Genomic DNA, 112,197 nt, shown 5'->3' with positions numbered 1-112,197 from the left:
AGAGCGTGGGAACGATCGGTAGTGAACCAAAATCCCCGAATACCACTATCGGCCGTTTTTGCCTCACTGCCACATGACGGACGCATTACAACTCTAGGATTGGCCCCATCTGCTTGATGAGGTCTGTCCATGAATCCTGCCATCGCAACTGCCTTGACCAACCCCGGCGCACCCATGAAAGTGCGCGGCGTGCAGAAGCGCTTCGGCGCGTTTACTGCACTGGATAACGTCTCCCTCGACGTCGCCGCCGGTGAACTGGTGTGCCTGCTCGGCCCGTCGGGCTGCGGCAAAACCACGTTGCTGCGCTGCATTGCCGGTCTGGAAAAACAGGACAGCGGCGAGCTGTACCTCGGCGAGCGCGACGTCTCGCACCTCGCCCCGCAAGCCCGTGATTACGGGATTCTGTTCCAGTCCTACGCGCTGTTCCCCAATCTGACGGTCGAAGCGAACATCGCCTACGGCCTCGCCGGCAGCGGTCGCGATGAAGTGCGCCGCCGCGTCGGACAGATGCTGGAACTGGTCGGCCTCACCGGCAGCGAGAAAAAGTACCCCGGCCAATTGTCCGGCGGCCAGCAACAGCGCGTTGCTCTTGCTCGGGCCTTGGCACCAGCACCGTCGCTGCTGTTGCTCGACGAACCGATGTCCGCCCTCGACGCCCGGGTCCGCGAGCATCTGTGCACCGAACTGCGCCAACTGCAGCGCAACCTCGGCATCACCACCCTGATGGTCACGCACAATCAGGACGAAGCCATGCTGATGGCCGACCGTATCGCGGTGATGAACAACGGCCGCGTCGAGCAGTACGCCACCCCGCAGGGAATCTACAACCGCCCGGCCACGCCGTTCGTGGCCGAGTTTGTCGGCCAGGGCAACTGGTTGCCGTTCCAACGCAGCAGCGACACTCACGCGCAGGTCGGCGGGATGAACCTGCGCCTCAGCGATGGCAGCATTCAGCGCGCCTCGGGCCGTTTGTTTTGCCGCCCGGAAGCGATCAACGTCAATCCACCGGTGCACGAAGAAAACCTGTTCCCGGCCAAAGTCCGCGAGATCACTTTCCTCGGCAACCGCTGCCGCATGAGCTTCGAACTTGATCAGTTGCCGGGCCACGCACTGCTCGCCGAACTCGCGCCGGAAGCCATGCCGCGCCTCGGCGCCCAGCAAATCATGGTCGCCTTGCCGCCGCGCAGTCTGCAGGTGTTTGCCTGATGAACAGCAACCTCGCGCTGCCGCTACCGCACAAGCAGGTGCGCCAGACCTCCAAAGCCGAGATCGGCGACCGCATTTTTGTCGTCGGCGGCAAAGTCCTCTTGCTGCTGTTGCTCGGCGTCGCGGTGTTGCTGCCGTTGCTGGCGATCTTCTGGCGTGGCTTCAGCAGTGAGGCGGGGCAGGGCGGTGGTTGGGTCGCGGCGAAGGAACTGGTGAGCAGCGAGAATTTCCACTGGCTGCTCGGCAACAGCCTGAAAGTTTCCCTCAGCGTTGCGGCGATCGTCGTACCGCTGGCTTACCTGTTTGCTTATGCGCTGCAACGCACGCTGATTCCGGCGAAGGGCATCTGGCGCGGGATTTCTTTACTGCCACTGATGGCGCCGTCGATGCTGCCGGGGATTGCGCTGGTCTATCTGTTTGGCAACCAGGGCATGTTGCGAGGGCTGCTCTCGGACAACATCTACGGGTTCTGGGGGATTGTGCTGGGTGAGGTGATTTACACCTTTCCCCATGCACTGATGATTTTGCTCTCGGCATTGTCGCTGGCCGATGCGCGCTTGTTCGATGCCGCGTCGAGCATGGGCGCCAGTCCGGCCAAGGCCTTCCGCAGCATCACCTGGCCGGCGACGCGTCAGGCTGTGTTCGCCGCGTTCTGTCTGGTGTTCACCCTGACCATCACCGATTTCGGCGTGCCGGTGGTGGTCGGTGGCGACTATCAAGTGCTGGCGCTGGAGGCCTACAAAGCGGTGGTCGGCCAGCAGCAATTCGGTCGCGGCGCGTTGATTGGCATGGTGCTGTTGCTGCCGGCGCTGTTCAGCTTCGGTGTCGATGCCTGGTTGCGTCGGCGTCACGGCGATTCCATGAGCGGTCGAGCGCAGGTGTTCAAACCGTCGCCGTCGAAACTGCGCGATGGCTGCTATCTGGCGATCGTCTTATTGATCAGTGCCGCGTTGATTCTGGTGTTCGGAATGGCGGTGTTCTCCTCCTTGGTGAAGTTCTGGCCGTACAACCTGTCGCTGTCGCTCAATCATTACCAGTTCAACGAAACCGCTGGCGGTGGCTGGCTGGCCTACAGCAACAGTTTGAAGATGGCCTTGGGCACGGCGTTGATCGGCAGCGTGCTGATTTTTACCGGCGCCTATCTGATGGAGAAAACCCGCACTCAGCGCGGCCTCAATCTGGCCCTGCGCATGCTCAGTTTTGTGCCGATGGCGGTGCCGGGGCTGGTGCTCGGTCTCGGTTACGTCTTCTTCTTCAACCTCACGGGCAACCCGCTGCATGTGCTGTACGGGACGATGACGCTGCTGATCGTCTGCACGATTGCGCACTACCTGACCACCGCCCAAATGACCGCGACCACCGCATTGCGCCAACTCGACGCCGAGTTCGAAGCCGCCGCGCTGTCGCTCAAGGCGCCGCTGTACCGGCACTACCTGCGGGTCACCGTGCCGATCTGCCTGCCGGCGCTGCTCGACATCGTGCGCTACCTGTTTGTATCGGCGATGACCACGGTGTCGGCGGCGATCTTCCTCTACAGCCCCGACACCATCCTCGCGGCGGTCGCGGTGCTGAACATGGATGACGCCGGCAACGTCGGCGGTGCGGCGGCGATGTCGACCCTGATTCTGTTCACCTCGGCGGGCGTGTCCTTGCTGCTGGCGTGGGCTTCGCGCGGCTTGCTGCGCCGTTCTCAAGCCTGGCGGCAAACCGCGCCCGGTCACTGATTCCAACCCGTTCAACTCATTACAGGAAAACGATCATGTTCAAGCCTATGGCCCTGGCCGCTGCTGTGCTCGCTACTTTCAGCCTGAATGCCTTTGCGGCAAAAACCGAGTTGACGGTGTACACCGCCCTCGAGGCCGAGCAACTGAAGTCCTATAAAGAAGCGTTCGAAAAGGCCAACCCGGACGTCGAAATCAAATGGGTGCGCGATTCCACCGGGATCATCACCGCCAAACTGCTCGCCGAAAAGGCCCGTCCGCAGGCTGACGCGGTGTGGGGCCTCGCGGCTTCCAGTCTGGCGATTCTTGATCAGCAAGGCATGCTGCAAAGCTACGCGCCGAAGGACCTCGGCAAGATCGGCGCGAACTACCGCGACGCCGCCAACCCGCCAGCCTGGGTCGGCATGGATGTGTGGGCCGCGACGATTTGCTTCAACACTGTCGAGGCCGAGAAGCAGGGCCTGAGCAAGCCCGTGAGCTGGCAGGATCTGACCAAGCCTGAGTACAAGGGCAAGATCGTTATGCCGAACCCGGCGTCGTCCGGCACCGGTTTCCTCGACGTCAGCGCCTGGCTGCAAACCTTTGGCGAGAAGCAGGGCTGGGCGTACATGGATGGCTTGCATCAGAACATTGGTCAGTACGTTCACTCCGGTTCCAAGCCTTGCAAGTTAGCGGCGGCGGGCGAGTTCCCGATCGGGATTTCCTTTGAATACCCGGCGGTACAGCTGAAGCGTCAGGGCGCGCCGCTGGACATTATTTTGCCGAAGGAAGGCCTGGGCTGGGAGATCGAAGCGACCGCTGTGATCAAAGGCACGCCGCATGAAGAAGCGGCGAAGAAACTGGCTGACTTCTCGGCGAGTGCTGAGGCGATGGATCTGTACAAGGAGAACTTCGCCGTGCTCGCGCAACCGGGGATCGCCAAGCCGCAGACAGAATTGCCGGCGGATTACGAGCAGCGTTTGATCAAGAACGACTTCGCCTGGGCCTCGAAGAACCGCGACGAGATTCTCGCCGAGTGGCGCAAGCGTTATGACGGCAAGTCCGAGAAAGTGGCGGCCAAGTAAATCTTCGCAAGCTGACAGGGCCTCATCGCGAGCAGGCTCACTCCTACAGGGGAACGCATTCCAACTGTAGGAGTGAGCCTGCTCGCGATAGCGGTCTTTCATTCAGGAAATCATCCAGATGACACAACACAAAGACCTGCTCGTCGTAGGCGCCGGCATTCTGGGCCTATCGCACGCCTACGCCGCCGCCAAACGCGGTCTCAAAGTCGCTGTTTTCGAACGCACCGCCATCCCCCTCGGCGCTTCGGTGCGCAACTTCGGCCAGGCGCTGGTCACTGGCCAACCACCTGGCCAAATGCTCGAGCTGGCCAAGGCCAGCCGCGAGATCTGGGGCGACTGGGCGCAACTCGCCGGTCTGCAAATCAAGCGCAACGGTTCCTACCTGTTCGCCCGTACTGAAGCCGAAGAACATCTGCTCGAAGCCTTCTGTAACGGTCGCGCCGTGGAGCACGGTTACAACATCCAATTGCTGCGCGGCGCTGCTTTGCGCGATCTGTATCACGGCCAGTTCAGTCACCACCGCGCAGCGTTGCACGGCATCGACGATCAACAGCTGTACTCACGCGAAGCAATCCCGGCGCTGATCGATTACCTGTGCCGCGACCTCGGTGTCGAGTTTCACTTCTCCACGCTGGTGCGCGACGTCGAACCCGGACGCCTGCACAGCACCGCCGGCAGTTTCACCGCGAAGCAGATCATCGTCTGCTCCGGCCACGATTATCAGACCTTGCTCGCCGAGCCGATCGCCGCCCTCGACCCGCAAATCTGCCGCCTGCAAATGCTCCGCGCCAAACCGCAGATCGATCTCAACCTGCAACACGCCTTGCTCACCGGCCTGAGCTGCGTGCACTACGGCGCCTTCGCCGATCTGCCGGAAGCAGCGGCGGTGCAGGCGCAGATCCTGCGTGAACAACCGCACCTGCACGACAACGGCATCCACCTGCTGATCAGCCCGACGCCGTACGGCGAATTGATCATCGGCGACTCGCACCATTACGGCAGCGACCCTTCACCGTTCAACGCCGAGCAAGTGGATAACTGGATGATCGAGCTGGCCGAGCAGACGCTGGGCTGCAAGGTGCAAGTGGTCGAGCGCTGGCAGGGCGTCTATGGTTCTCGAGGACCGGGGCCGTTTTCGTTGCTACGTCCGGCAGCGGGGTTGAGTGTGGCGCTGATGCACACCGGTGTCGGCATGAGCGTCGGCCCGGCGATGGCCGAGCGCAACGTTGCGCAGTTGCTGGAGGAGATTGAATGACAGGTCGCGAGCAAGTCATTGCCCGGGTATTCGGGCTGTACGAACGCTTCGGCACCAGCGATTACATCGGCGAACCGGTGTCGCAGATCGAGCACATGTCCCAGGCTGCCGAACTCGCCATCGCCGAGGGCTTCGATGATGAAGTGGTGCTGGCGGCGTTCTTTCATGACATCGGCCATTTGTGTGCCGAGGGCGCGGAGAATATGGGCGGTTATGGCGTGGTCAGCCATGAACGCCTGGGCGCGGATTACTTGCGTGAAGCTGGTTTCAGCGAGCGTATGGCGCGGCTGGTGGAATATCACGTGCAGGCCAAGCGGTATCTGACGTTGCGTGAGCCGGGGTATTTTGATCGGCTGAGTGAGGCGAGCCGGCGAACGCTGGAGTATCAGGGCGGGGTGATGACCGATGCTGAGGCGGATGTGTTTGAGCGCGATCCGTTGTGTGCGGTCAGCCTGCGGATGCGGCAGTGGGATGAGTTGGCCAAGGAGAGGGCGGTGCCGGTGATGGATCTGGCGGTGCTCAAGCGCAAGGCTGAAGTTTTGTTGTCGGCCGGGTGATTGCAACCCTCACCCCAGCCCTCTCCCGGAGGGAGAGGGAGCCTACGGAGTTGTTCTCAGGTGATACATCGACCTGAAATATCCAGCCGAACTCAGGTTTGAAAAGCCTGGAGATCTGCTCCCTTCCCCCTCTACCCCTTGGGGGAGAGGGCTGGGGTGAGGGGGTAGCGATCTAAAGCTCAAGCACCCGATCAACCAACCCCTCAATCTGCTCTTGCCGCTCAGCCTGATTCAACTTCGCCTGCGGATTCAACGACGACCACTGCGGATGCGCCCGCGCCTTGTTCAGCGCTTCCGGCAACTTGCCCTCACGCCAGGTTTTATCCTGCGGGGTCGCCACCTGAACCGCATCCATCGCCGCGTGCCCACGCTGATCCAGCGCCAACACCAACTGCCGCTGGCGCAACGCCAACAGCCGCAACACCCCGTCATCCACCGTCAGCTCGCGCTGCCCCTTGATCTTGCCCAGCAACCGACTGCCATAACTGCGCGCCGTCTGCAGCGCCCCCCCGGCAATCGCGCCCGCCAATGCCGCCGCGCCGAGGGTAATCCCGCCAACCAGCAAATCCACACCAGCCCCCGCCGCCGCACCCGCAGCAATCCCGCCACCCACGCGCACACCGAGTTGCTTGAGGGTTTCCGGGTTGAACAGGTCATCGCCCCAACGCCCATCCAGCAACGGCAAATCACTCGCCGCCGCATCCTGTGGCCGGAACGCATACAGCTTGAGCAGCGCCTCGACGCATTTCTGCTCGCGCTGGCGCACGGCTTTGCGCAGTTCACTGATGGCTTGTTGTTCCTGCTCGGCTTCGCTGACCACACTGCGCCGACAAGCCGCACAGTCGATCAACAACTCAGCAATCAATCGCGCCGCACTTTGCTGCCGCGCCAGGCGCTGAGCCTGTTGATCGGCAATCAAGCGTTCCAGTTGCGGACGAGCGTTTTCCAGCAGTAGCGCAAGGCTTTCATACAGCCGCCGCTCGCCATCCTCGGGCGGCGCCACACTGTCGAAACGCACCAGTGCATGCAGCCCGAGCCGTGCCAACGCTTCACGCCAATCCGGCTCGCGATGGTTGGCACTGCTGACGAAATTCAGCACCGGCAGCAGCGGCTTGCCGCAACTGGCGAGCACTTCCAGTTCGTCGCGGTACTTGGCCAACACCGGCTCGCGCGCATCAATCACATACAATCCGGCGTCGGAGGCGAGCAGTTGCCGCAGCACTTTCGCCTCCTGCTCGAAACGCTGGCGCGCCTCGCTGCCGTCGAGAAACCGCGCCAGACGTGCTGGGCCATCGAGACGTTCGCCGGGACGTTCCAGGCGTTCGAGAAAATCCAGCAGGGCAATGGCGTCTTCCAGCCCCGGCGTGTCGTAGAGGTCGAGCAACGGTTCGCCATCGACCGACAACCGCGCGCCTTCGACATGCCGCGTGGTGCTCGGGCGATGGGAGACTTCGCCGAAGCCGACATCGCGGGTCAGCGTGCGCAGCAGCGAAGTCTTGCCGACGTTGGTGTGGCCGACCACCGCGAGTTTCAGCGGCGTTTTCCAGGCATCAGTCATGACCCGTCTCCAGCCAGTTCAACGGCGCGCAATCGGCGAACTTCAAGTCAAGTTGTTGCAGGGCGACGTGCCAGTCGCCGAGACGCTCGGCATCCAGTGCTTCGCCCGGCGGTGCTTGCAGCAGCCAGACACGGGTTTCGCCGGCACTGCGCGCCAGTTCGGCGATCAAGGCGAGGCTGCCGCGATCCGGCGAGCGTCGTGGGTCGCAGGCAATCGCCAGACGGGCTGGCGGAAAGCGACTGAGTTGTTCGAGCAGTTTGTGGCGTGATTCGCGACTGTCGAGGATGCCGGCGTTGCCGACGTGTTTCGGCAGGGCGGGCGGCCATTGGCGTTGCTCGTCGAGCTCGATTGCTACCAGCAATGCGCCTTCGCTGGCGAGTTCACCAACGCCGCTTTCGACACGGTGCAATTGCGCCGGCTCAGGATCGTTGACGCCAAGTCGTTCGCTGGTCGGCATCAAGCGTTCGCGCAGCTGCGCGTAGCCGGGCAGGTTCAGCTCCAGACGCAAGCGATCCCGCCCACGTTTCCAGCGCCAACGGCAGAACAGCATCAGCACAAGGCGGGGTAGCACGCCATAGATCAGCACCGCGCCGACCAGCCAAATCGCCCACATCTGGCGAACCAGGACGCGGTTGTAATCGGTGTCCAGCGTTACGCGAATCATGTCCACGCTCGGCGCACTCCAGCCCAGCGCATGGGGAATAACCGTCAACGCATCAGTCAGTGCCGCGAAGAAGTCAGCGCCCAGCAGCGTGCTTTCCCAGATGAAGTCATATTGCCGAGTGGCCATCATCAATATCAGCATGCTTAGCGCGCTGAACATGATCAGCAACCACAGGCCATTGACCAGCGAGCCAATCGCCCAGCGATTGAGTTTATGGCGTTGCAGCAAGACCAGTAATGCGGGGGGTAATTGCGCGGCTTTGGCGTCCCGGGCAAATTTCTCGCTAAGCCACAGCCACAACCTGCCAAGCGCTGCCGCGTGTTCGCCAGCGAATAGCAGGCCGAATGCCCAGCTCAGCAGCAGGATCAGATTGACCGCGAGCAAGGTGCCCAGCGCCCAGAAAATGTTCACCGCTCGTGTACCGTCGCCGAGCGCAGAAAATGCCATGCCTGCGCCAGTGACGCAGGCCAGCACCACCATCAATAGCAGTGCCAGACGCGCGCCTTGCAGCCAGTGTTTGAGGGCGGCCGTCAGCCCGTCACGCTCGGCCAGCCACAACGCCCGGCGCTGAATACGGCTCGGCAGATCGCCGCCGGCGGTGCGCGCCAGTCGGTTGGCTTCCAGATCATCCAACGGGCCTGCGTGTTCTTCGCGCAGGCGCACGGTCTCGGTGAGCCAGAGGTTTTGCAGTGGAGTCAGTTCAGTCACGCAGCGTCCCGTCGCTTAAATGAGCGCTGAGCATAACCGCTGTGGCGCTTATCGGGGTAAGCGCGGCTCTGGTATCCTCGCCGGCATGACTAAATCACTCCCCCTCAGCCTGATCGCAGCCCTCGGTGAAAACCGCGTGATCGGCGTCGACAACAGCATGCCCTGGCACCTGCCGGGGGACTTCAAATACTTCAAGGCCACCACCTTGGGCAAGCCGATCATCATGGGTCGCAAGACCTGGGATTCGCTCGGTCGGCCACTGCCGGGGCGCTTGAATATCGTGGTCAGCCGTCAGGCCGATCTGGTGCTCGAAGGTGCCGAGGTTTATCCATCGCTGGAAGCGGCCGTGGTTCGCGCCGAGGAATGGGCGAAGGCGCAGGGCGTTGATGAGCTGATGCTGATCGGCGGCGCGCAGTTGTACGCGCAAGGGCTGGCGCAGGCGGATCGTCTGTATCTGACTCGCGTGGCGTTGAGCCCGGAAGGGGATGCGTGGTTTCCGGAGTTTGATTCGAGCCAGTGGAAACTGGTTTCCAACGTTGAAAACCCGGCGGTTGAAGATAAGCCAGCGTACAACTTCGAAGTCTGGGAAAAAGCCTAAAAAGCATCGCGAGCAGGCTCACTCCTACAGGGAAACGCATTCCAATGTAGGAGTGAGCCTGCTCGCGATAGCGGTCTGTCAGGCGCTAATCAAGCCTGAGCAAGTTCCGCATGTTCATCAGCATCCAGCAACTCTTTATCAGTCTGCTGCATCACCTGACTGGTAATCGCGCCAGCAGTGATCGAACCACTCACGTTCAACGCCGTCCGCCCCATATCGATCAGCGGCTCAACCGAAATCAGCAACGCCACCAGTGACACCGGCAAACCCATCGCCGGCAGCACGATCAGCGCCGCAAACGTCGCGCCGCCACCGACGCCGGCCACGCCCGCCGAACTCAAGGTCACAATCGCCACCAGCGTCGCGATCCACAGCGGATCCAGCGGGTTGATGCCCACGGTCGGCGCAACCATCACCGCCAACATCGCCGGATACAGACCCGCGCAGCCGTTCTGGCCAATCGTCGCACCGAACGAGGCGGCAAAGCTCGCCACCGACTGCGGAATCCCCAGACGACGGGTCTGCGCTTCAATGCTCAGCGGAATGCTCGCGGCGCTGGAACGGCTGGTGAACGCGAACGTCAGCACCGGCCAGATCTTGCGGAAGAAGCGCAGCGGGTTGATACCGGCGGCCGACAACAGCAAGCCGTGCACCACGAACATCAGGCCCAGACCGAGGTACGACACCACGACGAAGCTGCCGAGTTTAATGATGTCCTGCAGGTTGGAACCGGCGACCACTTTGGTCATCAGCGCCAACACGCCGTAAGGGGTCAGTTTCATCACCAGACGTACCAGACGCATCACCCAGGCTTGCAGGGTGTCGATGGCGTTGATCACTTTCTGACCTTTCTCGACGTCATCCTTGAGCAGTTGCAGCGCGGCAACCCCGAGGAATGCGGCGAAAATCACCACGCTGATGATCGAGGTTGGCTTGGCCCGCGCCAGATCGGCAAACGGGTTTTGCGGAATGAACGACAGCAGCAGTTGCGGCACATTCAGGTCGGCAACCTTCCCGGCATAGTCGGACTGAATGGTTTGCAGACGGGCCATTTCCTGGGTGCCGGCGACCAGACCTTCAGCGGTGAGGCCGAACAGGTTGGTCAGGCCGATACCAATCAGCGCGGCAATCGCCGTGGTGAACAGCAGGGTGCCGATGGTCAGGAAGCTGATCTTGCCCAGCGACGAGGCGTTGTGCAGGCGTGCTACGGCGCTGAGGATCGAGGCGAACACCAGCGGGATAACGATCATTTGCAGCAACTGTACGTAGCCGTTGCCGACCAGATCGAACCAGCCGATCGAGGCTTTCAGCACCGGGTTGCCGGCACCGTAAACGGTGTGCAGGGCCACGCCGAACGCAACACCCAGCACCAGCGCGAGCAGGACTTTTTTCGCCAGGCTCCACGTGGTGTGGCGGGTTTGTGCCAGACCGAAAAGCAGGGCGAGGAACACCAGCAGATTGAGGATCAGCGGCAGATTCATGAAAACTCCGATAAGACTTGTGCCAGTCGCCTTCTGGGGCAACTGCGAACCGGCAAGCCTAACAGCTTGATTTGCAATGAATTAATACCGAAATCGCAGATCGTCCGTCGTTTTTGGAATAAGCGTGTGTCGCTCTCGGCAATGCATCTGGCGCAAACAGCGGCGCGGACGGTCGCTGACAGACGAGGACTGTCACACTAATTTGTTAGCGTCGATCTCTTTGAATCAGGGAGAAGAGGCTTATGAAGTTCGCACCGAAATTTCTGGCTGTCGCACTGACAGTGGGCATGGGCCTGGCCACTCAGGCCTTCGCCACTGACCTGAAACACTGGCCGGCCGATCAGGCGAAAGCGCTTGACGCGATGATCGCCGCCAACGCCAACAAGGGTAACTACGCGGTGTTCGACATGGACAACACCAGTTACCGCTACGACCTCGAAGAGTCCTTGTTGCCGTTCATGGAAAACAAGGGCCTGATCACCCGCGACAAACTCGACCCCTCCCTGAAACTGATGCCGTTCAAGGACACCGCCGACCACAAGGAAAGCCTGTTCAGTTACTACTATCGCCTCTGCGAAGTCGACGACATGGTCTGCTACCCGTGGGTGGCGCAGGTCTTCTCCGGTTTCACCCTCAAGGAACTCAAAGGCTACGTCGATGAGCTGATGGCTTCGGGCAAACCGGTGCCGGCGACTTATTACGAAGGCGATGTGGTGAAGAAGCTCGACGTCAATCCGCCGAAGATCTTCACCGGCCAGCAAGAGCTGTACAACAAGCTGATGGAGAACGGCATCGAGGTCTACGTGATGACCGCCGCGTCTGAAGAGCTGGTGCGCATGGTCGCGGCGGATCCGAAGTATGGCTACAACGTCAAACCGCAGAACGTCATTGGCGTGACCACGCTGCTGAAGAACCGCGAAACCAATGAACTGACCACTGCACGCAAGCAGATTACCGCCGGCAAATATGACGAGAAGGCCAACCTCGGCCTTGAGCTGACGCCGTACCTGTGGACGCCGGCGACGTGGATGGCCGGCAAGCACGCGGCGATTCTCACCTACATCGATGAATGGAAAAAACCGGTACTGGTTGGCGGCGATACCCCGACCAGCGACGGTTACATGCTGTTCCACGATGTTGACGTGGCCAAGGGAGGGATTCACTTGTGGGTTAACCGCAAGGACAAGTACATGACGCAGATCAACGGCATGATGGCCAAGCATGCAGCGGCGCAGGCGAAAGAAGGGTTGCCGGTGACGGCGGACAAGAACTGGGTGATCGTCAAGCCTGAGGAAATTCAGTAAGCCACACCGATCCAATGTGGGAGCGAGCCTGCTCGCGAAAGCGTAGTGTCAGTCGCCATTGATCGTTCCCACGCTCTGCGTGGGAATGCAGCCCGTGACGCTCCGCGTCACTGGACGCGGAGCGTCCCTTGAGACATTCCCACGCAGAGCGTGGGAACGATCAGCCCCGCACTTGGCGGGGCATTTTTGTTTCGGCGATTTGACGCTTACAGGCCGTCGAGCATCGCTTTGTTACGCACCGCGCCTTTGTCGGCGCTAGTCGCCAGCAGGGCGTAAGCCTTGAGGGCGGTGGTTACTTTGCGCGGACGAATCTCGACCGGTTTCCAGCCCTTCTTGTCCTGTTCGGCGCGGCGTGCAGCCAGTTCTTCGTCGCTGACCAACAGGTTGATCGAGCGGTTCGGAATGTCGATCAGCACTTTGTCGCCGTCCTGCACCAGACCGATCGCGCCACCGGCGGCGGCTTCCGGCGAAGCGTGGCCGATGGACAGACCGGAAGTACCGCCGGAGAAACGACCGTCGGTGAGCAGGGCGCAGGCTTTGCCCAGGCCTTTGGATTTCAGGTACGAGGTCGGGTAGAGCATTTCCTGCATGCCCGGGCCGCCTTTCGGACCCTCGTAGCGAATGATGACGATGTCGCCTGCCTTCACTTCGTCGGCGAGGATGCCGCGTACGGCGCTGTCCTGGCTTTCGAAGATCTTCGCGTTGCCTTCGAACACGTGGATCGATTCGTCGACACCGGCGGTTTTCACCACGCAGCCGTCGAGAGCGATGTTGCCGTACAGCACAGCCAGACCACCTTCCTGCGAATAGGCGTGTTCGAAGCTGCGGATGCAGCCGTTTTCACGGTCGTCATCCAGGGTTTCCCAGCGGGTCGACTGGCTGAACGCCGTTTGCGTCGGGATCCCGGCCGGGCCAGCCTTGAAGAAGTGATGCACGGCTTCATCGTTGGTCTGGGTTATGTCCCACTTGGCGATGGCTTCTTCCATACTGCGGCTGTGCACGGTCGGCAGGTCGGTGTGCAGCAGACCGCCACGGGCCAGCGAGCCGAGGATGCTGAAGATGCCGCCGGCGCGGTGCACGTCTTCCATGTGGTACTTCTGGATGTTCGGCGCAACCTTGCACAGCTGTGGAACGGTGCGCGAAAGACGATCGATGTCGCGCAGGTCGAAATCGATTTCCGCCTCTTGGGCAGCAGCGAGCAAGTGCAGGATGGTGTTGGTCGAACCGCCCATGGCGATGTCGAGCATCATCGCGTTCTCGAACGCTTTGAAGTTGGCGATGTTGCGCGGCAGCACCGATTCGTCGTTCTCGCCGTAGTAGCGTTTGCACAGTTCGACGATGGTACGGCCGGCCTGCAGGAACAGTTGTTCGCGATCGCTGTGGGTGGCCAGGGTCGAACCGTTGCCCGGCAAGGCCAGACCCAGGGCTTCGGTCAGGCAGTTCATCGAGTTGGCGGTGAACATGCCGGAGCACGAACCGCAGGTCGGGCAGGCGCTGCGCTCGTACTCGGCGACTTTCTCGTCAGAAGCGCTTTCGTCGGCGGCGATCACCATGGCATCGACGAGGTCGAGGCCGTGGGAGGCGAGTTTGGTCTTGCCGGCTTCCATCGGGCCGCCGGAAACGAAGATCACCGGAATGTTCAGGCGCAGAGCAGCCATCAGCATGCCCGGGGTGATCTTGTCGCAGTTGGAAATGCAGACGATGGCGTCGGCGCAGTGGGCGTTGACCATGTACTCGACGGAGTCGGCGATGATCTCGCGGCTCGGCAGCGAATACAGCATGCCGTCGTGGCCCATGGCGATGCCGTCATCCACGGCAATGGTGTTGAATTCTTTCGCTACACCGCCGGCGCGTTCGATTTCGCGGGCGACCAGTTGACCCAGGTCTTTCAGGTGCACGTGGCCCGGTACGAATTGGGTGAACGAGTTGGCAATGGCGATGATCGGCTTTTTGAAGTCGTCATCTTTCATCCCCGTGGCGCGCCACAGTGCGCGGGCACCGGCCATATTGCGACCGTGGGTGGATGTTTTCGAGCGGTAATCTGGCATGGAGCACTCCGGGCGGCTAATCGCTTACTAATCAGGTGCAAAAGGGGAGTGAGCTTCTATTGACGTCTGGAACACTCAGAAATGGCCGTGTGTCCGTGATGTTGCCGATGACGTTGCGGGATCGCCGCTGGTCTCAGCCTGAGCTCATAAACCCGCCGGGGGATGAATGGCGATGAATCAGCCGATTCTACACCGCTGGCGTCTGGAGGGAATGGCGCAAAGTGTTGTTCCAGTGCCGACGGTGCGTGTGGGATGACGATCGGCAGGTTTAATCCCCACCCGGTTGCGCAAGCGCATTGTCTGCAAGGTTCCTGGCGCGCTGGCTTATCCGGCTGTTGAGTATCAGCGCGATGCCGCTGAGCAGCACGAAGCTGTATCCCAGCGTCGATTGCATATTGGTCGGACTCAGGCTGATCAATGCGCTGATCAACCCGCCGCAGATGAAGATGATTGTGCTGCCGGCCGAGGCTGATGTGCCGGCATTTTCGGGAAACAGACCCATGGCCCGGGAGGTAGCGGCTGGACGCGTGATGGTGGTTCCGGCGGTGCAGATCAGCATCGGGATCAGCACCGTGGCGGGGGCCAAAGCATGGTGGGCGGCGAGATACAGCATGACCAGTCCCGACAGCAGGATCAGGCTTAGCCCGGTGATGATTTGCCGGCCCGGCGTGATACGTCGGTTCAATACGGTGGCAATGATGCCGCCCACGACATACGCGGCGCCGTACACCAGCAGGATCAGCGAAAACTCATAGGCCGACATTTGCAGTTGGTCCATGAAGATCAGCGGTGAAATCACGATAAAGGAAAAATGGCAGGCAAATGCGAAGGCTGAAATCAGCCAGTAGCCGACGAAGTCGAAATCTCCCAACACCCGTCGATAGGCCTTGAGGAAACTCATGGGAGGGCCGCTGACAACGGGGCGGGTGTTCTCCAGGAAAATCCAGGCCTTGAGCAACACTGCGCCAGCCAGCGCAGTGAACACCCAGAAGCTGCCGCGCCAGCCAAGGGTTGCTTGCAGAAAGGTGCCGGCCAGCGGCGATACGGAGATGAAAATCCCGGTGGCCGTAACCATCAGGATACGCAGACGATCACGCTCTTCACCTTCGAACAGATCCTGCACCAGGGCCTGGGACAGTACGAAGCAGCCACACCCCAAGGCCTGTACTACCCGGAACACCAGGAACAGTGCGTAATCGCTGGTTATCACGCAACCGACAGCACCGAGCATCGATACGCTCATGCCGGCGAGCAACAAGCCCTTGCGGCCAATCACGTCGGACAGTGGGCCGATCAACACCTGGGCAAACGCGATACCCACGGCGAACAGACTGATCGACAGTGCGATGTCCGCCGGTGTACTGCGAAAATGCGCCGCCAGTGCCGGAAACGAAGGCAGCAGGACATCCAGTGGAAACACGCCAAGCAGCACCATTGCGAGCAACAGGCTGACCGCCCCGCGACGTTGACGGGGAGTTACCACGGATTTTCCTTTATCCATCGATCAGTCCTGCCTTGGCAAAAAGTGTCTGGTTATGGGGTGTGGCGAAAAATCCGGCCTTGCGCAATGCATCCACCGTAGCGATGCAACCTGATCGTGCACGCGCGCGGTTGGCCTGCACCGTTGCCATGCCGCCGACTATCTCCATCACGTCACTGTCGGCGATGCCCGCGCCACGCAGGCTCTGTTGCAGCCAGCGTTCGTCGACCTCGAAGAAAATCCCGATGATCTCCAGCAGCGTTCTACTCACAAACGTACGCTGGCGGCTGTTCATGGACAGCCAGCAGTAGTGGAACACTTCGGCAAAGTAGCGACTGTGGCGGGCTTCGTCGGCCAGATGGTCGCGCAGCATGTCGTTCACGCTGGACACCAGAGTGTCGCGGCAGATGTCCAGCAGCTCGCGGGCAATGATGGTCTCCGAGACGAAGCCGAGCAGAAACCATGCCAGTGCGCGGTTCTTCTCCGGGGTGCGGGCGATCATTGCGTTCATGCGGGTGATCCGCCTGGGGATCGTCGGCCGTCCGGTGATTCCGTAAAGCCCGGCGATCTGCTCCGCGAGACGATTGGAGAACAGCGCGTGGTAACCCTCATCGGTGTAGAGTTGCAGCGCCGCGTGCTTCATCGGCAGAGGCACGTAAATGGGCAGTTCCCGATGCGCAATGACTTCAACCGCGCGGTTGACGATGCGGTGTTCGAGCAGCGTGGTGTAGTCGAGGAAGTGCACCAAGTGATTGGCCGTCAGTCGATGCAACACCTCGCGCCCCGCAGCCTGGATTGCTGGATGAGCCAGGTAGGGCAGGAAGGCGGGCGGGAACCAGTAGCGGCTTTGCAGTTGCTGCTGCACGTCGTCCGGCAATTGATAGTCGTGGGTGCTGCTGCGTACCGAGGCTCGGCTGTCCCAGTCCCTGAGGGTGAACTTGAGCGCCCATGACACCGGTACTTCATTCGGATCGGGGATCAGCAGGGTCATGCCTGGACCTCGCGCAGCAGATCGCGCATTTCCGCGCACATCACGTGCCCGTCGCTCGCACCGCAGCCGACAAAGAACAGCGGTTGTTCAGCGCTTCCCTCAAGTTTGAGCAGTGTTTCGACTTGCTTGTCGGCAAACGCACCGGTCAGCCAGGTGTTAAGGCCAAGCGCTGTGGCAACCAGTTGAAAGCTCTGCGATAGATGACCGGCTTCGACGAACGCCATTCGATAGGCCCGTGAGTGCTCGTACTTCCACCAGAGCCGATCAAATCGGGCCGTGATGAACAACCCAAGCGGCAGGTTGTTGATGAAATGCTGGCCCCCGAGCAAATCGCCCAGCGCCGGTTGTGGTAATGGATTGACCCGGCTCAGGGTGTGTTGCGCCGGGTAGTAGGCGTAGATGCCGGGTTCCAGATTCTCGACATTTTGTACCAGCAGAAAGCCTTCACAGGCGTTCAGGCCGCCACCGGAGGGGCTGCTGCGACGTGCGCCGAGGCCTTGGGCGATGCTGTCGTCGCGATCGATGTCGCGCTCGTGGAGATAACCGAGTGAAAGATAAAGCAGGGTGCCGACGTCGCTGAGCGTCATCGCTGCATCGGTAAAGGAGCGGCAGGTCTTTCGCTGAAGCAACGCGTTATTCAGGCTGTCGTTGCTCAATGCGTACGGGACGGGCAGCGCAATGCGCTGATCAGTCTCATGCTGTAGGCGTTCAGTCGCGGGGGGCGGGCAAGCCAATACTTCGTTGCAGTGCGCCAGATATTGTCTGGACCACTCATGAATGTTCTGTGGTGAGTGTTCGCAGGGAATGTTTTGAGTGCCGATGTGATAGATCTTTGATAATTCATCCCAGCCCCATTGCGGGGTGTCGATTTTTGCAATGGTTAGAATGCCCGCGCTTAATAGTTGTGTATCTATGATGTTGTGGGTGTCGAACAGGTCTGGGTTGTTTATTAGTTGGGCAAGGCGCGATGAATAGTTGATGTCGAGTTCATATTGAGTGTGGTCTTTGTAATTCCATACTATTTGTCCTGGTGAGCGCGGCAATATAAAAAGATAAGGGTTGATGTACATGGGGCTGTTCACTCTGGCTGAAGTCGAAAGGACGCTGAGTTGCCGGCACTCCCCAGCGTCCTGACTTACTTAACGGGCTTTAGGAGCAACCAGAAAAGCCAGGTTTGCGATTTTGTTGGTTTCCAGAGAAATCTTTTTCATGATGTGAACTCCTTGTTCGTTGAAATTTTAAGTCACCTCGTGGTGACGACTTCATAATAGTTTGTAATGGATTATTGGCAAGTGGATATTAAGTAGGAATGCTCCAGTAATTTTGTCGGAATAATCTTTAGCTGGAGATCGATTTTGTAGGGTAAGTTTCAATAATTAAAAGATGTAAGGAAATATCCTGCACGTTCATAGGAAGGCAAGTGTAGGAAGTCGTAAACGTCGGAAGAATTAACAGGCGCGGAATGACTGCCAGGGCCAGGCGTACAGCAAACGGGGAGCCTGCTGGCTCCCCGTCATCCGCATTGATCAGCTGTTAGGCAGCAGGCGGCAGGTGATGCTCTTGATGTAGCGCGTCTCGGCAATGGCCGGATGCACCGGGTGGTCCGGACCCTGACCGCCACGTTCCAGCAGCTGGATATTGCGATCCAGGTGGCGGGCGCTGGTCAGCAGGATGTTCTGCAGATCGTCTTCCGGCAGGTGCATCGAGCACGACGCGCTGACCAGGATGCCGTCCTTGTTGAGCAGGCGCATGGCTTGCTCGTTCAGGCGACGGTAGGCGCCTTCGCCGTTTTTCATGTCTTTCTTGCGTTTGATGAACGCTGGCGGGTCAGCAACGATCACGTCGAAGCGCTCTTCGCTGGCTTTCAGTTCTTTCAGCGCTTCAAAGACATCGCCTTCGATGCAGGTCATCTTGTCGGCGAAACCGTTCAGCGCAGCGTTGCGCTCAACACCGTCGAGGGCGAACGCCGAGGCATCGACGCAGAACACTTCGCTGGCGCCGAAAGCGGCAGCCTGCACGCCCCAACCACCGATGTAGCTATAGAGGTCGAGGACGCGTTTGCCTTTGGCATAAGGGGCCAGGCGAGCACGGTTCATGCGGTGATCGTAGAACCAGCCGGTTTTCTGGCCCTGAATGACTGGCGCTTCGAACTTCACGCCGTTCTCTTCCAGCGCCACCCATTCCGGCACCAGGCCGAACACGGTTTCGACGTAGCGGTTGAGGCCTTCGGCGTCACGCGCGGCGGAGTCGTTCTTGAACAGAATGCCGCTTGGCTTGAGCACTTGGGTCAGCGCCGCGATCACGTCATCTTTATGCGCTTCCATGGTCGCCGAGGCGATCTGGACCACAAGGATGTCGCCGAAACGGTCGACCACCAGACCTGGCAGCAAGTCGGAGTCACCGTAGACCAGACGATAGAACGGCTTGTCGAACAGGCGCTCGCGCAGCGACAGGGCCACGTTCAGGCGGTGCACCAGCAGCGATTTGTCCAGCGCAACTTTAATGTCGCGCGACAGCAGGCGGGCGCAGATCAGGTTGTTCGGGCTCATCGCCACGATGCCCAACGGCTTGCCGCCAGCGGCTTCGAGGATGGCTTGATCGCCGGCCTGGAAGCCGTGCAAAGGGGTGGCGGCTACATCGATTTCGTTGCTGTAGACCCACAGGTGACCGGCGCGCAGGCGACGGTCGGCGTTGGCTTTGAGGCGCAAGCTAGGCAGGGACATGACGTCGCTCCGGAAAAAAGAGCGGGAGTATAGCGTGTTGCGACTTGTGTCGGGTTTGATGAGCGATGAAACGCTGATGGCCCCTTCGCGAGCAGGCTCGCACAAAGGGCTTGTGACCGACACAAGACCAATGGGGGAGCGAGCCTGCTCGCGAATGCGGTCCCCAATGCTACGCCGACAGTGCGTCGATCAGCTCTTTGTTGAACGCCGGAATATCATCCGGCTGACGGCTACTGATCAGGTGACCATCCTTGACCACTTCTTTATCGACCCAATTGGCCCCGGCATTGACCAGGTCGTCCTTGAGCGTCTTGTAACTGGTCATGGTTTTGCCGTTGACCAGCCCCGCCGAGATCAGCAACCAGCCGCCATGGCAGATCACCGCAATGGGTTTGCCGGCAGACGCGCCGGTCTTGACCAGATGTTGGGCATCCTGATCAATGCGGATGGTGTCGGAGTTCTGCACGCCGCCCGGCAGGACGATCGCGTCGTACTGCTCGCTGCTGGCTCCTTGAAAGGTCTGGTCGACCTTGAAGTCATCCGCCGGTTTGTCGTGATTCCAGCCTTTGACCTTGCCCGCCTCGGCCGAAAGGATGTCGACTTGCGCGCCGGCTTGCTCAAGTGCCTGCTTGGGACCGGTCAGTTCGACTTGTTCGAAACCGTCTGTTACCAAAATGGCGACGCGTTTGCCGTTGAGGGAAGTGGCCATCGATAAGCTCCTGAGTCTGTGGGAGTTTGCCGCCGCAAGGGACCGGAGTGATCCGTTGGGCATTACAGATTCCGAAGCCTGCGCGTGAATGAAAGTTCCTGACAATTGCCCACTGGTGTGTCGTCGTGCGGTTTTTTAGAGGTTAGAATCGCCGCCTGTCCCTGAGTGTGTACTTATGTCCCAAGAGCTGACCACCGAACAGATTCAACAATCGCTGCAAGGCATCAGTGTGCCGGCGCAACCGCAGATCATGGTGGATCTGCAAATGGAGCAGTACATGCCCGACCCGGACCTGGAGGTGATCGCCAAGCTGATCGCTCAGGATCCCGGTCTGTCTGGCTCGCTGCTGAAAATCGTCAACTCGCCGTATTACGGTCTGAGCAACAAGATCACCTCGATTCAACGCGCGGTGAATCTGTTGGGCAGCCGCTCGATCATCAACCTGATCAACGCGCAGTCGATCAAAGGCGAGATGAACGACGACACCATCGTTACGCTCAACCGTTTCTGGGACACCGCCCAGGACGTGGCGATGACGTGCCTGACGCTGGCCAAGCGTATCGGCACTCAGGCCGGCGATGAGGCGTATGCCTTGGGCCTGTTTCACGATTGCGGCGTGCCGTTGATGCTGCAACGGTTCCCCAATTACATGACGGTTCTGGAAAAGGCTTACGCCAACGCTAGCGCCGAATGTCGCGTAGTGGACACGGAAAACAGCGAGTTCAATACCAACCATGCAGTGGTCGGCTACTACACCGCCAAGTCCTGGCGCCTGCCGGAGCATGTCAGCGCGGCGATCGCCAACCACCACAATGCCCTGGCGATCTTCAGCGATGAGTCGTCGCGCAACAGTCAGCTGAAAAACCTGCTGGCGATCCTGAAGATGGCCGAGCACATTTGTGCGTCTTACCGCGTGCTGGGCAACCAGACAGAAGATTCCGAATGGAACGCCGTCGGGCCGTTGGTACTCGATTACGTAGGACTGTCGGATTACGACTTCGAAACCCTCAAACAAACGATCCGCGACCTCGGCGCGCATTGATTCGAGGACGCTATGCCTGAACTGCCGGAAGTCGAAACCACCCGTCGCGGGATTGCCCCGCATCTGGAAGGCCAGCGCGTCAGTCGGGTGATCGTGCGTGATCGGCGCCTGCGCTGGCCGATCCCGGAAGACCTCGATGTGCGCTTGTCGGGGCAGCGCATCGTGCTGGTCGAGCGTCGTGCCAAGTACCTGTTGATCAACGCCGAAGTCGGCACGTTGATCAGTCATTTGGGCATGTCGGGCAACTTGCGTCTGGTCGAGGTCGGCTTGCCGGCGCTCAAGCATGAACATGTCGATATCGAGCTGGAATCGGGGCTGGCCCTGCGCTACACCGATCCGCGACGGTTCGGCGCGATGTTGTGGAGCAATGATCCACTCAATCACGAACTGCTGATTCGTCTCGGCCCGGAACCACTGACCGATCTGTTCGATGGCGAGCGCTTGTTCCAGCTGTCGCGCGGGCGTTCGATGGCGGTCAAGCCGTTCATCATGGACAACGCAGTGGTCGTGGGCGTCGGCAATATTTATGCGACCGAAGCGCTGTTTGCTGCCGGGATTGATCCGCGCCGCGAGGCGGGAGGGATTTCCCGGGGGCGATACCTGAAACTGGCGATCGAGATCAAACGCATTCTGGCCGCTGCCATTGAGCGTGGCGGTACGACGTTGCGTGATTTCATTGGCGGTGACGGTCAGCCGGGCTATTTCCAGCAGGAGCTGTTTGTCTATGGCCGTGGCGGTGAACACTGCAAGGTCTGTGGCACCGGGCTGCGTGAAGTGAAGCTGGGCCAGCGTGCCAGTGTGTTCTGCCCGCGCTGTCAGAGCTGAGGAAAAAAGCTGAAAAAGTCCTACGGTCTATAGTGAGTTGTCTCACTGTTCAGCCCGAAGGATCGTGCCATGAAGTCCTTGCAAGTCCTCTTTGTTGCGCTGCTGCTGTGTTCCAGTCTGGCTGTTCAGGCCGCGGAAAATGGCAGCGGTGACCCGCGCTACACCATCCAGAATCCACCGGCCTACGCCATGCTTGGCGATCTGCTGATTGCCCGCCCTTTATTGGTGGTGGCGACGGTGATCGGTGCGGGGGCGTTTGTCGTGTCGCTGCCGTTTACCGCGCTGGTCGGTGGGATTGGCGATGCCGGGCAGGCGTTGGTGGTGGATCCGGCGAAAGCCGCTTTTGTGCGGTGTCTGGGGTGTATCGGGGAGGGGTTTGAGCAGCGTGAGTGAGCTGATCAGGGTTTTGCGCTGCTGCTGATGGCCCTTTCGCGAGCAAGCTCGCTCCCACATTGGAGCGCATTTCAAATGTGGGAGCGAGCTTGCTCGCGAAGAGGCCCGAAAGAGCGCTACAAATCCGGCGGATCAGGCCTTGCCGGTAATCTTGCGGTACTTCTCCATCAACTGTTCTTCAGTCTCCGGATGCGCCTCGTCCAGCGGAATGCAATCCACCGGGCAAACCTGCTGGCACTGCGGTTCGTCGTAGTGGCCGACGCACTGGGTGCACAGGTTCGGGTCGATCACGTAGATCTCTTCGCCTTGGGAAATGGCGGCGTTCGGGCACTCGGGTTCGCAGACGTCGCAGTTGATGCAATCGTCGGTGATGATCAGGGACATGCTAACTCCAGCCGGGGCGGCAGGCCCGGGCGCAATAAATCAATGCGCGCAATTGTGCCGCATTGGCGAGCGCAGTGCACGCGGCTGCGATCAAGGGCACTGATAGCTGCGATCAAAAAACAAAGATCGTCTGATCGCAGCCCGAGCCTTCGGCAGCTCCTACTTTTTAAAGCGCAGGGTCAGCGCATCAGCCACGGCCGGGTGGACGAACTTGCTGATATCGCCGCCCAGCGCGGCAATTTCCCGCACCAGCGTCGAGGAAATGAACGAATAACGCTCGGACGGCGTGAGAAACAGGCTCTCCACATCCGGGGCCAACTGGCGGTTCATGTTGGCCAGCTGGAATTCGTATTCGAAGTCCGACACCGCACGCAATCCACGCAGGAACACATTGGCGTTCTGCTCTTTGGCGAAATGCGCGAGCAGCGTCGAGAAGCCGACCACTTCCACGTTCGGCAGGTGTTTGGTGACTTCGCGAGCCAGTTCGACCCGTTGTTCCAGCGGGAACAGCGGGTTTTTCTTCGGGCTGGCAGCGACCGCAATAATCACGTGATCGAACAGGCGCGAGGCGCGTTCGACCAGATCGCCATGGCCCTTGGTAATAGGGTCGAAGGTACCTGGGTACAACACTCGGTTCATCGCGTCGTCCTGGCGGGAGTCCGTTGGGGAGTCGGATGGTATCGCAGCCGTCCCGGTCGGCCAAGTCGCCTGTTGGGTAAGAAAGCACTATAGACGATCGCGATAATGGGTTTTTTCACGGGTTTCTCAGCCGATCGGCGAGGGAAGTCGCCAGTTGCGCAGTCAGACCATACACCGACAACTGCGGGTTGGCGCCGATGCTGGTGGGGAACAGTGAGCCATCGTGAATCGACAGATTGGCCAGTTGATGATGACGGCCGAGACTGTCGGTGACCGCGCTTTTCGGCTCTTCACCCATCGCGCAACCACCCATGACGTGGGCGCTGCCCAAGCGGGTGCGGTACAGCTCCAGGCTCAAACCATCGATCAGCGTGCGCGCTTCGGCCAGGGTTTTCACGTAACGGGCGTCGGCGTGCATCGGCATCACCGCTTTTGCTCCGCCGGCAAACTGAATCTCGGCCATGACCTGAAAGGCCCGGCGCAGGCCTTCCCAGGCGTAGGGTGAAACCTGATAGTCGAGCACCGGCGAACCATCGCCACGCAACTCGACTGCACCGCCCGGGCTGTCCGGGTGAAAACCGTCGCGCAGCAAGGCCAGCATGGCGTGGGTGTGCGGCAGGTCAGCCATGTGTAGCGCGCTTTCCTCGCCAAAGCCGCCGAGCAGGGTGGCCGCCAGTGCCGGGTGCAGCGGCGGTACTTCAAGTTTGAAGGCCATCGGCCCGGTGTTGCCGTCCTTCCATTGGAAATGGTCGGAATAGATCGACTGCGGCGCCCCGTAAAACGGGTTGATGACTTCATCGAAGCGCGCAGCGGACATGTTCACCGGGTGCAGGAAGGTGCGTTTTCCCAGGCTTTTATGCGGGTCTGGTGCGTCCGAACGCAGCAATAGCGCCGGGCTGTTGATGCCACCGCCGGCCAATACGTAATGCCGCGCCTTGACGTGGATTGTGCGCCCGGTCGGTTCGACGCAGCGCTCATCCATCGCCACGCATTGCAGGCCAGTGACTTTGTTGCCGCTGATCAGCAGCTTCTCCGCGCGAGCGAGATAAAGCAGCTCGCCGCCCTTTTCCAGCGTCGCCGGTATGGTGGTGACCATCATCGATTGCTTGGCGTTGGTCGGGCAGCCCATGCCGCAGTAACCGAGATTCCAGCAGCCGCGCACATTGCGCGGGATCACGTGCCAGCTGTAACCGAGGTGCTCGCAGCCTTTGCGGATCACATCGTTGTTGGCGTTGGGCGGGACCATCCATGGAGCGACGCCGAGGCGTTGTTCCATTTTCTCGAACCACGGCGCCATCTCGGCGGGGCTGTGACCTTTGACGTTGTGTTCCTTGGCCCAGTGTTCGAGTGTCGGCTCCGGGGTGCGAAAGCTCGATGTCCAGTTGATCAGCGTGGTGCCGCCGACCGCGCGTCCTTGCAGGATGGTGATTGCGCCGTCCTTGCTCATGCGGCCGATGCCTTCCTGATAGAGGCTGCTGTAGGCCTGGTCTTCGAGCATCTTGAAATCGGAACTGGTTTTCAGCGGGCCTTCTTCGATCAGCAGGACTTTGTAGCCGGCAGCGCTAAGGATTTCCGCCGTGGTGCCGCCACCGGCGCCGCTGCCGATGATGGCCACGTCGGCCTCCAGGGTCAGGTCGTCGCTCAGCTGTGCGCCGTTGTAGGTTTTCCAGCCTCGGGCGAGGCCTTCGCGGAACGGGTCGGGTACGGGCATCGATCAGGTTCTCTTTATTATTTTTGGATGCGGCGGTGTGGCGGCCGACCTCTTCGCGAGCAGGCTCGCTCCCACATTTGAAATGCATTCCCCTGTGGGAGCGAGCCTGCTCGCGAAGGCCGCGCCGCTAATCTCAAACAGTAGGCGGGCCGGGATAGCCGCAATGCGCCCACGATTCTGCGCGGGTGTACCAGGCCATCATCACCATCTGCTGCAACGAGCTATGCCCCATGCGTAACAAACTCAACGAGCTGTTTTCCCAACGATCAAGAAAATGCCGCATCGCCTCGGCACTGGCATTTTCCCAACTGCCCCAGATCCCGGTGAGTGGCCCGCGCGTCACCGCCATGCCGAGGACGTCGAACAGTTGCCGGGTGAGCTTGAGCATCTCCGGCGACAGGTGATCGAGGCTGTAGTCCAGCGATTTGAGCGTGCCATCGACAGCGGCCGGCATCTTTTCGGCCACCACGGCGCCGTCGAGCATTACCGGGATCAGTGCGCGCAGAAACAGCAGATCGCCGTCACGCAACGAGACAAAACCGTTGGCCGCGACGCTCGATGAGCAGCCACTGAGACTGGCACCGAGCCCGGCAGTGGCGAGGAATGCCGTGGCGCCGAGGCTGAATTTCAGCAGGCCACGGCGGGACAGTGCAGGTGTTTCGGTCAGGCTTGGGTGCATTATTTTTATTACCCGGCGGTGACGAAGGTTTAGCGAATGAACAGCTTCTGGATCAGTTTCTGAATCGATTTGCCGTAGGGCGGATAAATCAGCCTGGCCGCGTTGAAGCGCTGTTTAATCAATACGCCTTTGGCTTTGCTGAAGGTCAGGAAGCCTTCGTGGCCATGGTAGTGGCCCATGCCGGAAGCGCCGATGCCGCCGAACGGCATGTCGTCCTGAGCCACATGCAGCAAGGTGTCGTTCAGGCACACACCGCCGGAATGGGTTTCGTGCAGCACCCGGTTCTGTTCGCGTTTGTCGTAGCCAAAGTAGTAAAGAGCCAGAGGTCGTGGCCGCTGATTGATGTAAGCAAATGCCTGCTCCAGATCCTGATACGGCACGATCGGCAGCAGCGGGCCGAAGATTTCGTCCTGCATCACGGTCATCTCGTCGCTGACATTCAGCAGCACACTGTGCGGCATGCGTCGGCCCTGGCCCTGTTCGAACAGCGGAATCAACAGCGCACCCTTGCTGGTCGCGTCGCTGACGTAGCCGTTAAGTCGCGCCAATTGACGTTCGTTGATGATCGCCGTGTAGTCCGGATTGTCGGTGAGTGTCGGATAAAAACCCTGCACGGCCTGGCGATAGGCTTCGACGAAAGCGCCGACCCTATCTTCCGGCACCAGCACGTAATCCGGGGCCACGCAGGTCTGCCCGGCGTTGAGGGTTTTACCGAAGGCGATGCGCTCGGCAGCATCCTTGAGCGGTACATCGCGGGAGACGATGGCCGGCGACTTGCCGCCCAGTTCCAGGGTGACCGGCGTCAGGTTTTCGGCGGCGGCGCGCATCACGTGTTTGCCGATGCTGGTGGCGCCGGTGAACAGCAAATGATCGAAGCGCAAACGCGAGAACGCCACGCCAATGTCGGCTTCGCCGAGCACTACGCAGACCAGGTCTTCGGGGAAGATTCGCGCCAGCAATTCCTTGAGCAATTGCCCGGTGGCCGGGGTCGATTCGCTGAGCTTGAGCATCACCCGGTTACCCGCCGCCAAGGCGCCGACCAGCGGGCCGACGGCCAGATACAACGGGTAATTCCACGGCACGATGACGCCGACCACGCCGAGAGGCTGATACACCACTTTTGCCGAAGCAGGCTGGAACGCCATGCCGACCTTACGCCGCGAAGCTTTCATCCAGCCTTTGAGATGCCGGCTGGCGTAATGAATGCCGTGCAGGCTCGGCATCAGCTCGGCGAGCAGGGTTTCATCGGCGCTGCGGTGACTGAAATCGGAGCTGATCGCCTCGATCAATGCCTGACGCTCGTTGCTGAGCAAATCACTCAGTGCCTTGAGCAATTGCTGGCGCTGAGCGGCGGGTGGCATCGGATTGGCGGCATACGCGGCCCGCTGCGCCGCGAACAACCGGTCCAGCTCCGCCAGCGGTTGTTGCAGCGTTTGCAGGTAAGCAATGTCGGCAGTCATGGTCTGCTCCGGATTTATTGTAGTGATGAACTTTTTAGAGTCTATGCTCTAGAAAGTCAAATGACTTCCTTGCACAGCAGTGTTTTATCCATTTCCGGTTAGGTCGTAAGATGCCCCCCTACGCACTCTGAATTAAAGCTCAAGCCATGGCCCCACGAATAAAAACCAGCGAGCGTATCGTGCTGAACAGCCTTGAGCTGTTCAATCAGCAGGGCGAGCGCAGCATCAGCACCAATCACATTGCTGCCCATATGGAGATTTCTCCGGGCAACCTGTACTACCACTTCCCCAACAAGCAGGCGATCATCGCCGTGTTGTTCAGTGAGTACGAAAGCCTCGTGGACAGCTTTCTGCGTCCGCCGCAGGGGCGTGCGGCGACGGTCGAGGACAAGCGTTTCTATCTCAAGGAATTGCTTTCGGCGATGTGGCGCTACCGCTTTCTGCACCGCGATCTGGAGCATTTGCTCGACAGCGATCCGGAACTGGCCGCCCGCTATCGGCGCTTTTCCCAACGCTGCGTGATTCAGGGCGCGGCGATCTACGAAGGTTTCGTCGCCGCCGGGATCCTCGATATGGATCGCGTGCAGATAGAGTCCCTGACCCTCAATGCCTGGATCATCCTGACGTCGTGGGTGCGCTTCCTGTGCACCACCCGTGAAAACTCCAACCACCTCAGCGAACAAGCCATTAAACGTGGCGTGTATCAGGTGCTGGTGCTGGAAGCCGGGTTTGTCACCGAGCAGGCGCGTGACGAGGTCAATGCGTTGTTCGAGGAGTTCTACGTGCCGCTGGCCCAGGCCCTCGAAGACGTGAAATAAACCGTTCTGTTGAAATCCCCCAGGAGCCCGTTATGCCGATTGCGCAACTGATCAGCCCCGAAGCACTGGATGCCCGCAAGGCGCAGCCGGGGCTGGTGATTCTCGATTGTCGTTTTGCCCTCGAAGACCCGGACTATGGTCAGCGCAGCTATGCCGAAGGGCACATTGCCGGGGCGAGCTTTGCCGATCTTGAACGAGACCTCAGCGGCACAGTGGTCAAAGGCGTGAGCGGTCGGCATCCGTTGCCCGAGCCAGCGGCGTTGATCGAGCGGCTGCAGGCGTGGGGCATCAACAACGACAGCGATGTGGTTTTGTACGACGACGGCCCCGGTGCCTACGCGGCGCGGGCGTGGTGGTTGCTGGCGTGGCTGGGCAAGCGCGATGGCGTGTTCATTCTCGATGGCGGGCTCAAGGCGTGGCATGCGGCGGGGCTGCCGCTGAGTCTGGATGCGCCGACGGTCAGTCGCGGCACTTTCAGTGGCCAGCCGGACATGAGCCTGCTGATCAGCGCCGAAAAATTGCAAAAGCGTCTTGGCCAACCTGCGTTGACCTTGATTGATGCTCGGGCTTTACCGCGATTCAAGGGTGAAGTTGAGCCGATCGATCCGATTGCCGGGCACATTCCCGGCGCGCAATGCGCGGCGTTCACCGACAACCTCGGCAGCGATGGGCGATTCCTGCCGGCGGATCAGCTCAAGCAGCGCTTTGCCGCCAAGATCGGTGAGCGTTCGCCAGCGGATCTGGTTGCCTATTGCGGTTCTGGCGTGACGGCGTGTCACAACCTGTTTGCATTGTGTCTGGCGGGTTATCCGCTGGGATCGTTGTATGCCGGATCGTGGAGCGAGTGGATCAACGAGCCTTCGCGCGGTATCGTCACTGGCGAATAGTCACCACACATCCCTGTAGGAGTGAGCCTGCTCGCGATAGCGGTGTGTCAGTCACCTTTACCTTTACTGAAACACCGCTATCGCGAGCAGGCTCACTCCTACAAGGGAACGGCGTTGTCTGAAGGAAATTGTCGGGCGCTGCGGTAGGCGGCGGGGCCGACGCCATAAGCCTGCTTGAACTGCCGGCTCAAATGGCTCTGGTCGGCAAACCCCAATTGTGTGGCGACCTCCACGGGCAGGCAGCCGTGTTGCAGAAGTGCGCGAGCCTGGGCGATGCGTTGCTGCATCAGCCAGGTGTGCGGCGGCATGCCGGTGGCGCGGCGGAACACCCGGGCGAAATGGAAGGGCGACAGATTGACCGCCGCCGCCAGCTCTTCCAGTGACGGTGGCGCCGCCAATTGTGCGTGCAACAACTCCTTGCCCAGCAGCACCGCACGGTGTTCCTTGCCGGCTCGACTGGGCACCGGCACTGCCGCATGGCGCTGCAACAGCAGCAACATCATCTCGCGCCACAGCGTTTGCTGTTGCAGTGCGGTGGCCGGGCTTTCGAGCAAACGATGCAACTGCGCAAAGCCGTTGACCAGATCCGCATCGCGATACAGCGTGGCGCCAAACGCCGGCAGACTCGTGGTGGACAGTTCCAGCTCATCCAGCAGCGAAACGATTTGCGCCGTATCAGGATAAAACGCCCGGTACAGCCAGCCATCCTCGGTGCCCTTGTGCCCGGTGTGCAGTTCGTCCGGATTGATCAACACCAGTGTGCCGCTGCCGGCCAGATGTTCGGCGCCGCGATAGCGATAACGCTGGGCGCCGGCCATGATCATGCCGATCACGAATCCGTCGTGCACATGCGGGGCGAAACGATGCTCGATGTAGCGTGCCGACAACAACTCGACCCCGGCCAGTGGCGCGGTTTGCCAGAAACGGATCGACTCGCCCTGATCGCTCATGCGGGCACGCGAGCCAGCCACTGCGGTATACGTCGTTCCAGGTAATAACCGGGCTGGCGCAGCGAGCCATCGACGAAGCCGACGTGCCCGCCGCGTGCCTGCAATTCGAAGGCGGTCGACGGCGACAGCTCACTGGCCTGCGGCAAACTGTGCGGGAACACGAACGGATCGTCTGCCGCCTGAATGATCAGGGTCGGCGTGCGAATCTCGCCGAGGAAATAGCGGCTTGAGGCGCGACGATAGTAATCCTCGGCATCATTGAAACCGTGCAACGGCGCGGTCACCCGGCCATCGAAATCCCAGAAGGTGCGCATGTTCTCCAGCGAACCGAGGGCTGCTAGCGCGGCGAGTCCGTCTTCGCGGCCGTCATGCTGAAACTGCCGTTGCTTGTTCTTGATGTAGGCGACCATCTCGCGCATGAAGTGCGCCTGATAGACCTTGGAAAATCCCTGACCGATGCGGTCGGCGCATTGATCAAGGCGAAACGGCACGGACACCGCCACGGCACCAAGCACGCCACTGGCGCTGCCGGTTTCCCCAAGATGTTTGAGCAACACATTGCCGCCCAACGAATAGCCAACGGCATACAACGGTGCCAACGGTCGCTTGGCGCGCAGGTGTCTGATGGTTTCGGCGAGGTCTTCGCTGGCGCCGGAGTGGTAGCTGCGCGGCAGCAGATTCGGCTCGCCCGAGCAGCCGCGCCAGTTCAGCGCAACACTGGCCCAGCCTTGATCGGCCAGCGCCTGCTGGATACCAGCCACATAAGGCGAATTGGAGGAACCGGTCAGGCCGTGCAGTACCAATACCAGGGGCGCATCGGCGGTGTGCGGACCGTGCCAGTCGAGGTCGAGGAAGTCGCCATCCTCAAGCCACAGGCGTTCGCGTTCACGTTCGATATGTACGGTTTTGCGCCACAGCGGCCCCCACAAGGTTTGCAGGTGTGGATTGCCGAGGCCGAAGGCGGGGGTGAAGCGTTCTGACGAAGGGGGCACGATGGTTCTCGATGCAGCGCGGCGGCCTTGTTCGAGGCGCGCCGCTTGTTCAGGCCGGTCGGTTAACCGGCGATCTCTGCCGTACGTTGCCACAGCGCGTAGTAAACCCGGCCGGATTTCTGCTCGCGGTGCAGGCGCCAGTTGCCCGGCAGACCCAGCGTCGATGGCGCTGTTTCGCTTTCAGTGTAGATCCACGAGTCGGGCGCCAGCCACTGACGCTCTTCGAGCAAGGTACAAACGGCCGGCAGCAGGTTCTGATTGAACGGCGGGTCGAGGAACACCAGGTCGAACGGTGTCGCGGTCTGGGTTTCCAGATAACGCAGCGCGTCCGCCGTCTGCACCTGACCGTTGGTGCAGCGCAGGGTGCCGAGGTGTTCCTTCAGGCTGGAGACGGCAATGTTGCTGGCATCCAGCGCCTGGCCCATGGCGGCGCCGCGGGACAGTGCTTCGAGAAACAGCGCGCCGCTGCCGGCGAACGGGTCGAGTACCTTGGCCCCTTCAACGTACGGCGCGAGCCAGTTGAACAGGGTTTCACGCACGCGATCCGGCGTCGGGCGCAGGCCCGGCGCATCGGGGAAACTCAGCTTGCGGCTGCGCCATTGGCCGCCAATGATGCGCAACTGGTTCACACCGTTGTGGACGTTTTGCGCAGGTTTTTTAGGGGAACGAGTTGCCATTAATGCTCCGGAACCCCGAGCGGTTGCTCGGCAGGTTTATCAGATGGGGCCGGTAACGGCTTTTGCGGCACGGTTGGACCCGCGGTGACGATGACCATTTTGTCCGTGCTCAGGTGTTTGTTCAGGGTGTCGCGGACTTGCTCGACGGTCAGGCTTTGCGACTGACGCATGAAGTCGTCCAGATAGCTCAGCGGCAGATTATAGAAGCCCATCGCGCCGAGTTGGCCGACGATATCGGCGTTGCTCGCGGTGGACAGCGGGAAACTGCCGGCCAGTTCGCGTTTGGCGTCGTCGAGTTCTTTCTGCGTCGGCCCGGTTTTCAGGTAATCGGCGAGCACGTCCTGCACCAGTTTCAGGGTGCCTTCGCTCATTTCCGCACGAGTCTGCAGATTGATCATGAACGGGCCACGAGCCTGCATCGGGCTGAAACCCGAATACACGCCGTACGTCAGGCCGCGCTTCTCGCGCACTTCGCTCATCAGGCGCGTTCCGAAACCGCCGCCACCGAGGATCTGGTTGCCCATCGACAGCGCCGCGTAATCCGGGTCGTCACGGTCGATGCCCAGTTGCGCGAGCATCAGGTTGGTCTGCTTCGACGGGAATTCGATGTGGTTGACGCTGGCTTTCGGTTCCTGCGGCTGAGCGATTTTCGCCAATGCCGGGCCTTTCGGCAGTGCCGAGGAAACCTGATTGGCAATCGCTTCGGCTTCCGTGCGAGACAAGTCGCCGACCAGCGCAATCACCACGTTGCCAGCGGCGTAAGCCTTGGCGTGGAACTCACGCAATTGCGCGAGAGTGATCTTCGGCACGCTCTGCGGATTGCCATCGCTCGAATGCGCGTACGGGTGATCGCCATACAGACGCTTCATCAGCTCAAGGCTGGCGAGTTTGCCGGGGTTCTGTTTCTGGTATTCGAATCCGGCGAGCATCTGGTTCTTGATGCGCGCGAACGAGTCGGCCGGGAAGGTCGGTTTGCCGATGACTTCCGAAAACAGCTTCAAAGCAGGCTCACGCTTGTCGGCAGCACTCAGGCTGCGCAACGAGGCCAGCGCCATGTCCTTGAAAGCACCGTTGCCGAAATCCGCACCCAAACCTTCAAAGCCCTGAGCGATGGCGCCGACGTCTTTGCCAGCGACACCTTCGTTGAGCATGGCGTTGGTCAGCACGGCCAGACCCGATGCGCTGCCGTCCTGGCTGCTGCCGGCGGCGAAGATCAGGCGCATGTCGAACATCGGCAACTCATGGGCTTCGACGAACAGCACCTTGGCGCCTTCGGCGGTGTTCCAGGTCTGTACGTCGAGTTTGCGGCTGGCCGGGGCCTTGCCGTCGAGTTCGGCCAGCGATTGCAGCTTTTGGCTGGTCTTGGCGTTGTCGAGAGCTTCGCTGGCCTTGCTGTCAGCGCTTGGCGTCAGGTAGAAAGCGGCAGAGCCGATCACCGCGATGGCGATCAAGCCGAGCAGCAGGCGTGGGGATTTGCGCTCACTCATGAGTCGTCTCCAGTGGCAGGACGTGGGCGACGCTGAGACGTTCGCGGGTGAAATACAGCTTGGCGGCGTTCTGGATGTCTTGCGGGGTGACGCTTTCCAGATCGGCGAGTTCGGTGTCCATCAGTTTCCACGACAGGCCGACGGTTTCCAGTTGGCCAATCGCGGTGGCCTGGCTGGTGATCGAATCACGCTCGAAGACCAGACCGGCGATCACTTGTGCACGCACACGCTCCAGCTCTTCGGCGGACGGTGCGGTGGTTTTCAACTGTTCCAATAGTTTCCACAGACCGGCTTCGGCTTGCGCCATGGTCTTTTTCTTCTGCGTGTTCGGGGTTGCCGACAGGGTGAACAGGCTGTCGCCACGGGTGTAGGCGTCGTAGCTCGACGAACCGCCGGAAACCAGCTCTTCACCGCGCTCCAGTTGCGTCGGGATGCGCCCGCTGTAACCACCGTCGAGCAGCGCCGAGATCAGACGCAAGGCGTTGACCGAGCGTTTGTCTTCAGCGGTGGCGATGCTTGGCACGTTGAAACCGAGCATCAAGCTAGGCAATTGAGTCTGCACGTGCAGGGTGATCTGGCGTTCGCCCGGTTCAGCCAGTTCCAGTGGTTTTTTCGCCGGTGGCACGTCGCGCTTGGCGATCGGGCCGAAATAGCGCTGGGCGAGGGTTTTGACTTCGTCCGGAGTGACGTCGCCGACCACCACCAGTGTGGCGTTGTTTGGCACGTACCAGGACTGGTACCAGTGGCGCAGCTCTTCGACCTTCATGCGGTCGAGGTCAGCCATCCAGCCGATGGTTGGTGTGTGGTAGCCGCTGGCCGGGTAGGCCATGGCCTTGTAGCGCTCGTAAGCCTTGGACATCGGCTTGTCATCGGTGCGCAGGCGGCGCTCTTCCTTGATGACTTCGATTTCCTTGGCGAACTCGTCAGCCGGCAGGCGCAGATTGGCCATGCGGTCGGCTTCCAGTTCAAAGGCTACGCCCAGACGGTCGCGCGCCAACACCTGGTAATAGGCGGTGAAGTCGTCACTGGTGAAGGCATTCTCTTCAGCACCCAGATCGCGCAGGATCAGCGACGCTTCGCCGGGGCCGACTTTCTCGCTGCCCTTGAACATCATGTGCTCAAGCGCGTGGGACAGACCGGTCTGGCCCGGGGTTTCGTAGCTGGAACCGACCTTGTACCAGACCTGCGACACCACCACTGGCGCGCGATGGTCTTCGCGCACGACGACCTTGAGGCCGTTGTCGAGGGTGAATTCGTGAGTCGGTTGCGGGTCGGCCGCCAGGGCCGAAAGGGGCAGGCAGACTGTGCTGAGCAGCAGGCCTGCAGCGCGGCGGGCTAGAGCATTCATTCGTTTTTTAACCTGTTGGGCTGCCCGCTTGGTCTTAGCGTCAGCGGGCGAGAGGGTGCTAGGATACTGATCCGTTTTACTGGCGGCCACGCCTATCAAGCCACTGATCGGTCGATAGGTTGTATGGGTTCCCGGCAGAAGCTTTGAGTTTGTCAGCTAAACTCTGCGTTTTCGCCGAAGATGCCGTTCCAGTCCTTCGTATTAATCGACCTTTGAGGTGCCTGTGGCGCCTCGACAAAATGTTGCGCGTGAACAAGCTGGATGAAACACAGTCTGTTCTGCATCGAATATTTATTTGCCGGGGCGCCCTTATGGCGCGTCGCTACCGTGAGATAGCCGTCCTCCATGTTTGGTTCCAACGACGACAAGAAGACCCCAGCTGCGGCTGGCGAGAAGAAAAGCCTGTTCGGATGGCTGCGTAAGAAACCGCAGGAACCCGTCGTCGAACAGCCGCCCGCGATTCCTGAACCTGCACCGGCGCCTGCACCGGTAATAGAAGAAGAGCCGGCACCGATTGTGCTGCCGATTGCCGAGCCGGTGCTGCAACCGGTTGAGCCGGAACCCGAGCCTGAAGCGCCAGTGGCGGCTGAACTGCCGCTGACCCCGGCGGCCGAGCCGTGGCTGACCTTGCCAGTGGCGGAAGAGCCGGTGGCGTTGGTTGAAGAAGCTGCGCCGCATATCACGCCCGTTATTCCTGCGTCTGCTGCGTTGGTGCCCGAGGTGGCTCCGGCGCCTGTGGTCGAGCCGATTGCCGAGCCAGCACCGATTGTTGCTGAACCTGTTGTGGCTGAGCCGGTTGCCCCGGTGGTTGATGCGCCAGTCGCTCAACAGCCAGAGCCTGCTCCGGCCCCCGTCGTCGCTGCTCCAGCTGTGGTGCCGGTCGAAGTGGTTGCCGAAGCCCCCGTCGAAGCCCCGCGCACCGAAGAAACCAAGGCCGGTTTCTTCGCCCGCCTCAAGCAAGGCCTGTCGAAAACCAGCGCCAGCATCGGCGAGGGCATGGCCAGCCTGTTCCTCGGCCGCAAAACCATCGACGACGATCTGCTCGATGACCTCGAAACCCGTCTGCTCACCGCCGACGTCGGCGTCGAAGCCACCACGCAAATCATCCAGCGCCTGACCCAGAAGGTCGCCCGCAAAGAGCTGGCCGACGCCGATGCGCTGTACAAGTCTCTGCAGGCCGAACTGGCCGCGATGCTCAAACCAGTGGAACAACCGCTGAAAATCGCCTCGCAGAACAAGCCGTTCGTGATTCTGGTGGTCGGCGTCAATGGCGCCGGCAAAACCACCACCATCGGCAAACTGGCGAAGAAGCTGCAACTGGAAGGCAAGAAAGTCATGCTCGCCGCCGGTGACACTTTCCGCGCTGCTGCCGTGGAACAACTGCAAGTCTGGGGCGAACGCAACAAGATTCCGGTGATCGCTCAGCACACTGGCGCCGACTCGGCTTCGGTGATCTTCGACGCCGTGCAGGCTGCCAAGGCTCGCGGCATCGACGTATTGATCGCCGACACCGCCGGTCGTCTGCACACCAAAGACAACCTGATGGAAGAATTGAAGAAGGTTCGCCGGGTGATCGGCAAGCTCGACGCCGACGCACCGCATGAAGTGTTGCTGGTGCTCGACGCCGGTACTGGCCAGAACGCCATCAACCAGGCCAAGCAATTCAACCAGACCGTCGAACTGACCGGCCTGGCGCTGACCAAACTCGACGGTACCGCCAAGGGCGGGGTGATCTTCGCCCTGGCCAAGCAGTTCGGCCTGCCGATCCGCTACATCGGCGTCGGTGAAGGCATCGACGACTTGCGTACCTTTGAAGCCGAACCCTTTGTCCAGGCACTGTTTGCCGAGCGGGAGCGTTCATGATTCGTTTCGAACAGGTCGGTAAACGCTACCCGAACGGTCACGTCGGCTTGCATGAGCTGAGCTTTCGAGTCCGTCGTGGCGAGTTCTTGTTTGTCACCGGCCACTCCGGTGCCGGTAAATCCACCTTGCTGCGCCTGTTGCTGGCGATGGAGCGTCCGACCAGCGGCAAACTGCTGCTGGCCGGGCAAGACCTGAGCACCATCAGCAACGCTCAGATTCCGTTCCTGCGCCGACAGATCGGCGTGGTGTTCCAGAATCACCAGTTGCTGTTCGATCGCACGGTGTTCAACAACGTCGCCTTGCCGCTGCAGATTCTCGGGCTGTCCAAGGCCGAAATCGCCAAGCGTGTCGATTCGGCGCTGGAGCGCGTGGCACTTTCGGATAAAACCGATCTGTATCCGGGCGACCTGTCCACCGGTCAGCAGCAGCGTGTCGGTATTGCTCGCGCCATCGTTCACCGTCCGGCCTTGCTGCTGGCGGACGAACCGACCGGCAACCTCGATCCGCGTCTGGCGGCCGAGATCATGGGCGTCTTCGAAGACATCAACCGTCTGGGTACCAGCGTGCTGATCGCCAGTCACGACCTTGCGCTGATCGCGCGCATGCGTCACCGCATGCTGACCCTGCAACGCGGCCGATTGATCGGTGACGGGGAGGCCGGGGTATGAGTGCCACACGCAGTCCGAAGGTTTCCGAGCGCGTGGCCCCGAAAGCCGCCGATCCGCAGCCGCCGAAGAAGAAAAAGCACGACGAAGACGACGGTCCGGATTTCGCCACGCTGTTCCGCGCCTGGGTCGAAAGCCATCGCGCCAGCCTGCTCGACAGCCTGCGTCGTCTGGGCAAACAGCCGATCGGCAGCTTCTTCACCTGCATGGTGATGGCGGTGGCGCTGAGTTTGCCGATGGGGCTTTCGCTGTTGCTCAACAACGTCGAGCGTCTTGGCGGTTCGTGGCAGCGGGCGGCGCAGATATCCTTGTATTTGCAACTCGACGCCAGCCCGGAACAGGGCGAGTCGCTGCGCGAACAGATCAAAGGCATGCCCGGCGTAGCTGATGCTGAATATGTCGGCCGCGATCAGGCGCTGGAAGAGTTCCAGCAACAGTCCGGACTGGGCGAAGCCCTGCGCGAGCTGCCGGAGAACCCGTTGCCGGGCGTGGTGCTGGTCACCCCGAACGAAGTCGACAAGCCGACCCTGGAAGCATTAAGACAAAAACTTTCCGAGTTGCCCAAGGTACAACAGGCGCAACTTGATCTAGTCTGGGTCGAGCGTCTGGCGGCCATCCTCAAGCTTGGCGATCGTTTTGTCTTCGGTCTGACGGTGCTTTTGGTTTCTGCATTACTTTTGGTGATAGGCAATACCATTCGTCTTCATATTGAAAACCGCCGCACCGAGATAGAAGTGATTAAACTCGTCGGCGGCACTGACAGCTATGTGCGTCGCCCCTTCCTTTATATGGGCGCGTTGTATGGCTTCGGTGCGGGGCTGTTGTCCTGGGGTGTATTGGCGTTTGGCCTGAACTGGCTGAACGATGCGGTGGTTGGGTTGGCCGGCTTGTACGGCAGTGATTTCGCGCTGGCCGGAGTGCCAGTTGCCGACGGTCTGTCGCTCTTGCTTGGCGCGGTGCTGTTGGGTTATATCGGTGCATGGATTGCAGTCGCACGCCATCTCAGGGAGCTGGCGCCGAAGTAGAATCTTTTTTGCGCGTGATTGACCTCGCGGTTTTTTTGGGAACTTGCACTTGAATTCCCGGTCAATTTTTCGCAGTGCCGAGAGGCACGAGTATGTAAGTGGGAGGTTTTTTCGTATGACCAATTCTTTGCAACCTGCGTATGCGTTGGTTCCGGGTGCGAACCTGGAAGCTTACGTGCACACCGTCAACAGCATTCCATTGCTGACGCCGGAGCAGGAGCGTGAACTGGCCGAGAGTCTCTACTATGAGCAGGATTTGGGGGCGGCTCGGCAGATGGTGCTCGCCCACCTGCGTTTTGTTGTACATATCGCCCGTAGCTATTCCGGCTACGGTCTGGCTCAGGCTGACCTGATCCAGGAAGGTAACGTTGGTCTGATGAAGGCTGTAAAGCGCTTCAACCCGGAAATGGGTGTGCGTCTGGTGTCGTTCGCCGTGCACTGGATCAAGGCGGAAATTCACGAGTTCATCCTGCGTAACTGGCGCATTGTGAAAGTCGCGACCACCAAGGCCCAGCGCAAGCTGTTCTTCAACCTGCGCAGCCAGAAGAAACGTCTGGCGTGGCTGAACAACGAGGAAGTCCACCGTGTGGCGGAAAGCCTCGGCGTTGAACCGCGTGAAGTGCGCGAGATGGAAAGTCGCCTGACCGGCCATGACATGGCCTTCGACCCGGCTGCTGAAGCCGACGACGACAGCGCTTTCCAGTCGCCGGCCAACTATCTGGAAGACCACCGGTACGACCCGGCGCGTCAACTGGAAGATGCCGACTGGAGCGACAACTCCAACAGCAACCTGCACGAAGCCTTGGAAGTGCTGGACGAGCGCAGCCGTGACATCCTCTACCAGCGCTGGCTGGCAGAAGAGAAAGCCACGCTGCACGACCTGGCGCAGAAGTACAACGTGTCGGCCGAGCGGATCCGTCAGCTCGAGAAGAGCGCGATGAACAAGCTCAAGTTGTCGATCGCCGCATAACCGGCGAGCAGGCAATAAAAAACGCCCCGATCAGCGATGATCGGGGCGTTTTCATTTCTGCTTCAACACAAAACATTGTAGGAGTGAGCCTGCTCGCGATAGCGGTGTGACAGTCAGCATTGCCGTCACTGATGTACCGCTATCGCGAGCAGGCTCACTCCTACATTTCGATCCTCGGTGTTATCGAGACCACGGCGCCCGCCGTGAATCATTGAGCCCCAGCAAATAACTATCCCCACCCAACTGACTCATCTGCTGCCGAATCCACCCGGCCCGACGCGACACATAAGCGGTCGGATGGCTCGCACTCCATACCCGCGGATTGGGCAACACAGCCGCCAGATAACTCGCCTGCTGCCGCGACAACGACTTCGCGCTCACGCCAAAGTGATGGCGGGCCGCAGCTTCCGCACCAAACACCCCGTCATCCCACTCGACGCTGTTGAGATACACCTCAAGAATCCGCTGCTTGGGCCAGAACACTTCGATCAGCGCGGTAAACCACGCCTCCAGGCCTTTACGCAGATAGCTGCGACCCGCCCACAGAAACAGGTTTTTCGACACTTGCTGGCTCAAGGTGCTGGCCCCGCGAATCGAGCCGCCGAGTTCGTTGTGCGCCAGTGCGGCCTGGATCGCGCTGAAATCAAAACCCCAGTGCTCAGGAAACTTCTGATCCTCGCCGGCCATGACCGCGACTTTGAGGTCATCGGAGATCTCGTCCCACGGCTTCCAGGTGCGCTGCAGATCAATCGGCTCGCCATCGACCCAGGATTCGACCTTGCGCTCGACCATCAGCGCCGTGCCCGGCGGCGGCACGAAGCGAAACACCAGCACCAGCAAGATGCTGCCACCGGCGAACCAGAGCAGGGCCTTCGTGAGACGACGGAAAATAGTACGCAGCATAGAGATGGCTTGGCCGAACCGGTGGAGCGGGCCATTATACAGACCCTGCCGATCGCGTCTGACTGGAGTTCCCAATGCTGCGTGGCTTTTTGATGCTGGCTGCTTTTTTCGGTTTCACCGGGGTCGCTTTGGGCGCGTTCGCCGCCCATGGCCTGAAAAACCGCCTGACACCCGAGTACTTGGCGATTTTCCACACGGGCGTGACCTATCAACTGGTGCACACCCTGGCACTGTTCGGTGTTGCACTGTTGGCCACACAGATTCAGGGGCGACTGGTCGCGTGGGCCGGCTTTTCCTTCGCAGCGGGCATCCTGCTGTTCTCCGGCAGCCTTTACGTGCTGACCACCACCGGCATCAGCAAGCTCGGCATCATCACCCCGTTCGGTGGCCTGGCATTTCTGGCCGGATGGGTTTGCCTGGGGCTCGCCGCCTGGCGCCTGCAACCAACCGCTTGACGCTTGGTGCTGACCTTTAGGTCATGATCGGGCTAGAATGCCAGCCCCTAAAAATGATGGCGGCGTTGCGCATGCGCATTCAGTTGAACGGCGAATCCCTTGAACTGCCCGACGGCGAGACCGTTGCGGCCCTGATCACCCGTCTGGAACTGACCGGACGCCGGGTGGCAGTCGAACTCAATCTGGATATCGTCCCGCGCAGCCAGCATGCCGACACCACGCTCAACGACGGCGACAACGTTGAAGTGGTGCACGCCATCGGCGGCGGCTGATCGCCCGCCCCGCGAGGGCACAGAATTCTGCAAGACCCTCACTCCTAAAGAGGATTCCCCATGAGCATCGTTCGTAGCGACAAGCCTTTTGTGCTGGCCGGTCGTACTTACCAGTCGCGTTTGCTGGTCGGTACCGGCAAGTACCGTGACATGGAAGAAACCCGTCAGGCCATCGAAGCCTCGGGTGCCGAGATCGTCACCTTTGCCGTGCGCCGCACCAACCTGGGCCAGATCGAAGGCGAGCCGAATCTGCTCGACGTATTGTCGCCGGAGCGCTACACCTTCCTGCCGAACACCGCCGGTTGCTACGACGCCATCGAAGCCGTGCGCACCTGCCGCCTGGCCCGTGAGCTGCTCGACGGCCACAACCTGGTGAAGCTGGAAGTGCTGGCTGACCAGAAAACCCTGTTCCCTAACGTGATCGAAACCCTCAAGGCCGCGGAAACGCTGGTCAAGGAAGGTTTCGACGTGATGGTTTACACCAGCGATGACCCGATCATCGCTCGTCAACTGGCAGAAATCGGCTGCATCGCAGTGATGCCGCTGGCCGGTCTGATCGGTTCCGGTCTGGGGATCTGCAACCCGTACAACCTGCAGATCATCCTCGAAGAAGCCAAGATTCCGGTGTTGGTCGATGCCGGTGTCGGTACTGCCTCCGACGCGACCATCGCCATGGAACTGGGTTGCGATGCGGTGCTGATGAACTCGGCCATCGCCCACGCTCAACAGCCAGTCATGATGGCTGAAGCCATGAAACACGCCATCGTTGCAGGCCGTCTGGCCTACCTCGCTGGCCGTATGCCGAAAAAACTCTATGCCAGCGCCTCTTCGCCGCTGGATGGTCTGATCAAGTAAGAGCCATTGATGACTGAATCGAACGACACGCCTATCCAGACGGAAGAAGGCGACGAGCGCCAACACCGCCGCATCAAGAGTTTCGTGATGCGCGCCGGGCGCATGACCGAAGGCCAGCAGCGCGGTCTGGATCAGGGCGCGCCGCTGTACGTGCTGCCGCTGGCCGATGCGCCGGTGGATTACGATCAAGTTTTCGGCCGTTCGGCACCGCGCTCGCTGGAGATCGGTTTCGGCATGGGCCACTCGCTGCTGGAAATGGCTGCGGCCGCACCGGAGCAGGATTTCATCGGCGTTGAAGTGCACCGTCCGGGTGTCGGCGCGCTGCTCAATGGCGTGCTGACCCAAGGCCTGACCAACCTGCGGGTCTACGATTGCGACGCGATCGAAGTGCTCAACCGCTGCATCGCCGACAACAGCCTCGATCGCCTGATGCTGTTCTTCCCGGATCCGTGGCACAAGAGCCGTCACCACAAGCGTCGCATCGTTCAGGCCTCGTTCGCTGAACTGGTGCGCAGCAAGTTGAAAGTCGGCGGCATTCTGCACATGGCCACCGACTGGGAACCGTATGCCGAGTACATGCTGGAAGTGATGAACGTCGCCCCGGGTTACCGTAACCTCGCCGAAGATGGCAAGTGCGTGCCACGCCCGGCCGAACGCCCGATCACCAAGTTCGAACGCCGCGGCGAACGTCTTGGCCATGGCGTGTGGGACCTGAAGTTCGAAAAACTCGCTTAAGCATCACGCAATACCCAATGTAGGAGTGAGCCTGCTCGCGATGGCGGTGGATCAGTCAGTACTTATGCCGACTGACACACCGCGATCGCGAGCAGGCTCACTCCTACAGTTGTTTTCGGTTTCGTCAGAAGTTACAGGGTGGAAATGAAGCGCACTGGTACTTGCTCTGTCAGCCAGACGCCATTTTCAGCCTGATAAAACTTGAAGCCTTGCTCCTGCATTTGCTGCGCGGCGACTTTCAGGATTACCACGGTTCCGTAGCGTTGCCCGACGGCTGAGGCGGTGGCGGATTCCTCCGATAGATGCACGTGGTGACGCGATCCCGGGATCAAGCCTTGCTGGCTGATAGAGTCCATGAAGCGCGTCGCCGTACCGTGATACAGCGTTTGCGGTGGCTGCTTTTCCTCCAGTTGAAGCGCTACGCTTTTCGTCGAATGGCCCTGAACGGCGCGAATGGACTGGCCGTCTTCGGAGATCGAGAAGCGCTTTTTGTCGCTGCTCGCGACGACGCTTTCAATCAGTGTGCGGTCCAGGTTTCGGCCGTCACCGGCAGCACCGCTGATCAGTGCGTCGATATTCGCCCAGCCTTCAGAATCCAGCGTCAGCCCAATCGCCTGAGGCTCGTGGCGCAACACGAAACTGAGAAACTTACTTGTTTCGTCCAGCCGTTTCTTACTCATGAACTTCCCTGATTCTCGACGTATTCCCATGTAGGAGCTGCGGCACGCTGCGATCTTTTGATTTGGTCTCAAGATCAAAAGATCGCAGCGTGCCGCAGCTCCTACAGTTGTTTTGTATGTACTGAAAGTCAGCGGCGGTCAGCGACTACGCCGATCAGCACCAGCACCACCAACAACACCGGCGCCAGGCTGTAGTTGTTGAACTGGCTCAACCCCTTGACCACCCACGGTGTGGCGTAGATCAACGCCGCGCCGCTACCGATTACGCAGAGCAGTGCCATCAGCGGCACGCGCAGGGCGCCGGCGATGCTGCCCAGGCGTTGTTCGACCCAGCCTTTGAAGTCGGCGCCGAACAGCACCAGCAGGCAGCCGACCAGCGCCAGGGCGATTTCCGAGAGGTTGCTGCGGCTCCAGCGGGAGACGGTGGCGAGCAGGTCGAGTATCAAATCCATGCGTTTTCCCTTAGCACTGAAGTCAGTTCAGAAATTGTTGCAGCAAGTCGTTGAGGAACAGCTGTCCGCGCTCGGTCGCCGCCAGACGTGACGGTTCGACCTGCAACAGGCCGCTTTGTTCTGCCGCTGCCCGGCCTTCGGCGAGGCTTTCCAGTGACAGCCCGGTGCGCTCCGGATACAGGCGCGATTCGACGCCTGCAGTCAGGCGCAAAGCGTTCATCAGAAACTCGAACGGCATCTCATCATTGGTCAGCGCTTTCTCGCCGGCCTGAAAGCTTTTTGCCGGGTTGAGATAGTCCTTCGGCAAACGGGTTTTCCAGGTACGAACGATGCGTCCGTCCGGGTGGCTGAGCTTGCCGTGCGCGCCTGCGCCGATGCCGATGAAGTCGCCGAAACTCCAGTAATTGAGGTTATGCCGCGCCGGGCGTCCAGCCTGTGCATAGGCCGACACTTCGTATTGCGCGTAACCGTGCTCGGCCAGCAGCGCCTGCCCAGCCTCTTGAATGTCCCACAGCGTGTCATCTTCCGGCAGCACTGGCGGCTGATTCCAGAACACCGTGTTCGGCTCCAGCGTCAGCTGATACCAGGAAATATGCGTCGGATTCAGCGCGATGGCCTGACGCAGATCGCTCAACGCATCGTCCAGCGACTGATCCGGCAAGCCGTGCATCAAGTCGAGGTTGAAGTTATCGAACCCGGCCTGCCGCGCCATCCCCGCCGCGCGCACTGCTTCGTCACCGTTATGAATGCGGCCCAGCGCCTTGAGCTTTTCCTGCTGGAAACTCTGGATGCCAATCGACAGACGATTGATCCCCAGTTTGCGATACGCGACGAACTTCTCTTGTTCGAAGGTGCCCGGGTTGGCTTCCAGAGTGATTTCAATGTCTTCAGCAAACGGAATGCGCTGCTCGACGCCTTCGAGTAAACGCCCAAGCGCCTCAGCACTGAACAGGCTTGGCGTACCGCCACCGAAGAAAATCGACGTCAACTCACGGCCGTAAACCGCGTACAGATCCTGATCGAGATCGGCCAGCAAGGCGTCGACGTATTCCTGCTCCGGTAACACCGGGCTGGCGGTGTGCGAGTTGAAGTCGCAATACGGGCATTTGCGCACACACCACGGGATGTGGATGTACAGCGCCAAGGGCGGCAGCGTTGGCAACGGTGCCCGAGGCGAAGAGGCGGCGCCGCCGACAATCAGCGACGACGCGGAAGAGTCACCGGTCATTTCAAGCCCAGACGCTGGCGCAGCAGATCCATTGCACGGGCGCGGTGGCTGATCTGGTTCTTGTCGGCCGGGCTCAATTCGGCGCTGGAGACGTCACGCTCCGGCACCCAGAACAACGGGTCATAACCGAAACCGTGCTCGCCGCTGGCAGCGGTGAGGATGCGCCCATGCCACAGGCCTTCGCAGAGGATCGGCAACGGGTCATCGGCGTGACGTACCAGCGCCAGCACGCAAACAAACTGCGCGCCGCGCTCGGCTTCCGGCACATCCTTCAGCGCGTCGAGCAGTTTGGCGTTGTTCGCCGCATCGCCCTTGCCGTCGGCATAACGCGCCGAATAGATGCCTGGCGCGCCGCCGAGGAAATCCACTGCCAGACCGGAGTCGTCGGCCAACGCCGGCAACCCGGAAATGCGCGCGGCATTACGTGCCTTGAGAATGGCGTTCTCGACGAACGACAGACCGGTTTCTTCCGGCTCGACCTTGCTCCACTCGCCAATCGAGCGCAGTTGCACCGATTCGCCGAGCATGGCCTGGAGTTCTTTGAGTTTGCCGGCGTTATGGCTGGCCAGTACGAGCTGCTTGATGTTCATCATTCGCCGGGAAAGAGTTCTTGGTTGAAATTGATGGTGTTGATCTTGTCGCCGTTCTGCACCTTGATTTCAAAGGTGCGGGTTTCCTGCTGAGGCACGGGGTATTGGGCGATGTAGTAGATCGCACCCTGCTCGGTGACTTGCTTGAAATTCAGCGGCACGCTCTGGCTGGTCAGGTCTTTGACCGTGCCGGTGACGTTGGCGATCAGCGGTTTGCCGTCCTTGATCACCGAGACATTGATCACGCCCTGATTCTTGCTGCGGATCAGCTCGGCGGCCTTGGCGATGTCCGGTTGCAGGAACGTCGAGTTGAAGGTGTTGTAGTGCACCGTGATGTCGCCAAAGGTTTCCTTGCGCTCACCCTTGATGACGTCGGCCGCCAGAGCGCTGGCGCTCAGGCAGGCAGTCAATAACAACAACGCTAAACGACCCATGATCGTGCTCCTCGAAATGACGGGATTCAGACCGCGACTTTGTGGTCTGCAAGCTGCGGGCTGCTGACGCGGTAGATACCGATCTCACCTAACAGATTAGGCCATAGCTTACTGGCCCACCCGTGACGGTGCTGTTGATCCACGGCAAGCCGATCAATGACCTTCGCATCACGTTCGCGGCAAAGTTCTTCAAAGTCTTCGAAAGTGCAGAAGTGAATGTTCGGCGTGTTGTACCAGGTGTACGGCAGAAACTCGGAGACCGGCATGCGCCCCTTGCTCGCCAAGTACCAGCGGCAGCGCCAGTGGCCGAAATTGGGGAAGGTGATGATGCATTGGCGACCGACCCGGAGCATTTCGTCGAGGATCTTGTCCGGGTAGTGCACGGCTTGCAGGGCCTGAGTCATGACGACGATGTCGAAACTGTTGCTGGCGAAGTTGCCCAGTCCCTTGTCCAGATCCTGCTCAATGACGTTGACGCCTTTGGCCACGCACTCGGCGATGTTGTCGGCGTCGTTTTCCAGGCCATAACCGGTGACATTCTTGTTGTCGCGCAGCCAGGTCAGCAGCTCGCCGTCACCGCAACCGAGGTCGAGTACGCGGCTGCCGGCGGGGATCCATTCCTGGATGATTTCCAGATCAGCTCTCATGGCTTTCTCACAGCGTGATGCGGTTCATGTAATTGCCGAACGCCTGCAAGTAGCGCGGGATCGGAATCAGGAAGGCGTCGTGGCCCTGCGGTGCGTCGATTTCCAGATAGCTGACGTCTTTGCGCGCCGCCATCAGCGCATCCACCAGTTCCCGCGAACGGGCCGGGGAGAAACGCCAGTCGGTGGTGAACGACATCACGCAGAACTTGGCCGTGGCGTTTTCAAAGGTTTTCGCCAGGTTATCGTCGAAGTTCGCCGCCGGATCGAAGTAATCCAGCGCCTTGGTCATCAACAGATAGGTGTTGGCGTCGAAGCGCCCGGAGAACTCTTCGCCCTGATAACGCAGGTAGCTTTCGACCTGGAACTCGACACTGTGGAAGTCGTAGTTGAGCTTCTCGCTCTTCAACCCACGGCCGAATTTCTCGCCCATGGAATCGTCGGACAGATAAGTGATGTGCCCGACCATCCGCGCCAGCATCAAGCCGCGCTTGGGGATCACGCCCGCTTCCTGGAACGAACCGCCGTGGAATTCCGGATCCGTGAGGATCGCCTGACGGGCGACTTCGTTGAAGGCGATGTTCTGCGCCGACAGCTTCGGTGCCGAGGCGATGGCCAGGCAATGACGCACGCGATCAGGGTAGGTGATGGTCCATTGCAACGCCTGCATACCGCCGAGGCTGCCGCCGATCACCGCCGCCCACTGGCCGATGCCGAGCAGGTCAGCGAGACGCGCCTGGCTGTGCACCCAGTCTTCCACGGTGAGTACCGGGAAGTCGGCACCGAACGGTTTGCCGGTCTCCGGGTTGATGCTGCTCGGGCCGGTGGAGCCATTGCAGCCGCCGAGGTTGTTCAGGCTGACCACGAAGAACTTGTTGGTGTCGATCGGCTTGCCCGGGCCGATGCAGCTGTCCCACCAACCGGGTTTGCGGTCGTCGACGCTGTGATAGCCGGCAGCATGATGGTGGCCGGACAAAGCGTGGCAAATCAGCACGGCGTTGCTCGCCTGCGCGTTCAGCGTGCCGTAGGTTTCGTAGATCAGGTCATAGGCGGCCAGCGAACGGCCACAGGCCAGCGCCAGCGGATCGCTGAAGTGCGCGGTTTGCGGCGTCACCAGACCAACAGAATCGGGGGGAAAGGCAGTTGGCATCGACCCTGCTCTCGTTGAAATGAGGCGTAAGTCTAAAGACCGGGGGGGTTAGCGGCAAGCAACTACCTGCGCTCGTTCCCACGCTCTGCGTGGGAATGCCTCATTGGACGCTCCGCGTCCGCTTCGGCGGGGGGCGCGGAGCGTCCCGGGATGCATTCCCACGCGGAGCGTGGGAACGATCAGCGCACCAGGTCAGGCAAGTCCGGCAACTTCTTCGGCGAACAAATCTTCACCCGCTTCTGCCGGTTCAACTCGCCACTGAGCAAACTGACCTGGCTCTTGGAAACCCCAAACGCCTTGGCCAGAAAGCCCATCAGATAAGCATTGGCCTTGCCCTCGACCGGCGGCGCGGTCAGACGGATCTTCAAACGATCACCGTGCAGCCCGGCGAAGTCATCGCTGCGGGCTGCCGGTTGCAGGTGACACTCGAGGATCAAGTCGTCACCGTCCCATCGAAACCAGCTCACATCAGCAGACGGAGGATTTCCGGCATCATCGTCATCGCCGCCAGATTGTTGATCACCAGCATGTCGATCAGCTTCAGCGCGAGGAAGGCGAAGATCGGCGACAGATCCAGACCGCCGAGATTCGGCAAAAAGCGGCGGAACGGCGCCAATGCAGGCTCGCAGATCTGGTTGACCAGTTCAGCGCCCGGATTGTGGCTGCCCGGCGCGACCCACGACAGAATCACGCTGATGATCAGGGCGAAGAAGAAGATCTTCAGGAACAGCGCGGTCACGCCGATCAGCGACCAGATAAACAGTTGCAGCGGGTTACCGGTGGTGCCGTAAGTCAGCAGCAGGGTCAGCGCCATCAGTGCCAGTTGCACCAGAATCGCCAATACCAGCGACGACATGTCGAGGCCGAACAGGCTCGGGATGATCCGGCGCAGTGGCTTGAGCAGCGGCTGGGTCGCTTTGACGATGAACTGGCACAGCGGGTTGTAGAAGTTCGCCCGTACCAGTTGCAGCACGAAGCGCAGCAGCACGATCAGCAGGTACAGACTGCCCAGGGTTTGCAGCACGTAAACCGCTGCGGTGTTCAATCCAATCATGTAAGGCTCCTTATTTGCCCAGTTGTTCGGCCATTTCGGCCGAGCGGTGCGCGGCGGCGCCGAGTGCGGTTTCGACCAGGGCTTCGAAGCCATTGGCCTGGAATGATTTGATTGCAGCTTCCGTGGTGCCGTTTGGCGAAGTCACACGGCGGCGTAGTTCGGCGGCGTCAACATCGCTGGAGACGGCCATGTGTGCGGCGCCCAGCGCTGTTTGCAGGGTCAGTTGTTCTGCGATGTCTTTCGGCAGGCCGAGTTTGACGCCGGCGGCGGTCATGGCTTCGATCAGCAGGAAGAAGTACGCCGGGCCGGAACCGGAAACCGCAGTGACCGCGTCCAGTTGCTGTTCTTCATTCAGCCACAGGGCAATACCTACTGCGGACAGCAGCTCTTCGGCTTGCTGACGTTGCTCGGCGGTCACTTCGCTGGTCGCATGCAAACCGCTGACACCCTGGCGCAGCAGCGCCGGGGTATTCGGCATGCAGCGCACGATCGGCTGCTCGCCGAGCCACGCGGTCATGCTGGCGCAAGTGATGCCAGCGGCAATCGACACCACCAGTTGATTGGGTTTCAGGCTCGGGCGAATCGCCTCGCACACGGCTTTCATCGCCTGCGGCTTGACCGCCAGCACGATCACATCGACGCCGTCGATGGCCTGGACGTTGTCGGCGAAAGTTTCGATGCCGTGCTCGGCGCTGACCTTGGCGCGGGTTTCTTCACCCGGGTCGCTGGCGCGGATCTGTGCGGCTTCCAGGCCCTTGGCGCGCAGGCCGCCAATCAAACTGGCCGCCATGTTGCCCGCACCGATAAACGCAATACGTGTGTTGCTCATGTGTGGTCCTTATCTGGAAACGTTCAAGATTGGGAATAGTCGCGGGCGCCAAACAGGGCCGTACCGATACGCACCCAGGTGGCGCCTTGGGCAATGGCTGACTCGAGGTCGTGGCTCATGCCCATGGAAAGTGTGTCGAGCGGTAGTTCGAGGCTCGCTTGCAGCTTCTGCACGGCGGCGAATGCCGCGTCTTGCTCGGCGCGGTCGTCGGTCGGTTCGGGAATCGCCATCAGGCCGCGCAGTTTCAGCCGGGGCAGGGCGCTGATGGCTTCGGCCAGCGCCGGCAGATCAGCCGGGGTGCAGCCGGATTTACTGGCCTCACCGCTGACGTTGACCTGAATGCAGATGTTCAGCGGCGGCAGTTCAGCCGGGCGCTGTTCGGACAGACGTTGAGCGATTTTCAGGCGATCCACGGAGTGCACCCAGTCGAAATGCTCGGCAATCGCACGAGTCTTGTTCGATTGAATGGGGCCGATGAAGTGCCAGATCAAGGGCAGGTCGGCCAGTTCGAGCTGTTTGCCCAAGGCTTCCTGCAGGTAGTTCTCGCCAAAGTCACGCAGGCCGGCGGCATACGCTTCACGCAGGGTTTCGGCGGGTTTGGTCTTGCTCACGGCGAGCAACTGGACACTGTTTTCAGGACGGTGTGCGGCTTGGGTCGCGGTCTGGATGCGCGAACCAACGTGGGAAATGTTGTCTGCTATCGTGGACATCAAGAGGCGCCGGCGGTCTGAAGGTTCGCGGCATTCTACTGGAATTGAGGAGCGCTATGGATATCACTGAACTGCTGGCCTTCAGCGCCAAACAAGGTGCTTCCGACTTGCACCTGTCGGCCGGTCTGCCGCCGATGATCCGTGTCGATGGCGATGTGCGGCGGATCAATCTGCCAGCGCTGGATCACAAGCAAGTGCACGAATTGATCTACGACATCATGAACGACACCCAGCGGATCGACTTCGAGAAACATCTGGAAACCGACTTTTCCTTCGAAGTCCCCGGTGTCGCGCGCTTTCGGGTTAACGCCTTTAACCAGAACCGTGGCGCCGGGGCGGTGTTTCGTACCATTCCGTCGAAAGTGCTGAGCATGGAAGACCTCGGCATGGGCGACGTCTTCCGCAAGATCACCGATGCCCCGCGCGGGTTGGTGCTGGTCACCGGGCCGACCGGTTCGGGCAAGTCGACCACGCTGGCGGCGATGATCGATTACCTCAACACCCACCGTCATCACCATATCCTGACCATTGAAGACCCGATCGAGTTTGTTCACGAATCGCGCAAATGCCTGATCAATCAGCGCGAAGTTCACCGTGATACCCGCAGTTTTGCTACTGCTTTGCGTTCAGCGCTGCGCGAAGACCCGGATGTGATTCTGGTTGGCGAGATGCGTGACCTGGAAACCATTCGCCTGGCGCTCACCGCAGCCGAAACCGGACATCTGGTGTTCGGCACGCTGCACACCACCTCAGCGGCGAAAACCATTGATCGCGTGGTCGACGTGTTCCCCGGCGACGAGAAGTCGATGGTGCGTTCGATGCTGTCGGAGTCGTTGCTGGCGGTGGTCTCGCAGACGCTGATCAAGAAGATCGGCGGCGGACGGGTGGCGGCGCACGAGATCATGCTGGGCACGTCGGCGATCCGTAACCTGATCCGTGAGGACAAGGTGGCGCAGATGTATTCGGCGATTCAAACGGGTGGGTCGTTGGGCATGCAGACACTGGACATGTGCCTGAAGGATCTGCTGACCAAGGGCTTGATCAGCCGCGAACATGCGCGGGAGAAGGCGCGTACGCCGGATAACTTCTGAGGAAGTGATCGTTCCCACGCTCTGCGTGGGAATGCAGCCCGGGACGCTCTGCGTCCTTGCCGAGGCGGACGCGGAGCGTCCATTGAGGCATTCCCACGCGGAGCGTGGGAACGATCGGTATGGTGTTAGCGCTGAACCACGCGCATCTGGCTCTGTTCTTTCGGCAACACCCGCTTGGCCACTACGTAATGCTGCTGCCAATACGGCTTGTTCAGCGTATCGATGCTCACCGCTTTGCCACGACGCGGGGCGTGGATGAAGCGGTCGTTGCCCAGGTAGATGGCAACGTGGTTGACCCGACGGCTCTTGATGTTGAAGAAAATCAGGTCGCCCGGCTTGAGATCCTTGCGCTCGACTTTCTCGCCGTGACCGCTGGCCATGGCGTTGGAGGTGCGTGGCAGGTCGAACGTAGCGTCGTTGAACGCGTATTTCACCAGACCGCTGCAATCGAAGCCTTTACTTGGGCTGCTGCCGCCCCAACGATAAGGTGTACCGAGGACGTTTACCGCACGGCTCAGCACATTGCTGCTTTCCTTGCTCGCCATCGGTGGCACCAGCTTGCTGTGGCTCTTGCTGCTCAGCGTGGTGGTTTTGCTTTTGCTGCTTTTGCTCGAAGGAGCCGAAGCATGGGATTTAGGGGTAAAGCCGTTAACGTTAGGAAGACGTTGCTCACGATTGGTGGCGTGGGCGGCCAGTGGCATTAATAGGCAGATGGTTAGCCATGTCTTGAAAAATGGTCGCATTAGGCGTGGCTCTTCAGTGATAGCGCGCAACTTTATAACAGAGTTTTTTTTCATTCCGAGTCCGTTGGTCGATTCAGTTGGCAGCCAACGGAACCAAATAAGCGGCAAATGGACGCAATTGTCGGACAGAAGTCAGGTGCTATAAGGCTTTGACGGTAGCAACGGTAACATTTGCCGTACGTCGGCTACCTGTAAAAAAGTCACAAAGAATTCAAGAATATTTATCTATCGCGTGAATCGAGGTCTTCATGAACCCCTATCAACAATTTGTTCAGCAGCAAGATACGCACAGCAAAATCATCGGCTATCTGCTGTGGATTTTCGGTTTTACCGGTGCTCACCGCTTCTATTACGGCAAGCCGGTGACCGGGACGATCTGGTTCTTCACCTTGGGTTTGCTGGGCATTGGCTGGCTGATCGACCTGTTCTTGATCCCGGCAATGGATCGCGAGGCGGATCTGCGTTTTACCGCAGGGCCGATCGAATACAACGTGGCGTGGATTCTGCTGACGTTCCTCGGAGCATTGGGTGTGCACCGGATGTATCAGGGCAAGTGGATCAGTGGCCTGATCTATCTGCTGACGGGCGGGTTGTTCTTTCTGGGGGTGCTGTATGACTTCTGGACGTTGAATGATCAGGTCTCGTTGCGTAACGCCGAAGGCAGAGGCGCTTTCCAGTAAGTCTTCGCGAGCAAGCTCGCTCCCACAGGGTTCGCGGTGATCCTTGTGGGAGCGAGCTTGCTCGCGAATGGGGGCAACCCGGTATCAAGCTTGGTGACTGATCCGCCCATCCACCAGCGTATAGCGAACCACACCCGGCAAAGTGTGCCCGATGAACGGGCAGTTCTCACCCTTCGACAACCAGTTTTCACCGGCCACCGTCGAAGCCTGCGGATCGAACAGCACGATATCCGCCGCCCCACCCACCGCCAGTTTGCCCGCCGGCAATCGCAGCGCTTCAGCCGGGCCTGCACTCAAACGCGCCAGCAAGGTCGGCAGATCGAGCAAACCATCCTCCACCAGCGTCATCGCCAGCGGCAGCAACAGTTCAACACTGCTGATGCCCGGCTCTGTCGCGCCGAACGGCGCCAGTTTGGCATCGCGTTCGTGCGGTTGGTGATGGCTGGAAATCGCCGAAACCACGCCGGACTTCACCGCTTCACGAAGACCATCACGGTCAGCACGCGTACGCAGCGGCGGTTGCACGTGATACAGGCTGCTGAAGTCGATCAGCGCTTCGTCGGTCAGAATCAGCTGATACAACGCCACGTCCGCCGTCACCTTCAAACCACGCGCCTGAGCCTGAGCAATCAGGGCAACACCGCGAGCGCTGGTCAACTGGCTAAAGTGCGCACGCACGCCGGTTTGTTCAACCAGCAACAGATCCCGGGCCAGCGCCACGGTTTCAGCGGTTTCCGGAATCCCCGGCAAGCCGAGGAAACTGGCCACGGCGCCTTCATGAGCCAAACCACCCTCAGCCAGATCATGATCCTGCGAGTTGAAAATCACCGTCAGATCGAAGGTCGCCGCGTATTCCAACGCCCGGCACAGCGTGCGGGTGTTGCGGAAACTCTCCAGACCATTGCCGAACGCCACGCAACCAGCGTCGCGCAGCGCCACCAGCTCAGCCAGTTGTTCGCCGTCCAGACCTTTGCTCAGTGCGCCAATCGGGAACACCTTGGTGTTGCCGGCTTCGCGTGCGCGGTCGAGGATCAGTTCGGCCACGGCGGAGGTGTCGAGCACCGGTTTGGTCTTCGGTGGGCAGCACAGGCTGGTCACACCGCCAGCAGCGGCGGCGCGTGTTTCGCTGATGATCGAACCTTTGCGGCTGTAGCCCGGCTCGCGCAGGGCAACGTTGAGGTCGACGAGGCCCGGAGCAGCGACAAGGCCTTGGGCGTCGATGGTTTCTACAGCGCTGAAACCGGCCGGGGCCGCGCCGAGGGCGACGATCTTGCAGGCTTCAACGTGAATGTCGGTGATTTGATCCAGGCCGCTGCTTGGATCGATGACGCGTGCGCCGAGAATGCTGAGCTTCACTGGGCGTTCTCCTGCTCGAATTGACGCTGCGCGGTTTGTCCGCTCATGGCCATGGACAACACGGCCATACGAATTGCGATGCCGTAGGTGACCTGATTGAGGATCACCGAGTGCGGGCCGTCGGCCACTGCGGACTCGATCTCCACGCCGCGGTTGATCGGCCCCGGGTGCATGACGATGCAATCGGGTTTGGCCCCGGCCAGACGCGCGGTGGTCAGGCCGAACAGGCGGTAGAACTCGCCTTCGCTTGGCAGCAGGCCGCCGGTCATGCGCTCCCGCTGCAGGCGCAGCATGATCACCACGTCGACGTCCTTCAGGCCTTCGGTCATGTCGGTGTAGACCTTCACGCCGTATTGCTCGATGCCGATCGGCAGCAGGGTTTTCGGCGCGATCACGCGGATGTCCGGGCAACCGAGGGTTTTCAGCGCGAGCATGTTCGAGCGCGCGACCCGCGAGTGCAGGATGTCGCCAACGATGGCCACCGAGAGGTTTTCGAAACCACCCTTGTGCCGACGGATGGTGAGCATGTCGAGCATGCCCTGCGTCGGGTGCGCGTGACGGCCGTCGCCGCCGTTGATGATCGCCACTTGCGGGCAAACGTGTTCGGCGATGAAGTGCGCAGCGCCGGAATCACCGTGGCGCACGACGAACATGTCGGCGGCCATGGCTTCGAGGTTGCGCAGGGTATCGAGCAGGGTTTCACCCTTGCTCGCCGACGAGGTCGACACGTTCAGGGTGATCACGTCCGCCGACAGCCGCTGGGCCGCCAGTTCGAAGGTGGTGCGGGTGCGCGTGGAGTTTTCGAAGAACACGTTGCACACGGTCTTGCCGCGCAGCAACGGGACTTTCTTCACCGCCCGGGCACCGACTTCGAGGAACGAGTCGGCAGTGTCGAGGATTTCCGTCAGCAACTCACGACGCAGGCCGTCGAGCGAGAGGAAGTGGCGCAGCTGGCCCTGATCATTGAGCTGCAGCGGGCGCTTGGTATCTAGAGGCGTCATCGCGAAGGGGACTCTCAATAGGGCGGATTAAAGGTTGAAGTCTTGCAGTTCGAGTGTCAGCGGCTCGGGGCCGGACAGCTTCACCCGTTCGTGAGCGGCCAGCGACAGCGTCGCACCGACCACGTTCGGGCGGATCGGCAGCTCTCCGGCGTCGAGGTCGAGCAGGCAGACCAGGGTCACGCTGGCCGGGCGGCCGTAGTCGAACAATTCGTTCATGGCGGCGCGGATGGTGCGGCCGCTCATCAGTACGTCGTCGATCAAGACCAAATGCTGGCCTTCGATCTCGAAGGGCAGGGCGGACGGGCGCACTTGCGGGTGCAGGCCGTTCTGGCTGAAGTCGTCGCGGTAGAAGGAAACATCCAGCGTGCCCAGTGGCGCGTCGCTGCCCAATTCCTTGAGCAGAGCCTGCGCGACCCAGATGCCGCCGGTGCGAATGCCGATGTAACGCGGTTCAGTGATTTCACGCTGGGCAAGGTGCGCCTTGAGGCGGGTCGCCATCTGGCTGATCAGATCGGCGGGATTTGGCAGGCTCATGGTTGCTCCTTGTTGGGGGCGAGTCGGGTCCTTGGACACGACTCGGTTTTTCACTCAAAAGAAAAGCGCCGAAGCGCTTGTCAGGATTCAAACAATGCAGTGTTTTCATCGAGCCAGCCCTGCAATAGCAGAGCGGCGGCGATGGCATCCACCGGGTTGTCGCGGTAACTGCCCTTTTGGCCGCCACGCAGCAGACGCTCGCCCTTGGCCTCGAAAGTGGTCAGGCGTTCGTCGTGTGTATAGAAGGGCACATTGAAGCGGCCGTTGAGGCGGCGGGCGAATTTTTCCGCGCGCAGGCACATTTCGCTCGGCGTGCCGTCCATGTTCAACGGCAGGCCGACGACCACGGCGTCGGGCTTCCATTCTTTTATAAGGGCTTCGACCTGGTTCCAGTCCGGCACACCGTTTTGTGCCTTCAAGGTGCACAGCTCACGGGCCTGGCCAGTAATCACCTGGCCGACCGCGACGCCGATCTGTTTGGTGCCGTAGTCGAAGCCGAGAATCAGGCGCAGGGCCATCAGGCGTGACCTGCCTGGCTGGTCAGCAGGCTGAGGTTGATCCCCAAATGCCTGGCCGCCGCTTCGAGGCGCAGTTCGCTGCTGGTGTTGAACAGGATATCGGCGTCGTACGGGCAGTTCAGCCAGGCGTTGTCGGCGAGTTCCGCTTCCAGCTGCCCGGCTTCCCAACCGGCGTAACCGAGGGCAATCAGGCTTTTCGCCGGGCCGACGCCGTCCGCGATGGCGAACAGCACATCTTGCGAAGTCGACAGGGCCAGATCACCGTCCAGCTGCGCGGTGGCCTGAAAGGTCTTGCCCGCGGGGTGCAGGACGAAACCGCGATCGGTCTGCACCGGGCCGCCGATAAAGATCGGTACGTGCTGGCACAGTGCTGGCGGGTCGATGTCCGGGCGCAATTGCTCGAGAATGTCGGCCAGATTCAGCTCTTGCGGTCGATTGACCACAATCCCCATCGCGCCATTGGCCGTGTGCTCGACGATGTAGGTCAAGGTGTGGGCAAAGTTCGGGTCGGCCATGTGTGGCATGGCGATCAGGAATTGATGCTTGAGGTAGCTGGGGCTGACGTTTTTCATGTGCGCTAGTGTGGCGTTCGGGGGGCAAACTGACAAGCTGGAGATGTAAGCAACACACCGATCAACTGTAGGAGTGAGCCTGCTCGCGATAGCGGTGTGTCAGTCAAATGTTCAGGTTCTGACATACCGCTATCGCGAGCAGGCTCACTCCTACAGGGGGTCTGTGGTGTGTCAGTTGCTGGAGAGCTTGTCACCGCGGGCGAATTTCCAGGTCCGAATGATTTCCAGGCGGTCGATATCCGACAAGTCCCCGGTAAACGGCGCAAACGGTGCCGCCAGTCGAACAATGCGCTGCGCCGCCTGATCCAGCAGCGGCTGGCCGGAGGATTCCAGCACCAGCACTTCATACAGCGAACCGTCGCGGTTGATCGAGACCATCAGGCGCAAATTGCCGTAGATCTGCTTGCGCCGTGCTTCTTCCGGGTAATTGAGGTTGCCGATCCGCTCAACCTTCTTGCGCCAGTCGTCCTTGTACCAGGCACCTTTGTCGCGCATGGTCGACGCCGCGCTCAAGCGGTGAATACGTGGGCGCTTGGCGTACAGCTGTTGTTCCTTGGCCAGTTCGGCTTCGAGGCTGGCGATGTCGCTGGACAGCTGCGAGCTGTCGAATTCCGGCGCATCAACCGTCGGTTTGACCTCGGTCTTGCTTTCTTCTTTCTTGGTCGGCGCTTTTTTCGGTTTCGGCGCAACCGTGGTCACCGCAGCCTTCGGCGCAGCTTCCTGCACTTCCGGTTTGGCGGCCGGTGGCGGCGTGACTTTCTTGACCTGATTGTCCTGGAACGGCGCCACTTCAGTGGTCTTGGGGATCGCCTTCTTGTCCAGCGTGCCGCTGCCTTCCTGATGCTCTTGGGCGAGAAAGTCAGCCTTCTCTGGCTTCTTTTCGCTTTTGAAGGTGGCGAGGGTGATTTCCAGGGTTTTGCTGATTTGCTTGGGCTCGACCATCGTGAAGCCGACGCCGAGCAGCAGCGCCAAGTGGATCAGCGCCGCAAGAAATAGGGTAAATCCGAGGCGATCGGCCGGGCGCACGCCACGGTGGGCGAGTTCTGCGGGCAGATCGGACGGGAGGGTCATGACAAGAAAACCAACATCGCGTTTTTACGGGCTCGGCATGATAACGCAATGTTGGTTTTTAGCTGCAAGCGACTAGCTTCAAGCGACAAGCTGCACACCGCTGACTTCAAGCTTGCGGCTTGCGGCTCGTGGCTTGCAGCTTCTTGGCGATCGCATCCATCAACAGGCCGCCGATATCAGTGCCAAAGGCATTGTCGATTTCACGGATGCAGGTCGGGCTGGTCACGTTGATTTCAGTGAGGCTTTCACCGATCACGTCGAGACCGACGAACAGCAGGCCTTTCTCACGCAAGGTCGGGCCGACCTGTGCAGCAATCCAGCGATCCTTTTCAGTCAGCGGCCGCGCTTCGCCACGACCACCGGCAGCCAGGTTGCCACGGGTTTCGCCCTGCGCCGGAATCCGCGCCAGGCAGTAATCCACCGGCTCGCCATCGATCATCAGGATGCGTTTGTCGCCGTCCTTGATCGCCGGCAGGTAAGCCTGGCCCATGATCTGCTGGCCACCGAGGGCGGTCAGGGTTTCCAGAATCACCGACAGGTTCGGATCACCGGCGCGGTGACGGAAAATCGAAGTACCGCCCATGCCGTCCAACGGCTTGAGGATCACGTCGCCGTGCTTGGCGGCGAATTCACGCAACACGTCAGCGCGGCGGCTGACGATGGTTGGCGGTGTGCACTGCGGGAACAGCGTGGCGAACAGCTTTTCATTGCAGTCGCGCAGGCTCTGCGGCTTGTTCACCACCAGCACGCCAGCGGTTTCGGCCTGTTCGAGCAGGTAGGTGGAGTAGACGAACTCCATGTCGAACGGCGGATCCTTGCGCATCAGGATCACGTCCAGATCGCTCAGCAGGTTGTCCTGCTCGGCGTCCAGTTCGAACCATTTTTCCGGGTTGGCGAAGACTTTCAGCGGCTTCATGCGCGCCCGTGCCTGACCTTCACCCTGATACAGGTCGCGCTGTTCCATATAGAACAGTTCCCAGCCACGCTTCTGCGCGGCCAGCAGCATGGCCAGCGAGCTATCCTTTTTATAGGAGATGCTGGCGATAGGGTCCATGACAATCCCGACGCGAACGCTCATTGGGTTTTCCTCGAAAATTGGCTACCGGATCGGTATTGAAAAAGTGCCGCCAGAGTGGCGCCGGGCGGGTTTTCGGTCAAGGAAAAACCCGTCGATAGATTGCATCTGGAGACTGTGCTAAAAAGGCTGCCAAGCGGTGCTGGCCCTTGAACATCAAGGGTTTCCAGCCATTACTCATCGCAAAACGGACAATTTGATTCGCAAAGGCGACGGTAGAGCCCTCTTATGGAACAGCAGTCCAGCGCCTTGAAGGTCATGGTGATCGACGACTCGAAAACGATTCGTCGCACCGCCGAAACATTGTTGAAGAATGTCGGCTGCGAAGTGATCACGGCGATCGACGGTTTCGATGCGTTGGCAAAGATCGCCGACAACCATCCCGGGATCATTTTTGTCGACATCATGATGCCGCGTCTGGATGGTTATCAGACCTGCGCTTTAATCAAGAACAACAGCGCGTTCAAAGCGACGCCGGTGATCATGCTGTCATCACGCGACGGGCTGTTCGACAAGGCCAAGGGGCGGATTGTCGGGTCTGATCAATTTTTGACCAAGCCTTTCAGCAAGGAAGAACTGCTCAACGCGATCCAGGCCCACGTACCGGGCTTCGCCGCCGTTTTGCCGCAGTAAGACACGTACAGTGACGCTCGGCCAGCGGGCCGGGGGTCGACAAGAAAATGGGGAAAACCATGGCACGTATCCTGATCGTCGATGATTCGCCGACTGAAATGTACAAACTCACCGGCATGCTCGAAAAGCACGGCCATGAAGTGCTCAAGGCCGAAAACGGCGCCGACGGCGTGGCCCTGGCCCGTCAGGAAAAACCCGACGCGGTGCTGATGGACATCGTCATGCCCGGCCTCAATGGTTTTCAGGCGACCCGCCAGTTGACCAAGGATGCCGACACCAGCCACATCCCGGTGATCATCATCACCACCAAGGATCAGGAAACCGACAAGGTCTGGGGCACCCGTCAGGGCGCCAAGGACTACCTGACCAAACCGGTCGACGAAGACACCCTGATCAAGACCCTGAACAACGTACTCAAAGGCTGATCGCGCGACCATGAGCGAATCGCTGACCGCGTTCGAACTGCTCTGGCAGATCGACCAGCGCTGCCGCTTGCTGGCGGCGGACCTGCCGTCGCAACCGGCGCGTCAGGATCGCTGGAGCGGCATCGGCTTTCGCCTCGGCGAGCATTGGTATGTGGCGCCGATGGGCGAAGTCAGCGAAGTGCTGCACGAACCGCGCTTCACCCAGTTGCCCGGGGTCAAACCATGGGTCAAAGGTGTGGCTAACCTGCGCGGACGGCTGCTGCCGATCATGGATTTGTGCGGTTTTTTCGGGCATGAACTGTCGCCGTTGCGTAAACAGCGGCGGGTATTGGTGGTCGAGCATGGCGATGTGTTCGCCGGGCTGATGGTCGATGAGGTGATTGGTCTGCAGCATTTCGAACAGGACAGCTTCGAACCGATCTCGATCAGCAAGCGCCAGGGCTCCAAGGCCGAATTCGTCAAAGGCTACTTCCGCCGTGAGCAGAACTGGCGGGTGTTCAGCCTGTTTGCCCTGGCCAAATCCCCGGTGTTCATGAGCGTCGCGATATAGCCGTTACAACAAAGATCCCTTGTAGGAGTGAGCCTGCTCGCGATTCAGGCGCCGCGGTGTATCAAACACACCGCGTTATCGTTCAATCGCGAGCAGGCTCACTCCTACAGGTTCTACCGGTGAGCTTCAAACAGGCGAGGACCGATGACAAAAGCAAAAACAGGCAAGCCGGCGGAAGGATCGCGCAGTCGCTCGCAGATCATCGTGCTGTTCATCGCACTGATCGTGTTCATCATGCTGCTGTTCGCCAACTTCGCGTACCTCAACACCCAGGCGAACTACGACAAGCAGTACATCGGCCACGCCGGTGAGCTGCGCGTGCTCTCGCAGCGCATCGCCAAGAACGCCACCGAAGCCGCTGCCGGCAAGGCTGCCGCGTTCAAGTTGCTCAGCGATGCGCGCAACGATTTCGCCCAGCGCTGGGGTTACCTGAAAAAGGGCGACCCGGCCACCGGCCTGCCGCCAGCGCCTGCCACCGTGCGCCCGGAAATGCGCGCTGTGCAGCTGGACTGGGAGCGGCTGCTGAAAAACACCGACGCGATTCTCTCCAGCGAACAGACCGTATTGTCGCTGCATCAGGTCGCCGCAACGCTGGCCGAAACCGTGCCGCAGTTGCAGATCGAATACGAAAAAGTCGTCGAAATCCTCCTTCAGCGTGGTGCACCGGCCGCGCAAGTGGCGATGGCCCAACGTCAGTCGTTGCTGGCTGAACGTATCCTCGGCGCGGTCAACACTGTGCTCGCCGGCGACGAAAACTCGCAGCAAGCCGCCGACGCCTTTGGCCGCGATGCCACCCGTTTCGGCCAAGTGCTCAACGGCATGCTGCAAGGCAACCCGGCGCTGAAAATCAGCCAGGTCGAAGACCGTGATGCCCGCGCGCGTCTGAGTGAGATTTCCGAACTGTTCCAGTTTGTCTCCGGCTCGGTGGATGAAATCCTCGAAACCTCGCCGGAGCTGTTCAAGGTTCGTGAATCGGCGAGCAATATCTTCAGCCTCTCGCAAACTCTGCTCGATGAAGCCTCGCACTTGGCCACTCGCTTCGAAAACCTTGCCGGCGGGCGCAACACCGACACCATCGGCGGTTATGTCCTCGGTTTGCTGGCGCTGGCCTCGATCATCCTTATCGGTCTGGTGATGGTCCGTGAAACCAACCGGCAACTGCGCGAAACCGCCGAGAAGAACGAGCGCAACCAGAACGCGATCATGCGTCTGCTCGACGAAATCGAAGACCTCGCCGATGGCGACCTTACCGTGACCGCTTCGGTGACCGAAGACTTCACCGGCACCATCGCCGACTCGATCAACTATTCCGTCGACCAACTGCGCGATCTGGTCGCGACGATCAACCTCACCGCCGGCCAGGTTGCCGCTGCGGTGCAGGAAACCCAGGCCACCGCCATGCATCTGGCCCAAGCCTCGGAACATCAGGCGCAGCAGATTTCCGAAGCCTCGACGGCGATCAGCGACATGGCCGAATCCATCGATCAGGTCTCGGCCAACGCCGCCGAGTCTTCAGCGGTAGCCGAGCGTTCCGTGGAGATCGCCAACAAAGGCAACGAGGTGGTGCACAACACCATCCACGGCATGGACAACATTCGCGAACAGATCCAGGACACCGCCAAACGCATCAAGCGCCTCGGCGAGTCGTCGCAGGAAATCGGCGACATCGTCAGCCTGATCGACGACATTGCCGATCAGACCAACATCCTCGCCCTCAACGCGGCGATTCAGGCGTCGATGGCCGGTGATGCCGGGCGCGGTTTTGCCGTGGTCGCCGATGAAGTGCAGCGGCTGGCCGAGCGTTCGTCCGCTGCTACCCGGCAGATCGAAACCCTGGTGCGGGCGATTCAGACCGACACCAACGAAGCGGTGATTTCGATGGAACAAACCACCACCGAAGTGGTGCGCGGCGCGCGACTGGCGCAGGATGCCGGTGTGGCCCTGGAAGAAATTGAAGGCGTATCGAAGACCCTCGCAGCGCTGATTCAAAGCATTTCCAACGCGGCGCAGCAGCAGACGACTTCCGCCGGGCAGATCTCGCTGACGATGAACGTGATCCAGCAAATCACCTCGCAAACCTCGTCCGGCTCCACGGCCACCGCCGAAAGCATCGGCAACCTGACGAAAATGGCCAGTCAGCTACGGCGTTCGGTGTCCGGTTTCACCTTGCCGGCGGCGACAGATAAAGCGTGAGTGGAGTGGTTATGGGTGATCGGCACGACTATGTGGCCCTCGAATGGGTCAAAGGCGAAATTGCCGAAACGCTGAGGCTGGCGCATCAGGCGATTGAAGCCGTGCTCGATGATCCGCAAGCCTTTCCCGGGCTGGACGAGTGCCTGGATTACATCCATCAGGTCCACGGCAGTTTGCAGATGGTCGAGTTCTACGGCGCAGCCTTGCTCGCCGAAGAAATGGAACATCTGGTCGAAGCCCTGCAGCACGAGCGCGTCAGCCATCGCGACGAAGCCCTGCATCTGTTGCTGCAAGCCCTCGGGCAATTGCCGATCTACCTCGACCGCGTGCAGAGTGCGCGCCGTGATTTGCCGCTGGTGGTGTTGCCGCTGATCAACGATCTGCGCAGTGCTCGTGGCGAAAGCCTGTTGTCTGAAACCAGCCTGTTCAGCCCGCAACTGCCTGAACTGCCGCCCTTGAGCGCTGATGCGCTAGCGCTGCTAGAGCCAGCAGAGTTGCCGAACGTACTGCGTAAATTACGCCAGATGCTGCAAATGGCTTTGGTCGGTTTGCTGCGCGAGCAGGATGACCAGACCCACCTCGGTTATCTGGCCAAAGTCTTTACCCGCCTCGAAGCGCTGAGCGGCGATTCGCCTCTGAGCCCGCTGTGGCAAGTCGCCTCGGCGCTGGTCGAAGGCATGCGCGAAGGTGTGATCGCTAACAGCCCGGCGCTGCGCAGCCTGTTCAAGGACGCCGACAAAGAGCTCAAGCGCCTGCTCGAACAAGGCCTGTCTGGCCTCAATCAGCCGGCGCCGGCGGAGCTGCTGAAAAGCCTGTTGTTCTATATTGCCAAAGCCGAACATCCCACCGGGCAGATGCTGACCATGAAAGATCGCTACTCGCTGGACGACGCGTTGCCCGACAGCGCGATGGTCGACGAAGAACGCGCACGCCTGGCCGGCCCCGACCGCGATGCGATGCGCTCGGTGCTGGCGGCATTGTGCGAAGAGCTGGTGCGGGTCAAGGAACGCCTCGACCTGTTCGTGCGCAGCGACCGTCAGCACACTTCGGATCTGGAGAGCCTGCTGGCGCCGCTGCGGCAGATCGCCGACACCCTGGCCGTGCTCGGTTTCGGCCAGCCGCGCAAAGTCATCATCGATCAATTGGCCGTGGTACTCAGCCTTGTCCAAGGCCAGCGCGAACCGAATGACGCGATCCTGATGGACGTTGCCGGTGCGCTGCTTTACGTCGAAGCGACACTGGCCGGAATGGTCGGCACCGTCGAGCCGGAAAGCCCGGAAGATTCGCGCCTGCCGACCACCGACCTGACGCAGATCCATCAGATCGTCATCAAGGAAGCGCGCATTTGCCTGCAACAGGCCAAGGACATGATCGTCGACTACATCGACGCCGATTGGGATCGCCAGCACCTGCAACCATTGCCGGCGCTGCTGACTCAGGTGCGCGGTGCTCTGGCGATGATTCCGTTGAATCGTGCGGCGAGTCTGGTCGAAGCGTGCAACGGGTTTATCCGCGAACATTTGCTGCTCGATCCGCACGAGCCGGGTTGGGAGCAACTGGATCGTCTGGCCGATGTCATCAGCAGCCTTGAGTATTACCTCGAACGCTTGAGCGATGACCCGCAGGCGCCGGGCGAACAGCTGCTGGATGTTGCGCAGAAATCCCTCGCCAGTCTGGGCTTCTTTCCAAATGAACCGCATGTGCCCGTGCTCGACGACGTGCTCAGCCCCAGCGAAGCGCTGGTGATGCAGGACATGCAGGCGCTCGACGATCCGGAAATCGTGCAGTCGCTGGCCGACGTTCTGGCCAGCCCGGTTTCGGCGCTCAACCCGCCGGCCCTGATTACTCCCGGCAGCCTGATGCCGCCACCGGCCGATGAAGAGCCGGTCGACGATGAACTGCGCGAAGTGTTCCTCGAAGAGACCGATGAAGTCCTCGAAGTTCTCCACGAATACCTGCCGCGCTGGTCGGCCAATCCGCAGGACCGCGATGCGCTGACCGAGCTGCGTCGCGCCTTTCACACCTTGAAGGGCAGCGGGCGCATGGTCCGCGCGTTGATTCTCGGTGAACTGGCGTGGTCGGTGGAAAACCTGCTCAACCGTGTGCTCGAACAAAGTGTCGAACCGGGCTCGGTGGTGCAGCAAGTACTGACCGACACGGTGTTGTTGCTGCCCGAGTTGATCAACGAGTTCGCCACCAACAGCCAGCGTCAGCGCAGCGATGTCGACCAACTTGCTGCCCGCGCACATGCCTTGGCCAAGGGTGATGAACCGCTGGCGGCCGAAGACGTTGACGATGTGGCTGCGCTCGATCCGCTGTTGCTGGAGATCTTCCGCAACGAAGCGGAAACCCACCTCGCCAGCCTCAATCGTTTTCTCGATCAGGCCGCCGAGCATGTGCCGTTGCAGGCCAGTGACGAGTTGCAGCGCGCCCTGCACACGCTCAAGGGCAGTGCGTCGATGGCCGGTGTGTTGCCGATTGCCGAACTGGCCGCGCCGCTCGATCAACTGGCCCGCGAGTTCAAGGCGCACCAGTTGCCGCTGGACCTCGACGAAGTGGAGTTGCTCCTCGAAGCCGAGGGCCTGTTCCGTGTCGGCCTGCGTCAGCTCAAGCACGATCCGTTGGCGCCGATTGTCGGTGCGCAGTCGCTGATCAAGCGCTCGGAAACCCTGCTCGCCGAGCGTCTGGCGTCGATCCTCGATGCGCCCAATACCGGCCTGCGGATCAAGCGCGATCCGCAACTGATCAACAACTTTCTCGCTCAGGGCATGGATATCCTGCTCGACGCCGAAAGCCTGCTACAGCGCTGGCAGCAACACCCCGGCGAGCGTCAGGAACTCAGCGCCTTGCTGGATGAATTGACGACGCTTGGCGAAGGCGCACACATGGCCGATCTGCTGCCGGTCGACGTGCTGTGTGAAGCCTTGCTCGACCTGTATGGCGCGGTGGAAGAAAGCAGTCTGGCGGTCAGCGAACGGTTTTTCCAGGAAGCGCAAAACGCTCACGAAGCGCTGATCAACATGCTCGACGAACTGGCCGCCGGGCAGGAAGTCACGCCGCAGCCAGAGCGGATTCGTGCCTTGCATGACCTGCTCGATGAGAGTCTCGATCCGTCGTCGATGGGCCTGATTCGCAGCGATGGCAGCCATACCCTGAGCATCCGTGAGCTGGGCAGCGCCACCGCCGAGTTGCAGCAAAAGGCAACGGCGCTTGAACCTGATGACGAGATTGTCGAGATCTTCCTTGAAGAGGCGGTCGACATTCTCGACAGCTCCGGCCAAGCCCTGCAGCGCTGGCTGAACGACCCGGATAACGTTGCGCCGCTGTCCTCGTTGCAGCGCGATTTGCATACGCTCAAGGGCGGCGCGCGGATGGCTGAAGTCGAGGCCATCGGCGATTTGGCTCAAGAGCTGGAAAGCCTTTACGAAGGTCTGGTCGATCGTCGCTTCAACTACAGCGAAACCTTGAGGCGTCTGCTGCTCAAGAGTCATGAGCGTTTGGCGCTGCTGCTTGAACACCTGCAACAGCATCAGCCACTGACCCCGGCCCAGGATTTGATCGAAACCCTGCGTCAGGTGCGTCAAGGCCAGACCGTCAGCGAAACGCCCCAGCCAGCGGCCGATCATGACAGCGCTGGCCACGACCCGGAGCTGCTGGAAATCTTCCTCGAAGAAGGTTTCGACATCATCGAAAATTCCGGCGCCGCGCTGTTGCGCTGGCAGGCGGAGCCCGGCAATCGTCAGGAAGTGGAAACCCTGCTGCGCGATCTGCACACCCTCAAGGGTGGCGCGCGGATGGTCGAGATCGGCCCGATCGGCGACCTCGCGCATGAGCTGGAATACCTTTACGAAAGTCTTTCCAGCGGCGCGTTGCAGCCATCGGCGGAGCTGTTTGCGCTGGTGCAGCGTGGGCATGATCGTTTGGCGCAAATGCTTGATGGCGTGCGCGCCGGGCAACCGTGCCCGCCGGCGGATCGGTTGATCAATGCGATCCAGAATTTCAGTCATCCGGTAACGGTCGAAACACCGCCAGCGTTGCCGCTGCCCGCCAAGACCGAACCTGCACCGCCGGCTGCCGAGGCTGGCGCGGACATGGTCAAAGTCTCCGCCGAATTGCTCGATGAGCTGGTCAATCTGGCCGGCGAAACCTCGATCTTCCGTGGCCGTATCGAACAGCAGGTCAACGACGCACAAATTGCCCTGAACGAGATGGAAACCACGATCGAACGCATGCGCGATCAGCTGCGCCGTCTCGACACCGAAACCCAGGGGCGGATTCTCAGCCGCCAGCAAGTCGACGCCGAACGCCTCGGCTACGAAGAATTCGATCCGCTGGAAATGGATCGCCATTCGCAGTTGCAGCAACTGTCGCGGGCGCTGTTCGAATCCGCCTCCGACTTGCTCGATCTCAAGGAAACCCTCGACCGCCGCAATCACGACGCCGAGAACCTGTTGCAGCAACAGGGCCGCATCAACACCGAATTGCAGGAAGGCCTGATGCGCACGCGCATGGTGCCGTTCGAGCGCATGTTGCCGCGCCTCAAACGCATCGTCCGTCAGGTCGCTGAAGAGCTGAACAAAGACGTCGCCTTCGTCGTCGGCAACGCTGAAGGCGAGATGGATCGCAACGTGCTCGAGCGCATGGCCGCGCCGCTGGAACACATGCTGCGCAACGCCGTCGACCACGGTCTGGAGTCCGCCGAAGTGCGGCTGGCGGCGGGTAAGCCGGCGCAAGGGCAGATCAGCCTTGACCTGTCCCGCGAGGGCGGCGACATCGTTTTCGACATCCGCGACGACGGTGCCGGGGTGCCGCTGGAAGCGGTGCGGAACAAGGCGATCAAGCGTGGATTGCTCGCACCGAATGCCGAGATCAGCGACCGCGACGTGTTGCAGTTCATCCTTCAGCCGGGGTTTTCCACAGCGGAAAAGATCACCCAGATTTCCGGGCGTGGTGTCGGCATGGACGTGGTGCATGAAGAAGTGCGGCAACTGGGCGGCAGCATGAGCATCGATTCGGTGCCGGGGCAGGGCGTGCATTTCCGCATTCGGCTGCCGTTCACCGTGTCGGTCAACCGCGCGTTGATGGTGCAGTGCGGGGAAGATCAATATGCGATTCCGCTGAACACCATCGAAGGCATCGTCCGCGTGTTGCCGAATGACCTGGAGGGGCACTTCCGGGTTGATCCGCCGCGCTACCAATACGGCGGCCAGACCTATGAACTGTGCTACCTCGGCGAACTGCTGAAAACCGCGCCACGGCCGAAACTGCTGGGCCAGAACCTGCCATTGCCGGTGCTGCTGGTGCATTACAACGACCGGCGCATCGCGGTGCTGGTCGACACCATGGCCGGCACCCGCGAGATCGTGGTTAAGAGCCTCGGCGCGCAATTCGCGGCAGTGCAGGGCGTGTCCGGCGCGACGATTCTCGGCGATGGCCGGGTGGTGCTTATTCTCGATTTGCTCGCGCCGATCCGTGCGATGCAGGCGCGGGTTGTGCAGGCGCCGACGCTGCCGGAGATCGACAGCGAACCGCAGAAACCGCTGCTGGTGATGGTGGTCGACGACTCGGTCACCGTGCGCAAGGTCACCAGCCGTTTGCTCGAACGTCACGGCATGAACGTGCTGACCGCCAAGGACGGTGTCGACGCCATGCTGCTGCTCGAAGAACACATGCCCGACCTGATGCTGCTCGACATCGAAATGCCGCGCATGGACGGCTTCGAAGTCGCTACCCAGGTGCGCAACGACGAACGCCTGCAACACCTGCCGATCATCATGATCACCTCGCGCACCGGGCAGAAACACCGCGACCGCGCGATGGCCATCGGCGTCAACGACTACCTCGGCAAGCCGTATCAAGAGTCGGTGCTGCTCGAAAGCATTGCCCAGTGGAGCAAGAAACATGCATGAGCGCCGGCATAATCAACGCAGCAGTCAGCTGACCGGGTTGCTGCTGCCGTTGGCGGATCGCAATTTGATCCTGCCTAACGTCGCTGTCGCTGAGTTGATCGACTATCAGGCCAGTGCCTTCGATCTGGATACGCCGCCGTGGTATCTGGGGCGCGTGAAGTGGCGTGAGCGGCAGATTCCGTTGCTGAGTTTTGAATCGGCGTGCGGGCAGAAAATCGTCATTGGCGAGCGCGCGCGGATCGTGATTTTGAATGCGCTGGGCGGGTTGCCGGAGTTGAAGTTCATCGCGCTGCTGGTGCAGGGGATTCCGCGTTCGTACAAGCTCGACAGTCAGTTGAGTTATGTCGACGTGCCGTTGTGTGAGTTGGAGCAGGCGGCTGTGCAAGTGGGGGAGCAAGTGGCGAAGGTGCCGGACTTGTTGGGGCTGGAGAAGTTGTTGGTGGATGCTGGGCTGGTTCACTGATCCAGAATTTTCATTGGCCTGACTGGCCTCATCGCGAGCAGGCTCACTCCTACAGTTGGAATGCATTCCCCTGTAGGAGTGAGCCTGCTCGCGATAGCGCCTGCGGCATCCACCAAAATCCGACAGACAAATCCTCAATCCCCGCAGCGCAATAAACGCATCCAGGCACATCTGTTTAAAGACACCCGGTGTTACGGCTCCATGGCCTACAAATCCTTGCGCCGCTGCCTACGCATGCACCAGAATCCGCCGGCTTGTGCGCCTTCGGCATGCTGCGTAACTTGATTCCGTCACTGATTTCCAGTGATCGGGTTTAGTAGCCCGTCATATTTGGGGCGTATAGCTCATCAGACAGTCAGGTACTCCATACCTGCACGTTATGGTGGTTGTGCGCAGGGCGCCTTCGGGCGCGCCGGTTTCCCAGATCCCCGGTCTACTAACCTGCGCACAGCTGCCTCCACTTCTTTTAGTAGGGAAGCGGTGGCTAGCCCGAATGAGGATCTGGTAAATGTTCAAAGTAACGCCTAATCCGCCGGTCACAGACCCGGCATCCCCCTACGAATCCCCCGATTCGAAGAAATTCCACGAAGCCGCCGAGCGCGCTCTCGACCATTATCTTGGTCCGACCAACGCCGATCTGATGGCCACGCCCTACACCCCCAACACGTTGTACATGGCCAACCCCAATGCCGACACCGAATCCCTGCTGGCTGACGCCAGCGAAACCCTCGGGTCGGCCACGGTGATGCTTAACAACCATGCGGCAATGGTGGAAGGTACGCACCGCAAGACTGTGCAAGGAATTGCGCAGGTGGTGATGGTGGCGGAGATGGCTGTTAACCGTTTGTTGGATAGGTTGGTGCCGACGGAGTGACTTAAAAGCTGACCCTCACCCCAGCCCTCTCCCGGAGGGAGAGGGGGCCGACCGAGGTGTCTGGCGTCATACATCGACCTGAAAAACCGAGTCGATTATGGATCTGGTGAACCTGGTAAATTCCGGATTCAGTACAACATTCCCAGGTCGGCGCAATTCCCGAATATCCCCCAATCGGTCCCCTCTCCCTCCGGGAGAGGGCTAGGGTGAGGGCGGCTCTTGATCATTACCCTGAGCGTAATGATTCACCACCGCGCTTGATTGATGCCCCCACCCCACACGCCTACCTTAGCTCCACGACAGCGAACCCCGTGGAGTGAGCATGACAACAACAATTTCCCCCGACTCGCGCTGGACGCGGCGGCGCGATGAGAAGCAGCGCCGCCTCGACAAGGTGCGCGGGCTGGCCGACGGTGTGGTGTTACCCACCGACAAGATCGTCGCCGCGCTCGAAGCGCTGATTCATCCCGGCGACCGTGTGGTGCTGGAGGGCAACAACCAGAAGCAAGCGGATTTCCTTTCGCGCTCACTGGCCAAGGCAGACCCGGAAAAGCTCCACGACCTGCACATGATCATGCCCAGCGTCGGCCGCTCCGAGCACCTCGATCTGTTCGAACGCGGCATCGCCCGCAAGCTGGATTTCTCCTTCGCCGGCACCCAGAGCCTGCGCATCAGCCAGTTACTCGAAGACGGCCTGCTAGAAATCGGCGCGATTCACACTTACATCGAACTCTACGCGCGGCTGGTGGTGGATCTGATCCCCAACGTCGTGCTCTCGGCCGGGTTCATGGCCGACCGCGCCGGCAACATCTACACCGGCCCCAGCACCGAAGACACCCCGGCACTGATCGAACCGGCCGCCTTCAGCGACGGCATCGTCATCGTCCAGGTCAACCAATTAGTCGACGACGTCAGCGAGCTGCCGCGCGTTGATATCCCTGCCTCATGGGTCGATTTCGTCGTGGTCGCCGACAAGCCGTTCTACATCGAACCGCTGTTCACTCGCGACCCACGCCACATCAAGCCTGTGCACGTGTTGATGGCGATGATGGCGATTCGTGGCATCTACGAAAAACATAACGTGCAGTCGCTCAACCACGGCATCGGTTTCAACACCGCCGCGATCGAATTGATCCTGCCGACCTACGGCGAATCCCTCGGCCTCAAAGGCAAGATCTGCCGCAACTGGACGCTCAACCCGCACCCGACTTTGATCCCAGCGATCGAGAGCGGCTGGGTCGAAAGCGTGCATTGCTTCGGCACCGAACTGGGCATGGAAAACTACATCGCCGCGCGCCCCGACGTGTTCTTCACCGGCCGCGACGGCTCGCTGCGTTCCAACCGAATGTTCTGCCAACTCGCCGGGCAATACGCCGTGGATCTGTTTATCGGCGCGACGTTGCAGGTTGATGGCGACGGCCATTCCTCGACCGTCACCCGTGGCCGCCTCGCCGGTTTCGGCGGCGCACCGAACATGGGCCACGACCCGCGTGGTCGGCGTCACGGCACTCCGGCGTGGCTGGACATGCGCCACGACGACTCGCAGCAACCGATGCTCGAACGCGGCAAAAAACTCGTGGTGCAAATGGTCGAGACGTTCCAGGAGGGCGGCAAACCGACCTTCGTCGAAACCCTCGACGCGGTCGAAGTGGCGAAGAAAAGCGGCATGCCGCTGGCGCCGATCATGATTTACGGCGACGACGTCACCCACTTGCTCACCGAAGAAGGCATCGCCTACCTGTACAAGGCGCGTTCGCTGGAAGAGCGCCAGGCAATGATCGCCGCCGTCGCCGGCGTCACCGCCATCGGCCTGCGCCACAACCCGAAAGACACCGAACGTATGCGCCGCGAAGGCCTGATCGCCTTACCCGAAGACCTCGGCATCCGCCGCACCGACGCCACCCGCGAATTGCTCGCGGCGAAAAGCGTGGCCGATCTGGTCGAGTGGTCCGGCGGCCTGTACAACCCGCCCGCGAAATTCAGGAGCTGGTAATGCACGCATTTAACCTGCAAGCGAAACCGCTGTCCCTGGCTGATCGATTGGCCGACCTGGCGGTGGACGCCTTGATCGACGAAGCCGATCTGTCGCCGAAACCGGCGCTGGTCGACCGTCGCGGCAATGGCGCGCACACCGATTTGCACTTGGGCCTGATGCACGCGTCGGCACTGTCGTTGTGGCCGGCGTTCAAGGAAATGGCTGAAGCGGCGGTTGCAATCGGTGAAGTCGATTCAACGTTGCGCGAAGCGATTGGCCGGATCGGCCGTGAAGGTGAACAAGCCATGCTCACGACCACCAACGGTGTGAACACGCATCGCGGTGCAATTTGGGCGCTGGGGTTGTTGGTGACCGCCGCTGCACTGGAACCGCAATCTTGCAGCGCCAATGCCGTGACCCTGCGCGCTGCACGTCTGGCCTTGCTGGATGATCGCCACGCCCCCAAACCCTTGAGCCACGGCGCCCAAGTCGCCCTGCGTTACGGCGCCCGTGGCGCTCGCGAAGAAGCGCAACTCGGCTTCCCTTCGGTGTTGCAACGTGGCCTGCCGCAACTCAAACGCAGCCGCGCCAACGCCAGCGGCGAACAGAACGCTCGCCTCGACGCCTTGCTCGCGATCATGACGAATCTGGCCGACACCTGCGTGCTCTACCGCGCGGGCGAAGAGGGTTTGCAAGCCATGCAACACGGCGCGCAAGCGGTGCTCGACGCCGGTGGCAGCGCCAGCCTCAGCGGTCGCCGCCGGCTGCACGAACTGGATCAACAACTCATCGCATTGAATGCCTCGCCCGGTGGCGCCGCCGACTTGCTCGCCGCCACGCTGCTGCTCGATCGTATCGAGCGCGACGGCATCCTTCAGGGAGCGTTTTGATGGAAACCCTATCGTTTGAATTCCCCGCCGGGCAGCCGCCACGCGGTCGTGCGCTGGTCGGTTGTGTCGGCTCGGGTGATCTGGAAGTGCTGATCGAACCGGGTCTGGCCGGCAAACTGACGATCAATGTGCAGACCTCGGTCAACGGCGCGCAGTTGCGCTGGCAGCACCTGTTTGCGCGGATGTTCGACGGCACCACGCCGCCGGCAATGGCCATCGATATCCACGATTTCGGCGCGACGCCGGGGGTGGTGCGTTTGCGGCTGGAACAAGGTTTCGAGGAGATCGGCCATGACTGACAGCGCAACGTTGCTCAACAAACACAGCTTCGTCGAACTCGGCGCGCGGCAACGGGCGAAAGCCTTGCTCGATGCCGGCAGTTTTCGCGAATTGCTCGACCCGTTTCAACGGGTCATGTCGCCGTGGCTGGAACTTCAGGGCGTGGTGCCGCAGGCCGATGACGGCGTGGTGATTGCCAAGGGCAGCCTCGACGGCTTGCCGGTAGTCATAGCCGCGATTGAAGGCGCGTTTCAGGGCGGCAGCCTTGGCGAAGTCGGCGGGGCGAAGATTGCCGGCGCGTTGGAACTGGCGGCTGAAGACAACCGCAAAGGCATTCCGACGCGCGCGGTGTTGCTGCTGGAAACCGGTGGCGTACGTTTGCAGGAAGCCAATCTTGGGTTGGCGGCGATTGCTGATATTCATGCGGCGATTGTCGATTTGCAGCAGTACCAACCGGTGGTTGGCGTGGTGGCGGGTAGCGTTGGTTGCTTTGGTGGTATGTCGATTGCGGCGGCGTTGTGCAGCTATTTGCTGGTGACTCAGGAAGCACGCCTTGGTTTGAACGGGCCGCAGGTGATTGAGCAGGAAGCCGGGATTGAAGAATACGACTCTCGCGACCGGCCATTCATCTGGAGCCTGACTGGCGGCGAGCAGCGTTTTGCCAGTGGTCTGGTGGATCGGTATGTCGCCGATGACGTGGCGAAGATTCGTCAGCAGGTTGGTGAATTACTGCAGCAGGGTTTGCCGACACAGCCACGCAGCCATCGCGCCGAATGGTTCTTGCAACGCCTCGGCAGTCTGAATACTGACCCGCAAATCGAGCCGTCGATGGTTCGCGATCTGTATCAAGGAGAGCGCTCATGAGCGGTTATTCACTGCGCGGTTTGAACTGGTTCGACGCCTTGAGCGCCGGGGCGAAAGCCGTTGAGGGTTTGCCGCCATCGCTGCGGGTTGCCGATGGTGAACTTGGGCGTTTTATCGCCGTGGTCGCTGATCCGGACAATCGTTTTGCGCGTGCGCGCAACGGCGAAGTCGGTTTGCTTGAAGGCTGGGGTTTGGCCAAGGCTGTAGATGATGCGATCACGGCTGACCGCGACAAAGCGCAGAAACGCCCGATCATCGCCATCGTCGATGTGCCGAGCCAGGCTTATGGTCGGCGCGAAGAAGCGCTCGGCATTCATCAGGCGCTGGCCGGTGCGGCGGACAGTTATGCCCGTGCGCGTTTGGCCGGGCATCCGGTGATTGCGTTGTTGGTCGGTAAGGCGATGTCCGGGGCGTTTCTGGCGCATGGTTATCAGGCCAATCGTTTGATTGCGTTGCGCGATCCGGGCGTGATGGTGCATGCGATGGGCAAGGCGTCGGCGGCGCGGGTGACGTTGCGCAGTATTGAAGAGCTGGAAGCGCTGGCCGCCAGTGTGCCGCCGATGGCCTATGACATCGACAGTTATGCGAGCCTCGGATTGCTCTGGGAAACCCTGTCGGTTGAGCAGATTGAGCAGCCGACGGCGGAAGATCTATCAAGAGTCAACGAGTGCCTCAAACAAGCCATCGGCGATATTTCCAGTACTGATCTGAGCAATCGCCTCGGCGCGAAAAATCGTGCTGCCTCCAGCCGTGTGCGCGAATTGCTGAGGGCGCAGTGGTGAACACGCCTCTGGCCCACGATCTGCTCTGGGGCATGACCCCGGCGCAGTTGCCGACGGATGCGCCGCTGTGGGCAGTCGAGTCGCTGGCCGCCGGGCAACCGGTGGTGGTGCGGCGGGCGTTGAGTGCTGAAGGTTTTGTCGCGGTGGGCGTGCGCGGCGTGTTGCGCGAGCAACGGCTGGCAGCGTTTATGGCGGTCGATTCGATTGCCTGTCGGGTCAGTCCGGAGGCGCTGTGTCACGTCGACAGCGAGCGCGATCTGCCGGTCATGCAGGCGCTCAAACAACTGCGGCCGATGCTCGACGATTGCGGTTGGGTCTGGGGTGTCAGCGGCAGTGTCGGGTTTGAACTGGCCAGTGGTTTTAAAGCGATGCACGCGGCCAGTGACCTCGATCTGATTCTGCGCACACCGCAACTGATCACCCGTAATCAGGCACGCAAACTGGTCGCGCTTTTTGATCAGGCCGTGTGCCGGGTCGACCTGCAATTGCAGACGCCGTTCGGTGCTGTGGCGCTGCGCGAGTGGGCCTGCGGATCGGCACGCGTGCTGCTGAAAAATGCTCATCAGGCTTGCCTGGTGATTGATCCGTGGAACCCGCAGGAGCAGGCAGCGTGAGCAGTCTGCTGGTGTTTCCCGGCCAGGGCGCGCAGCAAGCGGGCATGTTGCATCGTTTGCCTCGGGAATCGTTGGTCGAGGCCAGTGATGTGCTCGGTGAAGATGTATCGCTGCTGGATTCCAGCGATGCGTTGCGCACGACAAGGGCGGTTCAGCTATGCCTGCTGATCGCCGGAGTCGCTGCTTCGCGGCAGTTGTTGCAGGACGGACTGACGGCGGACTACGTCGCCGGCCTGTCCATCGGCGCTTACCCGGCAGCGGTAGTTGCCGGTGCCTTGAGCTTCAGCGATGCGCTACATCTGGTCAGCCTGCGCGGCGAACTGATGCAACAGGCTTATCCACAGGGCTACGGCATGACCGCGATCATCGGCCTGCAATTATCCACAGTCGAAACGCTGCTGGCGCAGGTGCACAGCGAGGATGCGCCGGTGTATCTGGCCAACATCAACGCCGACAATCAGGTGGTGATTGCCGGCAGTGACAAGGCCATGCAAGCGGTGGCCGAACTGGCGCGCAGTCGTGGCGCCGGTCTGGCAAAACGTCTGGCGGTGAGTGTGCCGTCGCACTGCCCGTTGCTGGAAAAACCGGCGCAAACCCTCGCCGAAGCCTTCGCCAAGGTCGAACTGAAAACCGCGAAAATCGCTTACCTGAGCGGCAGCCGCGCACGCCCTGTGAGCAAAGTCGAAGCGCTGCGCGACGACCTCGCCTTCAACATGTGCCGCGTGGTGGATTGGCGCGGCACTGTGCAAAGCGCTTACGAGCGTGGCGTACGTTTACAGATCGAACTGCCGCCCGGTGCGGTACTGACCGGGCTGGCGCGCCGGGTGTTCGAGCAAGGCACGGTCACAGCCTTCGACAGTGCGCGTCTCGACACCTTGCAGGCGCTGTTGCGTGAGGAGGGTGGTCGCCAACCTTAAAACCGCCGACTCAAGCTTCGAACAACAAAAACAACATTCGACGATGCACTTTGAGGACTACAACAATGATTATTTACGGTGTGGCGCTGCTCGCGATCTGTACGCTGGCAGGGGTGATCATGGGTGACATGCTCGGCGTGTTGTTGGGCGTGAAATCCAATGTCGGCGGGGTCGGCATCGCCATGATCCTGCTGATCTGCGCGCGGTTGTGGATGCAGAAGCGCGGCGGCATGACCAAGGAATGCGAGATGGGCGTCGGCTTTTGGGGCGCGATGTACATTCCGGTGGTGGTGGCGATGGCGGCGCAACAGAACGTTGTCACCGCGTTGCATGGTGGTCCGGTGGCGGTGCTGGCGGCGATTGGTTCGGTGGTGGTTTGTGGCTGCACGATTGCCTTGATCAGCCGCACGCATAAAGGCGAGCCATTGCCCGACGAACCGGCGGAAGTCTCCCCGGTCGGCACGCCAGTAGGGGGTCGCTGATATGTGGGATCTCATCGAGAAAGGTCTGGAACACAACGGGCTGGTCACTGCATTCGCTTTTGTCGGCGTGATCATGTGGGTGTCGGTGGTTCTGTCCAAACGCCTGACGTTCGGACGCATTCACGGTTCGGCGATTGCCATCGTCATCGGGCTGGTACTGGCGTGGGTCGGCGGCACCATGACCGGTGGCCAGAAAGGTCTGGCGGATCTGACGTTGTTCTCCGGTATCGGCTTGATGGGCGGGGCGATGCTGCGTGACTTTGCGATTGTGGCCACGGCGTTTGAAGTTCAGGCGACCGAGGCGAAGAAGGCCGGGATGATTGGTGTGATTGCGCTGCTGCTGGGCACGATCCTGCCGTTTATTGTTGGCGCGTGCATGGCCTGGGCGTTCGGTTATCGCGATGCGGTGAGCATGACCACCATTGGCGCGGGTGCGGTGACTTACATTGTTGGGCCAGTGACTGGCGCGGCGATTGGCGCGACTTCGGATGTGATGGCGTTGTCGATTGCCACCGGGTTGATCAAGGCGATTCTGGTGATGGTCGGCACGCCGGTCGCGGCGCGCTGGATGGGCCTGGATAACCCGCGCTCGGCGATGGTATTTGGTGGGTTGGCCGGGACGGTGAGTGGGGTGACGGCGGGGCTGGCGGCGACGGATCGGCGGTTGGTGCCTTATGGGGCGTTGACGGCTACGTTTCATACCGGGCTTGGGTGTTTGCTTGGGCCATCGCTGCTGTTCTTCATCGTTCGCGGGATTGTGGGTTGAAGATCAGAAGCCCCTCACCCTAGCCCTCTCCCGGAGGGAGAGGGGACTGACCGAGTTGGATGTTGGAGGTACGCCGACCTGAAATTCCTGAGTCGAACTCAGGTCTTGAAACCCACGAAGATCTGCTCCCTTTCCCCCTCTACCCCTTGGGGGAGAGGGCTGGGGTGAGGGGGTAGCTCTTGATCTTGATCTTGATCTAAACCCCAGCCTGCCGATTCGCATACATCCGACACTCCGCCAAAAGCGCCAACAAATTCGGATCCCTTTCCTTGGCCTTCAAAAACACCACGCCAATGTGTTGCTGCAACCGGTACTTCTCCTGCAACGGAATCAGCTTCACCCTGTTTTCATACACCGCCGCAATCCGCCCTGGCAGCAACGCATAACCCACCCCCGAACTGACCATGCTCAGCAGCGTGAAGATGTCATTCACCTGCATCGCCACCTTCGGCTCGAACCCCGCCTGCTTGAACACCCGCACGCCATCCTGATGCGTGGCAAAGCCCTGAGTCAGGGTGATGAAGGTTTCATCGCGCACCTCGGCCAGATCCACTTCACTGCGCTGGGCGAACTTTGAATCCGCCGGGGTGGCGAGGAAAATGTCGTCGGAAAACAGCGCAATCTGCTCGCAATCCGGGTCGTTGATGCTGTCGTCCAGTGACACCAAAATCGCGTCGACTTCCATGTTTTTCAGCTTGTACAGCAGGTCGATGTTCGAGCCGAGGATCAGGTCGATGTTGAGTTCGCTGCGGCGGATCTTCAGGCCCATGATCAGTTGCGGTACGGTTTTCACCGTCAGCGAATACAGCGAGCCAAGCTTGAAACGTTCAGCGGAAAAACCGGCGGCTTCGCGCGTCAGGCGCACGCTTTCGACGACGTCGTTGATCAGCTTCTGTGCGCGCTCTTCCAGCACATAAGCGCTTTCCAGTGGCGTCAGATTGCGGCCTTCGTGTTTGAACAGCGGGCAGCGCAGGGCGCTTTCCAGCGAGTGAATCGCGCGGTGCACGCTGACGTTGCTGGTCTGCAGCTCGGCAGCAGCACGGGCGAGGTTGCCGGTGCGCATGAAAGCGAGGAACACCTCGAGTTTTTTCAGGGTCAATTCTTCGTCGATCAGCATGGCGCGGACTCTTTTTGGAATGCGTCGATTGTGCCTTGAAGATCAAAAGATCGCAGCCTTCGGCAGCTCCTACATTGGAATGCGTTCGAAGGTAGGAGCTGCCGAAGGCTGCGATCTTTTGATTGCGCTTTTACGCTCAAGGCCCGAGCCTTGCGCGCTGCGGTAATGAATATGAGGTAAGCGATACATGTATCACGGAGAACGATTGAACGCCTGGACTCATCTGGTCGGGGCGGTGGCGGCATTTATTGGTGGCGTCTGGATGTTGGTGATCGCCTGCCTCGACGGCAGCCCGTGGAAGATTGTCAGTGTGGCGATTTACGCGTTTACCTTGCTGGTGCTCTATAGCGCCTCGACCGTGTACCACAGCGTGCGCGGGCGCAAGAAAGCGATCATGAAGAAGGTTGATCACTTTTCGATCTACTTGTTGATTGCCGGCAGCTATACGCCGTTCTGCCTGGTGACCCTGCGCGGGCCGTGGGGCTGGACGTTGTTCGGGATTGTCTGGGGGCTGGCGTTGATCGGCATCCTGCAGGAGATCAAACCGCGTTCGGAAGCGCGCATTCTGTCGATCGTGATTTACGCGGTGATGGGCTGGATTGTGTTGGTGGCGGTGAAGCCGCTGATTGCGGCGCTGGGCACTACAGGGTTTGCCTGGCTAGCGTCGGGCGGGGTTTTGTACACGGTGGGGATTATCTTTTTTGCCCTTGATCACCGGCTGCGGCATGCGCATGGGATCTGGCATCTGTTCGTGATTGCCGGGAGTTTGCTGCACTTTGTCGCGATTCTGTTTTACGTCTTGTAGACCGAGGTGCGGCTAATCGCTGGCAAGCCAGCTCCCACAGGGTTTAGTGTTGTTCACGGATGTTGTGGCCAACAAGGATCCTGTGGGAGCTGGCTTGCCAGCGATGAGGCCCTAGAAATCACCCCAAAGCTGTTGGGCTACCGCCAACGCCACGACTGGCGCCGTCTCGGTGCGCAATACCCGCGGGCCAAGGCGGGCGGCGTGGAAGCCGTTGCTTTTGGCCTGCTCGACTTCGGCATCCGTCAAGCCACCCTCCGGCCCAATCAGAAACGCCAGTGTCGCCGGTTTGGCATGACTCACCAACGGCTCTGCCACAGGGTGCAGCACCAGCTTCAACTCGGCTTCGGTCTGTTTGATCCAGTCCGCCAGCAACACCGGCGGATGAATCACCGGCACCCGCGAACGCCCACATTGCTCGCAAGCGCTGATCGCCACCTGACGCCAGTGCAGCAGGCGTTTGTCGGCGCGTTCGTCCTTGAGGCGGACTTCACAGCGATCACTGAAGATCGGCGTGATTTCATTCACGCCCAGCTCGGTGGCTTTCTGAATCGCCCAATCCATCCGCTCGCCACGGGACAAGCCCTGGCCGAGGTGGATGTGCAGCGGCGATTCGATCTGACCGGCGAACTGCTCGTCGATCTGCACGGTCACGCGCTTCTTGCCGACTTCCAGCAGGGCGCCGCGAAACTCATGCCCGGAGCCGTCGAACAACTGCACCGCATCGCCCTCGGCCATGCGCAGCACGCGGCTGATGTAATGCGCCTGGGCCTCCGGCAATTCGTGTTCGCCGGTGCTCAGGGGGGCGTCGATAAAGAAGCGGGATAGTCTCATTTCGGATCTCTCAGATTAGATCGTTCCCACGCTCTGCGTGGGAATGCCTCAATGGACGCTCTGCGTCCGCTTTGGGACGCGGAGCGTCCCTGGCTGCATTCCCACGCGGAGCGTGGGAACGAGAAGTTACGGTTAGCCCGGATCGCGGAAGCCGGGATGGAAGTCTTTCGGCACCGCGACGCTGACGCTGTCACGCGTGGCGATGTCGATGCCTTCGCTAGCCACTTCGGCGAGGAAGTCGATCTGCTCCGGGGTGATCACGTACGGCGGCAGGAAATACACCACGCTGCCCAGCGGTCGCAGCAACGCGCCACGCTCCAGCGCATGCTGAAACACCTTCAAGCCACGACGTTCCTGCCAAGGGTAGGCCTCTTTAGTGGCTTTATCCTTGACCATCTCGATGGCCAGCACCATGCCGGTCTGGCGCACTTCGGAGACGTTCGGGTGATCGACCAGATGCGCCGTCGCCGAGGCCATGCGCTGGGCCAGCGCCTTGTTGTTCTCGATGACGTTGTCGTGCTCGAAGATATCCAGCGTTGCCAGTGCCGCCGCGCACGCCAGCGGGTTGCCGGTGTAGCTGTGCGAATGCAAGAACGCGCGCAAGGTCGGATAGTCGTCGTAGAACGCGCTGTAGACCTCATCAGTGGTCAGGCACGCGGCCAGCGGCAGATAGCCGCCGGTGAGGGCTTTCGACAGGCAGAGGAAGTCCGGACGAATACCGGCCTGCTCGCAGGCAAACATCGTCCCGGTGCGACCGAAGCCGACGGCGATTTCATCGAGGATCAGGTGCACGCCATAACGGTCGCAGGCCTCGCGCAGCAACGTCAGATATACCGGGTGATACATGCGCATGCCGCCGGCACCCTGAATCAACGGCTCGACGATCACTGCCGCGACGCTGTCATGATTTTCTGCCAGGGTCTGTTCCATCGCGGCGAACATATTGCGCGAATGTTCCTCCCAACTCATGCCTTCGGGGCGCCCGTAGCAATCCGGGCTCGGCACTTTGATGGTGTCCATCAGCAGCGCTTTGTAGGTTTCGGTGAACAGCGGCACGTCACCGACTGCCATCGCCGCCATGGTTTCGCCGTGGTAGCTGTTGGTCAGGGTGACGAAGCGTTTCTTGTTTGGCTGGCCACGGTTGAGCCAGTAGTGAAAGCTCATTTTCAACGCGACTTCGATGCAGGACGAACCGTTATCGGCGTAGAACACCCGGTTCAGGCCTTCCGGTGTCATCTTCACCAGACGCTCGGACAGCTCGATCACTGGCTGATGGCTGAAGCCGGCCAGAATCACGTGCTCCAGTTGATCGACCTGATCCTTGATGCGCTGGTTGATGCGCGGGTTGGCGTGGCCGAACACGTTGACCCACCACGAGCTGACCGCGTCGAGGTAACGCTTGCCTTCGAAGTCTTCGAGCCAGACACCTTCGCCGCGCTTGATCGGGATCAGCGGCAGCTGTTCGTGGTCTTTCATCTGGGTGCAGGGATGCCACAACACCGCGAGGTCGCGTTGCATCCACTGGTTATTCAGGCCCATTTACAGTCTCCTCGAGGCGGCTCGCGTCAGGCGCGGGCAAACAATCGCGCAAGCCTATGCAATGCATCGCGCGGGGACAACCCATTGTGTCGATTGAGCTACTTTGTATGAGCCGATAGACGTCGCTGGCGGCGTTTTGATGGCTAACGTATTCTTCGCGGTTCTTTGGGTCGTCTGACCCGCAAAAGTGCTTTTTCCTACGTGTATTTCCGGAGTTCGCTGAATGTCTGTCGGTTGGCTGCGCGCCTGTGCGCTGGTGATGTTGGGGCTGTTCAGCGTTACAGCGCTGGCCAAGGATAAAACTGCAATCGTGATCGGCGGCGGCCTCTCGGGCCTGACTGCCGCTTATGAACTGCAAAACAAAGGCTGGCAGGTCACGCTGCTGGAAGCCAAACCTAGTCTGGGCGGGCGCTCGGGCATGGCCACCAGCGAGTGGATCGGCAACGACAAGACGCAGCCGGTGCTGAACAAGTACGTTTCGACCTTCAAGCTCGGCACCACGCCGGCCCCTGAGTTCGTGCGGACTCCGGGCTATCTGATCGACGGCGAGTATTTCTCTGCCGCCGATCTGGCGACCAAGCAGCCGGCCACCGCCGATGCCTTGAAGCGCTATCAAAAAACCCTCGACGATCTGGCGCGCTCGATCGACGACCCGCAGAACCCGGCGGCGACCAGCACCCTGCACGCGCTGGACCAGATCACCGTATCGAGCTGGCTCGACAAGCAGAACCTGCCGGCCACTGCACGTCAGTTGATCAACCAGGACATCCGCACCCACTACGACGAACCTTCGCGTCTGTCGCTGCTGTATTTCGCGCAGCAGAACCGCGTCTATCGCGGCATCTCCGACCGTGACCTGCGTGCTTCGCGTCTGGTCGGCGGCAGCCAGGTGCTGGCGCAGGCCTTCGTCAAACAGATCAAAACGATCAAGACCAACTCGCCGGTGTCCGCAATCACTCAGGACAAGGACGGCGTGACCGTCAAGGTCGGCGCTGTTGGCTACCAGGCTGACTACGTGGTGTTGGCCGTGCCGCTGCGTGCACTGAACAAGATTGCTTTGACCCCGGCGCTGGATGCCCAGCACATGGCCGCGATCAAGGGCACCAACTACGGCTGGCGCGACCAGATCATGCTGAAGTTCAAGACGCCGGTGTGGGAAAGCAAGGCGCGCATGTCCGGCGAGATCTATAGCAACACCGGCCTCGGCATGTTGTGGATCGAACCTGCGCTGAAGGGCGGCGCCAACGTGGTGATCAACCTGTCCGGCGACAACGCTCGTGTGATGCAGGCGTTTGGCGACAAGCAGATGGTCGATCAGGTGCTGATTCGTCTGCACGCGTTTTATCCACAGGCCCGTGGCTCGTTCACCGGTTATGAAATCCGTCGCTACAGCACCGACCCGTCGATGGGTGGCGCGTACCTGGCTTACGGCCCGGGCCAGATCAGCAAGTTCTGGCGTCTGTGGGAACGTCCGCTGCAACGCGTGACGTTCGCTGGCGAACACACCGACACCTTGTACCCGGGCACCCTGGAAGGCGCGCTGCGCACCGGTCAGCGGGCGGCGAGTCAGGTTGAAGATCTGGCGGCGGGCAAGTCGTTCGAGCCAGCCAAAGTGGTTCCGGCCGCTGCAGCGGCAGGCGCGGCGGGTGCCGTGGCGGCGAAGAAGGGCAACTTCTTCAGCAACCTGTTTGGCGGTTCGGATGACGAGAAGAAGCCAGAGCCTGTGAAGGCGCCAGAGCCGGCTCCTGCTCCGGTAGCGCCAGCACCTGCGCCAGCTCCGGTGGAAGCGCCGAAGCCAGCGACTCCGGTGAAAGCTGAGCCAGCGAAGAAAGCGGCAGCCAAGCCAGCGGCGAAGAAGCCTGCGGCTAAAACCGAGACGAAAAAGCCTGCGGCGAAACCGGCAGCGAAAAAGGCTGAGCCGGCGAAGAAGCCAGCGGCAACCACTGAGACCAAGGCGCAGTAAGCCTTTGCTTCAATAAAAAACGCGGCCAAATGGGCCGCGTTCTTTTTGCCAGAAGCACACACTTCAATCCTTCCCTGTGCAGTCTCAATGCTTACCGCTGCGCAGGACAATTCCCACAAAACAATCAGAACGAGATGATAGCGGCTGCCTGATCTCCAAATTTATGCTTGAAAAAATTGGAGGCGCTCGATGAAAACGCTAACGGTAATACTTTTGTTAATGACACTTTCCGGCTGTGCCAATGGGCGTTTCTTTCCAGGTGGATATAACGCTGAACTTGCCCATCACTGCAAGATAGATCCCTATAGTGCCGATTGCTTGCAGCCGCCACCGCTTTTCACCAACTGATCAATCAAAAGAGCGGTGACCTGTTAAAAGTCCCATTTATAGAACTCGGTGCCGTTCGGTAACTTTCTGAGCCATCGTTGCTTGGGTTTTCGAATCCGCCCGGGGACAAAACCGAATCGAGACCAACGCAGGTTGCCGTTGCGCTGGTCGTAAATGACCAGATTGCCATCGTCCTGCATCGTCAGGTAAGTGTTGTACCACAGTGACTTTTCGAGGCTGTGGGTGCTTTCGGCAATCCATAGGCGCCGTCTGGAGGGGTCGAAGAGGAATCCGTTATTACTGACGACAAATTGTAGTGGCTCACGCATCTTCTTTGGATGCAGAGTTGCACTGTAAGGTTGATTGTTGTCGGCAATCCCGACTATTGCTTCACCTTCTTTTATTACCAGGTTGCCATCGCTGTGCAATACCAAACGGTATCGACCATTTTCGGACTGCAAATATTGCCCCGGAGACATTGTCTGGTTTGGCGGTAGCTCGGAAGTGCCGCTCGCTTGAAAGGGGGTATAACGAATAGCCATAGGGGTTTACCTTTTCAATGAATAGTCGAGTCATCATTTGATCAGGTGCAGGCATGCAGTCAGCGATACATAGTTATTGATTAGAAATTTCTCTCTCGGCGACCTTTTTTAAATCGTCGCTTGCTCCGGGGGCGAGCTGGACCGGACAGCGAAAGTCGAGCCGCATAACCCGAGCGCTGCGCGGGGAAATCGCCTTTAATCTTTCCTTAACACGCCACTTCCAGACTCTTGATCGTATTTCTCGATATTTCAAAGCGAAATTTTCCGCTTTAATTCGATAGATAACTCGCTAGTCTTGGTTCGCAGTTCTCACAGGATTTGGGCAATGCAGCTACGCAATTCTTCTTCGCGCTATGGTTGGGTCAGCATCTTCATGCACTGGGGCGTGGCGCTGGTGGTCTTCGGACTGTTTGCGCTCGGCCTGTGGATGGTCGGGCTGGATTACTACAGCAGCTGGCGCAAAGACGCGCCGGATCTGCACAAGAGCATCGGTCTGGTGCTGTTGGGTCTGATGGTGTTGCGGGTGCTGTGGCGCTTTATCAGCCCACCGCCGCCGACGCTGCAAAGCTACAGCCGCATGACCCGTATCGGCGCCAAGTTCGGCCACGGGTTTCTGTATCTGGCGCTGTTCGCTGTGATGATTGCCGGTTACCTGATTTCCACCGCAGACGGTGTCGGGATCCCGGTGTTTGGCCTGTTTGAAGTTCCTGCACTGGTTTCCGGGCTACCGGATCAGGCAGATACCGCTGGGGTGATTCATCTCTGGCTGGCGTGGGCGCTGGTAATTTTTTCCGGTCTCCATGCGTTGGCAGCATTGAAGCACCACTTTATCGATCGTGATGCGACCCTGACGCGAATGCTCGGTCGCAAAGCCTGAAGTTCAACCTCGACTCAAAGGAAAAGAAAGCATGTTGAAAAAGACTCTGGCCGCTCTGGCAATCGGTTCTGCACTGCTCTCGGCTGGTCAGGCCATGGCTGCGGACTACAAAATCGACAAGGAAGGCCAGCACGCCTTCGTTGACTGGAAAATCAGCCACCTGGGTTACAGCTTCATCCACGGTACTTTCAAAGACTTCGACGGTACATTTTCGTGGGATTCGGCCAAACCTGAAGCCAGCAAGATCTCGGTTGATGTGAAAACCGCCAGCCTGTGGTCGAACCACGCTGAACGTGACAAGCACATCGCCAGCAAAGACTTCCTGAATGTGGGCGAATTCGCTGACGCCAAGTTCGTCTCTACTGCCGTTAAATCGACCGGTGAAAAGACTGCTGACGTGACTGGCGACCTGACCCTGCACGGCGTGACCAAGCCTGTGACCTTCAAGGCCACATTCAACGGCGAAGGCAAGGATCCATGGGGCGGCGAGCGCGCAGGCTTCAATGCCAAGACCACCCTCAACCTGAAGGATTTCGGGATCAAGGGCCCAGGTCCTTCCTCGCAAACTGCGGATCTGGATATCTCGCTGGAAGGTGTGAAAGTTAAATAACTTTCGCCCCGCCACACAAAAACGCCCCCGGTTGAAAGACCGGGGGCGTTTTTTATTGCCCGCCACAACCCTGATCCCCTGTAGGAGCTGCCGAAGGCTGCGATCTTTTGATGTTGGCTTTTCTAAGATCAAAAGATCGCAGCCTTCGGCAGCTCCTACAGAAAGCAGGTTTGGGTCGTCCATAAAAAATGCCCCGGCTCTTTCGAGGCGGGGCATCTTTTAGGGCGGCGTTAACTCAGCGATTGCGGGTCAGCAAGGCTGGTTTCTCGCCACGCGGGCGGCTTGGCAGTTGATCGAGCTGCTCAGGCGTCGGGAAGCGGTCGGCTTTCGATTCCTTGTGCATGATCTTCGGGCCGTTGCTGCGCGGGTTCTGCACGGCTGGCTCGCTGCGTGGCTGATCGTCACGGGCCGGACGGCGGTTGCGCGAGGACGAGGCGGAATCGTCGCGACGACCCGACTGACCATCACGCGGTGCGCCGTTGCGCGGGCCACCGCTGCGTTTGGCTGGCGGGGTGCCGGTGCTCGAGCCGTTGCTGTTACGCGGACCGTTCTGACGACCCTGCGACTGACCGCCGCGTGGTGCGCCCGAACCTGCGCCAGCACCTTGAGCCGGTGCGCCTGGACGACGGCCGCGACCGCCAGCCGGGGCAGGCTTGGGCACGTAGTCAACGCGGTTACCGAAGTTATCCACATCGTCGTCGAGGAACTCGTCCGGTGCACGATCAGCCGCCGCACGTGGCGGTTGGCTCGGGCGCTGTTCGCGGGCTGGAGTGCCTTCGCGCGGCTTCTGCTGACGGGCAGGACGCTCGCCACGCTCACCGGCCGGCTTCTCTTTGCCCTTGTCCTTACCTTTGTCTTTACGACCGCCGCCACCGCCGCCGCCATTCGGGCCGTCACCGCGTGGGCCACGTGGGTTGCGCGGGTTACGCACGTCCGGACGCTCACGCACTTCCGGCTTCTCGGCTTCAATGGTGCTCGAATCGAAGCCCATCAGGTCGCCGTCGGCGATTTTCTGCTTGGTCATGCGTTCGATGCTTTTCAGCAGTTTTTCTTCGTCCGGCGCGACCAGCGAAATCGCCTCGCCCGAACGACCGGCACGGCCAGTACGGCCGATACGGTGCACGTAATCTTCATCGACGTTCGGCAGTTCGAAGTTGACCACGTGTGGCAACTGATCGATGTCCAGACCGCGTGCAGCGATGTCGGTGGCAACCAGGATGCGCACCTGGTTGGCCTTGAAGTCGGCCAGCGCTTTGGTCCGCGCATTCTGGCTCTTGTTACCGTGGATCGCCACAGCCGGCAGGCCGTGCTTGTCCAGGTACTCGGCCAGACGGTTGGCGCCGTGCTTGGTACGGGTGAACACCAGCACCTGTTCCCACGCGCCAGCGGTGATCAGGTGCGCCAGCAGCGCACGCTTGTGGCTGGCTGGCAGACGGAATACGCGTTGTTCGATGCGCTCGACCGTGGTGTTCGGCGGCGTCACTTCGATGCGTTCCGGGTTGTGCAGCAGCTTGCCGGCGAGGTCGGTGATGTCCTTGGAGAAGGTCGCCGAGAACAGCAGGTTCTGACGCTTGGACGGCAGGCGCGCGAGGACTTTCTTCACGTCGTGCACAAAGCCCATGTCGAGCATGCGGTCGGCTTCGTCGAGGACGAGGATTTCCACGTGGGACAGGTCAACGCTGCCCTGGCCGCAGAGGTCGAGCAAACGACCCGGGCAGGCGACGAGCACGTCGACGCCACGGGACATGGCCTGAACCTGTGGGTTCATGCCGACGCCGCCGAAGATGCAGGCGCTGACGAATTTCAGGTCACGGGCGTAGATCTTGAAGCTCTCGTGTACCTGGGCCGCGAGTTCGCGGGTCGGGGTCAGGACCAGTACGCGCGGTTGGCGCGGGCCATGACGCTGGGATTTGTCCGGGTGACCGTTGGGGAACAACCGCTCCAGGATCGGAAGGGCGAAACCGCCGGTTTTACCGGTACCTGTCTGTGCCGCAACCATCAGGTCGCGACCTTGCAACACGGCGGGAATGGCCCGCTGTTGCACCGGAGTAGGCTCGGTATAGCCCGCATCTTCGATGGCGCGGACTAAAGCCTCGGAGAGACCGAGGGAAGCAAAGGACATGAGTAATCCTGTTTTAGTTAGGGCTTGGCCCAATGGGAGTCTTGCCTGGCGCGAATGGCGTTTAAGAGGACGCAATCCCGTCCGGTCCTGCTGCGGTTCCGAAGGCACGTCTGGAGCGCTCGCGCGGGCTGCAAAGCTGCGCTGTAGCGGGTCGAGAGGCCTGTTACGGTTCCGGGCGTCCGGGCGTGAGCCTGGCGGGAACGCCGGAGTATAACAGAGCAATCACTGCGCGCTGCTTTCCTGCTGCTCAACGGTTTTGCGGTTGGCCGTGGCTGAGTTCAGTGAAGGGCCGCCGGCGGGTGCGGCGCCGTAGCGTGCGCTCAGCTCGGCGTAAGCCGGTTCGCGCTTGAATCGCTTGAGCTCGGCGCCAAATCGCTGCACCAGCAAATCCATGCCGGCATTGCGTCTAACCGCGAGAAACTGGCTCTGGCGGCTAATGACAGTGGGGTTTTCGCTGATCTGATCGCGAATATTCAGCTCATCGAGCAAGTGCTGACCGACGCGGCGATCAGTGATTAGCAAGTCGATGCGACCGCGCACCAGTTTGCCGAAGTTGGCTTCGTGGGTCGGTGCCGGCTCACGGCTAAACAATGTTGATTCGCTGAAGTCGGGGCTATACAGATAACCCGGCGAAGTGCCGATGGTCAGGCCTTTGAGCTCTTCGAGTTTGCTGAACGGGTGCGGCCGGTCGTTGGCGTAGAACAGGACGAACTCGACGTCCGACAGCGGCTCGCTCGGGTAAAGCAGGGTGGCGTCGCGTTCATCGCTGTGAAAAATGTCCAGCGCCCCATCGGCCTGACCGGTCTCAAGCATCGACAGGCAGCGCTTCCACGGCAAGAACTGCCATTCGACTTCGATGCCCAGGCGTTTGAAGACAATGGCCGTGGTTTCGTAATCCAGCCCGAGGTTTTTACCGTTCTCTTCGTAGACATATGGCGCCCACGGCTCGGTGACAATACGCAACTTCTCGCCTCGAGCGGCGAAGCTCAGGCAAGCAAAAACCAGCACGGCGAATAACTGTGTGATCAAAGGCATGGCTTGAGATTACGACGAGAAACGCGAAAGAGCCAGAAAGTGCCTGCACAAGCTCTGTCTCGGGCCTTTAAAAGCAAAAGATCGCAGCCTTCGGCAGCTCCTACAGGGTGAACTAAATCCCAATGTAGGAGCTGCCGAAGGCTGCGATCTTTTGATCTGGCTTGTAGCTTTCAGCTTGAAGCTTGTAGCTGCTTCAGCGCGGCAACTTCAGGTTATTCCAGATCGCCAGACTAGGCTCAGCCTGGTTCATGGAATAGAAGTGCAGCCCCGGCGCGCCGCCCTGCAACAGACGCTCGCACATCTCGCTGACAACTTGCTCACCAAAGCGCTGAATGCTTTGCGTGTCATCGCCGTAGGCTTCCAGTTGCTTGCGGATCCAGCGCGGGATTTCCGCACCGCAGGCGTCGGAGAAGCGCGCGAGTTTGCTGTAGTTGGTGATCGGCATGATCCCCGGCACGATCGGCAGATCGACACCCTGCGCCTGCAAACGGTCGACAAAGTAGAAGTAGCTGTCGGCGTTGAAGAAGTACTGGGTGATCGCGCTGTCGGCACCGGCGCGAGCCTTGCGCACGAAGTTGGCCAGATCGTCTTCGTAGTTGCGTGCTTGCGGATGCATCTCCGGATAAGCAGCGACTTCGATGTGGAAATGGTCACCGGTTTCTTCACGAATGAATTCCACCAGTTCATTGGCGTGACGCAGCTCACCGCTGGTCATGCCCATGCCGGACGGCAGGTCACCACGCAGGGCAACGATGCGCTTGATGCCGGCAGCCTTGTACTCGTTCAGCAGGCCGCGCAGGTCGTCCTTGCTGTCGCCGACGCACGACAGGTGCGGTGCGGCCGGGATTTTGACTTCGCTTTCCAGTTGCAGAACGGTGTTGAGGGTGCGATCACGGGTCGAACCACCAGCGCCATAGGTGCAGGAGAAGAAATCGGGATTGTACGTTGCCAACTGACGGGCAACGTTGAGCAGCTTTTCATGCCCAGCATCGGTCTTGGTCGGGAAGAACTCGAAGCTGTAGCGACGGTCTTGAGACATCGGAGGGGACCTCCAGCCACAAGCTGCAAGCTACAAGCTGCAAGAGGAGCGGAGGTGCGCTGATCTCTTGTGCTAGTAGCCTGTAGCCTGACGCTGTTTTGAAATGATGGCAGAGCCTCAGGCTTCGCACGGCAAGTTCGGCTTTTGACCTCGCTTGCCGCTTGAAGCTAGAAGCTCGCAGCTGCTCTTAACTTAGTAGCGGTAAGCGTGCGGCTTGAACGGGCCTTCGACGGTGACGCCGATGTAGTCAGCCTGTTGCTTGGTCAGTTGGGTGACCACGCCGCCGAAGCCGCGAACCATTTCCAGGGCCACTTCTTCGTCGAGTTTCTTCGGCAGTACTTCAACAGTCAGGCGCTCGGCTTTCTGGGCTGGCGACAGGTCAGCGTACTTCTGGCCGAACAGGAAGATCTGTGCCAGAACCTGGTTGGCGAACGAACCGTCCATGATGCGGCTTGGGTGGCCAGTGGCGTTACCCAGGTTTACCAGACGGCCTTCGGCCAGCAGGATCAGGTAGTCGTCGTTCTGCGCGTCGAAAGCGCCCGGGCCGGTACGGTGAATCTTGTGTACCTGCGGCTTCACTTCTTCCCATGCCCAGTTCTTGCGCATGAAAGCGGTGTCGATTTCGTTGTCGAAGTGACCGATGTTGCAGACAACAGCGCGCTTCTTCAGGGCTTTGAGCATGTTCGCGTCGCAAACATTGACGTTACCGGTGGTGGTCACGATCAAGTCGATCTTGCCCAGCAGCGCTTTGTCGATGCTTGCTTCGGTGCCGTTGTTGATACCGTCGATGAACGGCGACACCAGTTCGAAACCGTCCATGCACGCTTGCATGGCGCAGATCGGGTCAACTTCGGAAACCTTAACGATCATGCCTTCCTGACGCAGGGACTGAGCCGAGCCCTTGCCCACGTCACCGTAACCGATGACCAGCGCTTGCTTGCCGGACAGCAGGTGGTCAGTACCGCGCTTGATCGCGTCGTTCAGGCTGTGACGGCAGCCGTACTTGTTGTCGTTCTTGGACTTGGTCACCGAGTCGTTGACGTTGATGGCCGGGATTTTCAGCTCGCCCTTGGCCAGCATGTCCAGCAGACGGTGTACGCCGGTGGTGGTTTCTTCGGTCACGCCGTGAACGCGATCCAGTACTTGTGGGTACTTGTCGTGCAGCAGCTGAGTCAGGTCGCCGCCGTCGTCGAGGATCATGTTGGCGTCCCATGGCTGGCCATCCTTCAGGATGGTCTGCTCCAGGCACCACTCGTACTCTTCTTCAGTTTCGCCTTTCCAGGCGAAAACCGGGATGCCGGCAGCAGCGATAGCGGCAGCAGCCTGATCCTGAGTCGAGAAAATGTTGCACGACGACCAGCGTACTTCGGCACCCAGGGCAACCAGGGTTTCGATCAGCACGGCGGTCTGAATGGTCATGTGGATGCAGCCGAGGATCTTGGCGCCTTTCAACGGCTGTTCGCCGGAGTACTTGCGACGCAGACCCATCAGAGCCGGCATTTCCGATTCGGCGATGATGGTTTCGCGACGGCCCCAGGCAGCCAGGGACATGTCGGCAACTTTGTAATCGTTAAAATCTGCAGGCGTGATAACAGCGCTCATGAAGAGCCTCCATTCGTAATGTATGCGAATGGGCGCCGTTGTGCGTTTAGTGTCCAGCCTAAGGCCGGTCAACGCCCCATCCGAGCCTGACAGGTTGAACCTGCTGCAGCGCCCCTCGGACAGGTGGCGGGAAAACGGTAGCAAGTGAAAGTTACCGTTTTGAAACGGTGGCGATTATAGCTTTCTTTGAGCTGCGAGTGGCAAGCCGCAAGCGACAAGTAACAGCGGCTCGGCTTTTACTTGCAGCTTGTCGCTTGCAACTTGAAGCTGGGGGAGTAAACCTAATGCCCAAACACCTCGGAGTCCGTCCCCCATGAATTTCCACACCCGCAAATGGGTAAAACCCGAAGACCTCAACCCCAACGGCACCCTGTTCGGTGGCAGCCTGTTGCGCTGGATCGACGAAGAAGCGGCGATTTACGCCATCGTGCAGTTGGGCAATCAGCGCGTGGTGACCAAGTACATTTCCGAAATCAACTTCGTCAGCGCCTCGCGCCAGGGCGACATCATCGAACTGGGCATCACCGCCACCGAGTTCGGCCGCACCTCGATCACCCTGACCTGCGAAGTGCGCAACAAGATCACTCGCAAGAGCATTCTTACTGTCGAGAAAATGGTTTTTGTGAATCTGGGTGAAGACGGTTTGCCAGCACCACACGGGCGCACTGAAATCAAATATGTGAAAGATCAGTTTCAGGAAGATGAATTGGTTACCAAGTGATATTAGCGGTGCGCCCTTCGCGAGCAGGCTCGCTCCCACAGGTACAGCGCAGTCCATGTAGGAGTGAGCCTGCTCGCGATGACGGTTTCAAAGTCAGCGAAGAATCATCTGCCCAGTGAACAGCCATGAACCGCCGGGGTCGTAGGTAAACACCACCCCCACGGTTCCCACGCCATGACCACCCCCACCGACGGCAAAACCCCCGATCTCTCGGCCAAAGAACAGCACGAAGTCGAGAAAAACCAGCCGCCCCGCGCGGCCGTTCTGCACGAAATCATCCGCAGCCAAGGCGATCAGGAACTGGAGCGCAGCATCGCCGCGCTCTGGTGGTCGGCTCTCGCGGCAGGGCTGACCATGGGCCTGTCGCTGATGGGCATGGGCCTGCTCAATTCGCGCCTGCCCGAGGGCGATGAATTCAAGGTGATCGCCAGCTTCGGCTACTGCGCGGGTTTTCTCGCGGTGATCCTCGCCCGTCAGCAACTGTTCACCGAAAACACCCTGACCGCCGTGCTGCCGGTCATGACCAAGCCGACCCTGCAAAACTTCGGGCGGTTGATTCGCCTGTGGACGGTGGTGTTGGTCGGCAACCTGTGCGGCACGATTCTGGTCGCGTACGTGATGCTCGAACTGCCGATCTTCGACAGCAAGACCGACGTTGCCTTCCTCGAAATCGGTCGCAAGGTCATGGAAAACCACGCCAGCCAGATGTTCGCCAAAGGCATCGTGTCTGGCTGGATGATCGCCACCATGGTCTGGATGATTCCGTCCATGGAGAGCGCGAAGATGTGGATCATCATCCTCATCACCTACCTCATGGCGCTCGGCGACTTCACTCACATCGTCGTGGGTTCGGCCGAGGTGTCGTATCTGGTGTTCGCCGGCGAGTTGCCGTGGAGTGATTTCTGGATGGTCTTCGCCGGGCCGACGCTGGCGGGGAACATCATTGGTGGCAGCTTTATCTTTGCGCTGATCAGCCATGCGCAGATTCGCAGCGAGAGCGGCGCGCCAAAGACGGATAAACCCGCCTCTGGCGAATCCCGCGAGGATGATTCAGACAGCAAAAGCCGATAGTTTCAGGCGTTGAACGGCGGGCTGACCGATGACGCGGCCGGCTCGCTTTCAGGCGCCTTGAGCCGGCCTTCCCAACGTGCAATGACCAGCGGCGCCAGCGCGTTGCCCAACACGTTCAGCGCAGTCACCGGCATGTCCATCAACCGGTAAACGCCAGCGATGATCGCCACGCCTTCCACGGGCAATCCGGCGGCGGTCAGCGTTGCCGTCAGAATGATGAACATGAAGCCCGGCACGCCCGCCGCGCCTTTGGATGTCAGCACCATGATCAGCACCAGCATTGCCTGATCTGCCAGACCCAGGTCAATGCCATAAGCCTGAGCGATGAACAACGTGCCCAGCCCTGCAAACAGTGATGCGCCGTCGAGGTTGAACGAGTAGCCCAGCGGAATGACCATGCTGGTAATCGGGCGCGGCGCTCCATAGCGCTCCATTTTCTCGATCAGTTGCGGCATCACCGTGGCCGAAGCGGCGCTGCTGTAGGCCAGCAGTAGTTCACTGCGTATTTCCCGAATCAGATGGAAAAAACGGATACCCGCGATTCTTGCCACCAACCCGAGCACGCAGAATGCGAACAGCAGCACGGCTACGTAAGTGATGCCGATCAGCTTGGCCAGCGGCAGCAAGGCACTCAAACCGAAGCTGGCCACGGTCACGCCGATCAGGCCGAAGATGCCGATCGGCGAATAGTGCATGACCAGATGCGTGACTTTGAACATGGTGTCGGAAACCGCCTGCATCACCGCGATCAGCGGCGCCTTCTGTTGCTCGGGCAGCATCGACAAGGCGCAGCCGAACAGGATGGCAAAGAACAACACCGACAGCAGTTTGCCCTGCGACATGGCCAATACGATGTTGTCCGGGACGATGTTGACCAAGGTTCGACCCAGGTTCTGCGTTTCACCCGTAGTGGCCAGGCCGGTGACCGGTGCTTGCAAGGTGCTGCTGAAATCCGCGCCAGCGCCGGGCTGGAATACATTGCCGATGATCAGCCCGAAGACGATGGCGATGCTGGTGATCGTGAAAAAATACACCAGTGTTTTTATCCCGACCCGTCCCAAGGCCTTGGTACTGCCCGCGCCGGCAATGCCAACGACCATGCAGGCAAAGACCAGCGGTACGACGATCATTTTCATCAGCCTGATAAACAGGTCGCCCGCCGGTTGCAGCAGGTTGTCGATAAACCAGGCTTTGTGTTCGGGAAACTGGTTGAGGAGGATGCCGACGACGACCCCGGCGGCGAGCCCGATCATGATGCGAGTGACCAGGCTGGTGGATGTTTTGCTACTCATGCTGTGCCCCTTTTTATTGTGTTTGTTGGGGTTGGAATCAATGCGCAAACAGACCGTTGAAGTCCTTGAAGCCTTTGACTTCGATCGGGTTGCCGCTGGGGTCAAGGAAGAACATCGTGCGTTGCTCGCCCGTTTCGCCGGCGAAACGAGTCACCGGTGGGATTTCAAAGTGAGTGCCCAGGCGGTTCAGCCGCTCGGCCAGTTCCAGCCATTCCTCTAGCGGTAGCACCACGCCGAGGTGTGGCATCAGCACCTTGTGCTCGCCGACCTGCCCGGTGCGGGTTGTCGCGAAGGGTTTGCCCAGGTGCAGCGAGAGTTGATTGCCGAAAAAGTCGAAGTCGACCCACGTCTCTGTACTGCGGCCTTCAGTGCAGCCCAACACATCTCGATAAAAAGTCCGCGTCTGTTCCAGGTCGCAAACATGGTATGCAGCGTGAAAAGGTCTGTTCATGTGATAGCCCCGAGTGAAGGAACACTCAGGTTAAACAGGCCATGCGGCGGGGCAAAACGGCTTCGCCTTGTTCTGAGCGAAAGGAAAACTTATGGACGTGCGCTTTCTTCAAAGCCTGATCGCAGTAGTTGAAACCGGTTCGATTGCGGCCGCCGCGCGCCGCGAAAACCGCACGGCGGCGGCGATCAGTCAGCGAGTTCAGGCACTCGAACGGTCACTGGGTTATGCCTTGTTGGTGCGCACCGCGCATGCCGTACGGCCATCGGATCTCTGTCTGCAGGTGCTGCCGCAAATCAGGGCGATCATCGAACAGGCGCAGGCGTTGCAAAACGATCTGAACCACGATGCTCTGACGGGAGAGGTGAAGATTGGCGCGATCTCGACGGCGTTGACGGGTGTGTTGCCGGGGTTGATCGAGCGATTGGCATTTTCGGCGCCGGCGTTGAAGCTGAAGATCACGCCCGGGGATTCAAAAAGCCTTTACGAAAAAGTGCTGGCGGGCGAACTGGATGCGGCGATTCTGGTCAAGCCACCATTTCAGCCACCCAAGGCTCTGGCGCTGACCGTGCTTAAGATCGAGCCGTTGGTTCTGGTTGCTCCGGCCACGCACACCGGGCAATCGCTGGAAACATTGCTGCGTGCAGGTCCATTCATACGTTACGACGCGCGTTCATGGGGCGGGCAGATTGCACAGCGCTACCTCGACGAGCAGGCGATCGAGCCGAATTTGCTGTGTGAACTGGATGCGCTGGAAACCATCGTCATGCTCGTCAATCAGGGGATGGGAGTGTCACTGGTGCCGCAATGGGCCGGGATGGCGCTGGACGGAATGTATGTCCTGCCGGTGGAAAAGGAGCAGCGTTATTCGCGGGAACTGGTGGTGATGCACAGCTCGACGCCGCACCGCCCGTTGGCGATGCGACATCTGCTCGAATTACTCTGCGATCCGTCATGAAAGTACTCCACGACGGCGCCGCAGTGATGTGTCAGTGCGCGGTTTCGGTCGCAGCACTCGGCTCGTTGCGAGTCGCGTGCTTGACCAGTTTGCCGATGGTCAGGCCCTGCAACAGGATCGACGACAACACCACGATGTAGGTGATGCTCAGCAGCAGATCGCGCTCCGGGCCCAGCGGCAGTGCCAGGGCCAGTGCTACCGAAACACCGCCGCGCAAACCGCCCCAGGTCAAAATCCGGATGGTGCCGGCGGGCACTGTCCGCCAGCGGCGCAGCAGCAGAATCGCTGGGGCCACGGTGAGCAGGCGCGAGAGCAGAATCGCCACCGCCAACAACCCAGCCGCTGCCATGTGCAGCCAGTTGAATGGCAGCAGCAACAGCTCCATGCCGATCAGCGCGAACAGCAGCGCGTTGAGCATGTCATCGAGCAATTCCCAGAAACCGTCCAGATAGCGGCGGGTCATGTCGTTCATCGCCAGATTGCGCCCGACGTTGCCGATGATCAGACCGGCGACCACCATCGCGATCGGCGCGGAAACGTGAATCTCGGTGGCCATCGCCGAACCACCAATGACCAGTGCCAGCGTCAGCATCACGGTGATCTGGTGCTGCTCGACGCTCTTGATCATTCGATAGACCAGATAACCGATCAGCCCGCCGAACAGCACACCGCCGATGGCTTCATGAACGAACAACATCGCGGTGGCGCTGACGGTCGGGGTTTCGCCGAGTTGGGCGATGCCCAGCAGCACGGTGAAGACCACGACGGCCGTGCCGTCGTTGAACAGCGACTCGCCGACGATGGTGGTTTTCAGCGGCTTTGAAGCGTTGGCGGTACGCAGTACACCGAGCACCGCAATCGGGTCGGTCGGCGAAATCAGCGCGCCGAACAGCAGGCAATACAAGAAGCTCACGTGCCAGCCGAACAGGGCAAAAATGTAATAGGCGAGGCTGCCGATTACCGTGGTGGCAATCAACACGCCGAAGGTTGCCAACAGGCCGATGGGCCAGCGGTAGCTGCGCAGGTCGTTGAGGTTAACGTGCAGGGCGCCGGCGAACAGCAGGAACGACAGCATCCAGTTCATCAGCAGATCGCCGAAGTCGATCTGACCGATCAGTTGCTGCACGCGCTCTTCGAGACCGGGATAGCCGAGCACGCTCAGGCCTTGCAGGATCAGCGAGAACAGCAGAGCGGTGACCATCACGCCGATGGTCGGCGGCAGGCCGATGAAGCGGAAATTGACGAAGGTGAGGAGGGTGGTGAGGCAGATGAAAGCGGCGACAAGTTCAAGCATCCGGGGTCCTTTGGATGAGGGGTGAAAGATAGCGCACCGAATCTTTGGTGCAGGGGTTGGATGGGTTGAGTCAGGATTGGGACACAGTTGATGGTGTGATGAGATCAAGAGCCCCCTCACCCCAGCCCTCTCCCTTAGGGAGAGGGGGAAAGGGAGCAGATCTTCAAGTCTTTCAGGGCCTGAGTTCGGCTCGAAATTTCAGGTCGATGTAACTCGAACATTCAACACGGTCAGTCCCCTCTCCCACTGGGAGAGGGCTAGGGTGAGGGCTCTTGCAGGCTAAACCTGATCAGCCGGACACATTGACCGCAGCCGCGCCGCGACGTTGCAGATAGATGAAAAACAGCGCTGTCAGCACGGTCAATACGCCAACAAGCGCACCGGTCCACGGCAAGTCCGCCAGATCCGCGCCACTGGCCACCACCAACCCGCCGATCCACGCACCCGCCGCATTACCGAGGTTGAAAGCGCTCTGATTCAAGGTCGAGCCGAGGTTCGGCGCTTCATGGGCCTGATCAATGATCAGCAGTTGCAGAATCGGGCACAGTGCAAAAGCAAAAATTCCCCACAGCACCAGCGTTATTGCCGCTGGTACCACCGAGCGGCTGGTCTGACTGAACGCCGCCAGAATCACCACCACCGCCAAGGCCACACCGACGAGCGATGGCAATAAACGGCTGTCCGCCAAGCGTCCGCCGAGCATGCTGCCGCCGGTCAGGCCGACGCCGAACAGCAGCAGCATCACCGTTACCCCGTGTGGGCTGACGCCGGTGATGTCTTGCAGGATCGGCGCGATGTAGGTGAACACACTGAACAGACTGGTCGACGCCAACACACTCATGCCCAGCGCCAGCAGCACGTTGACCTTGCCCAGCACCTTGAACTCGCTGGCGAGGTTGGCCTTGTCCATCGGGATGTGTTTCGGCAGCCACAACCACTGCGCGAGGGCCGCAATCACTCCTATCACCGAGACCGCCCAGAAGGTAGAACGCCAACCGGCGTATTGCCCGAGCGCCGTGCCCAGCGGTACGCCGAGGACGTTGGCCAAGGTCAGGCCGGTGAACATCATCGCAATCGCCTGTGCGCGTTTGTTCGGCGCGACCAGCCCGGCGGCGACCACCGAGCCAATGCCGAAGAACGCGCCGTGACAGAGGGCGGTGACAACGCGAGCGGCCATCAGCGTCGCGTAGTTCGGTGCCAGGGCGCAGAGCACATTGCCGAGGATGAACATCAGCGTCATCCCCAATAATGTCGCTTTGCGCGGCATGTTCGCGGTGCCGATCGCCAGGATCGGCGCGCCGAACACCACGCCCAGCGCGTATCCGGTGATCAGCAGACCCGCGTGAGGAATGCTCACAGCGAGGTCGCGGGCAACATCGGGCAGCAGGCCCATGATGACGAATTCAGTGGTGCCGATGCCGAATGCGGCAACAGCGAGGGCAAGCAAGGCGAGTGGCATGCGCAAGGTCTCTGTCGGTAGTCTTGACGCTTTGATCAGGCATACGCAGGCCGACGACCGCTTTCGAAAAGAGGCGGTGCAGGCAAGAGTTATTGGAATTTTTCTGTGCGCAACTGAGTGCGGCGTGGTCGCTTGCAGTATAAACAGCTGCTGACACATCGCGAATCAATAATCTGACTAATTGGCTCGCTAACAACAATAAGGAGTGGAACGTGCTGGCGACGGGGTTGGTATTGATGGCGGCGCTGCTGCATGCGACGTGGAATACGTTGATCAAGTTCAGCGCCGAGCGGCTGCTGGTGGTGGCGTGCATGGACACTGTGGCGCTGCTGGTCGTCGCCATCGCGTTGCCATTCGTGAGTTTGCCGCCCATGGAAATCTGGCCGTGGATTCTGGCGTCGGCAGCCTTTGAGCTGCTGTATCGCTACCTGCTGATTCAGGCGTATCGGGTCGGCGATCTCGGGTTGGTCTATCCACTGATGCGCGGTTTGTCGCCGCTGGTAGTGCTGGCGCTGACGCTGATCTTCGCCGGCGAAGTGCTCACCACGCAGCAGATCTTCGGCATCATGCTGATTCCGTTGGGCATGGTATGCCTGCTGTGGCAGGGCGGCGGCGGCAAGCATTTGCCGTGGTCGATGCTGCCGGTGGTGGCGCTGATCGGCCTGTGCATCGGCTGCTACACCTACATCGACGGCCAGGCGTTGCGGCGCTGGTCGCACCCGCTCGATTACCTGGTCTGGGTCACGCTGCTCAGCGCCTGGCCGTTTCCGTTGCTGGCGTGGGTCGCCAAGCGTCCGGCGTTCATGTTGTTCTGGCGTGAGCAATGGAAGCTGGGGTTGGCGGTGGGCTTCTGCGTATTGGCCAGCTACGCTCTGGTGCTGTGGGCGATGCAATTGGGCTCGATTGCAGAGGCGGCGGCATTGCGTGAAATCAGCGTGATTCTGGTGGTGCTGTTCGGCATGCGCTACCTCAAAGAACCTTTTGGCCGGCCGCGGCTCTTAGCCTGTGGGCTGGTGCTGATCGGCATGCTGGTAATGAAGTTCTGACCGCTCGCGAATTCTATAACTCGAAAAAAGGACGGCGTTATGACGGTGGCTCTGTGGTGTGTATTGATTGCGATTTTTCTGCCGTATGTGTGCACTGGCGTGGCGAAAGCCGTGGGTGGCTACCGGCTGAGTGATAACCACGATCCGCGTGATTTTCTTGAAAGCCTCAACGGTGTGGCCCGTCGGGCACACGCGGCGCAGTTGAACAGCTTTGAGGTGATGCCGGCGTTTGCAGCGGCGGTGATCGTTGCGCACCTGGTGGGAACCGCGCAGTTGGTGACGGTCAATGTGCTGGCGGTGCTGTTTATCACCAGTCGCCTGCTGTACATCATTTGCTACCTGGCGGACTGGGCGATCCTGCGTTCGCTGGTGTGGTTTGTGGGGATGGGGTTGATTGCTTCGTTCTTCTTCGTGTCGGTCTGATTATTTTATTGGTGTTGCTGTTGGCCTCATCGCGAGCAGGCTCACTCCTACATTTTGGAATGCGTTCCCCTGTAGGAGTGAGCCTGCTCGCGATAGCTATCTGATTAGCTCAGCAGATTCCAAGGGTTACTTCTTTTCTGTATCAGCCACCTGCGGCACTTGCGGCAGCGCTGCACCTTTAGGCCAAAGCATCCAGATCTGCCCCTGCTGCTTCATGTCCCCGGCCAATTGCCCGGCCGCATCACCGGTGCCCCAGAACAAATCTGCGCGAACCTCACCGGCAATCGCGCCGCCGGTATCCTGCGCCGCCACCGGGCGCACCAGCGCCGTGCCATCCGGTTTTGTCGTCGACAGCCACAACAGACTGCCCAATGGAATCACCTTGCGATCCACCGCCGCGCTGTAGCCGGCAGTCAGCGGCACGTTCAGCGAACCGCGTGGGCCTTCATTGCTGTCCGGATTGCGGGTGAAGAACACATAGCTCGGGTTGCTACCCAACAGTTCGGGGATGCGCGACGGATTGGCCTTGGCCCAATTGCTGATCGCGTTCATGGTCACGTCTTCTTTCTTCAGCTCACCTTGCTCGACCAGCCAGCGGCCGATTGGGCGATATGGATGGCCGTTCTGATCGGCGTAGGCAATGCGCAGCTGTTTGCCGTCCGCGGTCTGAATTCGCCCCGAACCCTGGATCTGCAGGAATTGCAGATCCATCGGGTCGGTCAGATAGGCAACCACCGGGGCTTTCACACCTTTGGATTCGATGGTTGCGGCATCGTCATAAGGTTTTAGCACCCGTCCTTCAAGGCGACCGCGCAGGCGTTTGCCCTTGAGTTCGGGATAGATGCTGTCGAGCGAGACGATGATCATGTCTTCCGGTACGCCATACACCGGCACGTTGGCCACGTCGGTGGGTGTCAGGCTGCCGGGGTAGACTGGCTCGTAGTAGCCGGTGATCAACCCGTTGGGGTTATCGTTTTCAGCGCGCAGGCCGTAGACATCGAGATTCTGTTTGAGGAACGCACGAATCTCTGCGGCGCTCTGCGGCACATTGGCCGCTGCTGCACAGGTTGTGCTCCAGACCGCATCAGCCTTGAGTCGGGTGCAGGCGCTGCGCCACGAGCCGAAACCGGCGACCAGATCGCTATCGGACACTGCTGGCAAGGCCTCCCAAGTGGCGCTGGAGTAAGTGGCCAGTGCGTGGGTTTTTGGCTTGGCGTTGTCACCGCCAGTGCAGCCGGCGAGGATTGCCAGTAGCGGCAGGGTTGCGATCAGCGGGTGACGCCAGGCCTTGAGACGGCTATTCATGGAGTAATTCCTGTGCCGGTTGGCCGAGTGCTCCATGCGCTCGAACAACCCGTATTTTTAATAGGGCTATTGGTGTTTGGTGGTGACGCGAGGATACTGGCCGCCGAATTCCGTGACCTGAAGCCAACATGACTCTTAAACGCATTTCTGTTGTATTGCTGGCCTGTCTGACCTTGTCCGCCTGTGGCGGTGTCGATCCGAATTCTCCGCTGGGCCAACGCAAAACGATCTTCAAGCAAATGCTCAAAACCGGCGAAGACCTGGGCGGCATGTTGCGTGGGCGCATTCCGTTCGACGGGCCGAAGTTCGCCGACGGCGCGGTCAAGCTCGATGCGTTGTCCCATGAACCGTGGAAGCATTTTCCGCAGGTTCGCGAAGAAGATCACACCAGCGCCAAGGACGATGTCTGGCAGAAGCAGGCGCAGTTTCAGGAAATGGCCCGCACCCTTGAAGCGGCCACCGGTGAATTGGTGATCGCCAGTCAGGTTCAGCCGTACAAGGCCAGCAATCTCGGGCCTGCGGTGCAGAAAGTTGAAGATGCCTGCAGCGCTTGCCATAAACAGTTTCGAGATCATTGATTTCTGTAGCTGAACTGACGCCTTCGCGAGCAGGCTCGCTCCCACATTAGACGGTGTTCACCTAGACAACCCGGTCAACTGTGGGAGCGAGCCGGCTCCGGGCGGCGATCCGACGAAGAGGGCATCAAGTCCACCGCATTACTTATCACTTATCGATTTCGTCCAGCGCGTCTTGCAGTTCTTTGCGCGACTCAGCCAACTTGTCTTTGCGCTTGTTGATCTTCTCCGGGTCGCCTTTCTTCATGGCTTTGTCGAGATCAGCCTGGCGCTGGCTCACTTCGTGCTTGGCTTCGAGCACCTTGTTTTCGCGTTCTTTCTTCAGGCCGGCGTCGGTGCAGTGTTCGGTCACTTCACGCAAGGCCGTTTCCAGGCCTGCCTGCTGATCGGCGTTGCCGCGCGACTTGGCCTGTTCGATCTGATTCATGATGCCCTGCTTCTTGGCAGCGCAACCGGTCAGGCCCGGGGCGTCTTCGTCGGCCATCACAGGGGCGGCCATTACGCCGCAAAGGGTCAGCATGGCGAGCGGTGCGAGAAATTTCATAAAAGCTCCATGTGCAAAGGCAATCGGGTCGGTCAGGCACTGCGCAGTTGGAGCGCCTGGGTGGCCGATGGGTTCCCGGCGCGCCGGGATTGCGTAGTCAGAAACCGTCGATTCCGGCGGCATGTAGGGTTTCGCTCAAGGCCAGTACCTGCGGGTCGCGAAAGAATGCGCTCAATTGCGCTGCGCGTCCCGGACCGATACCGGCTTCGGCCTGCCATTGTTCGGTGTCACGTTGTGCCAGCGCCTGCCACGAATCAGGCAGTTGTGCCTGACCGGTTGGCGGCAAGCCCAAGGCCTTGAGCCACTGCGCGAAAGGTCGCTGACGGGCGCTGTGAAAACTGTGCATCAGGCGTTCGCTGCTGCGTTCGCCGAAGCCGGCAATGTTAGCAAGCTCCGGCGCGTCGAGGGTCAACCAATCCAGCAGGTTGTTCACGCGGCGTGTTTCGAGAAGTTTCTCCCAAGTGCCGCGACCGACATGCTGCATCGCCAGTCCCTGCTTGCCACTGAGCCAAGTCAAGCGGGCGAGAAACTGGCTTTCGCAGCCGGTGGTGGGTTGCCAGCAGCTCAAGCTGTGGAAGTCGTCGGCGTTGGGGATGTTGAGGTCTGTGCGTTCGGCGGCGCGCAGCACCACGCTGTCGAGCCTTGGAATGGTCAGGCCGGCGAGGCTGACTGCCACTTGATCGCCGGGGCGGATATCCAGGTCTTGCCAGCGTTTGAAGGAACTGGCGCTAACCCGTTTGATCTCCCGGTCATCGAGCATGACGGGTTTGAGTTCGAGTACTGGCGTGATACGCCCGGTGCGCCCGATCTTGAAGTTGACCTTGCGCACTTCGGCCAGCGCTTGAGCAAAGGGATACTTCCACGCAACTGCCCAATACGGAGCGCGCGCCTGCCAACGTTCTGCGGGTGGTCGTTGGCTCTGGCGCAGTACCACGCCGTCAGTGGCAAAGGGCAGGGGTGAGCGATACCAGTGATCGCGCCATTTCTGTGCTGCAGCAAAGTCGGCGACAGGATGACTGTACGGTTCAATCGTGGCGAAACCCAGCGTCGCCAACGTGGCTATTCGCTTGGGCAATTGCGCTGGGCCTTGTGGCCAGTCCCAGACGAACAGTCCGATACCGGAGGCTTGCTCGGCATCCAGGGTTTTGCGTCCCATCAGGCCCGCGACGGTGGAGCGAGCGTTAACGCTGCCGGATCGAGCTTGCACGTGCTCGTTCAAGCGCCAGTAGAGTTCGCCCTGCACCAGCAGATCCAACGGTTGTGTCAGGCGTTGAGGAATGGCGCCGATCTTCTGCGCTGATGGCGTCCAGTCTTGCCCACGAACCCCGTCACCGCGACTGATGACCTGTTGCAAAACGCCCGCGCGATAAATCAGCGTCACTGCGACGCCGTCGACTTTCGGTTGTACCCAGACGTCCTTGCGATCACGTAGCCAGGCCCCCACGGCCTCATCTTTGTGGATTTTATCCAGACCGGTATGGGCGATGGGGTGCGCGTTTGAGCCTGAAGCTGTGCGTAAAGGATCGAGTGGCGAGGGCACTTTGAAACACGCTCGCCACTCGTGCAGTTGCGCAAGGGATTGGTCGTAGAGCTCATCGGCAATCAATGAGCGGCCTTCGCGGTGGTAGGCGTCGTCCCATCGGTTGATCTGGTTTTGCAGGGTAGCGATTTCGCGTTGGGCGTGTGCAGCGGGCCAGTTTGGGCAGGTGGCTTGCGCGCTGAATGTTGTGGGCATCAGCAGGAAAATAAATAACAGGCGCAGCGTGGCAAGCATCGTGAGCGTCCTTGCTCAAGGGGAATGTTTGAAGGTTAGGCGAAGATATTTACTCCGCCGGATGGGTGTTTTACGGCTTGTTTCTGTGCAGTGAAAACAGCCCCTCACCCTAACCCTCTCCCGGAGGGAGAGGGGACTGACCGAGTGGTTTGCTGGATATGCATCGACCTGAACGTTCTGAGTTGAACTCCGGATTACAGCCATGAAAAAGCCCCGCACGGCGCGAACCGTGCGGGGCTTTTTGTGCAGCCGGGAAAGTCTTACAGACCAGCAGCAGAACGCAGAGCGTCGGCGCGGTCGGTTTTTTCCCAGGTGAACGTGGTGAAGGTGTCTTCGCCAACAGTCTTGGTCTCTGGCGTGCGACCGAAGTGGCCGTACGCTGCAGTTTCCTGGTACATCGGGTGCAGCAGGTCGAGCATGGTGGTGATTGCGTATGGACGCAGGTCGAACACTTCACGCACCAGTTTGACGATCTTGTCATCGCTGATCTTGCCGGTGCCGAAGGTGTTCAGCGAGATCGAAGTAGGCTGAGCCACGCCGATCGCGTAAGAAACCTGAATCTCGCAACGCTCGGCCAGGCCGGCCGCGACGATGTTCTTGGCAACATAACGGCCAGCGTAGGCAGCCGAACGGTCAACCTTCGATGGATCCTTACCGGAGAACGCGCCGCCGCCGTGACGGGCCATGCCGCCGTAGCTGTCGACGATGATCTTGCGACCGGTCAGACCGCAGTCACCTACCGGGCCGCCAATGATGAACTGGCCGGTCGGGTTGATGTGGAACTGGGTGTCTTTGCTCAGCAGTTCGGCAGGCAGCACGTGCTTGACGATCAACTCCATCACGCCTTCGCGCAGGTCTTTGTACGACACTTCAGGGTTGTGCTGGGTCGACAGAACAACCGCGTCGATACCGACAACCTTGCCGCCTTCGTAACGGCAAGTCACTTGCGACTTGGCGTCCGGACGCAGCCAAGGCAGCAGACCCGATTTACGGGCTTCGGCCTGGCGCTGTACCAGCTGGTGCGAGAAGGTGATCGGGGCTGGCATCAAAACATCGGTTTCGTTGCTGGCGTAGCCGAACATCAGGCCCTGGTCGCCAGCGCCCTGATCTTCAGGCTTGGCACGGTCAACACCCTGGTTGATGTCCGGGGATTGCTTGCCGATGATGTTCATCACGCCGCAGGTCGCGCCGTCGAAGCCGACGTCGGAGCTGTTATAGCCGATGTCGAGAATCACGTTACGCACGATCTCTTCCAGATCGACCCAGGCGCTGGTGGTCACTTCACCGGCAACGATGGCCACGCCAGTCTTGACCAGGGTTTCCACGGCAACACGTGCGTGTTTGTCCTGGGTAATGATGGCGTCCAGCACCGCATCGGAAATCTGGTCGGCGATTTTGTCCGGATGTCCTTCGGACACGGACTCGGAGGTGAAGAGGGAGTATTCGCTCATCTCGATGTTTTCCTGAATTTACCGATGGTGAGTGTCGCCAGCCGGTCGCTGAAAATGGCGGACCTGGATCTGGAAACCATTACGTAAGCCTACATAGAGGCTTTCCCCGGGAACGAGTCCCGCAGCGGTGGCCCAACGGGCCAAATCGTCCTGTTCAAACCCCAACCACAGATCACCGCAGGCCTCCCTGGCCCAACTCTGGTTGTGGCTACATAACTCTGTCACGAGCAGGCTACCGCCCGGTTGCAGCAGGTCGGCCATGTGCCTGAGCGCATCGGCCGGCGCGGCGAAATGGTGCAACACCATGTTCAACACTACGCAATCGGCCTGAAGGCTTGTGCCATTCAATGCATCGGCCAATTGCAGGCTGACGTTAGCCAGCTGTTCACGAACGCAAACCTGACGCGCCAGTTCGAGCATCGCCGGGCTGTTGTCCAGCGCGGTTACGGTGCCGAAGCGACGCGCCAGTTCCGGCAGAAAAGCACCATCGCCGGGGCCGACTTCAATGGCCGTGGCAGCGCCATCGAAGTTCAGTTTGTCGAGCAGGGCCAGCACGCTGTCACGGTACTGCGGCAGGCCTGCGATCAAGTCTTGCTGGGCACGAAATTTCTCCGCGACCCGGGCGAAAAAGTCCTGACTGGCGGCGGCACGCTGGCCGTGAACCTGCTCGATGCGCGCTTGCACATCGTCAGGCAGATCCAGATTGTCGACTTCTTCTAACAATGCCGCGTGCAACTTGCCGCCGAGCAGTTCGGTGTGGGGCAGGGCGCGGCGATAGAAAATCGCGTTGCCTTCGCGGCGCGTCGCCACCAGGTCGGCTTGTGCCAGTACCTTGAGGTGATGACTCATGCCGGACTGACCGATGCCGAAAATCTGCGCCAGTTCCAGAACACCGAACGAGTCGTTGGCCAGCGCGCGCAGTACATTCAGGCGCAACGGATCGCCGCCGGCCTTGCACAGGGCCGCCAGCTCGTCGCAATCGTCATGGCGAATGGAAGGCACGCGTAAATTCATAGGGCCGCAGTCTAGAGACGGGGGGAATTCATCGCAAGGGCAATATCAAAAAGTTTTGATATTGCTCGATCAATGGCGCTTTTTATTGCACTTCTCACTCACCGGTTAACTCTACAAACGAGTAGCGGAAAGGTTTCACCAAAAGAAAGCGCCGCTATCCATTGGAAAAACGCCCCCCGATGACTATCTGTCATTGCCCCGAGGCGCCCCGGTGAGGGAAAATGCCCTCCTTTTTTCCGTTTCGACTTACCAGAACCCAGGAGATCAGCGATGCCTAGCCGTCGTGAGCGTGCCAACGCCATTCGTGCCCTCAGCATGGATGCCGTGCAAAAAGCCAACAGCGGCCATCCCGGTGCCCCTATGGGTATGGCAGATATCGCCGAAGTGCTTTGGCGCGACTACCTCAAGCACAACCCAAGCAATCCATCGTTCGCCGACCGTGACCGCTTCGTGCTGTCCAACGGCCATGGCTCGATGTTGATCTACTCGCTGCTGCACCTGACCGGTTACGACCTGTCGATCGACGACCTCAAGCAGTTCCGTCAACTGCACAGCCGCACCCCGGGCCACCCGGAATTCGGTTACACCCCGGGCGTTGAAACCACCACTGGCCCGCTGGGTCAGGGTCTGGCCAACGCCGTCGGTTTCGCTCTGGCAGAAAAAGTTCTGGCTGCGCAGTTCAACCGTCCAAACCACAACATCGTTGACCACCACACCTACGTGTTCCTGGGTGATGGCTGCATGATGGAAGGCATTTCCCACGAAGTCGCTTCCCTGGCCGGTACGCTGGGTCTGGGCAAGCTGATCGCGTTCTACGATGACAACGGCATCTCCATCGACGGCGAAGTCGAAGGCTGGTTCACCGATGACACCCCGAAGCGTTTCGAAGCCTACAACTGGCAGGTGATCCGCAACGTTGACGGTCACGATCCGGAAGAGATCAAGACTGCCATCGAAACCGCGCGCAAGAGCCCACTGCCGACCCTGATCTGCTGCAAGACCACCATCGGTTTCGGCTCGCCGAACAAGCAAGGCAAAGAAGACTGCCACGGCGCTCCACTGGGTGACGCAGAAATCGCGCTGACCCGTCAGGCGCTGAACTGGAACCACGGCCCGTTCGAAATCCCGGCTGACATCTATGCCGAGTGGGATGCCAAGGAAAAAGGTCGCGCGGCCGAAGCCGAGTGGGATCAGCGTTTCGCTGCCTACTCCGCTGCGTTCCCGACCGAAGCCAACGAACTGGTGCGTCGCCTGAGCGGTGAGCTGCCGGCTGACTTCTCCGAAAAAACTTCGGCTTACATCGCTGAAGTTGCGGCCAAAGGCGAAACCATCGCCAGCCGTAAAGCCAGCCAGAACACCCTGAACGCGTTCGGCCCGTTGCTGCCGGAACTGCTCGGCGGCTCGGCTGACCTGGCCGGTTCCAACCTGACCCTGTGGAAAGGTTGCAAAGGCGTCAGCGCTGAAGATGCCAGCGGCAACTACATGTACTACGGCGTGCGCGAATTTGGCATGACCGCAATCATGAACGGCGTGACCCTGCACGGCGGCCTGGTGCCTTACGGCGCGACCTTCCTGATGTTCATGGAATACGCGCGCAACGCCGTGCGCATGTCCGCGCTGATGAAGAAGCAAGTGATCCACGTCTACACTCACGACTCCATCGGTCTGGGCGAAGACGGCCCGACGCACCAGCCGATCGAGCAACTGACCAGCCTGCGTACCACGCCGAACCTCGACACCTGGCGTCCAGCCGATGCCGTTGAATCGGCCGTGGCCTGGAAAAACGCTCTGGAGCGTAAGGACGGCCCTTCGGCGCTGATCTTCTCGCGTCAGAACCTGCAGCACCAGGAACGCGATGCCGGCCAGATTGCCGACATCAGCCGTGGCGGTTACGTGTTGAAGGACTGCGCAGGCGAGCCTGAGCTGATCCTGATCGCCACCGGTTCGGAAGTGGGTCTCGCTGTTCAGGCCTTCGACAAGCTGACCGAACAAGGTCGCAAAGTGCGCGTGGTTTCCATGCCGTGCACCAGCGTGTTCGATGCTCAGGACGCGGGCTACAAGCAAGCCGTGCTGCCGTTGCAGGTCAGCGCACGTATCGCGATCGAAGCGGCTCACGCTGACTTCTGGTTCAAGTACGTAGGTCTGGAAGGTCGCGTGATCGGCATGACCACTTACGGCGAATCGGCTCCGGCTTCGGCACTGTTCGAAGAGTTCGGCTTCACCCTGGAAAACATCCTGGGTCAGGCTGAAGAACTGCTGGAAGACTAAGCAGTACGAATGCGGTGGCCCCGGTCACCGCGTTCCCCTGTAGGAGCTGCCGGAGGCTGCGATCTTTTGATCTTGATCTAAAAACAGGATCAAAAGATCGCAGCCTTCGGCAGCTCCTACATGGGGTTATGTTGTCAGCGAACACTATTGAGAACCCCATGCCTCAACCGCGTCCTTACAAAGTTGCACTCAACGGCTACGGCCGGATTGGTCGTTGCGTCTTGCGTGCGTTGTTTGAGCGAGGCGAAAAAGCCGGGTTTGAAATTGTCGCGATCAACGATCTGGCGGACATGGCCAGCATCGAATACCTGACACGTTTCGACTCCACCCACGGCCGTTTTCCGGGCGAAGTGCGAGTAGAAGGCGATTGTCTGCATATTAATGGTGACTGCGTGAAGGTTTTGCGCAGTGCCACCCCCGAAGGCATCGATTGGGCGTCGCTGGGCGTTGATCTGGTGCTGGAATGCTCCGGTGCCTATAACACCCGTGAAGACGGTCAGCGCTTTCTCGACGCTGGCGCGCCACGCGTGTTGTTCTCGCAGCCGATGGCCAGCGAGGCGGATGTCGACGCCACCATCGTTTATGGCGTGAATCAGGATTGCCTGACCGGCGACGAACTGCTGGTGTCCAACGCCTCCTGCACCACCAACTGCGGCGTGCCGCTGTTGCGCTTGCTCGACAAGGCGATCGGCCTCGATTACGTGTCGATCACCACCATTCACTCGGCGATGAACGATCAGCCGGTGATCGACGCCTATCACCACGAAGACCTGCGCCGCACCCGTTCGGCGTTCCAGTCGGTGATCCCGGTGTCCACTGGTCTGGCGCGTGGCATCGAGCGCCTGCTGCCGGAACTTGCCGGGCGAATTCAGGCCAAAGCCGTACGCGTGCCGACGGTCAACGTGTCCTGCCTCGACATCACGATGCAGACCGCCACCGCGACTGACGCCAATGAGGTCAACCGGATCCTGCGCGAAGCCGCCACCAATGGCCCGCTCAAAGGCTTGCTCGCCTACACCGAGCTGCCGCACGCCAGTTGTGATTTCAACCATGACCCACATTCGGCCATCGTCGATGCCAGTCAGACCCGTGTTTCCGGCCCCAAACTGGTGAACATCCTGGCCTGGTTCGACAACGAATGGGGTTTTGCCAACCGAATGCTGGACGTTGCAGAACACTATCTGCAAACAGCAACTTCAAAAAAACCGTAGGAAGTGCGACCCATGACCGTGTTGAAGATGTCCGACCTCGATCTGCAAGGTAAGCGCGTATTGATCCGCGAAGACCTCAACGTCCCAGTCAAGGACGGTGTTGTCACCAGCGATGCGCGTATCCTGGCTTCGCTGCCGACCATCAAGCTGGCCTTGGAAAAAGGCGCGGCCGTGATGGTCTGCTCGCACCTTGGCCGTCCGACCGAAGGCGAGTTCTCCGCCGAGAACAGCCTCAAGCCAGTCGCTGACTACCTGAGCAAGGCTTTGGGCCGCGAAGTGCCGCTGGTGGCTGATTACCTGGGCGGCGTTGACGTCAAGGCCGGCGACATCGTGCTGTTCGAAAACGTGCGCTTCAACAAAGGCGAGAAAAAGAACGCTGACGAACTGGCCCAGCAATACGCGGCCCTGTGCGACGTGTTCGTGATGGACGCTTTCGGCACCGCTCACCGCGCTGAGGGTTCGACCCACGGCGTAGCCAAGTTCGCCAAAGTCGCTGCCGCTGGTCCACTGCTGGCCGCTGAACTGGACGCGCTGGGCAAAGCGCTGGGCGCACCGGCTCAGCCAATGGCGGCCATTGTTGCCGGCTCCAAGGTGTCGACCAAACTCGACGTGCTGAACAGCCTGAGCCAGATCTGCGATCAACTGATCGTCGGCGGCGGCATCGCCAACACCTTCCTCGCGGCGGCCGGTCACCCGGTTGGCAAGTCGCTGTACGAACCGGACCTGCTCGACACCGCACGTGCCATCGCTGCCAAAGTCAGTGTGCCACTGCCGGTTGACGTCGTGGTTGCCAAAGAATTCGCCGAAACCGCCGAAGCCACCGTCAAACTGATCGCTGACGTCGCGGCTGACGACATGATTCTGGACATCGGCCCGCAAACCGCAGCCAATTTCGCCGAACTGCTGAAATCGTCGAAAACCATTCTGTGGAACGGTCCGGTCGGCGTGTTCGAATTCGACCAGTTCGGCAACGGTACCAAAGTGCTGGCCCAGGCCATCGCTGAAAGCTCGGCATTCTCGATTGCTGGCGGTGGCGACACTCTGGCTGCGATCGATAAATATGGCGTGGCTGAGCAAATCTCCTACATTTCCACCGGCGGTGGCGCGTTCCTCGAATTCGTCGAGGGCAAAGTGCTGCCAGCCGTTGAAGTCCTGGAAAGCCGGGCCAAGGCCTGAGGCCGCCCGTTTGGCCAGGCAAAGGAGTGTTTTCATGGTCAAGTCGTTAGCGCTGTTGTTGCTGACCGGTACGCTGGCGGCCTGCGGGAGTAACCCGAAGGCCGAAGCCACGCCGGCGCCGAGCGAGTCGCAGAAGGGCTGTTATCAGGCCGACTGGCAGGCCGAAACCAACCCGGTGCTGAACAAGCGCTCGGGGCCGGACGGTCTGGACAAATACGAGACGCAAACCCCGGCCAAGGAACATGGTTGTCCTTGACGGGTCTGACTCTTTAACTCAGGGCTGGCGGCGTGTGCCGTCAGTCGAGGAACACGGATGAAAGGCTTGATCGCCATTGCGGCGTTGGCATTGTTGGGCGGTTGCGCGCAGTTGAACCTGTTTCAGTCGTCTGCTCCGGCGGACAACTGGACGACCTGGACCTGCGACAGCCAGGCCAAAGTGCTGTGGCGTTACGCCGATGCCGGCCAGAAGGAAGTCGACGTACGACTGGGTGGCGGTGATCAGGTCTATCGCCTGAAAGAAGAGCCGGGCGCTTCAGGCACGCTTTACAGCGACGGCATGCTGGCGTTTCACGTCAAGGGTGAAGAAGGCCTGGTGTACTGGGTTGCCACCAATGACCTGATTGGCCGC

General features: G+C 60.3%; 111 protein-coding genes and 1 riboswitch (1 of these 112 cut by a window edge). Of the genes, 54 read left to right on the top strand and 57 right to left on the bottom strand.

What is annotated here, in order from left to right; all coding sequences use genetic code 11:
* Positions 1-129: 129 nt before the first annotated feature.
* From CKW17_RS21915 to CKW17_RS21895, 5 genes are all read left to right on the top strand, one after another.
* Positions 130-1,206 (top strand): putative 2-aminoethylphosphonate ABC transporter ATP-binding protein, encoded by a 1,077-nt coding sequence (locus tag CKW17_RS21915; protein WP_095121571.1) that lies wholly within the window; start codon positions 130-132, stop codon positions 1,204-1,206.
* Positions 1,206-2,930, top strand: a complete 1,725-nt coding sequence (locus CKW17_RS21910; protein ID WP_095121569.1) for a putative 2-aminoethylphosphonate ABC transporter permease subunit — start codon at positions 1,206-1,208, stop codon at positions 2,928-2,930. The genes CKW17_RS21915 and CKW17_RS21910 overlap by 1 nt, the downstream gene beginning before the upstream one ends.
* A gap of 35 nt (positions 2,931-2,965) precedes the next feature.
* On the top strand, positions 2,966-3,991 hold the full coding sequence (locus CKW17_RS21905) for a putative 2-aminoethylphosphonate ABC transporter substrate-binding protein (protein ID WP_095121567.1): 1,026 nt from the start codon (positions 2,966-2,968) through the stop codon (positions 3,989-3,991).
* A gap of 118 nt (positions 3,992-4,109) precedes the next feature.
* Positions 4,110-5,246: a TIGR03364 family FAD-dependent oxidoreductase gene (locus CKW17_RS21900; protein ID WP_095121565.1), complete on the top strand. Its 1,137-nt coding sequence runs from the start codon at positions 4,110-4,112 to the stop codon at positions 5,244-5,246.
* Positions 5,243-5,803, top strand: a complete 561-nt coding sequence (locus CKW17_RS21895; protein WP_095121563.1) for a phosphonate degradation HD-domain oxygenase — start codon at positions 5,243-5,245, stop codon at positions 5,801-5,803. The genes CKW17_RS21900 and CKW17_RS21895 overlap by 4 nt, the downstream gene beginning before the upstream one ends.
* Before the next feature lie 172 nt (positions 5,804-5,975).
* Here the strand turns inward: CKW17_RS21895 and CKW17_RS21890 are convergent, their stop codons facing one another.
* Both CKW17_RS21890 and CKW17_RS21885 read right to left on the bottom strand, forming a co-directional pair.
* Positions 5,976-7,361 (bottom strand): GTPase/DUF3482 domain-containing protein, encoded by a 1,386-nt coding sequence (locus CKW17_RS21890; RefSeq protein ID WP_095121561.1) that lies wholly within the window; start codon positions 7,359-7,361, stop codon positions 5,976-5,978.
* Positions 7,354-8,733, bottom strand: coding sequence for a DUF2868 domain-containing protein (locus CKW17_RS21885; RefSeq protein ID WP_095121559.1), 1,380 nt, complete (start codon positions 8,731-8,733; stop codon positions 7,354-7,356). The genes CKW17_RS21890 and CKW17_RS21885 overlap by 8 nt, the downstream gene beginning before the upstream one ends.
* 85 nt (positions 8,734-8,818) lie before the next feature.
* On the opposite strand from CKW17_RS21885, the gene CKW17_RS21880 reads away from it, so the two are divergent.
* Positions 8,819-9,331 carry a dihydrofolate reductase gene (locus CKW17_RS21880; RefSeq protein WP_095121600.1) on the top strand — a complete coding sequence of 171 codons (513 nt, stop codon included), beginning with the start codon at positions 8,819-8,821 and terminating at the stop codon, positions 9,329-9,331.
* An 89-nt stretch (positions 9,332-9,420) separates the two neighbouring features.
* Here CKW17_RS21880 and CKW17_RS21875 read toward each other — a convergent pair whose 3' ends face one another.
* A complete protein-coding gene (locus tag CKW17_RS21875) occupies positions 9,421-10,812 on the bottom strand; it encodes an L-cystine transporter (RefSeq protein ID WP_095121557.1) in 1,392 nt (463 codons plus the stop codon).
* A gap of 242 nt (positions 10,813-11,054) precedes the next feature.
* Here CKW17_RS21875 and CKW17_RS21870 point away from each other — a divergent pair, with 242 nt between their 5' ends.
* The gene (locus CKW17_RS21870) at positions 11,055-12,116 is read left to right on the top strand and encodes a phosphorylcholine phosphatase (protein ID WP_095121555.1); all 1,062 of its coding nucleotides are present in this window, start codon (positions 11,055-11,057) and stop codon (positions 12,114-12,116) included.
* A gap of 206 nt (positions 12,117-12,322) precedes the next feature.
* Here the strand turns inward: CKW17_RS21870 and ilvD are convergent, their stop codons facing one another.
* From ilvD to CKW17_RS21840, 6 genes are all read right to left on the bottom strand, one after another.
* Entirely contained in the window at positions 12,323-14,164 is a 1,842-nt protein-coding gene (ilvD, locus tag CKW17_RS21865) for a dihydroxy-acid dehydratase (protein WP_095121553.1), read from the bottom strand.
* 268 nt (positions 14,165-14,432) lie between these two features.
* Positions 14,433-15,665, bottom strand: coding sequence for a multidrug effflux MFS transporter (locus tag CKW17_RS21860; RefSeq protein WP_095121551.1), 1,233 nt, complete (start codon positions 15,663-15,665; stop codon positions 14,433-14,435).
* Positions 15,658-16,635, bottom strand: a complete 978-nt coding sequence (locus CKW17_RS21855; RefSeq protein WP_095121549.1) for a diiron oxygenase — start codon at positions 16,633-16,635, stop codon at positions 15,658-15,660. The genes CKW17_RS21860 and CKW17_RS21855 overlap by 8 nt, the downstream gene beginning before the upstream one ends.
* Positions 16,632-17,705, bottom strand: a complete 1,074-nt coding sequence (locus CKW17_RS21850) for a SagB family peptide dehydrogenase (RefSeq protein ID WP_095121548.1) — start codon at positions 17,703-17,705, stop codon at positions 16,632-16,634. The genes CKW17_RS21855 and CKW17_RS21850 overlap by 4 nt, the downstream gene beginning before the upstream one ends.
* A 456-nt stretch (positions 17,706-18,161) precedes the next feature.
* Positions 18,162-19,358: a class I SAM-dependent rRNA methyltransferase gene (locus CKW17_RS21845; RefSeq protein ID WP_095121546.1), complete on the bottom strand. Its 1,197-nt coding sequence runs from the start codon at positions 19,356-19,358 to the stop codon at positions 18,162-18,164.
* A gap of 169 nt (positions 19,359-19,527) precedes the next feature.
* Complete coding sequence (locus tag CKW17_RS21840; RefSeq protein ID WP_095121544.1) at positions 19,528-20,067, bottom strand: type 1 glutamine amidotransferase domain-containing protein; 540 nt, start codon at positions 20,065-20,067, stop codon at positions 19,528-19,530.
* Positions 20,068-20,296: 229 nt separating this feature from the next.
* Here CKW17_RS21840 and CKW17_RS21835 point away from each other — a divergent pair, with 229 nt between their 5' ends.
* The 3 genes from CKW17_RS21835 to CKW17_RS21825 all read left to right on the top strand — a co-directional run bounded on the left by CKW17_RS21835 (position 20,297) and on the right by CKW17_RS21825 (position 22,327).
* The gene (locus CKW17_RS21835; protein WP_175559546.1) at positions 20,297-21,109 is read left to right on the top strand and encodes an HDOD domain-containing protein; all 813 of its coding nucleotides are present in this window, start codon (positions 20,297-20,299) and stop codon (positions 21,107-21,109) included.
* A gap of 12 nt (positions 21,110-21,121) precedes the next feature.
* Positions 21,122-21,934: a bifunctional DNA-formamidopyrimidine glycosylase/DNA-(apurinic or apyrimidinic site) lyase gene (gene mutM / locus CKW17_RS21830; protein ID WP_007913582.1), complete on the top strand. Its 813-nt coding sequence runs from the start codon at positions 21,122-21,124 to the stop codon at positions 21,932-21,934.
* Positions 21,935-22,003: 69 nt separating this feature from the next.
* Positions 22,004-22,327: a multidrug transporter gene (locus CKW17_RS21825; RefSeq protein ID WP_095121542.1), complete on the top strand. Its 324-nt coding sequence runs from the start codon at positions 22,004-22,006 to the stop codon at positions 22,325-22,327.
* Between the two features lie 132 nt (positions 22,328-22,459).
* Here CKW17_RS21825 and CKW17_RS21820 read toward each other — a convergent pair whose 3' ends face one another.
* The 5 genes from CKW17_RS21820 to CKW17_RS21800 form a co-directional block, all read right to left on the bottom strand.
* The gene (locus CKW17_RS21820; protein ID WP_003195146.1) at positions 22,460-22,711 is read right to left on the bottom strand and encodes a YfhL family 4Fe-4S dicluster ferredoxin; all 252 of its coding nucleotides are present in this window, start codon (positions 22,709-22,711) and stop codon (positions 22,460-22,462) included.
* A gap of 159 nt (positions 22,712-22,870) precedes the next feature.
* Positions 22,871-23,350: a pantetheine-phosphate adenylyltransferase gene (gene coaD / locus CKW17_RS21815; protein WP_003229157.1), complete on the bottom strand. Its 480-nt coding sequence runs from the start codon at positions 23,348-23,350 to the stop codon at positions 22,871-22,873.
* Between the two features lie 115 nt (positions 23,351-23,465).
* The gene (locus tag CKW17_RS21810) at positions 23,466-25,061 is read right to left on the bottom strand and encodes a GMC family oxidoreductase (protein WP_095121540.1); all 1,596 of its coding nucleotides are present in this window, start codon (positions 25,059-25,061) and stop codon (positions 23,466-23,468) included.
* A gap of 133 nt (positions 25,062-25,194) precedes the next feature.
* Entirely contained in the window at positions 25,195-25,740 is a 546-nt protein-coding gene (locus CKW17_RS21805) for a twin-arginine translocation pathway signal protein (RefSeq protein ID WP_095121538.1), read from the bottom strand.
* Between the two features lie 29 nt (positions 25,741-25,769).
* Positions 25,770-27,218, bottom strand: a complete 1,449-nt coding sequence (locus tag CKW17_RS21800) for a coniferyl aldehyde dehydrogenase (protein ID WP_256586276.1) — start codon at positions 27,216-27,218, stop codon at positions 25,770-25,772.
* A 128-nt stretch (positions 27,219-27,346) separates the two neighbouring features.
* On the opposite strand from CKW17_RS21800, the gene CKW17_RS21795 reads away from it, so the two are divergent.
* A complete protein-coding gene (locus CKW17_RS21795; RefSeq protein WP_007913599.1) occupies positions 27,347-28,018 on the top strand; it encodes a TetR/AcrR family transcriptional regulator in 672 nt (223 codons plus the stop codon).
* Positions 28,019-28,050: 32 nt separating this feature from the next.
* Positions 28,051-28,905, top strand: coding sequence for a sulfurtransferase (locus CKW17_RS21790; protein WP_095121534.1), 855 nt, complete (start codon positions 28,051-28,053; stop codon positions 28,903-28,905).
* A 98-nt stretch (positions 28,906-29,003) separates the two neighbouring features.
* On the opposite strand, the gene CKW17_RS21785 is transcribed toward CKW17_RS21790, so the two are convergent.
* From CKW17_RS21785 to CKW17_RS21760, 6 genes are all read right to left on the bottom strand, one after another.
* On the bottom strand, positions 29,004-29,855 hold the full coding sequence (locus tag CKW17_RS21785; RefSeq protein ID WP_095121598.1) for an AraC family transcriptional regulator: 852 nt from the start codon (positions 29,853-29,855) through the stop codon (positions 29,004-29,006).
* Positions 29,852-30,847 carry a hydrolase gene (locus tag CKW17_RS21780; RefSeq protein ID WP_095121533.1) on the bottom strand — a complete coding sequence of 332 codons (996 nt, stop codon included), beginning with the start codon at positions 30,845-30,847 and terminating at the stop codon, positions 29,852-29,854. The genes CKW17_RS21785 and CKW17_RS21780 overlap by 4 nt, the downstream gene beginning before the upstream one ends.
* A 62-nt stretch (positions 30,848-30,909) precedes the next feature.
* Positions 30,910-31,524 carry a 16S rRNA (guanine(966)-N(2))-methyltransferase RsmD gene (gene rsmD / locus CKW17_RS21775; RefSeq protein ID WP_038358861.1) on the bottom strand — a complete coding sequence of 205 codons (615 nt, stop codon included), beginning with the start codon at positions 31,522-31,524 and terminating at the stop codon, positions 30,910-30,912.
* Positions 31,524-33,011 carry a pitrilysin family protein gene (locus tag CKW17_RS21770; protein ID WP_095121531.1) on the bottom strand — a complete coding sequence of 496 codons (1,488 nt, stop codon included), beginning with the start codon at positions 33,009-33,011 and terminating at the stop codon, positions 31,524-31,526. Before CKW17_RS21770 ends, rsmD begins: the two co-directional genes overlap by 1 nt.
* Positions 33,004-34,359 carry a pitrilysin family protein gene (locus tag CKW17_RS21765; RefSeq protein ID WP_025112091.1) on the bottom strand — a complete coding sequence of 452 codons (1,356 nt, stop codon included), beginning with the start codon at positions 34,357-34,359 and terminating at the stop codon, positions 33,004-33,006. Before CKW17_RS21765 ends, CKW17_RS21770 begins: the two co-directional genes overlap by 8 nt.
* Positions 34,360-34,511: 152 nt before the next feature.
* Positions 34,512-34,706 carry a hypothetical protein gene (locus CKW17_RS21760; RefSeq protein ID WP_095121529.1) on the bottom strand — a complete coding sequence of 65 codons (195 nt, stop codon included), beginning with the start codon at positions 34,704-34,706 and terminating at the stop codon, positions 34,512-34,514.
* On the opposite strand from CKW17_RS21760, the gene ftsY reads away from it, so the two are divergent.
* From ftsY to rpoH, 4 genes are all read left to right on the top strand, one after another.
* The gene (gene ftsY / locus CKW17_RS21755) at positions 34,705-36,222 is read left to right on the top strand and encodes a signal recognition particle-docking protein FtsY (RefSeq protein WP_095121528.1); all 1,518 of its coding nucleotides are present in this window, start codon (positions 34,705-34,707) and stop codon (positions 36,220-36,222) included. The two genes, CKW17_RS21760 and ftsY, sit on opposite strands and share 2 nt — an antisense overlap.
* Entirely contained in the window at positions 36,219-36,890 is a 672-nt protein-coding gene (gene ftsE, locus CKW17_RS21750; RefSeq protein ID WP_003229148.1) for a cell division ATP-binding protein FtsE, read from the top strand. Before ftsY ends, ftsE begins: the two co-directional genes overlap by 4 nt.
* Positions 36,887-37,912, top strand: coding sequence for a permease-like cell division protein FtsX (gene ftsX / locus CKW17_RS21745; RefSeq protein WP_077574909.1), 1,026 nt, complete (start codon positions 36,887-36,889; stop codon positions 37,910-37,912). The genes ftsE and ftsX overlap by 4 nt, the downstream gene beginning before the upstream one ends.
* A gap of 115 nt (positions 37,913-38,027) precedes the next feature.
* On the top strand, positions 38,028-38,882 hold the full coding sequence (gene rpoH / locus CKW17_RS21740) for an RNA polymerase sigma factor RpoH (RefSeq protein ID WP_007913617.1): 855 nt from the start codon (positions 38,028-38,030) through the stop codon (positions 38,880-38,882).
* A 180-nt stretch (positions 38,883-39,062) separates the two neighbouring features.
* On the opposite strand, the gene mtgA is transcribed toward rpoH, so the two are convergent.
* On the bottom strand, positions 39,063-39,785 hold the full coding sequence (mtgA, locus tag CKW17_RS21735; RefSeq protein ID WP_016983236.1) for a monofunctional biosynthetic peptidoglycan transglycosylase: 723 nt from the start codon (positions 39,783-39,785) through the stop codon (positions 39,063-39,065).
* 74 nt (positions 39,786-39,859) lie between these two features.
* On the opposite strand from mtgA, the gene CKW17_RS21730 reads away from it, so the two are divergent.
* From CKW17_RS21730 to trmB, 4 genes are all read left to right on the top strand, one after another.
* Positions 39,860-40,240, top strand: coding sequence for a DUF423 domain-containing protein (locus CKW17_RS21730; protein WP_095121526.1), 381 nt, complete (start codon positions 39,860-39,862; stop codon positions 40,238-40,240).
* A 71-nt stretch (positions 40,241-40,311) separates the two neighbouring features.
* Positions 40,312-40,512 carry a sulfur carrier protein ThiS gene (gene thiS, locus CKW17_RS21725; RefSeq protein WP_122604433.1) on the top strand — a complete coding sequence of 67 codons (201 nt, stop codon included), beginning with the start codon at positions 40,312-40,314 and terminating at the stop codon, positions 40,510-40,512.
* Positions 40,513-40,572: 60 nt separating this feature from the next.
* A complete protein-coding gene (locus CKW17_RS21720) occupies positions 40,573-41,367 on the top strand; it encodes a thiazole synthase (RefSeq protein WP_007913621.1) in 795 nt (264 codons plus the stop codon).
* 9 nt (positions 41,368-41,376) lie between these two features.
* Positions 41,377-42,102, top strand: a complete 726-nt coding sequence (gene trmB, locus CKW17_RS21715) for a tRNA (guanosine(46)-N7)-methyltransferase TrmB (RefSeq protein WP_007913622.1) — start codon at positions 41,377-41,379, stop codon at positions 42,100-42,102.
* A 131-nt stretch (positions 42,103-42,233) separates the two neighbouring features.
* Here trmB and CKW17_RS21710 read toward each other — a convergent pair whose 3' ends face one another.
* The 11 genes from CKW17_RS21710 to CKW17_RS21660 form a co-directional block, all read right to left on the bottom strand.
* Positions 42,234-42,782, bottom strand: coding sequence for an RNA 2'-phosphotransferase (locus CKW17_RS21710; RefSeq protein WP_095121525.1), 549 nt, complete (start codon positions 42,780-42,782; stop codon positions 42,234-42,236).
* Between the two features lie 128 nt (positions 42,783-42,910).
* Positions 42,911-43,234: a DUF3392 domain-containing protein gene (locus CKW17_RS21705; protein ID WP_003229134.1), complete on the bottom strand. Its 324-nt coding sequence runs from the start codon at positions 43,232-43,234 to the stop codon at positions 42,911-42,913.
* A 22-nt stretch (positions 43,235-43,256) separates the two neighbouring features.
* Positions 43,257-44,462 carry a radical SAM family heme chaperone HemW gene (gene hemW, locus CKW17_RS21700; RefSeq protein WP_095121523.1) on the bottom strand — a complete coding sequence of 402 codons (1,206 nt, stop codon included), beginning with the start codon at positions 44,460-44,462 and terminating at the stop codon, positions 43,257-43,259.
* Positions 44,459-45,055: an RdgB/HAM1 family non-canonical purine NTP pyrophosphatase gene (gene rdgB / locus CKW17_RS21695; protein WP_008083802.1), complete on the bottom strand. Its 597-nt coding sequence runs from the start codon at positions 45,053-45,055 to the stop codon at positions 44,459-44,461. Before rdgB ends, hemW begins: the two co-directional genes overlap by 4 nt.
* The gene (locus tag CKW17_RS21690; protein ID WP_095121522.1) at positions 45,052-45,486 is read right to left on the bottom strand and encodes a DUF4426 domain-containing protein; all 435 of its coding nucleotides are present in this window, start codon (positions 45,484-45,486) and stop codon (positions 45,052-45,054) included. Before CKW17_RS21690 ends, rdgB begins: the two co-directional genes overlap by 4 nt.
* Before the next feature lie 26 nt (positions 45,487-45,512).
* On the bottom strand, positions 45,513-46,133 hold the full coding sequence (gene metW, locus CKW17_RS21685) for a methionine biosynthesis protein MetW (RefSeq protein ID WP_095121520.1): 621 nt from the start codon (positions 46,131-46,133) through the stop codon (positions 45,513-45,515).
* A gap of 7 nt (positions 46,134-46,140) precedes the next feature.
* On the bottom strand, positions 46,141-47,280 hold the full coding sequence (locus CKW17_RS21680) for a homoserine O-acetyltransferase (protein ID WP_093429832.1): 1,140 nt from the start codon (positions 47,278-47,280) through the stop codon (positions 46,141-46,143).
* 179 nt (positions 47,281-47,459) lie between these two features.
* On the bottom strand, positions 47,460-47,747 hold the full coding sequence (locus tag CKW17_RS21675) for a DUF167 domain-containing protein (protein WP_095121519.1): 288 nt from the start codon (positions 47,745-47,747) through the stop codon (positions 47,460-47,462).
* Entirely contained in the window at positions 47,744-48,334 is a 591-nt protein-coding gene (locus tag CKW17_RS21670) for a YggT family protein (RefSeq protein ID WP_007913643.1), read from the bottom strand. The genes CKW17_RS21675 and CKW17_RS21670 overlap by 4 nt, the downstream gene beginning before the upstream one ends.
* Positions 48,335-48,344: 10 nt before the next feature.
* Positions 48,345-49,163 (bottom strand): pyrroline-5-carboxylate reductase, encoded by an 819-nt coding sequence (proC, locus tag CKW17_RS21665; protein ID WP_095121517.1) that lies wholly within the window; start codon positions 49,161-49,163, stop codon positions 48,345-48,347.
* A gap of 23 nt (positions 49,164-49,186) precedes the next feature.
* Positions 49,187-49,873, bottom strand: coding sequence for a YggS family pyridoxal phosphate-dependent enzyme (locus tag CKW17_RS21660; RefSeq protein WP_095121515.1), 687 nt, complete (start codon positions 49,871-49,873; stop codon positions 49,187-49,189).
* 56 nt (positions 49,874-49,929) lie between these two features.
* Here CKW17_RS21660 and CKW17_RS21655 point away from each other — a divergent pair, with 56 nt between their 5' ends.
* Positions 49,930-50,964: a type IV pilus twitching motility protein PilT gene (locus CKW17_RS21655; protein WP_095121513.1), complete on the top strand. Its 1,035-nt coding sequence runs from the start codon at positions 49,930-49,932 to the stop codon at positions 50,962-50,964.
* Positions 50,965-51,089: 125 nt separating this feature from the next.
* On the opposite strand, the gene CKW17_RS21650 is transcribed toward CKW17_RS21655, so the two are convergent.
* Complete coding sequence (locus CKW17_RS21650) at positions 51,090-51,707, bottom strand: C40 family peptidase (protein WP_016985978.1); 618 nt, start codon at positions 51,705-51,707, stop codon at positions 51,090-51,092.
* Positions 51,708-51,955: 248 nt separating this feature from the next.
* Here CKW17_RS21650 and CKW17_RS21645 point away from each other — a divergent pair, with 248 nt between their 5' ends.
* Positions 51,956-52,387, top strand: coding sequence for a TM2 domain-containing protein (locus CKW17_RS21645; RefSeq protein WP_095121511.1), 432 nt, complete (start codon positions 51,956-51,958; stop codon positions 52,385-52,387).
* An 84-nt stretch (positions 52,388-52,471) separates the two neighbouring features.
* On the opposite strand, the gene CKW17_RS21640 is transcribed toward CKW17_RS21645, so the two are convergent.
* From CKW17_RS21640 to gshB, 7 genes are all read right to left on the bottom strand, one after another.
* Positions 52,472-53,743: a dihydroorotase gene (locus CKW17_RS21640; RefSeq protein WP_095121509.1), complete on the bottom strand. Its 1,272-nt coding sequence runs from the start codon at positions 53,741-53,743 to the stop codon at positions 52,472-52,474.
* A complete protein-coding gene (locus CKW17_RS21635) occupies positions 53,740-54,744 on the bottom strand; it encodes an aspartate carbamoyltransferase catalytic subunit (protein ID WP_007913665.1) in 1,005 nt (334 codons plus the stop codon). The genes CKW17_RS21640 and CKW17_RS21635 overlap by 4 nt, the downstream gene beginning before the upstream one ends.
* A 27-nt stretch (positions 54,745-54,771) precedes the next feature.
* On the bottom strand, positions 54,772-55,278 hold the full coding sequence (pyrR, locus tag CKW17_RS21630; RefSeq protein ID WP_034153653.1) for a bifunctional pyr operon transcriptional regulator/uracil phosphoribosyltransferase PyrR: 507 nt from the start codon (positions 55,276-55,278) through the stop codon (positions 54,772-54,774).
* Between the two features lie 80 nt (positions 55,279-55,358).
* A complete protein-coding gene (gene ruvX, locus CKW17_RS21625; RefSeq protein WP_095121507.1) occupies positions 55,359-55,796 on the bottom strand; it encodes a Holliday junction resolvase RuvX in 438 nt (145 codons plus the stop codon).
* Complete coding sequence (locus tag CKW17_RS21620) at positions 55,796-56,368, bottom strand: YqgE/AlgH family protein (protein WP_016985971.1); 573 nt, start codon at positions 56,366-56,368, stop codon at positions 55,796-55,798. The genes ruvX and CKW17_RS21620 overlap by 1 nt, the downstream gene beginning before the upstream one ends.
* A gap of 171 nt (positions 56,369-56,539) precedes the next feature.
* On the bottom strand, positions 56,540-57,439 hold the full coding sequence (locus CKW17_RS21615) for an energy transducer TonB (protein WP_038358807.1): 900 nt from the start codon (positions 57,437-57,439) through the stop codon (positions 56,540-56,542).
* A gap of 106 nt (positions 57,440-57,545) precedes the next feature.
* Positions 57,546-58,517, bottom strand: a complete 972-nt coding sequence (gene gshB / locus CKW17_RS21610) for a glutathione synthase (RefSeq protein ID WP_095121505.1) — start codon at positions 58,515-58,517, stop codon at positions 57,546-57,548.
* A gap of 225 nt (positions 58,518-58,742) precedes the next feature.
* On the opposite strand from gshB, the gene pilG reads away from it, so the two are divergent.
* The 16 genes from pilG (at position 58,743) to madM (ending at position 77,130) form a co-directional block, all read left to right on the top strand.
* Positions 58,743-59,147, top strand: coding sequence for a twitching motility response regulator PilG (gene pilG / locus CKW17_RS21605; RefSeq protein ID WP_007913673.1), 405 nt, complete (start codon positions 58,743-58,745; stop codon positions 59,145-59,147).
* Positions 59,148-59,206: 59 nt separating this feature from the next.
* Positions 59,207-59,572, top strand: coding sequence for a twitching motility response regulator PilH (gene pilH, locus CKW17_RS21600; RefSeq protein ID WP_007913674.1), 366 nt, complete (start codon positions 59,207-59,209; stop codon positions 59,570-59,572).
* A 10-nt stretch (positions 59,573-59,582) separates the two neighbouring features.
* Positions 59,583-60,122 (top strand): chemotaxis protein CheW, encoded by a 540-nt coding sequence (locus tag CKW17_RS21595; RefSeq protein ID WP_007913675.1) that lies wholly within the window; start codon positions 59,583-59,585, stop codon positions 60,120-60,122.
* Between the two features lie 144 nt (positions 60,123-60,266).
* Positions 60,267-62,315, top strand: a complete 2,049-nt coding sequence (locus CKW17_RS21590) for a methyl-accepting chemotaxis protein (RefSeq protein ID WP_007913676.1) — start codon at positions 60,267-60,269, stop codon at positions 62,313-62,315.
* Positions 62,316-62,326: 11 nt separating this feature from the next.
* Entirely contained in the window at positions 62,327-68,224 is a 5,898-nt protein-coding gene (locus CKW17_RS21585; RefSeq protein ID WP_095121503.1) for an Hpt domain-containing protein, read from the top strand.
* Complete coding sequence (locus CKW17_RS21580) at positions 68,217-68,687, top strand: chemotaxis protein CheW (protein WP_095121501.1); 471 nt, start codon at positions 68,217-68,219, stop codon at positions 68,685-68,687. Before CKW17_RS21585 ends, CKW17_RS21580 begins: the two co-directional genes overlap by 8 nt.
* A gap of 508 nt (positions 68,688-69,195) precedes the next feature.
* Entirely contained in the window at positions 69,196-69,561 is a 366-nt protein-coding gene (locus tag CKW17_RS21575; protein WP_093429845.1) for a DUF6124 family protein, read from the top strand.
* 322 nt (positions 69,562-69,883) lie between these two features.
* Positions 69,884-71,554, top strand: coding sequence for a malonate decarboxylase subunit alpha (gene mdcA / locus CKW17_RS21570; protein WP_093429846.1), 1,671 nt, complete (start codon positions 69,884-69,886; stop codon positions 71,552-71,554).
* Positions 71,554-72,426 carry a triphosphoribosyl-dephospho-CoA synthase gene (locus CKW17_RS21565; protein WP_095121499.1) on the top strand — a complete coding sequence of 291 codons (873 nt, stop codon included), beginning with the start codon at positions 71,554-71,556 and terminating at the stop codon, positions 72,424-72,426. Before mdcA ends, CKW17_RS21565 begins: the two co-directional genes overlap by 1 nt.
* A complete protein-coding gene (locus CKW17_RS21560; RefSeq protein ID WP_007913697.1) occupies positions 72,426-72,725 on the top strand; it encodes a malonate decarboxylase subunit delta in 300 nt (99 codons plus the stop codon). The genes CKW17_RS21565 and CKW17_RS21560 overlap by 1 nt, the downstream gene beginning before the upstream one ends.
* Entirely contained in the window at positions 72,718-73,569 is an 852-nt protein-coding gene (locus tag CKW17_RS21555) for a biotin-independent malonate decarboxylase subunit beta (RefSeq protein ID WP_095121497.1), read from the top strand. Before CKW17_RS21560 ends, CKW17_RS21555 begins: the two co-directional genes overlap by 8 nt.
* Entirely contained in the window at positions 73,566-74,351 is a 786-nt protein-coding gene (gene mdcE, locus CKW17_RS21550) for a biotin-independent malonate decarboxylase subunit gamma (protein ID WP_095121495.1), read from the top strand. Before CKW17_RS21555 ends, mdcE begins: the two co-directional genes overlap by 4 nt.
* Positions 74,345-74,965 carry a malonate decarboxylase holo-ACP synthase gene (locus CKW17_RS21545; protein WP_095121493.1) on the top strand — a complete coding sequence of 207 codons (621 nt, stop codon included), beginning with the start codon at positions 74,345-74,347 and terminating at the stop codon, positions 74,963-74,965. Before mdcE ends, CKW17_RS21545 begins: the two co-directional genes overlap by 7 nt.
* On the top strand, positions 74,962-75,882 hold the full coding sequence (gene mdcH / locus CKW17_RS21540) for a malonate decarboxylase subunit epsilon (protein WP_095121491.1): 921 nt from the start codon (positions 74,962-74,964) through the stop codon (positions 75,880-75,882). The genes CKW17_RS21545 and mdcH overlap by 4 nt, the downstream gene beginning before the upstream one ends.
* A gap of 65 nt (positions 75,883-75,947) precedes the next feature.
* Positions 75,948-76,364, top strand: a complete 417-nt coding sequence (gene madL / locus CKW17_RS21535; RefSeq protein WP_095121489.1) for a malonate transporter subunit MadL — start codon at positions 75,948-75,950, stop codon at positions 76,362-76,364.
* A 1-nt stretch (position 76,365) separates the two neighbouring features.
* Entirely contained in the window at positions 76,366-77,130 is a 765-nt protein-coding gene (gene madM / locus CKW17_RS21530) for a malonate transporter subunit MadM (RefSeq protein WP_064388097.1), read from the top strand.
* A gap of 196 nt (positions 77,131-77,326) precedes the next feature.
* Here the strand turns inward: madM and CKW17_RS21525 are convergent, their stop codons facing one another.
* Positions 77,327-78,247 (bottom strand): LysR substrate-binding domain-containing protein, encoded by a 921-nt coding sequence (locus CKW17_RS21525; RefSeq protein ID WP_095112783.1) that lies wholly within the window; start codon positions 78,245-78,247, stop codon positions 77,327-77,329.
* Positions 78,248-78,434: 187 nt separating this feature from the next.
* Here CKW17_RS21525 and CKW17_RS21520 point away from each other — a divergent pair, with 187 nt between their 5' ends.
* Positions 78,435-79,052 (top strand): hemolysin III family protein, encoded by a 618-nt coding sequence (locus CKW17_RS21520; protein WP_038358773.1) that lies wholly within the window; start codon positions 78,435-78,437, stop codon positions 79,050-79,052.
* A gap of 111 nt (positions 79,053-79,163) precedes the next feature.
* Here CKW17_RS21520 and CKW17_RS21515 read toward each other — a convergent pair whose 3' ends face one another.
* Positions 79,164-79,883 carry a 16S rRNA (uracil(1498)-N(3))-methyltransferase gene (locus tag CKW17_RS21515; protein ID WP_095121487.1) on the bottom strand — a complete coding sequence of 240 codons (720 nt, stop codon included), beginning with the start codon at positions 79,881-79,883 and terminating at the stop codon, positions 79,164-79,166.
* A gap of 132 nt (positions 79,884-80,015) precedes the next feature.
* On the bottom strand, positions 80,016-81,422 hold the full coding sequence (locus CKW17_RS21510; protein WP_095121486.1) for an adenosylmethionine--8-amino-7-oxononanoate transaminase: 1,407 nt from the start codon (positions 81,420-81,422) through the stop codon (positions 80,016-80,018).
* 223 nt (positions 81,423-81,645) lie between these two features.
* Between CKW17_RS21510 and CKW17_RS21505 the strand changes: the two genes are divergently transcribed.
* Positions 81,646-83,385 carry a flavin monoamine oxidase family protein gene (locus CKW17_RS21505; RefSeq protein WP_095121484.1) on the top strand — a complete coding sequence of 580 codons (1,740 nt, stop codon included), beginning with the start codon at positions 81,646-81,648 and terminating at the stop codon, positions 83,383-83,385.
* Between the two features lie 371 nt (positions 83,386-83,756).
* Here CKW17_RS21505 and CKW17_RS21500 read toward each other — a convergent pair whose 3' ends face one another.
* Positions 83,757-84,254 carry a hypothetical protein gene (locus tag CKW17_RS21500; protein WP_095121482.1) on the bottom strand — a complete coding sequence of 166 codons (498 nt, stop codon included), beginning with the start codon at positions 84,252-84,254 and terminating at the stop codon, positions 83,757-83,759.
* Between the two features lie 325 nt (positions 84,255-84,579).
* On the opposite strand from CKW17_RS21500, the gene CKW17_RS21495 reads away from it, so the two are divergent.
* From CKW17_RS21495 to CKW17_RS30870, 3 genes are all read left to right on the top strand, one after another.
* Entirely contained in the window at positions 84,580-85,131 is a 552-nt protein-coding gene (locus tag CKW17_RS21495; RefSeq protein ID WP_095121480.1) for a cytochrome b, read from the top strand.
* Positions 85,132-85,162: 31 nt separating this feature from the next.
* Positions 85,163-85,741: a YceI family protein gene (locus tag CKW17_RS21490; protein ID WP_095121478.1), complete on the top strand. Its 579-nt coding sequence runs from the start codon at positions 85,163-85,165 to the stop codon at positions 85,739-85,741.
* 110 nt (positions 85,742-85,851) lie between these two features.
* The gene (locus tag CKW17_RS30870; protein WP_141234587.1) at positions 85,852-85,926 is read left to right on the top strand and encodes a hypothetical protein; all 75 of its coding nucleotides are present in this window, start codon (positions 85,852-85,854) and stop codon (positions 85,924-85,926) included.
* A gap of 50 nt (positions 85,927-85,976) precedes the next feature.
* Here CKW17_RS30870 and CKW17_RS21485 read toward each other — a convergent pair whose 3' ends face one another.
* From CKW17_RS21485 to ahcY, 4 genes are all read right to left on the bottom strand, one after another.
* Positions 85,977-87,863, bottom strand: a complete 1,887-nt coding sequence (locus CKW17_RS21485; RefSeq protein WP_034153634.1) for a DEAD/DEAH box helicase — start codon at positions 87,861-87,863, stop codon at positions 85,977-85,979.
* A 222-nt stretch (positions 87,864-88,085) separates the two neighbouring features.
* The gene (locus CKW17_RS21480; protein WP_095121476.1) at positions 88,086-88,898 is read right to left on the bottom strand and encodes an ABC transporter substrate-binding protein; all 813 of its coding nucleotides are present in this window, start codon (positions 88,896-88,898) and stop codon (positions 88,086-88,088) included.
* A gap of 193 nt (positions 88,899-89,091) precedes the next feature.
* Complete coding sequence (gene metF / locus CKW17_RS21475; RefSeq protein WP_095121474.1) at positions 89,092-89,937, bottom strand: methylenetetrahydrofolate reductase [NAD(P)H]; 846 nt, start codon at positions 89,935-89,937, stop codon at positions 89,092-89,094.
* Positions 89,938-90,129: 192 nt separating this feature from the next.
* A complete protein-coding gene (gene ahcY, locus CKW17_RS21470; protein ID WP_007913721.1) occupies positions 90,130-91,539 on the bottom strand; it encodes an adenosylhomocysteinase in 1,410 nt (469 codons plus the stop codon).
* A 23-nt stretch (positions 91,540-91,562) separates the two neighbouring features.
* Positions 91,563-91,662: riboswitch (S-adenosyl-L-homocysteine riboswitch) on the bottom strand.
* Positions 91,663-91,852: 190 nt separating this feature from the next.
* On the opposite strand from ahcY, the gene CKW17_RS21465 reads away from it, so the two are divergent.
* Positions 91,853-92,260 (top strand): acyl-CoA thioesterase, encoded by a 408-nt coding sequence (locus CKW17_RS21465; protein WP_016984776.1) that lies wholly within the window; start codon positions 91,853-91,855, stop codon positions 92,258-92,260.
* 174 nt (positions 92,261-92,434) lie between these two features.
* Positions 92,435-93,331, top strand: a complete 897-nt coding sequence (locus CKW17_RS21460) for a formate/nitrite transporter family protein (protein ID WP_095121473.1) — start codon at positions 92,435-92,437, stop codon at positions 93,329-93,331.
* A 2-nt stretch (positions 93,332-93,333) separates the two neighbouring features.
* Here CKW17_RS21460 and CKW17_RS21455 read toward each other — a convergent pair whose 3' ends face one another.
* A complete protein-coding gene (locus tag CKW17_RS21455; protein WP_256586273.1) occupies positions 93,334-94,623 on the bottom strand; it encodes a cation:dicarboxylate symporter family transporter in 1,290 nt (429 codons plus the stop codon).
* Positions 94,624-94,660: 37 nt separating this feature from the next.
* Positions 94,661-95,074, bottom strand: a complete 414-nt coding sequence (locus tag CKW17_RS21450) for a VOC family protein (protein WP_095121471.1) — start codon at positions 95,072-95,074, stop codon at positions 94,661-94,663.
* A 91-nt stretch (positions 95,075-95,165) separates the two neighbouring features.
* Between CKW17_RS21450 and CKW17_RS21445 the strand changes: the two genes are divergently transcribed.
* A complete protein-coding gene (locus CKW17_RS21445; RefSeq protein ID WP_095121470.1) occupies positions 95,166-96,029 on the top strand; it encodes a LysR family transcriptional regulator in 864 nt (287 codons plus the stop codon).
* A 31-nt stretch (positions 96,030-96,060) separates the two neighbouring features.
* On the opposite strand, the gene CKW17_RS21440 is transcribed toward CKW17_RS21445, so the two are convergent.
* Positions 96,061-97,323, bottom strand: coding sequence for a sodium:proton antiporter (locus tag CKW17_RS21440; RefSeq protein WP_095112776.1), 1,263 nt, complete (start codon positions 97,321-97,323; stop codon positions 96,061-96,063).
* Positions 97,324-97,612: 289 nt separating this feature from the next.
* Positions 97,613-98,782 (bottom strand): MFS transporter, encoded by a 1,170-nt coding sequence (locus tag CKW17_RS21435; RefSeq protein ID WP_095121468.1) that lies wholly within the window; start codon positions 98,780-98,782, stop codon positions 97,613-97,615.
* Between the two features lie 212 nt (positions 98,783-98,994).
* On the opposite strand from CKW17_RS21435, the gene CKW17_RS21430 reads away from it, so the two are divergent.
* Both CKW17_RS21430 and CKW17_RS21425 read left to right on the top strand, forming a co-directional pair.
* Positions 98,995-99,828: an EamA family transporter gene (locus CKW17_RS21430; protein WP_095121467.1), complete on the top strand. Its 834-nt coding sequence runs from the start codon at positions 98,995-98,997 to the stop codon at positions 99,826-99,828.
* 39 nt (positions 99,829-99,867) lie between these two features.
* Positions 99,868-100,251 (top strand): MAPEG family protein, encoded by a 384-nt coding sequence (locus tag CKW17_RS21425; protein ID WP_095121465.1) that lies wholly within the window; start codon positions 99,868-99,870, stop codon positions 100,249-100,251.
* Between the two features lie 126 nt (positions 100,252-100,377).
* Here the strand turns inward: CKW17_RS21425 and CKW17_RS21420 are convergent, their stop codons facing one another.
* A complete protein-coding gene (locus CKW17_RS21420; protein WP_095121464.1) occupies positions 100,378-101,556 on the bottom strand; it encodes a murein transglycosylase A in 1,179 nt (392 codons plus the stop codon).
* Between the two features lie 128 nt (positions 101,557-101,684).
* On the opposite strand from CKW17_RS21420, the gene CKW17_RS21415 reads away from it, so the two are divergent.
* The gene (locus CKW17_RS21415) at positions 101,685-102,134 is read left to right on the top strand and encodes a cytochrome c (protein ID WP_095121462.1); all 450 of its coding nucleotides are present in this window, start codon (positions 101,685-101,687) and stop codon (positions 102,132-102,134) included.
* A gap of 145 nt (positions 102,135-102,279) precedes the next feature.
* Here CKW17_RS21415 and CKW17_RS21410 read toward each other — a convergent pair whose 3' ends face one another.
* The 4 genes from CKW17_RS21410 to CKW17_RS21395 form a co-directional block, all read right to left on the bottom strand.
* Entirely contained in the window at positions 102,280-102,675 is a 396-nt protein-coding gene (locus CKW17_RS21410; RefSeq protein ID WP_095121460.1) for a DUF1090 domain-containing protein, read from the bottom strand.
* 97 nt (positions 102,676-102,772) lie between these two features.
* Positions 102,773-104,449: an NAD-dependent DNA ligase LigB gene (gene ligB, locus CKW17_RS21405; RefSeq protein WP_095121458.1), complete on the bottom strand. Its 1,677-nt coding sequence runs from the start codon at positions 104,447-104,449 to the stop codon at positions 102,773-102,775.
* A 260-nt stretch (positions 104,450-104,709) separates the two neighbouring features.
* Entirely contained in the window at positions 104,710-105,900 is a 1,191-nt protein-coding gene (gene metK / locus CKW17_RS21400) for a methionine adenosyltransferase (protein ID WP_016987231.1), read from the bottom strand.
* Positions 105,901-105,918: 18 nt separating this feature from the next.
* On the bottom strand, positions 105,919-106,914 hold the full coding sequence (locus CKW17_RS21395; protein ID WP_095121456.1) for a metalloregulator ArsR/SmtB family transcription factor: 996 nt from the start codon (positions 106,912-106,914) through the stop codon (positions 105,919-105,921).
* Positions 106,915-107,184: 270 nt separating this feature from the next.
* On the opposite strand from CKW17_RS21395, the gene tkt reads away from it, so the two are divergent.
* The 5 genes from tkt to CKW17_RS21370 form a co-directional block, all read left to right on the top strand.
* Entirely contained in the window at positions 107,185-109,182 is a 1,998-nt protein-coding gene (tkt, locus tag CKW17_RS21390; protein ID WP_095121454.1) for a transketolase, read from the top strand.
* 158 nt (positions 109,183-109,340) lie between these two features.
* On the top strand, positions 109,341-110,393 hold the full coding sequence (gene epd, locus CKW17_RS21385) for an erythrose-4-phosphate dehydrogenase (RefSeq protein ID WP_095121452.1): 1,053 nt from the start codon (positions 109,341-109,343) through the stop codon (positions 110,391-110,393).
* Between the two features lie 12 nt (positions 110,394-110,405).
* Positions 110,406-111,569: a phosphoglycerate kinase gene (locus CKW17_RS21380; RefSeq protein ID WP_007913753.1), complete on the top strand. Its 1,164-nt coding sequence runs from the start codon at positions 110,406-110,408 to the stop codon at positions 111,567-111,569.
* Between the two features lie 34 nt (positions 111,570-111,603).
* Positions 111,604-111,825 carry a hypothetical protein gene (locus CKW17_RS21375; RefSeq protein WP_007913756.1) on the top strand — a complete coding sequence of 74 codons (222 nt, stop codon included), beginning with the start codon at positions 111,604-111,606 and terminating at the stop codon, positions 111,823-111,825.
* A 57-nt stretch (positions 111,826-111,882) separates the two neighbouring features.
* Positions 111,883-112,197 carry the 5' portion of an MliC family protein gene (locus CKW17_RS21370; RefSeq protein WP_008081029.1) on the top strand. 18 nt of this gene lie beyond the right edge of the window, so 315 of the gene's 333 nt are visible here — the first part of the coding sequence; it begins with the start codon at positions 111,883-111,885; its stop codon lies off the right edge, out of view.

The sequence above is a fragment of the Pseudomonas sp. Irchel s3f10 genome (genome assembly GCF_900187515.1).
GTDB lineage: Bacteria > Pseudomonadota > Gammaproteobacteria > Pseudomonadales > Pseudomonadaceae > Aquipseudomonas > Aquipseudomonas tensinigenes.
Note: the sequence above shows the minus strand (reverse complement) of the source record. Positions and strands in the feature narration are given on the sequence as shown.

Bases quoted from the DNA above. Each gene is read 5' to 3' on its own strand.
- CKW17_RS21660 (WP_095121515.1), bottom strand. From the start codon at position 49,873: ATGTCCACGATAGCAGACAACATTTCCCACGTTGGTTCGCGCATCCAG.
- pilG (WP_007913673.1), top strand. From the start codon at position 58,743: ATGGAACAGCAGTCCAGCGCCTTGAAGGTCATGGTGATCGACGACTCG.
- CKW17_RS21435 (WP_095121468.1), bottom strand. From the start codon at position 98,782: ATGCCACTCGCCTTGCTTGCCCTCGCTGTTGCCGCATTCGGCATCGGC.
- ahcY (WP_007913721.1), bottom strand. From the start codon at position 91,539: ATGAGCGCTGTTATCACGCCTGCAGATTTTAACGATTACAAAGTTGCC.
- CKW17_RS21395 (WP_095121456.1), bottom strand. From the start codon at position 106,914: ATGAATTTACGCGTGCCTTCCATTCGCCATGACGATTGCGACGAGCTG.
- CKW17_RS21860 (WP_095121551.1), bottom strand. From the start codon at position 15,665: ATGGATAAAGGAAAATCCGTGGTAACTCCCCGTCAACGTCGCGGGGCG.
- CKW17_RS21840 (WP_095121544.1), bottom strand. From the start codon at position 20,067: ATGGCCACTTCCCTCAACGGCAAACGCGTCGCCATTTTGGTAACAGAC.
- CKW17_RS21820 (WP_003195146.1), bottom strand. From the start codon at position 22,711: ATGTCCCTGATCATCACCGACGATTGCATCAACTGCGACGTCTGCGAA.
- CKW17_RS21460 (WP_095121473.1), top strand. From the start codon at position 92,435: ATGACCACCCCCACCGACGGCAAAACCCCCGATCTCTCGGCCAAAGAA.
- CKW17_RS21575 (WP_093429845.1), top strand. From the start codon at position 69,196: ATGTTCAAAGTAACGCCTAATCCGCCGGTCACAGACCCGGCATCCCCC.
- CKW17_RS21450 (WP_095121471.1), bottom strand. From the start codon at position 95,074: ATGAACAGACCTTTTCACGCTGCATACCATGTTTGCGACCTGGAACAG.
- CKW17_RS21425 (WP_095121465.1), top strand. From the start codon at position 99,868: ATGACGGTGGCTCTGTGGTGTGTATTGATTGCGATTTTTCTGCCGTAT.
- CKW17_RS21525 (WP_095112783.1), bottom strand. From the start codon at position 78,247: ATGCTGATCGACGAAGAATTGACCCTGAAAAAACTCGAGGTGTTCCTC.
- CKW17_RS21785 (WP_095121598.1), bottom strand. From the start codon at position 29,855: ATGAGCGATCAGGGCGAGTCGATCCGTTTCTGGCAAACCGCGCCACTG.
- metK (WP_016987231.1), bottom strand. From the start codon at position 105,900: ATGAGCGAATACTCCCTCTTCACCTCCGAGTCCGTGTCCGAAGGACAT.
- CKW17_RS21805 (WP_095121538.1), bottom strand. From the start codon at position 25,740: ATGCACCCAAGCCTGACCGAAACACCTGCACTGTCCCGCCGTGGCCTG.
- rdgB (WP_008083802.1), bottom strand. From the start codon at position 45,055: ATGATGAACATCAAGCAGCTCGTACTGGCCAGCCATAACGCCGGCAAA.
- CKW17_RS21790 (WP_095121534.1), top strand. From the start codon at position 28,051: ATGCCGATTGCGCAACTGATCAGCCCCGAAGCACTGGATGCCCGCAAG.
- CKW17_RS21515 (WP_095121487.1), bottom strand. From the start codon at position 79,883: ATGAGACTATCCCGCTTCTTTATCGACGCCCCCCTGAGCACCGGCGAA.
- rsmD (WP_038358861.1), bottom strand. From the start codon at position 31,524: ATGGCAACTCGTTCCCCTAAAAAACCTGCGCAAAACGTCCACAACGGT.
- CKW17_RS21585 (WP_095121503.1), top strand. From the start codon at position 62,327: ATGGGTGATCGGCACGACTATGTGGCCCTCGAATGGGTCAAAGGCGAA.
- ligB (WP_095121458.1), bottom strand. From the start codon at position 104,449: ATGCTTGCCACGCTGCGCCTGTTATTTATTTTCCTGCTGATGCCCACA.
- CKW17_RS21720 (WP_007913621.1), top strand. From the start codon at position 40,573: ATGAGCATCGTTCGTAGCGACAAGCCTTTTGTGCTGGCCGGTCGTACT.
- CKW17_RS21580 (WP_095121501.1), top strand. From the start codon at position 68,217: ATGCATGAGCGCCGGCATAATCAACGCAGCAGTCAGCTGACCGGGTTG.
- CKW17_RS21500 (WP_095121482.1), bottom strand. From the start codon at position 84,254: ATGGCTATTCGTTATACCCCCTTTCAAGCGAGCGGCACTTCCGAGCTA.
- CKW17_RS21850 (WP_095121548.1), bottom strand. From the start codon at position 17,705: ATGTACATCAACCCTTATCTTTTTATATTGCCGCGCTCACCAGGACAA.
- CKW17_RS21380 (WP_007913753.1), top strand. From the start codon at position 110,406: ATGACCGTGTTGAAGATGTCCGACCTCGATCTGCAAGGTAAGCGCGTA.
- ftsX (WP_077574909.1), top strand. From the start codon at position 36,887: ATGAGTGCCACACGCAGTCCGAAGGTTTCCGAGCGCGTGGCCCCGAAA.
- CKW17_RS21650 (WP_016985978.1), bottom strand. From the start codon at position 51,707: ATGCGACCATTTTTCAAGACATGGCTAACCATCTGCCTATTAATGCCA.
- epd (WP_095121452.1), top strand. From the start codon at position 109,341: ATGCCTCAACCGCGTCCTTACAAAGTTGCACTCAACGGCTACGGCCGG.
- gshB (WP_095121505.1), bottom strand. From the start codon at position 58,517: ATGAGCGTTCGCGTCGGGATTGTCATGGACCCTATCGCCAGCATCTCC.
- CKW17_RS21375 (WP_007913756.1), top strand. From the start codon at position 111,604: ATGGTCAAGTCGTTAGCGCTGTTGTTGCTGACCGGTACGCTGGCGGCC.
- CKW17_RS21455 (WP_256586273.1), bottom strand. From the start codon at position 94,623: ATGAGTAGCAAAACATCCACCAGCCTGGTCACTCGCATCATGATCGGG.
- CKW17_RS21565 (WP_095121499.1), top strand. From the start codon at position 71,554: ATGCACGCATTTAACCTGCAAGCGAAACCGCTGTCCCTGGCTGATCGA.
- tkt (WP_095121454.1), top strand. From the start codon at position 107,185: ATGCCTAGCCGTCGTGAGCGTGCCAACGCCATTCGTGCCCTCAGCATG.
- CKW17_RS21770 (WP_095121531.1), bottom strand. From the start codon at position 33,011: ATGAGTGAGCGCAAATCCCCACGCCTGCTGCTCGGCTTGATCGCCATC.
- mutM (WP_007913582.1), top strand. From the start codon at position 21,122: ATGCCTGAACTGCCGGAAGTCGAAACCACCCGTCGCGGGATTGCCCCG.
- CKW17_RS21590 (WP_007913676.1), top strand. From the start codon at position 60,267: ATGACAAAAGCAAAAACAGGCAAGCCGGCGGAAGGATCGCGCAGTCGC.
- CKW17_RS21765 (WP_025112091.1), bottom strand. From the start codon at position 34,359: ATGAATGCTCTAGCCCGCCGCGCTGCAGGCCTGCTGCTCAGCACAGTC.
- CKW17_RS21760 (WP_095121529.1), bottom strand. From the start codon at position 34,706: ATGGAGGACGGCTATCTCACGGTAGCGACGCGCCATAAGGGCGCCCCG.
- CKW17_RS21620 (WP_016985971.1), bottom strand. From the start codon at position 56,368: ATGAAAAACGTCAGCCCCAGCTACCTCAAGCATCAATTCCTGATCGCC.
- ftsE (WP_003229148.1), top strand. From the start codon at position 36,219: ATGATTCGTTTCGAACAGGTCGGTAAACGCTACCCGAACGGTCACGTC.
- CKW17_RS21445 (WP_095121470.1), top strand. From the start codon at position 95,166: ATGGACGTGCGCTTTCTTCAAAGCCTGATCGCAGTAGTTGAAACCGGT.
- CKW17_RS21510 (WP_095121486.1), bottom strand. From the start codon at position 81,422: ATGGGCCTGAATAACCAGTGGATGCAACGCGACCTCGCGGTGTTGTGG.
- CKW17_RS21905 (WP_095121567.1), top strand. From the start codon at position 2,966: ATGTTCAAGCCTATGGCCCTGGCCGCTGCTGTGCTCGCTACTTTCAGC.
- CKW17_RS21680 (WP_093429832.1), bottom strand. From the start codon at position 47,280: ATGCCAACTGCCTTTCCCCCCGATTCTGTTGGTCTGGTGACGCCGCAA.
- CKW17_RS21465 (WP_016984776.1), top strand. From the start codon at position 91,853: ATGAATTTCCACACCCGCAAATGGGTAAAACCCGAAGACCTCAACCCC.
- CKW17_RS21520 (WP_038358773.1), top strand. From the start codon at position 78,435: ATGTATCACGGAGAACGATTGAACGCCTGGACTCATCTGGTCGGGGCG.
- CKW17_RS21495 (WP_095121480.1), top strand. From the start codon at position 84,580: ATGCAGCTACGCAATTCTTCTTCGCGCTATGGTTGGGTCAGCATCTTC.
- pyrR (WP_034153653.1), bottom strand. From the start codon at position 55,278: ATGAGCCTGCCAAATCCCGCCGATCTGATCAGCCAGATGGCGACCCGC.
- CKW17_RS21440 (WP_095112776.1), bottom strand. From the start codon at position 97,323: ATGCTTGAACTTGTCGCCGCTTTCATCTGCCTCACCACCCTCCTCACC.
- ftsY (WP_095121528.1), top strand. From the start codon at position 34,705: ATGTTTGGTTCCAACGACGACAAGAAGACCCCAGCTGCGGCTGGCGAG.
- CKW17_RS21915 (WP_095121571.1), top strand. From the start codon at position 130: ATGAATCCTGCCATCGCAACTGCCTTGACCAACCCCGGCGCACCCATG.
- CKW17_RS21420 (WP_095121464.1), bottom strand. From the start codon at position 101,556: ATGAATAGCCGTCTCAAGGCCTGGCGTCACCCGCTGATCGCAACCCTG.
- madL (WP_095121489.1), top strand. From the start codon at position 75,948: ATGATTATTTACGGTGTGGCGCTGCTCGCGATCTGTACGCTGGCAGGG.
- CKW17_RS21655 (WP_095121513.1), top strand. From the start codon at position 49,930: ATGGATATCACTGAACTGCTGGCCTTCAGCGCCAAACAAGGTGCTTCC.
- CKW17_RS21795 (WP_007913599.1), top strand. From the start codon at position 27,347: ATGGCCCCACGAATAAAAACCAGCGAGCGTATCGTGCTGAACAGCCTT.
- mdcE (WP_095121495.1), top strand. From the start codon at position 73,566: ATGAGCGGTTATTCACTGCGCGGTTTGAACTGGTTCGACGCCTTGAGC.
- CKW17_RS21855 (WP_095121549.1), bottom strand. From the start codon at position 16,635: ATGACCCTGCTGATCCCCGATCCGAATGAAGTACCGGTGTCATGGGCG.
- CKW17_RS21670 (WP_007913643.1), bottom strand. From the start codon at position 48,334: ATGATTGGATTGAACACCGCAGCGGTTTACGTGCTGCAAACCCTGGGC.
- CKW17_RS21705 (WP_003229134.1), bottom strand. From the start codon at position 43,234: ATGGATTTGATACTCGACCTGCTCGCCACCGTCTCCCGCTGGAGCCGC.
- CKW17_RS21890 (WP_095121561.1), bottom strand. From the start codon at position 7,361: ATGACTGATGCCTGGAAAACGCCGCTGAAACTCGCGGTGGTCGGCCAC.
- trmB (WP_007913622.1), top strand. From the start codon at position 41,377: ATGACTGAATCGAACGACACGCCTATCCAGACGGAAGAAGGCGACGAG.
- CKW17_RS21870 (WP_095121555.1), top strand. From the start codon at position 11,055: ATGAAGTTCGCACCGAAATTTCTGGCTGTCGCACTGACAGTGGGCATG.
- ruvX (WP_095121507.1), bottom strand. From the start codon at position 55,796: ATGGCCCTGCGCCTGATTCTCGGCTTCGACTACGGCACCAAACAGATC.
- CKW17_RS21635 (WP_007913665.1), bottom strand. From the start codon at position 54,744: ATGACGCCTCTAGATACCAAGCGCCCGCTGCAGCTCAATGATCAGGGC.
- madM (WP_064388097.1), top strand. From the start codon at position 76,366: ATGTGGGATCTCATCGAGAAAGGTCTGGAACACAACGGGCTGGTCACT.
- CKW17_RS21690 (WP_095121522.1), bottom strand. From the start codon at position 45,486: ATGGGTCGTTTAGCGTTGTTGTTATTGACTGCCTGCCTGAGCGCCAGC.
- CKW17_RS21410 (WP_095121460.1), bottom strand. From the start codon at position 102,675: ATGAAATTTCTCGCACCGCTCGCCATGCTGACCCTTTGCGGCGTAATG.
- CKW17_RS21880 (WP_095121600.1), top strand. From the start codon at position 8,819: ATGACTAAATCACTCCCCCTCAGCCTGATCGCAGCCCTCGGTGAAAAC.
- CKW17_RS21875 (WP_095121557.1), bottom strand. From the start codon at position 10,812: ATGAATCTGCCGCTGATCCTCAATCTGCTGGTGTTCCTCGCCCTGCTT.
- CKW17_RS21900 (WP_095121565.1), top strand. From the start codon at position 4,110: ATGACACAACACAAAGACCTGCTCGTCGTAGGCGCCGGCATTCTGGGC.
- CKW17_RS21555 (WP_095121497.1), top strand. From the start codon at position 72,718: ATGACTGACAGCGCAACGTTGCTCAACAAACACAGCTTCGTCGAACTC.
- CKW17_RS21810 (WP_095121540.1), bottom strand. From the start codon at position 25,061: ATGCCCGTACCCGACCCGTTCCGCGAAGGCCTCGCCCGAGGCTGGAAA.
- metF (WP_095121474.1), bottom strand. From the start codon at position 89,937: ATGTCTCAAGACCGTCGCTACAGCTTCGAGTTCTTCCCGACCAAGACC.
- thiS (WP_122604433.1), top strand. From the start codon at position 40,312: ATGCGCATTCAGTTGAACGGCGAATCCCTTGAACTGCCCGACGGCGAG.
- proC (WP_095121517.1), bottom strand. From the start codon at position 49,163: ATGAGCAACACACGTATTGCGTTTATCGGTGCGGGCAACATGGCGGCC.
- CKW17_RS21560 (WP_007913697.1), top strand. From the start codon at position 72,426: ATGGAAACCCTATCGTTTGAATTCCCCGCCGGGCAGCCGCCACGCGGT.
- CKW17_RS21615 (WP_038358807.1), bottom strand. From the start codon at position 57,439: ATGACCCTCCCGTCCGATCTGCCCGCAGAACTCGCCCACCGTGGCGTG.
- CKW17_RS21910 (WP_095121569.1), top strand. From the start codon at position 1,206: ATGAACAGCAACCTCGCGCTGCCGCTACCGCACAAGCAGGTGCGCCAG.
- rpoH (WP_007913617.1), top strand. From the start codon at position 38,028: ATGACCAATTCTTTGCAACCTGCGTATGCGTTGGTTCCGGGTGCGAAC.
- CKW17_RS21845 (WP_095121546.1), bottom strand. From the start codon at position 19,358: ATGTCCCTGCCTAGCTTGCGCCTCAAAGCCAACGCCGACCGTCGCCTG.
- CKW17_RS21595 (WP_007913675.1), top strand. From the start codon at position 59,583: ATGAGCGAATCGCTGACCGCGTTCGAACTGCTCTGGCAGATCGACCAG.
- hemW (WP_095121523.1), bottom strand. From the start codon at position 44,462: ATGACCGGTGACTCTTCCGCGTCGTCGCTGATTGTCGGCGGCGCCGCC.
- metW (WP_095121520.1), bottom strand. From the start codon at position 46,133: ATGAGAGCTGATCTGGAAATCATCCAGGAATGGATCCCCGCCGGCAGC.
- CKW17_RS21490 (WP_095121478.1), top strand. From the start codon at position 85,163: ATGTTGAAAAAGACTCTGGCCGCTCTGGCAATCGGTTCTGCACTGCTC.
- CKW17_RS21730 (WP_095121526.1), top strand. From the start codon at position 39,860: ATGCTGCGTGGCTTTTTGATGCTGGCTGCTTTTTTCGGTTTCACCGGG.
- ilvD (WP_095121553.1), bottom strand. From the start codon at position 14,164: ATGCCAGATTACCGCTCGAAAACATCCACCCACGGTCGCAATATGGCC.
- CKW17_RS21895 (WP_095121563.1), top strand. From the start codon at position 5,243: ATGACAGGTCGCGAGCAAGTCATTGCCCGGGTATTCGGGCTGTACGAA.
- CKW17_RS21480 (WP_095121476.1), bottom strand. From the start codon at position 88,898: ATGCCTTTGATCACACAGTTATTCGCCGTGCTGGTTTTTGCTTGCCTG.
- CKW17_RS21710 (WP_095121525.1), bottom strand. From the start codon at position 42,782: ATGAGTAAGAAACGGCTGGACGAAACAAGTAAGTTTCTCAGTTTCGTG.
- mdcA (WP_093429846.1), top strand. From the start codon at position 69,884: ATGACAACAACAATTTCCCCCGACTCGCGCTGGACGCGGCGGCGCGAT.
- CKW17_RS21505 (WP_095121484.1), top strand. From the start codon at position 81,646: ATGTCTGTCGGTTGGCTGCGCGCCTGTGCGCTGGTGATGTTGGGGCTG.
- pilH (WP_007913674.1), top strand. From the start codon at position 59,207: ATGGCACGTATCCTGATCGTCGATGATTCGCCGACTGAAATGTACAAA.
- CKW17_RS21415 (WP_095121462.1), top strand. From the start codon at position 101,685: ATGACTCTTAAACGCATTTCTGTTGTATTGCTGGCCTGTCTGACCTTG.
- mtgA (WP_016983236.1), bottom strand. From the start codon at position 39,785: ATGCTGCGTACTATTTTCCGTCGTCTCACGAAGGCCCTGCTCTGGTTC.
- CKW17_RS21825 (WP_095121542.1), top strand. From the start codon at position 22,004: ATGAAGTCCTTGCAAGTCCTCTTTGTTGCGCTGCTGCTGTGTTCCAGT.
- coaD (WP_003229157.1), bottom strand. From the start codon at position 23,350: ATGAACCGAGTGTTGTACCCAGGTACCTTCGACCCTATTACCAAGGGC.
- CKW17_RS21645 (WP_095121511.1), top strand. From the start codon at position 51,956: ATGAACCCCTATCAACAATTTGTTCAGCAGCAAGATACGCACAGCAAA.
- CKW17_RS21485 (WP_034153634.1), bottom strand. From the start codon at position 87,863: ATGTCCTTTGCTTCCCTCGGTCTCTCCGAGGCTTTAGTCCGCGCCATC.